Below are 92,167 nucleotides of genomic sequence, written 5' to 3' on the forward strand. Positions count from 1 at the left end.
CTTGCGCCGCGTAGGCAATGCCAGCAACCGCCGGAAGGACTCCGAGGCTGCTGTTCCCCAGACGGTTAAGGGGCGACGGTGATAGCTCCATGACGTTCCTCGAGTGATCGCGCTCTACCAGCGCAGCTTATAGTCGGCGGTCCGAGCAACGTCATGCGCACCAGTTTGGAAGACGGCGTATGCAGGGAGCGGCTGACCTGGCAACTTCCCGACCTGGGTTGGAGCGTGGTCGGTACCGCTGTTCCCCGCGAGTCCCCGCCACGTCCCGCCGGAACGGGCACGCAACGGGCACGAGGCCTCTTCGTCCCGAACTATGGGCACGACAGTCGCTGAGGTTTGCCGAGCACGGCGGTCTGCCGCTGGGGGCGGGTGACGGTCGGCACTGGGCGTAACGGTTGCTGCACTTCCCGGCTATACAGCTGTAGCTGCGTTCACCGACGATGCCTCGTGCTCAGTGCGGCTGAGGCAGCGGGTCCCAGTGAGCCGTGAGATCGGCACACACGATCCGGATCGTTGCGGCGGTGAACCGGAGCTCGTGGCTGCAACCGATCTCATGCGGCAGGATCTCGTCCAGTCGGAGGCTGTTGTAGTCGCTGAGTGCGAAGGGCTCGCCGTCGTCGGTGACCACGTCCATTTGGGCCACTTTCGTGTAGCGGAGCGTAAGCCCGTGCTCGCTCACTCCGCGGCAGCAGAGCAAGCGCATCTCGAACCCAGGCGATGGAAAGCGAGTCGGCGGAAGCGCGCCAAGCTTGAGATCCTTCACGCATCGCGGTGAGGAGAATTCGTAGTGGTCGGAGTCGCAGGCAAAGGCCTGGGCGCCGGCGGGCAGCGACGTGCGGAGGTCGGGCAACGCGGCTAGGTAGGCGCTGGGGTCGTGCCAGAAGCTCCCCCTACCCTGACGCTCAACGACGACGTACTTCATGCCCCTCCTTTTGTGTTGGGTAAGGGTAGCGAGGCTGTAGACCCGGCTGCCGGATCAGTTCTTCTGGAACTGATCAGCCGATCCTGTCTTCTGCGGCGCGTCGAGGCGTCCTACCTCCGACCTGCGGCAGCGTGAGCGTTGTCTGTCAACGCTAGTCAGCCTTGGTCCGCCTCGCACGGCCCAGAGACGGTCTCACGAGTCCCAATCCTGCGATCAGGTCAATGCTGCTGACCTCTGGCAGCTCTCCACACCTGCTCGAAGTCGTAAGCGCTGATCAAGCTTGGTGTGAACTCATCGAGCTGAGCGATCTCCTCCAGCGGAGGCACCGGGACCTCGCCCAGTCCGATCGCGGGCGTGCATCGTGACTCGTCAGCCCACTCCAGCCGACCATCTCGATAGATCTCAACCTTGCGCACCTCATAGCGGTCGTCGCCGATCTCGCTGAAGAGCTCGACTGGGTCCTCCGGGAAGTCGTGGTGCCAGAGGACTTTCAAGTACCACATGATCAGCCTTCCTCCGCCTTGACTGCGTGGCCTCTTCCTTATCAGTGATCCTGCGGTGAGCAACGGCGGCACCATGTGGGCGGTCCGCCTAGGAGGTCGTCCCTCTGGAGATACGCTGCCATCCGTCGCGATCCGCTGGTGTTGCTGTCAGCCGTTGCTGTCAAGCGATGCGTATCGTCGGCGGCATCCAGCTGGAAGACTCGTCCACCGTGACAACGCATGATGCGGACAGCCTCGACGTCATCGAGGAGGAATGGCAGCGGCTGCTCTCCAGCGACCGAGTAGACCGCGAGCTGGTGCAGGCAGCCTACGCACAGCCTCGACTGCGGCAGCTCTTCCCCTGGGTCGGTATGTGGGAGCTGCACTTCAGCCGCTGCACGGAGCACCCTGCGACCTGGGACGTCCCGTACATCGCTCCCATGAAGGGCGGAGGCTTCCTCGTCGCAGGCCCGTCTCGGTCAGAGGTGGTCGGCCCCGCCAACACAGCGGAAGCGGCTGTCGCGATCGTGGTTGAACACCTACCTCCGGGCTGCGGCCGGGCTTTCCTCGGCAACCGGCACCAGCTGGCGGAGAAGGAGCAGACCGAGCAGCGGTGAACGCCTCCGCACGGGCGTTGGCGCGATCTTTGGCCGGTGGCCTGCCCGGGCTGGGGTCGAGCATGGCCAGGGGGCCATACGCTGGCCGCGAATCGGGCTGGCTCCTGCCTGCCCGCATCTAGCCCGATCGGCCCCCTGGTCTTGCTCGACGTCGGGCCCCGGACCGGGGAGGTGGCTAAAGATCGTGTCGGCGTCCGCCCCAGCCACCGGCCGGCCAATCCCCCCTCCCGCCTTGCGGCGCAGAGCGGGCCGCCGCCGGAGCGGGGCGAAGACAGGAGCGACGGCGAGCGGCGCCGCGCGGCGCCGCGGCGAGCGGAGCGAGCCTTGAACCCGTAGAGAAGGTTGTTACTCATCCCCTCATGGATGCCGGTTCCGGCTGGTGCGTTCGGGTCGTCTCGTCGTAGCGCAGTGCGACCCTGACGGTCCGACCGTTCACATGGCTGAGCACGTCCATGCGGCTGGAGAGGGCTTCGACCAGGGCGAGGCCTCGACCGCTGGTGGAGCTGTCGTCGGCCTGGCGGGCGTGGGGGATGTCGAGGGCTCCGCCGTTGTCGGAGACGGCCATGACGAACAGGCCCGGTGTCCAGGTGAGCATGACGGTGAAGAGTCCGCCGGGCCGGCCGCTGTGGGTGTGGGTGATGGCGTTGGTGCTCAGCTCGGAGGCGATGAGTTCGGCTTCGTCGGCGCACGGGTAGCCGCGGCAGACGTCCCTGATCCAGCGGCGGACCCGGCCGACTTCCTGTGCTTCCCCTGGACAGGTGAGGTGCCAGACGCGGTAAGCTTCTCGTCTACTCATCCGTACAAGTCCTTCGCTGCTGGTGGGCCTGTGTGTGGTGAGGCCGGTTGCTAGATGAGTCTCACGCCGTCGTGGGCTCGGACGGCGGGAGGGGAGGGGGCGTCGAGGGCGTCCAGGACCCGGATCGCGTAGGCCTCGTCGCAGAGGTCGGTGACCTCGTCGCGGGTGGCCCAGCGCAGGGCGTGGGTCTCGTCGCCGGTGGTGAGTGATCCCTCGACGGCTTCGCAGCGGAAGACCATCGCGACGATCAGGCGGGTCATGTTCTTGTAGACGCCGGTGAGGACGGCCGGGGTCTGGATCTTGAGTCCGGTCTCCTCGTAGACCTCGCGCGCGAGCGCGTCGGGGATGGTCTCGCCGGCCTCCAGCACACCGCCGGGCGGCTCCCAGTGGCCGTTGTCCCGGCGCTTGATGAGCAGGGCGCGTCCGTGGTCGTCCACGATGACCCCGGCGACGCTCACCGAGTGGGGTCGGTCGTTCGTCACGATCGCTGCCCTTTCCGCTGGCTACGCTTCCACCGTAGCAACGGTCCGGCCGTGCACACGTCTAGATGCCTCAAGGAGTACTCCATGGCTGCTCTCTCCTCCGGCTCCATCGGCTCGCTCGACCCCATGAGCGACCGGGCCGTCTTTCGGCAGATCGCCGACCGCATCCGTGAGGCCATCGACCGCGGCACCTTCCGGGAGGGTGACAAGCTCCCCTCCGAGACGGAGCTGATTGAGTACTTCGGCGTCTCGCGGATGACCGTGCGCAACGCGCTCCAGCTGCTCCAGGGGGAGGGCCTGGTCGTCTCCGAGCACGGGCGTGGGGTCTACGTGCGGCCCCGGCCCCCGGTACGGCGGCTGGCCTCGGACCGCTTCGCCCGGCGCCATCGCGAGCAGGGCAAGTCCGCGTTCATCGTGGAGGCGGACGCCGCGGGCAGCCACCCGGCGGTCGACAGCCTGGAGGTCAAGGAGGAGCGGCCGGCTCCGGAGGTCGCCACCCGCCTCGGCTCGCCGCACCGGGTCCTCGCCCGGCGCCGCCGCTACCTGCTGGACGGGCGGCCGGTGGAGTTTGCGACCTCCTACCTGCCGCTGGACATCGCCCGGGGCACCCCGATCGCGCAGCCGAACCCCGGACCCGGCGGCATCTACGCCCGACTGGAGGAGCTGGGCCACCGCCTGGACCACTTCGAGGAGGAGATCCGCGTGCGGATGCCCTCGCCGCAGGAGGTCAAGGTCCTCCAGCTCGCCGCGGGCATCCCGGTGATCCACCTGGTCCGCATCGCCTTCGACAGCGACGGCCGGGCCGTCGAGGTCTGCGACACCATCATGGCGGCGGACGCCTACGTCCTCTCCTACCGCCTGCCGGCCACCTGACCGACGGCCCGTCACCAGGGCGGCGCAGGTATGTGCTTGACGCTCCTCTGCAACTCGTACACACTCAGAGGTGTACTCATCTAGACGAGTGGATATCTAGAGAGTGCAGCCATCCCGTGCGCCTCCCGCTGCCCGCTGCTCGATCGCAACTCATCTAGACGACTAGGTGTTGAGGTCGGCCGGGCCCGGGAGGACGAGAAGCAAGAGGAGACATCCTGTGCGTGCCATCCGAGTCGAGACTTCCTCGGCCACGATCCTGCTCACCGAGCCCCCGGCCCCGAAGCTGCGGGACCGGCAGACCGGCGAGATCGCCAAGGACGCCGTCACTGGTGAGGCGCTGATGACGGTCGGCGTCGTCTACATCGACGAGGGGGAGTCCTCCCTCCTCTCGGTGACCGTCCCGCAGAGCGGCGTCACCGACGGGCTGCCCGTCGGCTCGCCGGTCTCGCTGCCCGGCCTGGTGGCCCGGCCGTGGGAGAGCGTCTTCAACGGGCAGGCCCGGCACGGCATCGCCTACCGGGCCGCCGCCGTCGCCCCGGGCGCCTTCCCGGTCCGGGCGGAGGGCTGATCGCCGTGACGGACCTGGTGACCCTGCTGGAGGTCGGCGGACCGCTGGCGGCCGGAGGAGCGGGGGCGGCCTGGACCAAGGCCAAGGCCCCGGCGGTGTACTGGTCGGCCGTCGGCCTGCCGTTCACCGCCGCCCGCTTCACCGCCACCTACGGCTCCACGATGGACGCGTGCGGCCTGACCGTCGCCCCCTCCCGCCTGCGGGCGGCCCTCATCCGCGCCACCACCCGGCGTGAGGTCCGCCCCGTCCCGCCGAAGGTGCGGCGCATCCGCCCGACCACGACCGGCCTGCGCGTCCGGCTCCGCCTCGCCCCCGGGCAGGAGCCGGCCGACGTGGCCGCCTCGGCCGAACGCCTCCGCCACGCCTGGGGTGTGCACGCCGTCCACGTCACCGAGATACGGCCCGGCCTGGTCGAACTCCGCATGACCGGCTTCGACGTGCTCACCCGGGTGCGCATGCCGCGCCGCCTCCCGTCCGGCCCGATGCTCGTCCCGGTCGCGCTGCGGGAGGACGGCACCGCCTTCGTCCGCGACTACCGCGCCGTCCCGCACGCGCTCACCCTGGGCGCGAACCAGTCCGGCAAGTCCATGTACCTGCGGAACCTGGTCAGCGGGCTCGCCCGGCGGCCGGTCGCGCTGGTCGGCATCGACTGCAAGCGCGGAGTCGAACAGGCACCCTTCGCCCCGCGCCTGTCCGCCCTGGCCACCGACCCCGGGCAGGCGGCCGAACTGCTCGACGTCCTGGTGGCGGAGATGCAGGAGCGCTACGACCTGATCCGGCAGCGGCAGGGCATCGCCCCCGCCACAGCGGCGGAGGAGATCACCTCCGACATCTGGGGCCTGCCGGCCAAGGTCCGGCCGGTGCCGATCGTCCTCCTGGTGGACGAGATCGCCGAACTCTTCCTCACCGCCACCCGCAAGGACGAGGAACGGCGCGACGCGATGGTCACCCAGCTCATCCGCCTCGCCCAGCTCGGCCGCGCCGCCGGGATCTACCTGGAGATCTGCGGCCAGCGCTTCGGCTCCGAACTCGGCAAGGGCGCCACCATGCTCCGCGCCCAGCTCACCGGCCGCGTCGTCCACCGCGTCAACGACCGGCAGACCGCCGAGATGGGCCTCGGCGACATCTCCCCCGAAGCCATGCTCGCCGCCACCGCCATCCCCCCGGAGCGTCCCGGCGTCGCGGTGGCGGGCGACTCCTCCGGCGGCTGGTCCCGCATCCGCACCCCCGAGATGACCCTCGCCGCCGCCGCGGCCGTCTGCCGGGAGTCCGCACACTTGGTCCCCGACGTCCCCGCCCTGGACCCGTTCCGCCCGTACGTCCCGGCCGCCCGCGAGCCGGCCGAAGCGCCCCGCACCGCACCGCTGCCCGTCACCGAGTAGCCACCCGCCCCCACCGGTCGGCGCGACCGCCTCCGCGCCAGGTCCCTACCGCCCCCATGCCCGAAACCGACCCGAGAGGAGCCCCCACGGTGGCCCGTCTGCCCCGCCGCCCGGACGCCGTGCTCGTCCAGGCCGTCATCGCCGGTGCCCTGTCCTTCGCCCACCTCCACGACATCGCGGCGGCGGCCGGGCAGGACGGCTGGAAGGCGTGGGCCTACCCCGTCTCCGTCGACCTGCTGCTGGTCGCAGCCTGGCGCCGCATGCGCACCCTGCGCGCCACCGGGGCCCCCGCCCGCTCGGCCTGGACTTGGTTCGCCACCGCCCTGACCGCATCCCTCGGTGCCAACATCGCCACCGCCGGACTCCTCGACCTGGCCGCGGTCCCCGCCTGGCTGCGCATCCTCGTCGCCGGATGGCCTGCCGTCGCCTTCTTCGGCGGCACCCTCCTCGCCCACACCCCCACCGGCACCACTGAGGCGGAGCCTGCCGACACCCCGGACTCCGTCTACGCCGAGCAGGACCCGGAGCCGGAACCGGTCACACCCCCGCCGCCGGCACCCGCCCTGCCCCCGGCCCCGGTCTCCTCCGCGCCGCCGGTCCCGGCCGCCCTGGTCGAGCACGCCCGCAAGGTCGCCGACGACCACCGCGCCCGTACCGGCACGCCGATCGACACCGCCACCCTGCGCGCCCGCCTCGGCGTCACGCCCCAGCTCGCCGACGCCATCGCCGCCCGGCTCCAGCCCGCCTGACAGGAGGTCACGCCGTGTCCCCGATCCGCCCCCGCAACGTGCTCCGCATCGGCCCGGTCCAGGTCGCCACCTACTACGACGGCCGCGGCCGCGAGCGGCACACCGCCGCCTGCACCGCCCCCCGCTGCGGCTTCTCCGCCGACTACGACTCCCGTCCCGCCGCCGAACTCGCCGCCCGCACCCACCGCTGTGCCGTCCGCTGAACAGGAGCCCCCTGCCGTGACCGTCACCCTCCCTCTGGTCGTCGTCCTCGGCGCCTTCGCCTGGATGGCCATCCGCTTCCTCGGCGTCCGCCTCTGGGTCGCCGCCGCCATCGCGCTGTTCGGCTTCTACCTCGCCCAGACCTGGGCCGCCCCCGTCATCGACCACACCACCCGCAGCGGTGTCGAGGTCGTCAACGGCGACCGCAAGTGACCCCCGAGAGGAGACCCGCCATGCTTCGCCCCAAGCTCCCCGACACCCCCGCCCACCTGGTCGCTACCACCCCGCAGCACGCTCCGGCCTGCGACTGCCGGCACGCTTCCGCCCCCGCCGCCCGACGGCCTGTCGGCCCGTACGTCGCCGCCGGTGCCGGGGCCCTCGCCGCCGTCATCGCGGTGGGCGCCGTCCTCACCGCGCTCCTGGCCGCCGTCGCCGTTACCGCCGTCTCGGTCGCCGTCTGCGTGGTGGTCCTGCGCTCCCTGCTCGCCTCCCACCACCGGGGCCGCTGATGACCGCGACCACCGCGCCCCCGCTCGCCGACCTGGTCTCGATCGCCCAGCTCGGCACGATGCCCGCCCTGCTCCGCCAGCTCCAGGGACTCGGCGGCTGCACCCACCCCGTCCGCCTCGACGGCCACCGCACCGAGATCCACGCTGGCACCGGCGAGGTCCTGCACCACCTCACCTCCACCGACCTCCCCGCCGGCCACCTCCTCATCCGCTGCGGCAACCGCCGCGCCACCCGCTGCCCAGCCTGCGCCGAGACCTACCGCCGCGACACCTACCACCTGATCACCGCAGGCCTGCGCGGCGGCAAGGGCACCCCCGACCACGTCGCCACCCACCCGCGGGTCTTCGCCACCTTCACCGCCCCCTCCTTCGGCCCCGTCCACAACCGCCCCACCGGACCGGCCGGAGCCGTCCGCCCCTGCCGCTGCGGCACCCTCCACGACCCCGACGCCCCGGACCTGGGCACCCCGCTCGACCCCGACACCTACGACTACCGCGGCGCCGTCCTGTGGAACGCCCACGCCGGAGCCCTATGGCGGCGCTTCTCCATCTACCTGCGCCGCGAGGTCGCCAAGCGCGCCGGGCTCACCCAGCGCGCTTTCCGCGACCACGCCCGCATCTCCTTCGCCAAGGTCGCCGAGTACCAGCGCCGGGGCCTGGTCCACTTCCACGCCGTCATCCGCCTCGACGGCCCCGACGGCGGCACCACCCCGCCCCCGCCCTGGGCCACTCCGGACCTGCTCGCCGACGCCATCCGGGCCGCCGCTGCTGCCGCCCGTATCCCCGGCCCGACCGTCGACGGCCGTACGTACGCCTTCGCCTTCGGCCGCCAGCTCGACATCCGCACCATCCGGTCGGCCGACCTCGACGGCGGCACCGACCTCACCGAACGCGCGGTCGCCGCCTACATCGCCAAATACGCCACCAAGGGCGCCGAGACCGCCACCGGCACTCTCGACCGCCCCGTCCGCCTGATCGCCGAACTCGCCCACCTCGACCTCACCGACCACGCCCGCCGCATGATCCGCACCTGCTGGGAGCTCGGCGCCCGCCCCGACCTGGAAGACCTCCGGCTCCGGGCCTGGGCCCACATGCTCGGCTTCCGCGGCCACTTCTCCACCAAGACCCGCCGCTACTCCACCACCCTCGGCGCCCTCCGCGACGCCCGCGCCGCCTGGCGCCGCGCCCAGGCCCTCGCCGCCCACGCCGACACCCGCCCCGACCTCACCGGCGCCCAGGAGGAGGAGACCACCCTCGTCCTCGCCCACTGGGCCTTCGCCGGCACCGGCCTCACCCCCGGCGAGACCTGGCTCACCCAAGCCCTCACCCCCGCACCCGGAACGGAAGGAGAACCCACCCATGCCTGAGCAGCTGCTGACCGTCGCCCAGGTCGCCGAACTCCTCGGCACCACGGAGCGCTTCCCGCGCCGTCTGATCGCCGAACGGCGCATCGTCTTCGTCCGGGTGGGGCGGCACGTCCGCATCCCCGAGAGCGCACTGTCGGCCTTCGTCCAGACCAACACCGTCCAGCCGGTCACCACTCGGCGGCAGGGCTACCGGAGGGCTGCCTGATGGCCAACAGCAAGGGCAGGCGCCGCCGCTTCGGCGCTGTGCGCAGGCTTCCCTCCGGCCGATGGCAGGCACGCTATCCGGGACCGGACGGAGTCCTCCGGCCGGCGGACCAGACCTTCGCCTCCAAGACCGACGCGGAGGTCTGGCTCACCCAGACGGAAGCCGACATGACACGCGGAGACTGGCGCGACCCGGATGCCGGGGCGGTCAACTTCACGGCGTACGCGGAAGCGTGGATCGCCGAGCGGGATCTCCGCCCGACCACGGAGGAGCTGTACCGGCGCCTTCTGCGCATCCACCTGGTCCCGACCTTCGGGGCCTGGAACCTGGACGAGATCAGCGCGCCCCGGGTGCGGGCCTGGCGGGCCGGTCTGCTGGAGGAGGGGAAGCGGGTCACCGCCGCCAAGGCGTACCGGCTGCTGAGCTCGATCCTGGCGACGGCCGCCGACGACGAGCTCATCCGGCGGAACCCCTGCCGGATCCGGGGCGGCGGCAAGGAGTCCTCACCCGAACGCGGGACGGCGACCATCGAGCAGGTCTACGAGCTGGCGGAGCTGGTGGGCCCCCGCTGGCGGGCGCTGGTCCTCCTGGCGGCCTTCACCACCCTGCGCCCGGAAGAGCTGGCGGAGCTGCGCCGACCGGACGTCGACCTCGACGCGGGGACCGTCCGGGTGCGCATGGCGGCGCCGGAGCTGACCACGGGCCGCCGGGTGGTCGGCGACCCGAAGTCGGACGCGGGCAGGCGCACGGTCACCATTCCGGCCGTGGTCCTGCCGGATATCCGCCGGCACCTGGAATGGTTCGCCGAGCGGGAACCCGGCGGGCTGCTTTTCGTCGGCGAAAAGGGCGGCGCATTCCGCCGCTCGACCTTCGGCCGGATCTGGCGGAGGGCGCGGGACAAGGCCGGCCTGCCGGGCTTCCGCTTCTACGACCTGCGCCACACCGGCAACACGCTCGCCGCCGCGACCGGGGCCAGCCTCAAGGAGCTGATGGCCCGCATGGGCCACGCCTCGGTGCGAGCCGCCCTGGTCTACCAGCACGCCACCGCGGAGCGGGACCGCCGGATCGCCGAGGGGATCGACGCGGCCGTGGTCGAGATCCGGGGCCGGGGGAGGCAGAGGGGCGATGGCCCTTCTGGCACGGAACTGGCACGCGACGCCTGAAAAGGTCTGGACAACAGAAAGGCCCGGGCTGGGGATTCATTCCCTGGCCTGGGCCTTTTCTTCTGGAGCGGGTGACGAGAATCGAACTCGCGCTCTGAGCTTGGGAAGCTCATGTTCTACCATTAAACTACACCCGCATGATCCGCCGTCAGACGGCGTCCCGCTGCTCCGTCACTGTACAGCATCCCCGGCCGTGGGCGCACGGATGCCGGGCGGTGGTGAAGGGGTCGGGGCGGGCTGGTGTTCGGGGGTGTCGGGGCGGTGCGGGGCGGGGGGTGCGGGCGTACTGTGGGGCCCGCGAATCCCTGGGGCTGCTGCAGGTGGTGCCGTCCGGCGCGTCATGTCCGGAATGTCCCGTGATGTGATACCGGCGGCAGGGCACGGAGGCCCGGGTGATCCGCAGTGGGCTCGTCCGATGCGGAAGGGGATCGATGGAGCAGCGCACCGTCGTCCGTTGTGCCGAAGGGCACCTGTTCAGCACCAGCACGTTTCCTCTGCAGAACCTCGGCCCCGGGCGGCTCGGTCCCGGGCGGCTGGTCCGCTGCCCGCGGTGCGGGCGGCTGCGCAGCTCGGTGCCGGCGGACGTGCAGGAGCTGTCCGGCGGCCAGTTGGCCCGGGCGATGCGGCTGGAGGCGGCGGAGTTCCTGGCCTGAGGGCCTGCCGCGGTCCGCGGCGGGCCCCGGCTGATTTAGCCGGGGCCCGCCGCGCCGCGTAACCTCGTTGCGTGCTGCTCTCTGACAAGGACATCCGGGCCGAGATCGACAAGGGCCGCGTGGTCATCGACCCGTACGAGCCGGCGATGATCCAGCCGTCCAGCATCGACGTCCGCCTGGACCGCTTCTTCCGGGTGTTCGAGAACCACCGCTACCCGCACATCGACCCTTCCGAGGAGCAGCCGGACCTGACCCGTCTGGTGGAGCCGGAGGGGGACGACGCGTTCATCCTGCACCCGGGCGAGTTCGTGCTGGCCTCGACGTACGAGGTCGTCACGCTCCCGGACGACATCGCCTCCCGGCTGGAGGGCAAGTCCAGCCTCGGCCGGCTGGGCCTGCTGACGCACTCCACGGCGGGCTTCATCGACCCGGGCTTCAGCGGCCACGTCACGCTGGAGCTGTCGAACGTGGCCACCCTGCCGATCAAGCTCTACCCGGGCATGAAGATCGGCCAGCTGTGCATGTTCCGGCTCACCTCGCCGGCCGAGCACCCGTACGGCTCCGAGCGGCACGGCTCCCGCTACCAGGGCCAGCGCGGACCGACCCCGTCGCGGTCCTACCTCAACTTCCACCGCACCCGGGTCTGAGCGCCCCGGCCGCTACTTGTCGTTGAGGCAGAGGACGAACTTGTCGTCGTCCCACTGCTGGGCCAGGGCGGCGGCGTAGCCGTCGCCGCACCTGTCGGTGTCGAAGGTGTTGTCGACGACCTTGGCGACCTTGTAGTTGGCCTTGCCGTCGCCGCAGTCGAGCAGGGAGACGTCGGGGTCGTTCTCGCTCCCGGTGACGCTCACGCAGTCGCCGGCCTTGGCGTGCACCGGGTTGTTGAGGGCGTAGCCGAGGCCGAACTTGATCCCGCCTATCACCACGGCGGCGGCGATGATGCCGAGGATCTTCTTCCCCTTCCCGCCCTTCTTCTCGGCGGCGGAGGCCGGGGGCGCGGGGTGGAAGCCTGCCGGGGCCGCCGGGGGCACCTGCTCGGTCTGCCGGCTGGGGGAGGGGGGAGTGGTCATGGTGATGCCCTCGGGGTCCGTGGATCCTGTGTGTTGATCGAACAGCGGCACGCTATCTGTTGATTCGGTTCACAGGCGGTTCGGAAGGCCCGCTGGGGCGGCTTGTTGCCCAGGAGTGACAATGCGGGTGCGGTATCCACCCGTATGCCCTGCGCGGGAGCCCGCCGACCGGGAGCCCCGTCCGCCGGCCTGGCCGTGGACGGGGCTCCCGGCCCGCGCCGTCAGCGGCGCCGGGGGGTGGTGACGGCGGTCAGTTCGGTGCCGTCGTCGGACAGGCTCAGTTCGGTGCCGAGGGCGCTGAGCTCGCCGAGGCGGTGCAGGTGGGTACCGCCGCAGAAGATGGCGGCGGTGCCCTGCGGCAGGTCGCACGCCCAGCGGCGCCGCGCGGTCAGCTCGGGTCCCGGGACCTCGATGCGCACCGCGGCGTCGGCCTCGACCCAGGCGGCGAGCTGCTCGTTGACGGCCTTGGCGATGTCGGGCAGCGCGTCGGCGAGGGCGGGGAGGCCCTCGGCGGCGTCGGAGGTGAAGCCCTTCTTCCGCAGCGACTTGCCCAGCCGGTACACGTCGATGCTGGTGCTGCCGCCGTCGGCGGTGGGCACGGTCATCCGGGACGACGCCATGGCGAGGCTGTCGAAGTCGGGGTTGCCGAAGGCGTCGCTGCGGCCCGGGTCCTTGCGCCAGCGGGGCGCCAGGGCGGCGTTCAGGGCGAGGGCGAGCAGGTGGCAGCCGGTGTGGGCGGCGGACAGCTCGGCCCGCCGCTCGGCGTCGACGCGGAGGTCGGCCTCCTGCCCGAGCAGGTCGTCGGCCGAGAGGCCGGCAGGGAGCGACTCCACCACGTGCAGGACCAGCCAGGCCCAGTCCTCGTCGCCGCGCCGGACCGGGATGTCGGCGCCCACGGCGACGGTGCCGGCGTCCGGCCCGACGGCACCCGTGAGGCAGTCGACGACGGGCAGCCCGGCGCCGCCCACGGTGAGGGTCCCGGTGTCCGCGGGCTGGTCGGGCCAGGTGTGGTCGAGCGGGTGGAACGGCGTGGCTGCGGTGGCGATGCCGTACCGGCCGTCGCCCAGGTCGTGGACGGCGACGACGGCGGACCGTCCCTGGACGGAGCCGGCCGGGAAGCCGACCTGGGTGGAGGCGGTGGGGAGGGGCATGCGGACACTCCGGAGGGTGGCGGTGCTGGACTGGTACGGGCCTCGTGGGCCGCCGTCCATCCTCGCGCACACGCCGCACGGCCGTGCCGCGCGCCCACCGCCGTGCCGTGCGCCCGCAGCCGTACCGCAGGTGCCCAGGAGTGCCGTACGGCCGTGCTGCACGGCTGCACGGCTGTACGGCACGGCTGCGGGCACGACCGGGCGGCGCCGGGGCGTGCGGAAGGGGGGGCAGGGCGTGCGGAAGGGCCGGGGCGTCGCCCCGGCCCTTCCGCGGGCGTCAGTTCAGCGTCGGCAGCTTGATCAGGATGAGCAGCGCGACGAGCTGGAGCGCCGCCGCACCCGCCGCCTTCCCCCACGGCAGGTCGTGGACCCGGCGGACCATGGTCGTCATCAGCCCGGCGCACAGCAGCCAGCTGGCCCAGCCGAGGACCTGGACCACGCCGTTGTCGGCCGGCAGGAAGAGGGCGAGCAGGAGCCGCGGGGTGTCCGTGGTCCACGCGACCAGCGCGGAGAGGCCCACGGTGGGCTGCCACATCCCGTCGCCGCCCAGCTGCCGGGCCAGGGCGTGGGTGACCGCACCGAGGGTGGCCCCGGCGACGGTGAAGCCGAGCGCGCCCCCGAGGAGGGTCCACAGCGCGACGGAGAAGGTGGAGTCCAGGACCTGGCTGCGGGCGTCGCCGAAGCCGAGGACGGCGAGCGCGCCGTAGACCAGGGAGACCGTGAGGGCGGGCAGCCACACCTGGTGCGTGCGCATCTGCTCGAACGTCCGCGACGGGTTGAGGTACATGCCGGACAGCAGGTCGCGCCAGTGGAGCCGGGGCCCGGCGGTGTGCGGTCCGGCCTGCCCGCGGGCCCGGTACACGGCGACGTGGTCCTGGTCCTGCGCCCCGGGGGCGCCGTACGCGTCCCGGTACGGGTCCTGCACGCCGAAGGCCTGGGTGTGGCCGGGATTGTCGTCGTAGGCGGCGTACGGGTCGTGCGCCCCGGGGCCGGCGGGGCCCGGGCGGGGGTCCCGGAGGCCGCCGTCGTCGCCGAAGTACTGCGGTCCGTCCTGCCCGCCGCCGTGGCCGCCGAAGTACTCCGGCCCGCCTGCGGTGTCCTGCTCGCCGCGGTAGCTGCCGAAGACCCCGGCGGGAGGGGCGGGGGGCGTGCCGCGGCCCCCGCCGTACTCGTGGGGTGCGGGGCCCCCGTTCTGCCGGGGAGCAGCGCCGCGACCGTTGTCGTATCCGTTGCCAGCCACGCCACGACGGTACCCGGCCGCGTCGCCGCTCCCCCGGAACGGAGTCCTCCGGGCCCTGTTTGCAGCCCAGTTGTGACACGCGGCGGGCCGGCGGGGAGGTCGGGGACGGAGCGGGGGCGGACATGCGGAAGGCCCGGCCGGCCGCCGCGGGGTGCGGCGGCCGGCCGGGCCGGAGGGTGCGTGACCGGGGGCCGGTCAGGCGGTGCCGGAGTCCTCCGGCGTCTTCGCGGTGCCCTGCCCGGGGGTCTCGGCCTCTGCCTCGGTCTCCGCCCTGGCGGCGGTGACGGGCGCCTCCGCGGCCTTCCCCGCCGCCTTCTCCGCGGGCTTCCCCGCGGCTGCGGCGGCCGACCCGGCCTCGGCGGCCGACTCGGGCCCGGCCTCGGCGGCGGGCTCGGCCGCGGGGGCGTCCGCAGCCTTCGCCGTGGCCACGGCGGGAGCGGGAGCCGCCTCCGCGGCCCGGGCCGCCGGCTTCGCCGCCGGGGCGTCGGTGGTCCGTGCCTCGGCCGGGCTCTGCACCGTCGCGGCCTGCTCGACCGGCCTGGCGCCGACCAGGGCGGGCTCCGGTGCGGGCTCCGGCTCCGGCTCGGGCAGGGCCTTGACCGAGTCGAGCAGCAGCTGGGCGACGTCGACGACGCGCAGGTGCTCCTTGGCGGTGCCCTCGTTCTTCTTGCCGTTGACCGAGTCCGACAGCATCACCAGGCAGAACGGGCAGGCGGTGGAGACGATGTCCGGGTCCAGGGAGAGGGCCTCGTCCACGCGCTCGACGTTGATCCGCTTGCCGATGCGCTCCTCCATCCACATCCGCGCGCCGCCGGCGCCGCAGCAGAAGCCCCGCTCCTTGTGGCGGTGCATCTCCTCGTTGCGCAGGCCGGGCACCCTGCCGATGATCTCGCGCGGCGGCGTGTAGACCTTGTTGTGGCGGCCCAGGTAGCACGGGTCGTGGTAGGTGATGAGGCCCTCGACCGGGTTGACCGGGACGAGCCTGCCCTCGTCGATGAGGTGCTGCAGCAGCTGGGTGTGGTGGATGACCTCGAAGTGGCCGCCCAGCTGCGGGTACTCGTTGGCGATGGTGTTGAAGCAGTGCGGGCAGGTGGCCACGATCCGCTTGACCGGGGCGTCCTCCAGCACGGTGTTCAGGGTCTCGACGTTCTGCGCGCCGAGCATCTGGAAGAGGAACTCGTTGCCCAGGCGGCGGGCGGAGTCACCGGTGCAGGACTCCTCCTTGCCGAGGATCGCGAACGACACGCCCGCGGTGTGCAGCAGCTCCGCGAAGGCCTTGGTGGTCTTCTTGGCGCGGTCCTCCAGGGCGCCGGCGCAGCCGACCCAGTACAGGTACTCGACCTCGGCCGGGTCGATGTCCTCGCCGATGACGGGGACCTCGATGCCGGTCTCCTTCTTCAGCTCCTTCACCCAGTCCAGGCGGGCCTTGGTGGCCATGCCCCACGGGTTGCCCTTGTTCTCCAGGTTCTTGAGCATCGTCCCGGCCTCGGTCGGGAACGACGACTCGATCATCACCTGGTAGCGGCGCATGTCGACGATGTGGTCGATGTGCTCGATGTCGACGGGGCACTGCTCGACGCAGGCGCCGCAGGTGGTGCAGGACCACAGCACGTCCGGGTCGATGACGCCGTTCTCCTCGGCGGTGCCGATCAGGGGGCGCTCGGCCTCGGCGAGGGCGGCGGCGGGGACGCCGGCCAGCTGCTCGGCGGTGGCCTGCTCCTCGCCCTCCATGTCCTTGCCGCCGCCCGCGAGCAGGTAGGGCGCCTTGGCGAAGGCGTGCTCCCGCAGGTTCATGATCAGCAGCTTGGGGGAGAGGGGCTTGCCGGTGTTCCAGGCAGGGCACTGCGACTGGCAGCGGCCGCACTCGGTGCAGGTGGAGAAGTCGAGGATGCCCTTCCAGGAGAAGTGCTCGACCTGGGAGACGCCGAAGACGGCGTCGTCGGCCGGGTCCTCGAAGTCGATCGGCTTGCCGCCGGAGGTCATCGGCCGCAGTCCGCCGAGGGCGGTGGAGCCGTCCTCCTCGCGCTTGAAGAAGATGTTGAAGAAGGCGAGGAAGCGGTGCCAGGCCACACCCATGGAGGGGTTGATCCCGATGGTGATCGCCCACGCGAAGGAGATGCAGATCTTCAGCATCGCGACGAGGTAGACCAGGTTCGCGAGCGCACCGTGGGAGAGGCCGCCGAAGGCCTGCGCCAGCGGGTAGCTGACCAGGTAGGCGGGCTCGTAGGAGTCGACGCCGGCGAGGGCGCCCTCCAGGCCGCGGAGCACCAGGATGCACAGGCCGATGCCGAGGATCGTGTACTCGACGTAGAAGGCCTGCCAGGCGATCGACCCGGCGAACCGGGACTTGCGGCCGGCCCGGGAGGGCAGGCTCATCAGGCGGATCGCCATCAGCACCAGGATGCCGAGGGTGGTGAGGGTGCCGATCAGCTCGGTGAAGACCTCGAAGGGGGTCCAGTGGCCGAGGACGGGGAGCACCCACTCGGCGTCGAAGAGCTGCCCGAAGGCGTTCACCAGGGTGAGCACCAGCGAGAAGAAGCCGACGGCCACGAACCAGTGCGCGACGCCGACGACGCCCCAGCGGTTCATGCGGGTGTGGCCGAGGAACTCCTTGGCCACGGTCTTGGTGCGCTGCGCCGGGTTGCCGGTACGGGTGTCGTCGGGCTGTCCGACCTTGACGACCTTGTAGATGTACGCGGCCGCGCGGGCGGCGAGCGCGATGCCGATCACGCTGGTGACCAGCGAGATGACGATCGCTGCGAGCTGCATCGGCTGCTCCGTCTCCTCCGGCGGTGGGGGTGGGTGGTACGGGGATACAGGGCTCCCCTCCCTCGGAGTGTACCCATGAGTAACTTAAAGAGGGCGGAGCGGGTCGGACACTACTGCGCGCCGCGGCCCGTCCATAAGGCGCGGCGCCTATGGCCGCGGTCACGTAAGGCAACACTCACCCGTCCGCGGCGCCGCCGCCACCCGTCCGCCGCGCACCCGTCCGCCGTGTCGCCGCCGCCCGCGCAGCCGCGCCGCCGCCCGCCCGCCGTGCCGTCGTCGCCCGGGCCGCCGTGCGGGGTCCGGCAGGAAAGTTGAGCGCCCGGCGCTCACCTCCGTTGACACCGGCCCCGCCGTGAGGCACGCTTGAGTCTGTTCTGCTCAACTTCCGGTGGAGGTATTCAGCGATGGCTCGCGCGGTCGGTATCGACCTCGGTACGACGAACTCCGTCGTCAGCGTCCTCGAAGGCGGTGAGCCCACCGTCATCACCAACGCCGAGGGCGCCCGGACCACGCCGTCCGTCGTCGCCTTCGCCAAGAACGGCGAGGTGCTGGTCGGCGAGGTCGCCAAGCGTCAGGCGGTCACCAACGTCGACCGCACCATCCGGTCGGTCAAGCGCCACATGGGCACCGGCTGGAAGGTGGGCATCGACGGCAAGGACTTCAACCCCCAGCAGATCAGCGCCTTCATCCTGCAGAAGCTCAAGCGGGACGCCGAGGCCTACCTGGGCGAGAAGGTCACCGACGCCGTCATCACCGTCCCGGCGTACTTCAACGACTCCGAGCGGCAGGCCACCAAGGAGGCCGGTGAGATCGCGGGCCTCAACGTCCTGCGCATCGTCAACGAGCCCACCGCCGCCGCCCTCGCCTACGGCCTGGAGAAGGACGACCAGACCATCCTGGTCTTCGACCTCGGCGGCGGCACCTTCGACGTGTCGCTGCTGGAGATCGGCGACGGCGTGGTCGAGGTCAAGGCGACCAACGGCGACAACCACCTCGGCGGCGACGACTGGGACCAGCGCGTCGTCGACCACCTGGTGAAGACCTTCCAGGCCGGCCACGGTGTCGACCTGTCCAAGGACAAGATGGCCCTCCAGCGCCTCCGCGAGGCCGCGGAGAAGGCCAAGATCGAGCTGTCCTCCTCGACCGAGACCTCGATCAACCTGCCCTACATCACGGCCTCGGCCGAGGGCCCGCTGCACCTGGACGAGAAGCTCACCCGCGCCCAGTTCCAGCAGCTGACCGCGGACCTCATCGAGCGCTGCAAGACCCCGTTCCACAACGTCATCAAGGACGCCGGCATCGCGCTGTCCGAGATCGACCACGTGGTCCTGGTCGGCGGCTCGACCCGCATGCCCGCCGTCGCCGAGCTCGTCCGCGAGCTGACCGGAGGCAAGGAGCCCAACAAGGGCGTCAACCCGGACGAGGTCGTCGCCATCGGCGCCGCCCTGCAGGCCGGCGTCCTCAAGGGCGAGGTCAAGGACGTCCTGCTCCTCGACGTCACCCCGCTGTCCCTCGGCATCGAGACCAAGGGCGGCATCATGACCAAGCTCATCGAGCGCAACACCACGATCCCGACCAAGCGCTCGGAGATCTTCACCACGGCCGAGGACAACCAGCCGTCGGTGCAGATCCAGGTCTACCAGGGCGAGCGCGAGATCGCGGCGTACAACAAGAAGCTCGGCATGTTCGAGCTGACCGGCCTGCCCCCGGCGCCCCGCGGCGTCCCGCAGATCGAGGTCACCTTCGACATCGACGCCAACGGCATCATGCACGTCTCCGCCAAGGACCTCGGTACCGGCAAGGAGCAGCGCATGACCGTCACCGGCGGCTCCGCGCTGCCGAAGGACGACATCGAGCGCATGATGCGCGAGGCCGAGCAGTACGCCGACGAGGACCACCGCCGCCGCGAGGCCGCGGAGACCCGCAACCAGGCCGAGCAGCTCGTCTACACCACCGAGAAGTTCCTCAAGGACAACGAGGACAAGGTGCCCGCGGACGTGAAGTCCGAGGTCGAGACGGCGGTCGCGGACCTCAAGGAGAAGCTCAAGGGCGAGGACGTCGCCGCGATCCGCGAGGCCACCGAGAAGGTCTCCACCACCGCGCAGAAGCTCGGCCAGGCGCTCTACGCCAACGCCGGTGCGGACGCCGCCGGTGCGGCCGGTGCCGCGGGCGCCGGCGAGGCCAAGGCCGACGACGACGTCGTCGACGCCGAGATCGTCGACGACGAGAAGCGCGAGGGTGGTGCCGCGTGACGACGGAGGAACCGCAGGGCTTCGCTCAGGAGCCCGGCGACGCCTCCGAGGCAGGGCAGGGCTCCGGCGCCGCCGACCAGGCGGCGCCGGAGGCGCCCGCCGCGGAGTCCGGCGCCGGGACCGGCAAGGGCGGCTCGTCCGACGAGCTCGCCACGGTCAGCCGGCAGCTGTCCGAGCGCACGGCCGACCTGCAGCGCCTGCAGGCCGAGTACCAGAACTACCGCAAGCGGGTGGAGCGGGACCGGATGACGGTGCGTGAGATCGCCGTCTCCAACGTCCTGGAGAGCCTCATCCCGGTCCTGGACGACATCGGCCGGGCCCGCGAGCACGGCGAGCTGGTCGGCGGCTTCAAGCAGGTCGGCGAGTCGCTGGAGACCGTGGTCGCCAAGCTGGGGCTGCAGCAGTTCGGCAAGGAGGGCGAGGCCTTCGACCCGACCGTGCACGAGGCGCTGATGCACAGCTACTCGTCCGAGGTCACCGAGACCACCTGCGTGCAGATCCTGCAGCCCGGCTACCGCATCGGCGAGCGGACCATCCGCCCGGCGATGGTGGCCGTGGCCGAGCCGCAGCCCGGCACCCAGTCCACGTCCGCCCCCGACGGGGAGGACGCCGAGGGCGAAGGTGACGGGGAGAGCTGACGGTGCGTGCGCCGCGGAGCCGTGCCCCGGGTGCACCGGTGCACGGTTCCGCGGCGCCGCGACCGTCGCGGCCGCGGCAGGCCCGGCGTCCGTGACGAGCCCGAGAACGGTCGGGAGGAGGAGTTTCCGTTGAGCACCAAGGACTACGTGGAGAAGGACTACTACAAGGTCCTCGGCGTGCCCAAGGACGCCTCCACGGCGGAGATCAAGAAGGCGTACCGGAAGCTGGCGCGGGAGTTCCACCCCGACGCCAACAAGGGCGACGCCAAGGCCGAGGAGCGCTTCAAGGAGATCTCCGAGGCCAACGACGTGCTGTCCGACCCGGCGCGCCGCAAGGAGTACGACGAGGCGCGCTCGCTCTTCGCCGGCGGGTTCCGCGGCGCGGGCGGCGCGGGCGGGGCCGGCTTCGGCTTCGACCTCGGCGACCTCTTCAACGGCCAGCAGGGCGGCGGCGGTGCCGGGGGCTTCGGGGGCGGCGGCATCGGCGACGTCTTCGGCGGCCTCTTCAACCGCGGCGGCGGCCGCCAGGCGCCCCGGCGGGGCGCCGACGTCGAGTCCGAGGTCACCCTCGACTTCGACGAGGCCGTGGACGGCGCCACCGTCCCGATCCGGATGACCAGCCAGGCCGCCTGCAAGGCGTGCTCCGGCACCGGCGCCCGGGCGGGCACCACCCCCCGGGTCTGCCCCACCTGCGTGGGCTCCGGCCACGTCAGCCGAGGCCAGGGGGCGTTCGCGCTCTCCGAGCCGTGCCGCGACTGCAAGGGCCGCGGACTCATCGTCGACGACCCCTGCGACGTCTGCCACGGCAGCGGCCGGGCCACCTCGGCGCGCACCATGCAGGTCCGCATCCCGGCCGGGGTGCAGGACGGGCAGCGCATCCGCCTCAAGGGCAAGGGCGCCCAGGGCGAGCGCGGCGGCCAGCCCGGAGACCTCTACATCACCGTCAACGTCCACCCCCACCCGGTCTTCGGGCGCAAGGGCGACAACCTGACGGTCACCGTGCCGGTCTCCTTCCCCGAGGCGGCGCTGGGCGGCACCATCGACGTGCCGACCCTCGGCGGCCCGCCCGTGAAGCTGAAGCTTCCCGCCGGGACCGCCAACGGGCGGACCCTGCGGGCCCGTGGCAAGGGCGCCACCCGCAAGGACGGCACCCGCGGCGACCTGCTGGTCACCGTGGAGGTCGTGGTGCCGCACCAGCTGGCCGGCGAGGCCCTGGCGGCGCTGGAGCAGTACCGCGAGGCCACCGCCTCGGACGACCCGCGTGCCGCGCTCTTCAAGGCGGCGGAGGGAGCGTGACCTGATGGACCCGCGAGGCACCGGCGGCATCGGCCCGGGTGTGGGGGACGGCCTTCCCGGCGGCCCCCGCCCGTCCCGGCCGGCGGCCGCCCCCTACCAGCTCACCGAGGACACCCCGGTCTACGTCATCTCGGTGGCCGCCCAGCTCTCCGGGCTGCACCCGCAGACGCTGCGGCAGTACGACCGGCTGGGCCTGGTCTCCCCGGACCGCGCGGCCGGCCGCGGCCGGCGCTACTCGGCCCGCGACATCGAGCAGCTGCGCGAGGTGCAGCGCCTCTCCCAGGAGGAGGGCATCAACCTCGCCGGCATCAAGCGGATCATCGAGCTGGAGAACCAGGTGGCCGCCCTGCAGTCGCGGGTGACCGAGCTGCTCGACGCCGTGGAGGGGGCGGCGGCCGCGATGCAGCAGCGCGAGGCGGCCGTGCACGCCTCCTACCGCCGCGACCTGGTGCCCTACCAGCAGATGCAGCAGTCCAGCGCGCTGGTGGTCTGGCGGCCCAAGGCCAGGCGTCCGGGGCAGTAGGCCCGCTCGCGTGGACGGGCTCCCTGAGCCGTCGGGCGGCCGTCCGGAACGGACGGCCGCCCGAGGCGTGTCCGGGCCCGGTGCGTGTCCGGGACGGTCCGCCGGACGGATCCGCGCGGGGCCCGAGGGGCCCTCGGGCCGCTCCGCCGGACAGGCGGTGCGCTCACGGGGTGTCCGCCGCCTCCCCGCCCTGCCTGCGCCCCTCCTCCCGCCCCATCCGCCACGCCAGCTGGAACAGGGTGTCCGCCCCGTACTGCTCGCGGACCTTCGCGATGTGGGCGGCGACGGTGCGCTGGCTGAGACTCAGCCGGCTCGCGATCGCCTGCTGGCCCAGCCCCTCGGCGAGCAGCCGCACGATGACGCGCTGCGTCTTCGAGGCGAGCTCGGCCGGGGACGGGGTGACCCCGCCGAGGGGGTCGGCCCGCGCCCAGTCCCGCTCGAAGCACGCCAGAATGTAGGCCACGGTCGCCCGGTCCTCGGTGAAGGCCGCCACGCCGGTGTCGCCGGCCACCGGCATCACGGCGGTCCTGCGGTCGATGATGAAGACCCGCTGCAGCTGCTCGTCCAGGGTCCGCACCTCGCCGCCCCACGCGGTGACGGCCTCGGCGACGCTGCGCACCGTGGGGTCGTGCCGTGCGGCCGACTGGTAGAGGGTGCGCCGTGCCACTCCGCGGCGGAGCAGGGGGAGCTCGTGCTCCAGCATCACCTCCAGGGTGTTGGGGGCGCGGTTGTTCCCCGGCTGGACCGTGATGATCTCCTCGGTGCTCGCCGAGATCAGCTGGGCGATCTGCTCGCGGATCGCCGCTTTGCCTTCTACATAGCGCGTGGCCTGCGAACGGTCCTGCGGGCGTCTGCTGCGGTGGAACTCCTGCGACAGCCCGTCGAGCCGTTCCGGCAGCCCTGCCGCGTAGTCCATGAGCGCCCGGGCCTGCTCGTGCAGGGCGATGCCCCAGCGGGCCCTCAGCAGGTCGGGATCGACGGCGACATAGGCGGAATCGGTGGCCACGTAGGTGAGCAGGCCGGTTTCCACGAGTCGTTGCAGCGCCTCCTGGTCCGCCGAGGCCATCTTTTCCGACGGCCTGGTTCCCCCTGCTTCGAGTACGGAGAGGTACAGCTTCTCCGCTCCGGCGGTCAGGACGAATCGGGATCCGTCCATCGGCGGTACAGCGCTGTCCGACACATTCGTCCCCAGTCGTCTCTCGCTCGTCCGAACGCGGGAGCGGATAGGATCGCCGTCCCGGCCGCCCACCGGCCTGTACGGTGAACGACTGGGCAAGATTATGATCCGAGCCAGTCCGAATGCGCCGCTCGCCTTCGGTCGGGGGCAAGGGGATGCCATGGATGGAGCAGGCAGGGTCGACCAGGTCACACCCTCGGCAGACCTGCTTTCCGCCGGGGCGCGGCAGTTCTATCTCGAGGTGGTGCGGTCCGGCGGGCGATGCTCGGCCGGGACGGATTCCCCCGACGGAGACGTGCTGGAGGAGCTTCGCACGATCGGTCTGCTGGTTCCCGACCCGGACGACCGCGGCGTGCTCGTCGCCGTCGATCCGCACCAGCTGTCGGCCGGCCTCAGCGCCGCGTGGCAGCGGCAGGCGCTCGAACTGATCTCACGGTCCGTCGGTATAGCCTCCGACCTCCAGGGCCTCGTCGAGGCATACCGCGAGACCGGCGCTCCGGAGGAGACCGGTGGGGTCATCGACTACGTCTTCGGCAAGGTCGGGATCAACCAGCGGCTGGTGTCCCTGCTCGAAGGCTGCTCCGAGGAGATGCTGACGGCCCAACCGGGCGGCGGACGCAGCCCGGAGGCTATCAAGACCGCGATCGAGCGTGACATCGCCGTGCTGCGCCGAGGGGCGTCGATCCGGACGGTGTACCAGCCGAGCGCCAGGTATTCGGCCCCCACACGCCACTACGTCGAGAGCATGACCAAGGAGGGCGGGCAGGTCCGCACGCTCGCGGAGCCTTTCGTGCGCCTCATCGTGATCGACCGTGCCGTGGCAGTGATTCCTGTCGGTGGGGACACGGGTAAAGCCGCCTTCGTCAGGGACGAAGCGGTCATCAGCTACCTGGTGGGCATCTTCGAGGGTTTCTGGGAGCGGGCCATTCCCTTCACGGGCGGATCGGAAGTCCCTCCGCAGGTGGTCTCCCGGATGAGGCACCAGATCGTGCAGTTCATGCTGCAGGGCGTTGGGCATCGGATCATCGCGCGCCGACTCGGCTTGAGCGAACGCACTCTGGCCCGGCACATCGCCGAGATGCGTGAGGAGTACGGGGCGGAAACGCTCTTCCAACTGGGGTGGCAGCTGGCGAAGAACCCCTACGGACTGCCCGTGGAGGACGGCGTCGAACTCCCGTGACGCGAAGGTTCAGTCCCAGGCGCTGTCGGATGCAACGAAAGTGACGACGCGTGCAGTGCTCGCCGAGGAATGGACCGTGCTCTGCTCACGAGGGCTCTTGACGTCCCACGCGCTGTCCGCACTGGCCTGAGCCGCTCCCATGAGCAGGGTGGCGACAGCGGCGAGTGCACAGACCGTGAGTCGACGCGCGTTCTGCAAGGTTGGGCTCCTTCCCCGAGAGGCTGAGGCCGCACGTCGTACCTCTACTCGACGAAGGAACGGCCGTCACCATGATGGCGCATTCCCGAAGTAGTGTCACCGCCCTCTCGCAATCAAGTTAATGTCATGAACATTTCAATTAAGAGAAGAGCGGGGTCCTCTGCTGCTCCCGCCGGTGAGTGCGGGAAGTCCCGGAAGCCCGGGCTGCGACCGGTGTTCGCTGCACCGGCCGCAACCCCCGGCGGCCGCGCGACGTCACGACCCCGTCTCTCCCCCGAGGGGACGGGGCGTCCGGCGGTGGCGCACGGCTGCCGGCACAGGAGGCTCCCCGGGGCCGCACGCCCCGCCTCCGGTGCGACTCCACGCTTTCGCGGGCGGGCCTCCGGGGACAAGGCCGACCGGAGGTCATCTTGGTGCGTTTGCACGGACATGCAGCCTTCCGACCGGCGCGGAACCGTCCGCGGCCGGCGCGCGTCCCACCCTGCGCCCGCCGATCGGCGGGGACCCCCGCCGGTCGGCGGGGGTGGTGCGTCATGTCGATGCCAGGCGGCGAGATGACACCCGGTGCCAGTGGACGCCCGGTGTGTGCGCAGTGGACGATCGGTGCTACCCCCTCAAGGCGCCGGGCCCGGCCGCCGTTCGTCCCCCGCATACCGCACCGTCACCAGGGGCTTGGCACTCCCCCCGGTCGGCCGTTCCCCCGGAGTCGACAATGAGTGATGTCTTCATGCGCCCCGGCGCCCACCGCATGCACACCCCGCGTCGGGCCAGGGTGTTCCTCGCCGCACCGCTGATGCGGCTCACCGGCCCCGCGGACAGCGTGGTGACGCTGGCCAGCCGTACCCGGCTGACCGCGCTCCGCGCCGCGCTGCTCCGCTCGGGCGCCGCCGTCTTCAGCGCGCACCACAGCGACGCGTGGACGGTGGCCGGGCGGGTCCCCGAGCCGAGGGTCCCCTCGGACTACCGGGCGATGCAGTCCGCGGACCTGGTCTTCGCCTACGTGGGCGCCCCCCTCTCGGCCGGCGTCAGCCTCGAGCTCGGCTGGGCGTCGGCGCTGCGCAAGCCCGTGGTGCTGCTGGTGGAGGAGGCGGTCACCTACAACCCGCTGATCGCCACCATCGAGCAGGTCGCCCCGGTGCTGCCCCTGGTGTTCGACGACACCTGGTCCCCCGACGCCCTGGCGCACACCGTGGAGACCGCCCTCGACTGGGCGGGCATGGCGCTGTCCAACGCCGAGGGCTTCTGGACCGCCCCCCAGGACGACCTCTACAGCCTGCACCGGGCGGCGGTCGGCGAGGGCTGAGCCGCCCGCGGCACGCGGGACCCCACACGACGGCGGACGGCCGGCTGCGGAAGCAGCCGGCCGTCCGCCGTTCGCCGCTGCCCGCCGCGGGCCGGTCGCGCCCGCGGCGGGCGCCGTCCTGCCGTCATCCGGTCCTGCCGTCATCCGGTCCTGCAGTCCGGGAGTCCGACAGCCCTGCAGCCCGGCAGCCCTGCGGTCCGGCCCTGCCGCCCCGCCGTCCGTGAGCGGCGGGAGGGCCGGCGCGCGTACGGGTGGCCGGGACGCCGCGGCAGGGTACGGGGCCCGGAAGGGCCGGGACGCGCACCGGAAGGGCTCGCCATGCCACGTTGAGCGGGTTAGACTCAACTTGTCTCACGTTGGACGAGGCAGGTCGGTGCCGCCGACCGCCACCCGGCGACACGGAGGAAGCGCGAGCAGTGGACGCGAGCAAGTTCACCACCAAGACCCAGGAAGCCCTGTCGGCCGCGATCCGGCAGGCGGCGAACGCGGGCAACCCCGACGTCGCGCCGGTGCACGTGCTGCTCGCCCTGCTGGAGCAGCCCGAGGGCACCGCCCGCCCCCTGCTGGAGGCGGTCGGCGCCGACCCGCAGCGGGTCGGCGCCGCCGCGCGGCGGCTGGCCGAGGCGCTGCCCAGCGCCCAGGGCTCCACCGTGGCCGCCCCGCAGCTGGCCCGGGAGACCATGGCGGTCGTCACCGACGCCGGGAAGCGGGCGTCCGAGCTGGACGACGCCTACGTCTCCACCGAGCACCTGCTGGTCGGCGTCGCCGCGCAGGGCGGCCAGATCGCCGACGTGCTGGCGTCCGAGGGCGCCACCCCGAAGGCCCTGCTGGAGGCGTTCCGGGAGGTCCGCGGCAGCGCCCGGGTGACCAGCCCCGACCCCGAGGGCACGTACAAGGCGCTGGAGAAGTACGGGACCGACCTCACCGAGGCCGCCCGCTCCGGGCGCCTGGACCCGGTGATCGGCCGCGACCAGGAGATCCGCCGGGTCGTCCAGGTCCTCTCCCGCCGCACCAAGAACAACCCCGTCCTCATCGGCGAGCCCGGCGTCGGCAAGACCGCGGTCGTCGAGGGGCTGGCGCAGCGCATCGTGGCCGGCGACGTGCCCGAGTCGCTGCGCGGCAAGCGCCTGGTGGCGCTCGACCTGGGCGCGATGGTCGCGGGCGCGAAGTACCGGGGCGAGTTCGAGGAGCGGCTGAAGGCCGTCCTGAACGACATCAGGTCCAGCGACGGCCAGGTGATCACCTTCATCGACGAGCTGCACACCGTCGTCGGTGCGGGGGCCGGGGGCGACTCGGCGATGGACGCCGGCAACATGCTCAAGCCGATGCTGGCCCGCGGCGAGCTGCGGATGGTCGGCGCCACCACCCTGGACGAGTACCGCGAGCGGATCGAGAAGGACCCGGCGCTGGAGCGCCGCTTCCAGCAGGTCTTCGTGGGCGAGCCCACGGTCGAGGACACCATCGCCATCCTGCGCGGCCTCAAGGGCCGCTACGAGGCGCACCACAAGGTGCAGATCGCCGACGCCGCCCTGGTGGCCGCCGCGACCCTGTCGAACCGCTACATCACCTCCCGCTTCCTCCCGGACAAGGCCATCGACCTGGTCGACGAGTCGGCGTCCCGGCTGCGGATGGAGATCGACTCCTCGCCGGTGGAGATCGACGAGCTGCAGCGCTCCGTCGACCGGCTGCGGATGGAGGAGATGGCGCTGGAGAAGGAGTCCGACCCGGCGTCCGTCGCCCGGCTGGAGAAGCTCCGCCGCGACCTCGCCGACCGGCAGGAGCAGCTGTCGGGCCTGACCGCCCGCTGGGAGCAGGAGAAGCGGAGCCTCAACCGGGTCGGCGAGCTCAAGGAGCGCCTCGACGGCCTCCAGGGCCAGCTGGAGCGCGCCCAGCGCGACGGCGACTTCGAGACCGCCTCCCGGCTGATGTACGCCGAGGTCCCGGCCGCCGAGCAGGAGCTGGCCGAGGCGCAGGCCCGCGCCGCGGACGAGGACTCCGCCACCTCCTCCATGGTCAAGGAGGAGGTCGGCCCGGACGACGTCGCCGACGTGGTCTCCTCCTGGACCGGCATCCCCGCCGGGCGGCTGATGGAGGGCGAGACCGCGAAGCTGCTGCGCATGGAGGAGGAGCTGGGCCGCCGCCTGATCGGTCAGGCCGCCGCCGTCCAGGCCGTCTCCGACGCGGTGCGGCGCTCCCGCTCCGGCATCGCCGACCCGGACCGGCCCACCGGCTCGTTCCTCTTCCTCGGCCCGACCGGCGTCGGCAAGACCGAGCTGGCCAAGGCCCTCGCCGACTTCCTCTTCGACGACGAGCGGGCGATGGTCCGCATCGACATGAGCGAGTACGGCGAGAAGCACTCGGTCTCCCGGCTGGTCGGCGCCCCGCCCGGGTACGTCGGCTACGAGGAGGGCGGCCAGCTCACCGAGGCCGTGCGGCGGCGCCCGTACAGCGTGGTGCTGCTGGACGAGGTGGAGAAGGCCCACCCCGAGGTCTTCGACGTGCTGCTGCAGGTGCTGGACGACGGCCGCCTCACCGACGGCCAGGGCCGGACGGTGGACTTCCGCAACACCATCCTCATCCTCACCTCCAACCTCGGCTCGCAGTTCCTGGTGGACCCGGCGACGCCGGAGGAGCGCAAGAAGGAGCTGGTGCTGGAGAGCGTGCGCGCCGCCTTCAAGCCGGAGTTCCTCAACCGGCTGGACGACATCGTGGTCTTCGACGCCCTCGGCACCGAGGAGCTCACCCGGATCGTCGACCTCCAGGTCGCCCGGCTCGCCGACCGGCTCCGCGACCGCCGCCTCACGCTGGAGGTCACCCCGGCAGCCCGCGACTGGCTGGCGCTCACCGGGTTCGACCCCGCGTACGGGGCCCGGCCGCTGCGGCGCCTGGTGCAGTCCGCCATCGGCGACCAGCTCGCCCGGGCCATCCTGTCCGGGCGGGTGCACGACGGCGACACCGTCGCCGTCGACCGCGACGAGGCCGTCGACCGGCTCACGGTGGGACCGGCGGGGGAGCGGCCGTCGCCGGCCAAGACCCTCTGACCGCGCGTCGCACGGCAGGCCCGTGGACGTCCCGCCCGCCGCGCGCCCGCGCGGCGGGCGGGACGTCCCGCGGGGCCGTGCCCGGCCGGTGCGCGGCCGGTGCGCGGCCGGTGCGCGGTCGGCGGGTCCCGCGGTCCCGGCGGGTCCCGGGCGTGTCGGGGGAGGCCCGCGGGGCAGGCTGAGGGGAGGCGGCGGCAGCGTCCGGGCCCGAGCCGCCGCCGGCCGTCCTCCGGACCCCCGGCCCCGCGGCCGGGAGCCCGCCGCCCCGCCCCGCGGCACCGCGTCCGGACCGCCCCGCCGCCGGGCTCCGGGCGGGCGCTGCGCCACGGCGGCGCCATGGGGGAGGATGGCAGCCGAACCGTCTCGAAGGGACCAGCCGTGAGCATCGACCCGTCCTCCATCCCGTCCTTCGGCATGCCCCCGCAGCAGCCGGGCGGCGGTCAGCCGAACCCCGCACCGCCGGTGGTGGTGCCGGACCAGGAGCTGGTCAAGCAGCTGCTGGACCAGATGCAGCTCAAGCACGTCGTGGACGAGGAGGGCGACCTCACCGCGCCGTGGGAGGGCTTCCGCGTCTACTACATGTTCCGTGGCGAGGAGAACGAGCTCTTCGCCGTCCGCTCCTTCTACGACCGGGCCTACCCGATCGAGCAGAAGGGCGAGATCCTCGACCTGGTCGACGAGTGGAACCGCGACACCCTGTGGCCGAAGGTCTACACGCACACCCACGAGGACGGCGTCGTCCGCCTCATCGGTGAGTCGCAGATGATCGTCGGCATGGGGGTCAACCTGGAGTACTTCGTGACCACCACCGCGAACTGGACCAACGCCGCCGTCGGCTTCGAGCAGTGGATGGCCGAGCGCCTGGGCCTGCAGAAGGAGGTCGACGGCGAGGACGGCGAGTCCGAGCCCGGCTCCGACGAGGCCTGAGCCTCCCCCGTCCGCGACGAAGGGCCCGCCCCCTGCCGGGGGGCGGGCCCTTCCGCCGTGCCGGGTACCTCTGGACTTGCTCAAGTCCGCTTTGGCCGCACCGCGGGGAGGGCACATACGCGGCACGCGCACGGATGCGCGGGAACAAAGGGGGACACCATGGGCTTCGTCATCGTCGCCGCCGTCGTCCTGGCCGTGGCGGCCATTGCCGCCGCGTCGGGGAGGAGCCGCGGGGGCGGCCGCCGGAAGGGCCGCAGGACCGGATCGGACACCTCCTCCTCGTGGTGGGCCGGCGGGGACTCCGGCGGGAGCTCCGGCGGCGGCCACGGGGGCGGCCACCACTCCTGCGGCGGGGGCCACTCCTGCGGGGGCGGCCACGGCTGCGGGTCGGGCTGCGGATCGGGTTGCGGCTCCAGCTGAAAGGCCCCCGGTGATTCCTCGCTCGTACGGGTAAATCCCCCACGGGCGGGCGGAATTCGTGCTTTCCTCTCTGAGTCACCGGACGATCTTTACCGCCACGGCCGGCCGCGCCGGCGGGCACGCGGAGCGGAGAATGCTCACCACACTGCAGACCTCCTACACCGACACCCGCGCCGGGGAGCTGGCCTGGTGCCTCGGCAGCGGCCCGCTCCCGGCGCTCGCGGTGCTCGACCTCCAGTTCGGCCCGGTGGCCCTGCAGCTGCGCCTGCTCGGCGCGTCGCACCAGGTCGTGCTGGCCGCCGGGCAGGGCATCCGCTCGGAGACGGTGGCCTGCCTCCCCGGGCGGCGCGCGCCGCTGCCGGCCCGCGTCGCCGAGCACGTCCAGGGCTGGGAGTACGACTTCGCGGCCAGGGTGGAGACCCTGGCGCCGGCCGCCTTCGCCGCCCGGGCCCAGGAGCTGATCGAGCTGGTGGAGGGGCATCCGAGCGGGCTGGCCGGGGTCTTCCCCGGGGACCCCAGCGCCTTCACCGCCCTGGTGGCGGCGGGCGACGGGCGGCGGCTGCGCTGGCGCACCTGGCACGCCTACCCGCAGGAGGGGACCCTGGTCTGCACCCGGTCCGCGCTGGTCGCGCCGACCCATGCGGAATCTGTTCGGTAATCGCTTTCCCGGTCGAACGGCCATGGAATTCCGCATCGGTGTCCCCCGGTCGGGTGACGAGAATTCCCGCGGTCTTCCCCTAGCGTTTGTTCGTGATCGACCAGTCCACCGGAACGGCCGTCCGCCGGCCCGTCGGCGACCCGCCTGCCGCCCCGCACCGCACCCGCGCCCGCACCCGGGCACCGTCCGGGCCGGCACGGCTGCTGGTGCTGCTCGCCGCCTTCGTCTGCGCGGCCTGCGGGCTGGTATACGAACTGGAGCTGGTCGCCCTCGGCGGGCGGCTGATCGGCGACCCGGTCACCCAGACCTCCCTCGTCCTCTCGGTGATGGTCTTCGCCATGGGCCTGGGCTCGCTGCTCGCCAAGCGCCTCACCCGGCGCCCGGCCGCGGCCTTCGCCGTCGTGGAGTCGCTGCTGGCCCTGACCGGCGGCCTCTCCGGGCTCGCCCTGTACGCCTGCTGGGCCTGGCTGGGGGGGTGCCGGGCCGCCACCGTGGGCCTCGCCGCCCTGATCGGGGTGCTCGTCGGTACCGAGATCCCGCTGCTGATGACCCTCGTCCAGCGCATCCGCCGGGAGGACGCGGGCCACGCCGTCGCCGACCTCTTCGCCGCCGACTACGTGGGCGCCCTCGTCGGCGGCCTCGCCTTCCCCTTCCTCCTGCTCCCGGCCCTCGGCCAGGCCGCCGGGGCGATACTGGCCGGCGCGGTCAACGCGGTCGCGGGCGGCGCGGTCGCCCTGTGGCTCTTCCGCGACGAGTCGCCGCCGCGCACCCGCCTGCTGCTCCGGGCGGCCTGCGGCCTGGTGCTGGCCGCGCTCGCCGCGGCGGCGTGCGGCACCCCCGCGGTGGAGCGCGCCGCCCGGCGGACGCTCTACGGGGACCGGGTGCGCCTCGCCGAACAGGGCCTCCACCAGGAGGTCGTCCTCACCGGGACGGCCTCCGGCGCCGGACTGCGGCTCTACCTCGACGGACGGCCCGTCCTGTGCGCCGCCGACCGGGACCGCCTCCCGCAGGCCCTGACGCGGCCGGCCATGGCCGGCCCGCACCGCCGGGTGCTGGTCCTCGGCGGGGGCGGCGGCCTCGTCGTCCGGGAGGTGCTGCGGCACCCGGGCGTGCGCCGGGTCGTGGCCGTGCAGCCCGACCCCGACGTCACCCGGCTCGCCCGGACCGACCCGGCACTGACCGCGCTCAACGGGCACGCGCTGGACGATCCCCGGGTCCTGGTCGCCGCGGCCGACCCCCTGGTCTGGCTGCGCGGCGCGGCGGCCGCCGCGCCCCCGTTCGACGTCGTCCTCGTCGACCCGCCCGGGCCCGGGGACGCGCACGGCGCGGACCTCCGGACGGAGGAGTTCTACGGACTGGCCGCACGCCTGCTCGCCCCCCGCGGCCGGCTCGCCGTGGCGGCCGGGCCGTTCGGGTCGGGTGCCGGGACCGCCGACCGGGGCCGGTTCAGGACCGTGGAGGCGGCGCTGCGCGCCGTGCCGCTGCGGACCGCCGCGTACACCGTGCGCCAGGCCGCGTCCGGCTGCGGGAGCACGGCGGACCAGGGGTTCCTCCTCGCCGCGCCGCCCGGGGGCGGGGCGCTTGCGCGTCCGGTTCCCCCCGCCGTCCCCGCGGCCTCCGGCACCGGTCCGCTCCCGCCCCCGGAGACCCTCCTCCGGCCGCTGCGGTGAGGACGCCCCGGAGCACCGCCGCCCGTACCGCACGCCGCCCGCCCCTGCCGCCCGCCCTGCCGCCCGCTCCCGGCTCACGTCGCACGCCCCCTTGCGCGCCGCGCGCCGACCGCCGCCGGGGCCGTGCAGGGGCCGTGCCGGGGCCTGCGGACCTGCGACGGGAGGGCCGGCGGGCCGGGGTCCGCGCGTCCACGGCGCAACGCCCTTCGCGACCGCGGCAGGTGGGTAGGCTCCCCACATGGAGCATCAGGTCCCCGTCCCGCTTCCGGCCCGGCTCGTCCGGCAGGCGCTCCGCGAACCCGGCCTGCTGGCCCGGTGCGTCCCGGGGCTGACCGTCGACGGTCCTGAACCCGGAGTGCCGCAGCCGGACGGACCGGGTTCCGGCGGGCCGGGCCGGGCGGACGGGACCGTCTCCGGGCGGCTGCGCCTGCGGGTCGGCGGCGCCAGCATCACCTACCGCGGCGAGTTCGCCGTCGCCCCGGACGGCGGCGGCGGGGACGGCGGCGGCGGGGACGGCGGCGGCGGGGACGGCGGCGGCGGGGACGGCGCCGTCTCGGTCACCGCCGAGGCCCGCGAGGTGCGCGGCGCCGGGCAGGTGTCCCTGGCCCTGCGCGTCGCCGTCGAGGAGGGGCCCGCCGGCTCCGGCACGGCGGTGCTGGTGGTCACCGGCAAGGTCGCCGTCCAGGGCCGCCTGGCCGAGGCCGATCCGGCGGCGGCCGCCGCGGCCGGACAGCGCCTGCTGGAGCGGACGGCCGCCGCGCTCGCCGCGGAGCACGCCGCGGGCGACCCCGCCGCAGGCGACCCCTCCGGGGACGGCTCCGCCGGGGCCGCGGCCCCCGAGGACCGGGCCGGTGACGCGGGGGACGTCGACGACCCTGCGGCGGACGGACCGGAGGAGCCCGCCGAGGCCGCCGGGACGGTCGACGCCCGCCTGGAGGAGCTCGAGGAGCTCGGGGAGTTGGAGGGCCTGGAGGACCCGGACGCCCCCGGGGCCGCCCCCCTCCCGGACCACGGCGCCCTCCCGCTCCCCGGCGACCCGCTCCCCGGCGACCCGCTCCCCGGCGGCCGGGCCGCGGCCCGGGGCGCCGACGGCGCGGACCCGCTCGACGGGCCGGTCCGCCGCTCCATCGTGGGCCGCTCCGCGGAGGAGGTCGACCACGCCCCGCCCCGCGGCCGGTACGCGCCGGCGCTGCCCGCCCGCGGCGCCCGAGGCAGGGTGGCGGCCCGCAGGCCCGGCGCCGACCGCGGACCGGCCACGCCGGTGGCCGCGCCGGACGCCGACCGCAGCCTGCTGCCCTGGGTGATCGGGGGCGGTGCGGCCGTGGTGGGCGGTGCGGTCGCGCTGGCCCGCGTCCTGCGCAGGCGCTGACCGGGCCGGCCGGGCCCGCCGCCCCTCCGCCCCGCCCCTCCGCCCCGCCCCTCCGTCCCGCCGCCCCGTCCCGTGCGACCTCCCCGCCCGTCCGCCTCCCGCCCCGCCACCCCGCCCGCCCGCCGCAACGAAGACGGAGCCCCCTTGACCAGCGCTGCCGCCGACCTCCTCCCGGACACCCCGTCCGCCGTCCGCCTCACCGCCGGCGAGGCCGCGCTGACGGTGCTGCCCGACGCGGGCTGCCGCCTCGGCAGCCTGCGCATCGGCGGACTGGAACTCCTCCGCCGGCCCCCGGCGGAGCCCGACGCCGCACCCTCGGACCGGCTCTTCGGCTGGGGCAGCTTCCCCATGGTCCCCTGGGCCGGCCGGGTGGACCGCGGGGTCTTCAACAACGGCCCGGTGCGGCACCGGCTGCCCACCGACGTGCTGCCGCCGCACGCGATCCACGGCACGGCGCTGACCGGGGCCTGGCGGCTCGCCGCGCCGCCGACCGACCGGGAGGCCGTCTTCGTCCACGACCTGGCGGACCCGTGGCCCTACCCCGGACGGGTCACCCAGCGCTTCGTGCTCGGGCCGGACGAGCTGCGCACCACCCTGGAGGTGGAGACGCGCGGGGACTCCTTCCCGGCACAGGTCGGCTGGCACCCCTGGTTCCTGCGGCACCCCCTCGGCGCGCCGGAGGGCAGCCGGCCGCTCCAGGTGGACTTCGCGCCCGCGTGGCAGGAGGAGCGCGGCGCCGACCACCTGCCCACCGGCCGGCGCATCGAGCCGCAGCCGGGCCCCTGGGACGACTGCTTCGGCATGCCGGACGGCGTCCGCGCCGTCCTGGACTGGCCGGGCCTGCTGCGGATGACCGTCACCAGCGACTGCCGCTGGGCGGTGGTCTTCGACCAGCTGGGCGACGCCCTCTGCTTCGAGCCGCAGAGCGGGCCGCCCAACGGCCTCAACACCCGGCCCCGCCTGGTCACCCCGATCGACCCCCTGGAGGCGGAGACGGTCTGGCGGTGGGAGCGCCCGTGAGGCGCCGGCCGCCGGGCGAACTAGGCTGGTGGTCCATGAGCAACGACCGTGACGCCCTGCTGGCGCAGATCAAGGACAAGGCCGTCGTCCACGGCAGGGTCACCCTCTCCTCCGGCAAGGAGGCCGACTACTACGTCGACCTGCGCCGCATCACGCTCGACGGCGAGGCCGCCCCGCTGGTGGGCCGGGTGATGCTGGACCTCACCGCCGACCTGCCGTACGACGCCGTCGGCGGCCTGACCCTGGGTGCCGACCCGGTCGCCGCCGCGATGCTGCACGCCGCCGCGGCCCGCGGCCGCCGCCTGGACGCCTTCGTCGTCCGCAAGACCGGCAAGGCGCACGGCCTCCAGCGCCGGATCGAGGGCCCGGACGTCCGGGGCCGCCGGGTGCTGGCCGTGGAGGACACCTCCACCACCGGCGGCTCGGTCCTGACCGCGGTGGAGGCGCTGCGCGAGGCGGGCGCCGAGGTGGTCGGCGTCGCGGTGATCGTGGAGCGCGGCGCCGCCCCGGCGGTCAAGGAGGCGGGCCTGCCCTACTACACCGCCTACGTCCCCGGCGACCTCGGCCTGGACTGACCGCCTCCCCGGACGGCGGGAGCCGGACCGGTCCGGTACACGGCCGAGGGCGGATGTTCCACGTGGAACATCCGCCCTCGGCCGTGTACCGGACCGCTCAGCGGCGGCGGTGCCGCCCGCCGCCCTGCCCGGCCGTGTCCCGGGCGTACGGGGCGTCGACCTCGGGCTCGAGGTCGAGGCCCGCCTTCTTCTTCCGCCGCTCGCGCCACACCTCGACCAGGATCGGCGAGACCGACAGCAGCACGATGAGCGCCATGGCCGGGATGAGGTACTTGTCGATCACACCGGCCAGCTGGTCGCCGGTGAGGTAGCCGATGAGCAGCATGGACTCGGTCCACAGCACGCCGCCGACGACGTTCCAGACGAAGAAGGTGCGGGCCGGCATCTCCAGGGTGCCCGCCACCGGGTTGAGGAAGGTCCGCACGATGGGGATGAAGCGGGCCATGACCACGGCCTTGGCCGGCCCGAACTTGCCGAAGTAGTACTCGGCCTTCTCCACGTACTCCCGCCGGAAGACCTTCGACTCGGGTTTGTCGAACATCCGCGGGCCGACCTTGGCGCCGATGAGGTGGCCCAGCTGCGCCCCCGCGACGGCCGCCAGGGGGGCGCCCAGCAGGAGGGCCGCGATGGGCATCTGGACGCCCTCGCCGAAGACCTTGGCGGCGGCGCCGGAGGCGGCCACGCCGGCCAGGATCAGCAGGGAGTCGCCGGGGAAGAAGAAGCCGATCAGCAGGCCCGTCTCGGCGAAGATGATCGCGAGGATCCCGATCGCGCCGAGCGAGGAGATCAGCGACTTGGCGTCGAGGAGGTTGAGCGCGAGCGTCGTCGTGTCCACCGGTGCAGAGTAGCGGGAGGGCCTCCGCCGACCACGAGTCCGCCCCTGCGGCGGCCGCGCCGCACCCGAGGGCCCCGGCGCCCGCCGTCCCCCGCCGTCCCCCGCCTCCGGACCCTCCCCCGCCGCGGCCCGGCCCGCGCCGACGCGCCCGCCGTCCCGCCTGACGGGCAGGAAGGTGAAGCCCAGGGCCTCTTCTGGGAGGATGGCACAGGCGTTCACCGTACGTACACCGCACACCGACAGGAGCGGATTCGCATGCCCATCGCAACTCCCGAGGTCTACTCCGAGATGCTGGACCGGGCCAAGGCGGGCAAGTTCGCCTACCCGGCCATCAACGTCACCTCGTCGCAGACCCTGCACGCCGCGCTGCGCGGGTTCGCCGAGGCGGAGAGCGACGGCATCATCCAGATCTCCACCGGTGGCGCCGAGTTCCTGGGCGGCCAGTACAGCAAGGACATGGTGACCGGCGCCGTGGCGCTGGCCGAGTTCGCGCACATCGTGGCCGAGAAGTACCCGGTCACCGTGGCGCTGCACACCGACCACTGCCCCAAGGACAAGCTGGACGGCTACGTCCGCCCGCTGATCAAGGTGTCGCAGGACCGCGTCGCCCAGGGCCGCAACCCCCTCTTCCAGTCCCACATGTGGGACGGCTCCGCCGAGACCCTCGCCGACAACCTGGAGATCGCCCAGGAGCTGCTCGCCGAGGCCGCCAAGGCGAAGATCGTCCTCGAGGTCGAGATCACCCCGACCGGCGGCGAGGAGGACGGCGTCTCCCACGAGATCAACGACGAGCTGTACACCTCCGTCGCCGACGCGGTCCGCACCGCCGAGGCCCTCGGCCTGGGGGAGAAGGGCCGGTACCTGCTGGCCGCCTCCTTCGGCAACGTCCACGGCGTCTACAAGCCGGGCAACGTCGTCCTCAAGCCGGAGCTGCTGCGCGAGCTGCAGGACGGCGTGGGCGCGAAGTTCGGCCGGAAGGACCCGTTCTACTTCGTCTTCCACGGCGGCTCCGGCTCCACCGCCGAGGAGATCTCCACCGCCCTGGAGCACGGCGTCGTCAAGATGAACATCGACACCGACACCCAGTACGCCTTCACCCGCCCGGTCGTGGACCACATGTTCCGCAACTACGACGGCGTCCTGAAGGTCGACGGCGAGGTCGGCCGGAAGTCCACCTACGACCCGCGGACCTGGGGCAAGCTCGCCGAGGCCGGCATGGCCTCCCGCGTCGTCGAGGCCGCGCAGAGCCTGCGCTCCGCCGGCGCGAAGCTCAAGTAGGCGTCACCCGGGTGCCCCGGCGCGGACTCCCGCGCCGGGGCACCGGCGTGCCCGCACCCGTCGGGCCCACCCGTCAGACTGGTGCCATGAACCTCCACGAGAACCTGCTCGGGGGCCCGCCCCCGACGCACCTGCCCGCCGAGCCCGAGCCGGCGGATCTGCTGGCCTCCGGCGCCTCCCCGGCCGAGGTGGCCGCCGCGCACCCCACCTCCTCCCTGGCCTGGGCGCAGCTCGCCGACGACGCCTTCGCCGGCGGCCGGGTGGTCGAGTCCTACGCCTACGCCCGCACCGGCTACCACCGCGGCCTGGACGCGCTGCGCCGCAGCGGCTGGAAGGGCCACGGCCCGGTGCCGTGGGAGCACGAGCCCAACCGCGGCTTCCTGCGCGCCCTGCACGCCCTGGCCCGCGCCGCCGACGCGATCGGCGAGAAGCCCGAGGCCGAGCGCTGCGCCCAGTTCCTGCGCGACAGCTCGCCCACCGCGGCGGACACCCTCGGCTGACGGCCGCCCCGCCCCCGGCGCCGCCCGCCGCGGCGGCGCCGGGGGCGCACACCGGCGGCCCTTCCCCCCGGACCGGGGCACATGATAGGGATCACAACGGTTCGCGGAGCCGATGAGGAGACCCCTGTGAACGACCCCGACACCGATCCCGCCGCCGTCACCGGAGACTCCGCGCAGGGCACACCCACCCTGGAGTTCGAGGGGACGACCCCGTACGAGGACTACGTGCACGCCTCCGTGCTCACGGGCCTCCAGCAGCCGCTCTCCGACGATCCGGGCGAGATGGCCTTCCTGGTCACCACCCAGGTCATGGAGCTGTGGTTCACCCTGCTCGTCCACGAGTGGCGCACCGCCCGGGACGCCCTGTTCAAGGACGACACCGAACGGGCGATGGAGGCGCTGCGCCGCAGCCTCACCGCGCACCGGGCGCTCAACGACTCCTGGCGGCCCATCGCCGCCCTCACCCCGGCGCAGTTCAACGCCTACCGCACCGCGCTGGGCGAGGCCTCGGGCTTCCAGTCGGCGATGTACCGGCAGGTGGAGTTCCTGCTGGGCGACAAGTCGCTGTCGCTGCTCCGCCCCCACCGGGGCCACCCCCGGGTGCACGCGGAGCTGGAGGCGGCCCTCGCCGAGCCGTGCCTCTACGACGCGGTGATGGACCACCTGCACCGGCAGGGCCTGCCGGTGCCCCGGGAGGTGCTGGACCGCGACGTGACGCAGCCCTGGACCCCGCACCCCGGCGTCGAGGAGGTGTGGCGGCAGGTCTACGCCGGCCCCCAGGGCAGCCCGCTGGTCGCCCTCGGCGAGGTGCTCACCGACGTCGGCGAACTGGTGTGGCGCTGGCGCAGCGACCACCTGCTGGCCACCCGCCGCGCCATGGGCGCCAAGGCGGGCAGCGGCGGGTCGCCGGGCGTGGCGTGGCTGGAGAAGCGGGCCGCGCGCTCGGTCTTCCCGGAGCTGTGGACGGCCCGCAGCCATGTCTGACGCCCTGCGGGGCGGCGGACCGCACCGCGCCGCCCCGGCCGCCCGCGCCGCCGTGTCCGCCGTGTCCGCCGCGGCCCCGCCGACCGCCGTCGCCCCGCCGACCGCCGCCGCCTGCGGCCCCGCCGAGGAGGAGCGCCGGGCCCTGGGCAGGCCGCCGGTGGAGCCGCCGCGGACCCTGCGCTACGGCGGCCACCCGGACCAGGTCTGCGACCTGTGGCGGGCCGCCGACCCGGACGCGCCCACGGTGCTGCTGCTCCACGGCGGGTTCTGGAAGCAGCAGTACGACCGGCGCCACCTCTCGCCGCTCGCCGCCCACCTGGCCGCCTCCGGCTTCCACGCCGTGCTGGCGGAGTACCGGCGGGTGGGGGGCGCCGGGGGCTGGCCGGGGACCCTGGACGACACCGCCGCGCTGGTCGACGCCGCGGCGTCCGGCACCCTGGCGGCCGACGTGCCGTCCTCGGGGAGGGCGCCGCTGCTGCTCGGCCACTCGGCCGGGGGGCACCTGGCGCTGTGGGCGGCGGCCCGGCACCTCCTCCCGGCCGACGCGCCGTGGCGCGGCGGGCGGCGGCCGCGCGGCGTGCTCGCCGTCGCCCCGGTGGCCGACCTCGCCGCCGCCGTCGCGGACGGCAGCGGCGGCGGTGCCGCGGCCGCCCTCCTCGGCGGTGCCGACCGGGTCGCGGAGCGCCTGCCGTACGCGGACCCGGCGGCCCTCGGGCCGACCGGGGTCCCCACCGTCGTGGTGCACGGCGAGGACGACCCGGACGTCCCGGTGGCCCGCTCCCGGGCGTACGCGGCGGCCGACCCGGCGGTGCGGATGCTCCCGCTGCCCGGGGTGGGCCACTTCGCGCCCGTGGACCCCGGCACGGCGGCGTGCGGGGTGCTGCTGGACGCCCTGCGCGCCCTGGACGCGGCCACGACGGCACCGGCGGCGGCCCCGCCCGCGGACGGCGCCCCGGAGGCCCCGGAGGAGGGAGGCCGGTGAACGCCCCGTCCGCCGAGGCCCTCGGCTTCGACCCCTGGTCGCCCGCCTTCGTGGCGCACCCCTACGACGTGTACGCCCGGCTGCGGGAGCAGGCCCCGGTGTCCCGCTACGAGCCCACCGGCCAGTGGCTGGTCTCCCGCCACGCGGACGTCTCGGCGCTGCTGCGGGACCGCCGCCTGGGCCGCACCTACCTGCACCGCTTCGGCCACGAGGAGTTCGGCCGCACCCCGCCGCCGCCCGAGCACGAGCCCTTCCACACCCTCAACGGGCACGGGCTGCTCGACCTGGAGCCGCCCGACCACACCCGCATCCGCCGCCTGGTGTCCAAGGCCTTCACCCCGCGCATGGTGGAGTCGCTGCGCCCCACCGTGCGGCGGCTCGCGGAGGAGCTGGCGGCCGGCCTGGTCGCGGACGGCGGGGGCGACCTGGTGGCCCGGGTCGCCGAGCCGCTGCCGGTCGCGGTGATCGCCGAGATGCTGGGCGTCCCGGAGGCGGACCGCGGCCTGCTGCGGCCCTGGTCGGAGGCGATCACCGGCATGTTCGAGCTGAACCCCTCCGAGGAGGCGGCGGCCCGCGCGGTGCGGGCCTCCACGGAGTTCTCGGACTACCTGCGGGCCCTGGCCGCCGAGCGCCGCCGCAACCCCGGCGGCGACCTCGTCTCGGCCCTGGTCGCCGCCCACGACGAGGGGGACCGGCTCAGCGAGCAGGAGCTGGTCTCCACCTGCGTGCTGCTGCTCAACGCCGGCCACGAGGCGACCGTGAACACCACGGCCAACGGCTGGTGGGCGCTGCTGCGCCACCCGGACCGGCTCGCGCAGCTGCGGGCCGACCCGGAGCGGCTGCTGCCCACCGCGGTCGAGGAGCTGATGCGGTACGACACACCGCTGCAGATGTTCGAGCGGTGGGTGCTGGACGACATCGAGGTCGCCGGGGTGCGGATCCCGCGCGGCTCGGAGGTGGCGCTGCTGTTCGGCTCCGCCAACCGGGACCCGGCGCGGTTCGCGGACCCGGACCGGCTGGACCTGGCCCGGGCCGACAACCCCCACATCAGCTTCGGCGCGGGCATCCACTTCTGCCTGGGCGCCCCGCTGGCGCGGCTGGAGCTCGCCGAGTCCTTCGGCGCGGTGCTGCGGGCCGCGCCGCGGCTGTCGCCGGTGCGGGAGCCGCAGTGGCGGCCCGGCTACGTCATCCGCGGCCTGGCGGAGCTGCCGGTCGAGGTGTGACGGACCGGTCTGCGGGAGGCGGCCGGCCGGGCCCGGCGGCCCCGGCCCCGGCCCGCCGGTGCCTCCGGCCGACGCCGCCCGTCCGGGGCCGCCGCCCGTTCATGGCGGTGCGTCAGGAATGCCGCGCGGAGGGCACCGTGAGCCGCCAGGCCGCGGGCCGGACGGTCCAGGTGCGGAAGCGGACGGGCCCCGCGAACCCGCTGTCCGCCTCGTAGCTGAAGCCGCGTCCGGAGACCGTGACGGTGCGGGCCCGGACCCGCAGGCCGTGGCCGGCCGCCGAGGGGGAGCGGACCAGCACCTCCACCGCGCCGTCGGCCGGCCCGGGCCGCCAGGCCGTCTCCCCGTGGAGCGCGGCGAGGGCGGCGAGCCGGACGGCCACCAGGTGCACCGGCCGGTCGGTGTCGGCGAGGAGGGTGCCGTCGGCCTCGATCCGCAGCCGCTGGCCGGGTCCGTCGTGCACGGCCGCCGGTCCGGCGAGGACCGCGCGGGCGAGGCTGCGGGCCGTACGGCCCAGCCGCGCCGGTACCAGCAGGGAGCGCCAGCCGGACTCCGCCGGGGTCGCCTGCCCGGCCGCAGCGGATTTCGCCGAGAGCGAACAGCACGGCGGGTCGTCCCCGTCCCCGTACGCCCGGACGGCCGTCGGCCACCCGTCCGGCGGGCCGTCCGCCCCCGGCGCCCCGGGGTGCGCCCCGGCGTCCGCCGCCGACCGGTGCTCCCCGCCGCCGCGGACGCCCGGCCGCAGCGGCGGACGGCCCGGGATGCACAGGCCGCCGAGCACCACCCCGCCGCTGTCGTCCACCAGCAGGTCCAGGCTCCGCTCGCCGCCGCCCAGGACCGCCCGGGCCGCCGCCACCGGCTCCGCCGGGACGCCCAAAGCCCTGGCCAGCGCGGTGGAGGGGGTGTCGCCCACCGGTATGAGGCCCACCGCGCCGGCGCCCAGTTCCCGCTGCCGGTGCAGGGTCTGCACCACCCGCTGCAGCGCCCGGTCGTCGCCCACCACCACCGGCCGCTTGCGGCCCCGGTGGGCGAGCACCCGGTCGAGCTCCGCCGCCGTCTCCGGCACCGCGACCTTCACCGCGGCGGCGCCGCGGAGCACGTCCCCGGCGATCCGCACCGACTCCCCGTCCGCCCGCCGGGCGGCGGGATCGATGACCACCAGCAGCGGCTGCCCTGCCGTGTGCTCGGACGACACCAGCGGTCCTTCCTCAGGTAATCTCTCGGTGCAAGAGCCCCTTGCGCTGTTGCGCCAGGGGCTTCGTCTATCTCGGGGCCGAATCCGGCGGCCTTCCGCCGCCAGGATGCCCCGCCCGGAAGGGGTGTACGCCTGTGCCCGCACTCGTGCTCGTCGGGGCTCAGTGGGGTGACGAGGGCAAGGGGAAGGCCACCGACCTCCTCGGCGGCTCCGTGGACTACGTGGTCCGCTACCAGGGCGGCAACAACGCCGGCCACACGGTGGTCGTCGGCGACCAGAAGTACGCCCTCCACCTCCTCCCCTCCGGCATCCTCAGCCCCAACTGCACCCCGGTGATCGGCAACGGCGTCGTGATCGACCCGGGCGTGCTGCTCTCCGAGCTCTCGGGTCTGGAGCAGCGGGGCATCGACACCTCCAAGCTGCTGATCTCCGGCAACGCGCACCTGATCACGCCGTACCACCGGACGATCGACAAGGTCACCGAGCGCTTCCTGGGCAAGCGGCGGATCGGCACCACCGGGCGCGGCATCGGTCCCGCCTACGCGGACAAGATCAACCGCGTGGGCATCCGGGTGCAGGACCTCTTCGACGAGTCGATCCTGCAGCAGAAGGTGGAGGCCGCCCTCCACGACAAGAACCAGATCCTGGTCAAGCTCTACAACCGCCGCGCGATGCCGGCCGAGCTGGTCGTCCAGGAGTACCTCGGCTACGCCGAGAAGATCCGCCCGTACCTCGCCGACACCACGCTCGTCCTCAACCAGGCGCTCGACGCCGGCAAGGTCGTGCTGCTGGAGGGCGGCCAGGGCACCCTGCTGGACGTGGACCACGGGACGTACCCCTTCGTGACCTCGTCCAACCCCACGTCGGGCGGCGCCTGCACCGGCTCCGGCATCGGGCCCACCCGCATCGACCGGGTCATCGGCATCCTCAAGGCGTACACCACCCGCGTGGGCTCCGGCCCGTTCCCGACCGAGCTCTTCGACGAGGACGGCGAGGCGCTGCGCCGCATCGGCGGCGAGCGGGGCGTGACCACCGGCCGCGACCGGCGCTGCGGCTGGTTCGACGCGGTGATCGCCCGCTACGCGACCCGGGTCAACGGCCTCACCGACTTCTTCCTCACCAAGCTGGACGTGCTCACCGGCTGGGAGCAGATCCCGGTCTGCGTCGCCTACGAGATCGACGGCCGCCGGGTGGAGGAGCTGCCGTACAACCAGTCGGACTTCCACCACGCCAAGCCGGTCTACGAGATGCTGCCGGGCTGGTCGGAGGACATCACCAAGGCGAAGACCTTCGGCGACCTGCCGAAGAACGCCCAGGCGTACGTGAAGGCGCTGGAGGAGATGTCGGGCGCCCCGATCTCGGCCGTGGGCGTCGGCCCGGGCCGCACCGAGACGATCGAGATCAACTCCTTCCTGTGACGCGGGTCCTGTGACACGGGTCCCGTGACACGGGTCCTGCGACCCGGGTCCGGTGACCGCCGCCCCGGCCCCCGCGGGCCGGGGCGGCGGCGGTGCCGCCGGCGGATCCGCGCCGGCGCCACCGCCGTCTCCGGACCCTTTTGCACTGGTGCAGAATCCCGTTGCCTCTAGTGCAATCGGCCGCTACAGTCCCGTCCATGCCCGCCGCCACACCCGTGCCCACCGTCCTGGAGGGCGGCCGCGTCCGCCTGGAGCCGCTGACCCCCGCCCACCTGCCCGACCTGTTCGCCGCGGGCGGCGGGGACGACGAGGTGTGGCGCTGGCTCCCGCACCGCACCCCCCGCACCGAGGACGAGCTGGGCGTCCTCGCCGGACAGCTGCTCGCCGACGCCGGCCGGGGCCTCTGCGTCCCCTTCGCGGTCGTGGACCGCACCACCGGCCGGGCCGTCGGCTGGACCGCCTACCTGGAGGTCGTGGAGGAGGACGAGCGGCTGGAGATCGGCTGGACCTGGTACGGCCGCGCCGTCTGGCGCACCGCCGTCAACACCGAGTCCAAGCTGCTGCTGCTCACCCACGCCTTCGAGGACCTCGGCTACGGGCGCGTGCAGTGGAAGACCCACCACCGCAACGAGCGCTCCCGCGCCGCCATCGCCCGCCTCGGCGCCGTCCAGGAGGGCGTCCTGCGCCGCCACCGCCGGTACCCCGACGGCAGCTGGCGCGACAGCGTGTACTTCTCGATGCTGGCCGACGAGTGGCCCGCCGCGAAGGCCCGGCTCGCCGCACGCCTCGCCCGGGGCTGACCGGCGGGCCCGAGCGGCTCCGTCCGGCGGGGCTGGCCGGCGGGACCGAGCGGGGCCGGCCGGCGTGCGCGCGTGCCGCACCGGCTGACAGGGTGTCGCGCGCCGGGGGCAACGGCAGACAGGGTGCAGCTGCCCCCGGCGGGCGGCGCTTCCTAGGGTGGCCGGTATGAGCATCGCTGCCGACCCTTCCGCGGGGCAGGCCGTCAAGGCCGCGGACCGCGCGCACGTCTTCCACTCGTGGTCCGCCCAGGGCCTGATCGACCCGCTGGCCGTGGCCGGCGCCGAGGGCTCCTACTTCTGGGACTACGACGGCCGGAAGTACCTCGACTTCTCCTCCCAGCTGGTCAACACCAACATCGGCCACCAGCACCCCAAGGTCGTCGCGGCCATCCAGGAGCAGGCGGCGAAGCTCTGCACCTTCGCCCCCGCCTTCGCCATCGACGTCCGCAGCGAGGCCGCCCGGCTGATCGCCGAGCGCACCCCCGGCGACCTCGACAAGATCTTCTTCACCAACGGCGGCGCCGAGGCCAACGAGAACGCCGTCCGCCTGGCCCGCCTGCACACCGGCCGGCAGAAGGTGCTCGCCACCTACCGCTCGTACCACGGCTCCACCGCCAACGCGATCGCCCTCACCGGCGACCCGCGCCGCTGGCCCAACGAGACCGGCACCTCCGGCGTCGTCCACTTCTGGGGCCCCTACCTCTACCGCTCGAACTTCCACGCCGCCGACGAGGCGCAGGAGTGCGAGCGCGCCCTGGCGCACCTGGAGCAGGTCATCGCCTTCGAGGGCCCGCAGACGGTCGCCGCGGTCATCCTGGAGACCGTGGTCGGGACCGCCGGCATCCTGGTCCCGCCGCCCGGCTACCTGGCCGGCGTGCGGGAGATCTGCGACCGGTACGGCATCGTCCTCGTCCTCGACGAGGTGATGGCGGGCTTCGGCCGGACCGGCGCCTGGTTCGCCGCCGACCACTGGGGGGTCACCCCGGACCTGCTCACCTTCGCCAAGGGCGTCAACTCCGGCTACGTGCCGCTGGGCGGCGTCGCCATCTCCGCCGAGATCGCGGCGACCTTCGACGAGCGGCCCTTCCCCGGCGGCCTCACCTACTCGGGCCACCCGCTGGCCTGCGCCTCCGCCGTCGCCACCATCAACGCGATGGCGGAGGAGGGCGTCGTGGAGAACGCCCGCGAGATCGGCGAGCGGGTGCTCGGCCCGGGCCTGCGCGAGCTCGCCGAGCGCCACCCGTCGGTCGGCGAGGTGCGCGGCACGGGCGTCTTCTGGGCGCTGGAGCTGGTCCGCGACCGGGAGACCCGCGAGCCGCTGGTGCCGTACAACGCGGCGGGTGCGGCGGGGAAGCCGATGGCGGACCTCACCGCGGCCTGCAAGGAGCGCGGGCTGTGGCCGTTCGTCAACATGAACCGCCTCCACGTCGTGCCGCCGTGCAACGTCTCGGAGGGCGAGGCCAAGGAGGGCCTGGCGATCCTGGACGAGGCGCTCGCCGCCGCCGACGCGCACACCGTCTGACGCCGCGCCCCTCCGCACGCCCCACCCGCACGCCCTCCGCGTGTCCGGCGGGGACACCCGGCCCGGGGGCACCCGGCCGGGGCCGCACACGCACCCGGCCGCCCCACCGCAGGCCGCCGACGGGCCGGGTCCGCCTCCCCCGCACGGGAGCCGGACCCGGCCCGCCGGCCGTCCGCCGGCCGTCCGCCCCGGGGCCGCGCCCCCGCCGGCCGCCCGTCCGCCGTCCGTCCGCCGGTGACCACCGGCGCCCCGGCGCCCCCTTCGCGTACGGTGTACGGGACGTCGGCCGCCGGGGAGGAGAGCGCGCATGACCGCAGGCAGCGGATCCGCCGTCGTGCGCCGCAGCAGCCTCCGCGAGCAGATCGCGGGCGCCCTGCGCGAGGAGATGATGGCCGGGCGCCTCGCCGCCGGCACGCACTTCACCGTCAAGGAGATCGCCGAGCTCTACGGCGTCTCGGCCACCCCGGCCCGGGAGGCGCTGGTCGACCTCACGGCGCAGGGGCTGCTGCGGGTGGAGCACCACCGGGGCTTCGCCGTCCCCGCGCTGGACTGGCAGGACTTCCTCGACATCGTCGAGGCCCGCACCCTGCTCGCGGACAACGTCTTCCGCCACCTCGGCCGCCGCCCCACGGGCATCGCCTGGGACCGGCTGCCCAGCGTGCGGCGCCGGGCGGAGGCCGCGACCCGGGCGGCCCGGGCCGGCCAGCTGGACGTCCTGGTCGGCTGCGACCGCCGGTTCTGGCGCGAGGCCGGGGGACTGCTGGGCAACCCGCGGATCAGCGACTACCTCGACCTGCTGCGGGTGCAGTCGTGGATGTACGCCGCCCCCCGGCTGCGGGGCCGCCCCGACCTGGTCCGGACCTGCTGGGACGGCCACGTGGAGCTGGTCGACCGGATCGCGGAGCGCGACCGGGCCGGCGCCCACCGGATGGTCCTCGCGTACAACCGGGCCGCGGTGGAGCTGATGGCCCGGCTGGACGGGCACGAGGTGCCGGGGCTGCTGCCCGACGGGCCGGACGCCCCTGCGGCCCCGCCCCCCGCCGCCCCCGCGTCCGCGCCCGCCCCCGCGTCCGCGCCCGCCTCCGCGTCCGTGCCCCGGCAGTCCGCCCCCGACGGCGTCCCCGCCCCCGGCGGCGGCCCCGCCCCCGGGGACCGGTCCGCCCCCGGCGGCCGCTCCGCGGAACCCGGCTGACAGTCCGGTCCGGGCCGCGCCCCCGGCCGGTAGGGTGAGCGTTCCGTGCCCGGGCGGAGCACAGAGCGCCACGGTGCAGCGGACCGTCCCCACCCCCGACGCCGCGCCTGACCGGCGCACAGGAGTGCCTGTGGCCTGCGACATCTGGCTCGTCCCCCTCGTGGACGTCCTCTGCCACGCTCCGGAGAACCCCTTCCGGGACGACCTCGACGTCTACAACGCCGCCCTCGCCGCCCAGGGGCTGCCCGAGGTGCCGGTGTACCGCTACATGCCGGGCCTGAGCGGCGACGTCGAACCCGTCGCCGCCTTCGACTACGACTCGCTGCACTTCCTGCGCCGCGCCTACCTGCTGCAGCTCACCGGCTTCGAGGTGGCCCCGGTGGGCGAGCTGGGCGGCGACTACGAGCAGCTGCTGGAGATGTTCGAGTCCACGGCGGAGCAGTCGCACCTCGTCTGGCACTTCGACCACGCGGGCGCGTACGTGCCGGTCGACTTCGCCGCGCCGCTGGTGGACGAGTCGCTGCTGGCCGCCGGCGGTCCGCTCGGCTCGGTCCACGGGCTGCTGCGCGAGCTGGAGGCGGTGGCGCCGGTGCTGGGGATCGACCCGGCGGCCCCCCCGGCGCCGACCCGGCCGCTGGGGCCGACCGAGCTGGAGCAGCCGTTCCACCCCCCGCTCGACGACCTGGGCCCGTTCGCCCGGGAGCGGCACGCCTGGGCCGGACTGCACGCCGCGGCGGTGCGCAGCCTGGGCCAGGGCTCGATGATCGTCTTCGCCTGAGCCGTCGTCCCGGCCCGCCCCGCGCGGGGCGGGCCGGGACGACGGACGCTCAGCGCAGCGGCCCCTCCGGGGGCCGCTGGCGCGGCATGGTCGGCCGGTTGCCCGGGCCCGGCAGGACCCGCACCTGGGCGCCGCCGCCCGCCTCGCTGCGGCCGCCCCACACGCCGGGGGCCTGCGTCGGCAGCCGGGTCATGGCGGCGCGGAACTCCAGCATCCACTCCGCGGTCTCGCTGCGGACCATGTCCGAGACGTCCTCGCAGAACCGGCGCAGCACGCCCAGGCAGCGCTCCGCCGCCTCGGCCGCGGTGCCCTCCGTGGGGCCGAGCACCTCGCGCACGCACTCCGACGCCCAGTCGAACTGGAACGCCTCCAGGCGGCGCTGCAGCGCCTGCGCCGTGCTGACGTCCCGCATCCACCCGGAGGTCAGGCCGAACGCCCGGTCCGCGACCACGCAGGCGCCGGCCAGCACGAACAGCACGTAGCCCCAGGGCGCCGCCCCCCGCCACACGCCGGTCAGCCCGAGCAGCGGCAGCCCCGCGCCGCAGGCCGCCGCGACGGCCGCCACCAGGCGCAGGGACCGGGCGGCCCGGCGCTTCCAGGCGCGGTCGCGCAGGTACCAGTCGACCGCCTCGACGGCCCGCTCCTCGGACCAGCGGTACAGCTCCTCCAGCCGCTCCGCGGGCTCGCCCCAGTCGCCCAGCGGGAACTGGCGGGCCCCCAGGTCGGCGCGGCGGGGCCGGGCGCCCTCCTCGGCGGTGGCCGCGGCGGGCTGGTCCTCCTCGCCCGGCTCCCCGCTCCAGGGGTTCTCCTCCTCGGGCTGCATTTCCGGCTGGCTCACCTGTGGCACTCCCTGTGCGGCCGTACCGGCCGGGTGCCGGCAGTTCTCCAAAGGCACTTCTTACCGCCAAATGGCTGACCGCGGGGGCGGTTCGACAGGGACGCACCCGGGGTGCCGCCCCCGGACCCCGAGGTGGGAGCCGGTCCGGACCGGCGCGGATTTCACCCGGGAGAGTGGGTGTCCCGCGCGCCCCGAATGTGACGGAATCGACAAATGCCCACCTCGGGCGGGCCGCCGCCGCCCGGGCCGCCGGGCCCAGGCACTACCCTTGCCAGGCGTGAAGGTCCTCGTCATCGGCGGCGGCGCCCGCGAACACGCCCTGTGCCGCTCCCTGTCCCTCGACCCCGACGTCACCGAGCTCCACTGCGCCCCCGGCAACGCCGGCATCGCGCAGGTGGCCCGGCTGCACCCGGTCGACCAGCTGGACGGTGCGGCGGTGGCCGACCTGGCCGCCGGCCTCGGCGCCGGCCTGGTGGTCGTCGGCCCGGAGGCCCCGCTGGTGGCGGGCGTCGCCGACGCCGTGCGCGACCGCGGCATCCCCGTCTTCGGCCCCTCCCGCGAGGCTGCCCTGCTGGAGGGGTCCAAGGCCTTCGCCAAGGACGTGATGGCCGCCGCCGGGGTGCCCACCGCCCGCTCCTATGTGTGCACCACGCCCGAGGAGGCCGCCGACGCGCTGGACGCCTTCGGCGCCCCGTACGTGGTGAAGGACGACGGCCTGGCCGCGGGCAAGGGCGTCGTCGTCACCTCCGACCTGCAGGAGGCCCTCGCCCACGCCGCCGCCTGCGGGCGCGTGGTGATCGAGGAGTTCCTCGACGGCCCCGAGGTCTCGCTCTTCGCCGTCACCGACGGCACCACCGTCGTGCCCCTCCAGCCCGCGCAGGACTTCAAGCGCGCCCACGACGGCGACGAGGGGCCCAACACCGGCGGCATGGGCGCCTACTCGCCGCTGCCCTGGGCCGGCCCCGAGCTGGTGGACGAGGTCCTGGCGACCGTGCTCCAGCCCACCGTCGACGAGCTGCGCCGCCGCGGCACCCCCTTCTCCGGCCTGCTCTACGCGGGCCTGGCGATCACCTCGCGCGGCGTGCGGGTCATCGAGTTCAACGCGCGCTTCGGCGACCCGGAGACCCAGGTGGTCCTGGCCCGCCTGCGCACCCCGCTGGCCGGCCTGCTGCTCGCCGCCGCCACCGGCAGGCTCGACGAGCTGGAGCCGCTGCGCTGGAGCGACGGCGCCGCCGTCACCGTGGTGGTCGCCGCCGAGGGCTACCCGGCCTCCCCGCGCTCCGGCGACCCGGTCGAGGGCCTGGCCGAGGCCGAGGCGGCCGACGGCACCGCCTACGTGCTGCACGCCGGCACCCGGCTCGGCGAGGACGGCGCGGTCCTGTCGGCCGGCGGCCGCGTCCTGTCGGTCACCGCGGTCGGGGAGGACCTCGCCCTGGCCCGCCGACGGGCGTACGACGCGGTGGCGCGGATCCGGCTGGCCGGCTCCCACCACCGCACCGACATCGCGCTGAGGGCCGCCGGCGGGCAGGACGCCGGTCGGGACGGCAGGCAGGACGACGGCGCGCGGTAGGCGGAGCGGCGGTCCGGGGCCTCGGGCCCGGTGGCGTGCGGGCGGTGCCCTCACCTCACCGGACCCAAGGCCCCGAACTGTTTTCCGGGTCCGCCGCCGTGGGGCGGCCCGGTGCCGAACGGAGCCGCCCGGCCAGTCCTTCGGGTGAAGCGGGCGGTATCCGGCTGACGCCGGAAGGGAGGTGGCCGTATGGTGCCCAGGACCGCGGATCCGGCTCGTCGTACCGGGGGGAGTCCCGCCGGGTGACCGGGGCCGCGCAGGGGGATGCTGCGGTTCGGGACCAGCCGCCTCTTTCGGGGGAAGGAGGCGGAACCCGGAACGGCGGCCCGTGCACGCACGTCAGACGTGACAGGGGCGCTGCGGAGAGCATCCGGTCCATGACCGGATCGCGGCGGTTCTCCACCGTTCCACTGTGGATTCTCGGACTCTTCGGACCGGGTCGCAGCGCCCGCCGTCGGAGCAGGACCGGCGGACGGGCGAGGCGGCGGCAGGGGGTGTGACGGAAGGTGGCAGGTGTCGACGCGGCGCGAGCCCGTGCCCATGCGGTCCTGCGGGTCCGCGGCCTGGCCGTGGCGGCCGCCGCGCTGCCCGCGGCCGTCGCCGTCGTCCTCCTCGCCGGGCGGGCGACCGGCAGGCTCGGCGCCCCCGGGTCGCCCGACGCGGCGGTCTGGGACGCGGCCCGCTGGGCCGCCTGCGCCGTGGCCGCCGCGACCCTGCTGCTGGGCGCCGCCGTGGCCGCGGTCCTCACCCGCGCCCGGCCCCCGCAGACCCCCTCGGTGGCGGTCCGCGAGCGCGAGGCGCCCGAACTCCACCGGCTGATCCGCGACCTCGCCGCCCGGATGGAGGTGCCGGCCCCGTCCGCGATCGCCCTCACCCCCGACTGCGACAGCTGGCTGGAGGACGCCGACACCCCCGCGCTCGGCCCCCCGCTGCCGCACCTGCCCGGCCGCCGCCCGGAGCCCCCCGCCCCGGTGCTCGTCATAGGCTCGCCCTTCCTGTGGTGGATGCGCGTCCCCGAGCTGCGCGCCCTCCTCGCCCCCGTGGTGGCGGGTACCGCCGCCTCCGCCGACCCGGACATCGCCGCCGCCCGCCGCTTCGTCCGCGGCCTGGACGCCGCGTCCGCCACCGTCCGCCGCGGCCGCGGCGGACCGCCCTCCGGCACCCCCTCCGGCACCTCCTCCCTTCTGCGCCCGCTGCACCGGGCCGCCCTGGCGGTCCTCGACCGGATCACCCGCACCCTGCTGCGCGCCTGCCGCGGCCACGCGGCCGAGCTGGAGCGGGCGGTGGCCGCCTGGGCCTCGGAACAGGCCCTCGCCGTCGACTACGGGCTGCGCATCGCGGCCCAGGAGCAGGTCGGCCTCGCCTACGCGGGGTGGGACCGCCTGCTGACCCGCGTGGCCCTGCCCGCCTGGCGCATCGCCTGCCTCCCCACCCACCTGAACGCCGGGGTGGTCGCCGCGCTGACCGAGCTCTCCCGCCGCGACCGGCTCGCCGAGGGCTTCGAGCGGCGCCTCGGCGACCGCCCCGCCTGCGACCTGCTGGAGGAGCCCGGATCCGTCGACGAGGCCGTCTCGCTGCTCGCCGCCCGCCTCTTCCACGGCGTCCCCCGCGACGCGGGGAAGGGCGCCCGCGGCTGGGGCCGGGTCGGCTGGGAGGAGTACCCGGCGGCGGTGGTCGACCGCATCTGGCGCTCCCAGGCCGCCGCCCTGCACGCCGCCGTCGACCGCACCGCCCCCGGGGGCCCGGCCGGTCCGGGCCGGGGGCCGGACGCCGTCCGGCGCCCGCCGCGGCGGACCCGCCTCGGGACCGGCCCGGGGGCCCGGGGCGGCCGGGGCGGCCGGGACGACGCCGCGGCCGGCACCGGCCCGACGCTGGCCCGGGTGCTGGAGCGGCTGCGGGCCGGCGACGCCGACCGGCTGGCCGCCGAGCTGGCCCCCCGGCCGGGCCGCGCGTCCGGCGGGGCGGGCGGGTCCGGCGGGTCCGGCGGGGCCGGTGGGTCCGGCGGACCGTCCGGGGCCTGGGAGCCCGCAGGGCAGCCCGAGCCCGGCCAGGCGCTCCTGCCGGTGCCGCCGCGCACCGGGCGGGACCTCCTCGCCGACCACGTCGCCGCGATGGTGTGCTGCGCCGCCGTGGACACCGCCGGCGCCGTGCCCGGCCTCGACTGGCTGGACGGCCCGGCGCTGCTGGTCCGCGGCACCCGCCGGACCGACCTGACCGCCCCCGTCGTCCGCGCGGTCGAGCAGGGCGACGACGGCCCGCTGCGCGACTGGCTGAACGCCGTCGGCGTGCGGCTGGAGAAGCCGGTCCGGCTCGCCTGACGTCCGCCCGGTATCCGTCCTTCCGGGCGTCCGCCCCGGCGGCGGCGCCCGCGGTGGCACCGGCCGGGGAAGCCCCCGAGGACGCCCCCCCGGGGGCCTGCCGAGGATGATCGGCAAGAACATTTGTCATATTCGTACCCACACGGGGTGACGCAACGGTGGCAGGATGTGATGTGCTGGACGTGCGCCGGGCGCGGGCGGTCCGGACGGCCGCCGCACTCTCCCGCGTCCGCGTCGGGGCAGGAGGGACACCGTGGGGACGGATCAGATCCGCCGCTGGGAGTCGGGTGCGCTCGCGCACGCCGTGACCGACCCCTTCGGGCTGGGCCCGCTGCCCTGGCTGCGCGGCGCCGACACCTACGTCGAGGGCTCCGGTCCCGACGCCGCCGGGACCGTGCTCCCCTGGTACGTCGACCTCGCCGCCCCCGGGCAGCAGCTGCTGCCCGGGACCAGGCGGGTGCCCGACCGCGCCGGACCGGCGGGCGCGCCCCGCAACTCCGACGACGTCGACTGCCGGATCAAGGGCTTCGCCTCCGCCGGGACGGTCCGCCCCGGCGGCTCCGTGGACCTCCGGGTGACCGTCGACCCGCCCCGCGAGTTCACCGTCGACGTCTACCGCATCGGACACTACGGCGGCGACGGCGCCCGCCACATGACCTCCGGACCCGGCGTCAGCGGCCTGCGGCAGCCGGCCCCGCTGGTGGCGGGGCGCACGGTCTCCTGCCACCACTGGTGGCTCTCCTGGCGGCTGCACATCCCCACGCACTGGCAGCCGGGCGCGTACGTCGCGGTCCTCACCACCGTCGACAGCCTGGACCGCACCCACATCCCCTTCACCGTCCGCGACGACCGCCCGGCCGACCTGCTGCTGCTCCTCCCGGACGTCACCTGGCAGGCCTACAACCTCTTCCCGGAGGACGGGCACACCGGCGCCAGCCTGTACCACGCCTGGGACGAGGAGGGCAGGCTGCTCGGCGAGCAGGACGCCGCGGTGACCGTCTCCTTCGACCGCCCGTACGCCGGGGCCGGCCTGCCGCTGCACGTCGGCCACGCCTACGACTTCGTGCGCTGGGCGGAGCGCTACGGCTACGACCTCGCGTACGCCACCGCCACCGACCTGCACGCCGGCGCGGTCGACCCCGCCCGCTACCGCGGCCTGGTCTTCCCGGGCCACGACGAGTACTGGTCCGCGCCCATGCGGCGGGCCGCGGAGCGGGCCCGGGACGCGGGCACCTCGCTGGTCTTCCTCTCGGCCAACACCATGTACTGGCGGGTCGAGCTGTCGCCCTCCCCGGCCGGGGAGCCCGACCGGCTGGTCAGCTGCCGCAAGCGCCGCCGCCCCGGCCCGGGCGTCCCCTTCCAGGGGCCGGCCGGCGCCCGCACCGCGCTGTGGCGGGACGCCGGCGAGCCGGAGCAGGGGCTGCTGGGCGTCCAGTACGCCGGGCGGGTCCCCGAGCCCGCCCCGCTGGTCGTGCGCAACGCGCACCACTGGCTCTGGGAGGGCACCGGGCTGCGGGAGGAGGACCCGGTGCCGGACCTGGTGGCCGGGGAGGCGGACCGGTACTTCCCCCGGGTCGCCCTGCCCGAGCACTCCGAGCGCGTCCTGCTGGCCCACTCCCCGTACACGGACGCCGCCGGCGTGCGCCGCCACCACGAGACCTCGCTCTACCGGGCGCCGAGCGGTGCCTGGGTCTTCGCCTCCGGCACCTTCGCCTGGTCCCCTGCGCTGGACCGCCCCGGCCACACCGACGACCGCATCCAGCGCGCCACCGCCAACCTGCTGGACCGCATCTGCAAACGGGGGTGACCCGGCGGGCCGTCCGCCGCGGCCCGGCGTGGGTGCCCGGGAAAGCCCGACCCGGGTGATATCCACCTGAGGTGGGCGGAATATGACGGTATGCCGGATCAGTCCGGTCCCGTCCGCCCGCGGCAGACGCTCGCGGAACGGAGAGGGGCCGTGCATGTCCGGCAGTGACGATCAGGAGACGGCGTCCGGACCGGTGCGCGGCGGGACCCCGCCGTCGCGGTGGCGGTGGGTCTCCGAGCACCAGGTGCTGGCGGGCCTGCTGGCCGGCGCGGTCCTGCTGGCGGGCGGCGCGGGGGCGGCCTGGCTCACGGTCGGCGACCCGCGGCCGGACGTGCCGACCGCCCGGGTGGAGCGGCGGGCGCTGGACGGTTCGGTGCTGGTCCGCGGCACGGTGACCACGGCTCAGACCGTCCAGGTGACGGCGCCCGCCCCGGGGTCCGGAGGAGCCGTCCGGGCGGTGGTCACCGGACTCCCGGTGCGGACGGGCCAGACGGTCGCCGCCGGACGGGTGCTGGTGGAGATCTCCGGCCGCCCCGTCTTCGCGCTGCCCGGCGCCCTGCCCGCCTACCGCGACCTGCGGCCCGGCGACCGCGGCGCGGACGTCACCCAGCTGCAGAAGGCCCTGCGCGGCCTCGGCCTCCGCACCGGCCGGGACCGCGCGGGCGTGTTCGGCCCCGGCACCGCGGCCGCGCTCACCGCCTTCTACGCCTCCCGCGGCTACACCCCGCTGCCCGCCCGCCCGGACGGCGACACCCGGCTCGCGGAGGCCCGCAACGCCGTGGCCGCCGCCCGCCGGGCGCGCCAGGACGCCGCGGACGCGCTGGCCGACGCCCGCGACCGCAGGGCCGCCCTGCCCGGCGACGCCTCCGCGGCGGACCGGACGGCCGCCGGGCAGGCGGTCGCCGAGGCGCGGCGCCGGGTCAGGAGCGCCGACGCCGACCTCGCGGACGCCCGGGGCCTGCTGACGGCGGAGAAGGCGGCGGACGGGCCCCTGCTGCCCGTCTCCGAGGTGCAGTACCTCCAGGGCTTCCCGGCCGTGGTGGACGCGGTCCCGGTGGCGGTCGGCGGACTGGTCACCGGCAGCGCCATGACCGTCTCCGCGGACGGCATGGTCGTCTGCGGGGGGCTCCCCGCCTACCAGCGGGCAGTGGTCCGGCCGGGCCAGCCGGTGCGGATCGTCTCCGAGGCCGGCCGGGTCAGCGCCGGGGGCACCGTCGTGTCGGTGGCGGACGTGCCGGTCCGCCAGCCGGCGGCCGTCGTGACCCAGGACGGCTCGGCGCAGGACGGCTCGGCCCAGGACGGGTCGGCGCAGGACGGCTCGGCGCAGGACGGGTCGATGCGGCAGGGGGCGGTACCGGGCCGCCCGGCGCAGGACTCCGGCCGGGTCGCGCCCGCGGCGGACCCCGCCGCCTGCCCGGTCGTGGTGCGCCCCGACCACCAGCTGGACCCGGGCATGGAGGCCCAGCAGGTCCTCCTGTCGGTCCAGGCCCCTCCCTCCCGCGGCAGCGTGCTGGCGGTGCCCGCACCGGCGATCCGCACCGGCGGCGACGGGCGCGCGGTGGTGACGGTGTACCGGAAGCACCGGGAGCGCACCGTGGAGGTCGTCACCGGCGCCTCCGGCGGCGGCTGGACCGAGATCCGGCCGCTCGACGACGGCGCGGTGCGGGAGGGGGACCGGGTGGTCCTGGACGGGGCGGACCGGACGGGCACCGGCCCCGCCACGGCCGCGCCGTTCCCGGCCCCTTCCCCGGCGGCCCCGGGACCGGCCTCGGCGGGCCGGCGGCCGGGGCCGCCCGCCGCCGTCCTCACGCCGGGGACCCCGGCGGCCCGACCGTCCCGGGCGGCGGGCCGGCACGCGTGAAAGACTCCCGGCAGGCAGCCCCTGAACACGAGGTAGTGAAGCGTTGAGCGGATTCGTCGAGAAGCCCGAGCCGGTCCAGGTCCCCGGCCTCGTCCACGTCCACACCGGGAAGGTGCGCGACCTCTACCGCAACGCCGCCGGCGACCTGGTGATGGTCGCCAGCGACCGGATGTCCGCCTACGACTGGGTGCTGCCCAACGGGATCCCGGACAAGGGGCGGATCCTCACCCGGCTCTCGCTCTGGTGGTTCGACCTGCTCGCCGACACGGTCCCCAACCACGTCCTGTCCGCGGAGGTCCCGGAGGGCGCCCCCGCCGACTGGGAGGGCCGGACGCTGGTCTGCCGCGACCTGCGGATGCTCCCAGTGGAGTGCGTCGCGCGCGGCTACCTCACCGGCTCCGGCCTGCAGGAGTACCGGCGCGACCGGACCGTCTGCGGCCTCGCGCTGCCCGAGGGGCTGGTCGACGGATCGGAGCTGCCCGCCCCCGTCTTCACCCCGGCGACCAAGGCCGAGGTCGGCGAGCACGACGAGAACGTCCCCTACGAGGAGGTCGCCCGCCGCGTCGGTCCGGAGCTGGCCGCCCTCCTGCGGCAGACGACGCTCGCCGTGTACGGGCGGGCCCGGGACGTGGCGAGGGAGCGGGGGATCATCCTCGCGGACACCAAGTTCGAGTTCGGCCTCGACCCGGCGACCGCCGAGGGCGGGGAGCCGCGCCTGGTCATCGCCGACGAGGTGCTGACGCCGGACTCCTCGCGCTTCTGGCCGGCCGACAGCTGGGAGCCGGGCCGGCCGCAGCCGTCCTTCGACAAGCAGTACGTCCGGGACTGGCTGTCGTCGCCGGCCTCCGGCTGGGACCGCAGCGGCGACACGCCGCCGCCCGCGCTGCCGGACGAGGTCGTGGAGCGCACCCGCGCGAAGTACGTGGAGGCGTACGAGCGGCTGACCGGCACCCCCTGGAGCTGAGCCCGGCCGCCGGAGCCGGGCCCGCCGCCTCCCGCACCCCGACCGGGGTGCGGGAGGCGGCGGGTTCCGCCGGTGCGCGGAAACGCAGAAGGCCCGCTCCGAGGAGCGGGCCTTCTGCATGTGGAGCGGACGACGAGATTCGAACTCGCGACCCTCACCTTGGCAAGGTGATGCTCTACCAACTGAGCCACGTCCGCATGATCTTTATGGTACCACCCGCTTCCGGGTGGACGTTTGTGCTGCGAGCGGACGACGAGATTCGAACTCGCGACCCTCACCTTGGCAAGGTGATGCTCTACCAACTGAGCCACGTCCGCACGGTGCCTTCGGCACCTGCCTCCGCCTCCCTGCCGGGCTGCGGCGACGAGGATTACTCTACAACATCCCCGGGGGTGCTTGTCGCATCCCCGCCGCGGCGGCGCGTGACCGTCGCGGCGGGGCGTGACCGGGAGGGCTCTCAGCTGGCCTCGGCGAACTTCTCGTACACGTGCTTGGGGATGCGGCCGCGGGCCGGCAGGTCCATGCCGTGCGACTGGGCCCAGGCGCGCACCGCGGCCGGGTCCGGGGCGACGGCGGTGCGGCGGAAGGACTTGCCGCTGCGGCTCTGCCGGCGGCCGGCCGCCACGTACGGGGCGAGGACCTCCCGCAGCTTCTCGGCGTTCTCGGCCGACAGGTCGATCTCGTACGACTTGCCGTCGACGCCGAAGTGGACGGTTTCCTCCGCCGCACCGCCGTCCAGGTCGTCGGAGAGCGTGACCACTACACGCTGTGCCATGGGTGTCAATCCTCTCGGGCAATAGGACCGCCCCCGGCGACGGGGAGCGCCGGGAGGTCCGGTGTGCACCGGCCGTCGGGCGGTCCGCCGCAGGGGCGCGGCAATCCGCCGGGTGCGAACCACCTGCCGCGACCGGTGCTCTTATTCTGCACCAAAACCCGGCAGGAATTGAACCCTCTACTTTTCCCGCGCCGAATATCCGCACCGGCCGGATACCGGGTCGGATACCGGGCCCATACCTCCGGTCGATCTGCCCGGAGTGCCGGTAATGGCAGCGTTCCCCGGGGCCTTCGCGCGGGCCGGTCCCCGTGGTGCGGAATCCGGCAAAAGAGGTGCATTTCCGTGGTCGCCGCCCGCCTTCCCGCCGGCTCCCGAGGGGCTTCCGCGCCGCGTCGCGGCCTGCTCGGCGCGGGGTGTGCGGGCGGGCGGGTAAGGGGCGGAAGTCTACGCGCGTTGCGCCGCCCGGGCCGCCGGAGTGCCCGAAACGCTGGGTATTCTGGGGATCCCGCCCCCACGCACCAACACCGGGAGTGCCAGTGGCACGCGTCGTCGTCGACGTCATGCTCAAGCCGGAGATCCTCGACCCCCAGGGCCAGGCGGTGCAGCGCGCACTGCCGCGCCTCGGATTTGACGGGATCTCTGATGTCCGCCAGGGAAAGCGCTTCGAACTCGAGCTGGACGGCCCCGCCGACGAGGCCACCCTCGCGCGTATCCGCGAAGCCGCCGAGACCTTCCTCGCCAACACCGTGATCGAGGACTTCACCGTGCGCGTCGAGGAGGAGGCGAAGTGACCGTCCGCGTCGGCGTCGTCACTTTCCCCGGTTCGCTCGACGACCGCGACGCCCAGCGCGCGGTCCGCCTCGCGGGCGCCGAGCCGGTCGCCCTCTGGCACCGCGACAAGGACCTGCACCAGGTCGACGCCGTGGTCCTCCCCGGCGGCTTCTCCTACGGCGACTACCTGCGCTGCGGCGCCATCTCCCGCTTCTCGCCGGTGATGGACACCCTCATCGAGCAGGCGAGGGCCGGCATGCCGGTGCTCGGCATCTGCAACGGCTTCCAGGTCCTGTGCGAGTCCCACCTGCTTCCGGGCGCCCTCACCCGCAACGACAGCCTGCACTTCGTCTGCCGCGACCAGCGGCTGCGCGTCGAGAACGCCGCCACCGCCTGGACCTCCGACTACGAGCAGGGCCAGGAGATCACCGTCCCGCTGAAGAACGGCGAGGGCCGCTTCGTCGCGGACGAGCACACCCTGGACGCCCTGGAGGCCGAGGGCCGGGTCGTCGCCCGCTACCTGGACGTCAACCCCAACGGGTCCTACCGCGACATCGCCGGCATCACCAACGCCGCCGGCAACGTGGTGGGCCTCATGCCGCACCCCGAGCACGCCGTGGAGCCCCTCACCGGCCCCGGCACCGAGGGCCTCGGGTTCTTCACCTCGATCCTGAAGAAGCTGGTCAACGCCTGATGTCGCAGAAGCACCTGGACACCGTCGCGCACGCCGCCGAGACCCCCGACGCCGAGCAGCCCTGGGCGGAGCTCGGACTCAAGCAGGACGAGTACGAGCGCATCCGCGCCATCCTCGGCCGCCGCCCCACCGGCGCCGAGCTGGCCATGTACTCCGTGATGTGGTCGGAGCACTGCTCGTACAAGTCGAGCAAGGTCCACCTCAAGCAGTTCGGCGAGAAGGCCCCCGCCTCCGACGCCATGCTGGTCGGCATCGGCGAGAACGCCGGCGTCGTCGACGTGGGCCAGGGGTACGCGGTCACCTTCAAGGTGGAGTCGCACAACCACCCCTCCTACATCGAGCCCTACCAGGGCGCGGCGACCGGCATCGGCGGCATCGTCCGCGACATCCTCGCCATGGGCGCCCGCCCCGTCGCGGTGATGGACCCGCTGCGCTTCGGCGCCGCCGACCACCCCGACACCCGGCGCGTGCTGCCCGGCGTCGTCGCCGGCATCGGCGGCTACGGCAACTGCCTGGGCCTGCCCAACATCGGCGGCGAGGTCGTCTTCGACCCCTGCTACCAGGGCAACCCCCTGGTCAACGCGCTCTGCGTCGGCGTGATGAAGCACGAGGACATCCACCTCGCCAAGGCCAGCGGCCCCGGCAACAAGGTCGTCCTCTACGGCGCCCGCACCGGCGGCGACGGCATCGGCGGCGTCTCCGTGCTGGCCTCGGAGACCTTCACCGACCAGGGCCCCACCAAGCGCCCCGCCGTCCAGGTCGGCGACCCCTTCCAGGAGAAGCTCCTCATCGAGTGCACCCTGGAGGTCTTCGCCGAGAAGCTGGTCGTCGGCATCCAGGACCTCGGCGGCGCCGGACTGTCCTGCGCCACCAGCGAGCTGGCCTCGGCCGGCTCCGGCGGCATGCGGGTCGACCTGGACCGGGTGCCGCTGCGCGACGCGACGCTCTCGCCGGAGGAGATCCTCATGAGCGAGTCGCAGGAGCGCATGTGCGCCGTGGTCGAGCCCGACAAGGTCGACCGCTTCCTGGAGATCTGCGAGAAGTGGGACGTCATCGCCACCGTCATCGGCGAGGTGACCGACGGCGACCGGCTGGAGATCTTCTGGCACGGCGAGCAGGTCGTGGACGTGCCGCCGCGCACCGTCGCCCACGAGGGCCCGACCTACCAGCGCCCCTACGCCCGCCCGGAGTGGCAGGACGAGCTGCAGGCCGACGCCCCCACCGCCGACCGCCTCAAGCGCCCGGCGAGCGGCGACGAGCTCAAGGCCACCCTGCTGGCCCTGGCCGCCCACCCGAACCAGGCCGACAAGTCCTGGATCACCTCGCAGTACGACCGGTACGTGCTCGGCAACACCGTCCTCGCCCAGCCCGAGGACTCCGGCATGATCCGCATCGACGAGGAGACGAACCTCGGCGTCGCGGTGGCCACCGACGGCAACGGCCGTTACGCCAAGCTCGACCCGTACACCGGTGCCCAGCTGGCCCTGGTCGAGGCGTACCGCAACGTCGCCGCCACCGGCGCCCGGCCGCTGGCCGTCACCGACTGCCTCAACTTCGGCTCGCCCGAGGACCCGGCGGTCATGTGGCAGTTCGCCGAGGCCTGCCGCGGCCTGGCCGACGCCTGCCAGGTGCTCGGCACCCCGGTCACCGGCGGCAACGTCTCCCTCTACAACCAGACGGGCGAGACCGCGATCCACCCCACCCCGGTGGTCGGCGTGCTCGGCGTCATCGACGACGTCGAGCGGCGCACCCCGATGGCGTTCGCGGAGGAGGGCCAGCTGGTCTACCTCCTCGGCGACACCGGGGACGAGTTCGGCGGCTCCGCCTGGGCCCAGGTCGCCCACGACCACCTCGGCGGCCTCCCGCCGAAGGTCGACCTGGAGCGCGAGCGGCTGCTGGCCGAGATCCTGATCGCCGCCTCCCGCGACGGCATGGTCGACGCCGCCCACGACCTCTCCGACGGCGGCCTCGCGCAGGCCCTGGTGGAGAGCTGCCTCAAGGGCGGCCGGGGCGCCCGGATCGTCGTCCCCCAGGGGACGGACCCGTTCGTGCTGCTCTTCTCGGAGTCGGCCGGCCGGGCGATCGTCGCGGTGCCGCGCAGCGAGGAGCTCCGCTTCACCGACATGTGCGGCGCCCGGGGCCTCCCCGCCACCCGCATCGGCGTGGTGGACGGCGACACCATCGAGGTCCAGGGCCAGTTCTCGGTCTCCCTGGACGAGCTGCGCACCGCGCACGAGGCCACCTTCCCGGCCCTGCTGGGTTGAGCCTCCCCGCCGCGCCCCCGGAGGGCGCGGCACCCGCCTCCGGGGCGGTCCGTCCGCAGGGACGGGCCGCCCCGCGGCGCACCGGTGGCTACCCTCGGTCCCATGCCGCAGCCGCAGGCCCGCAGGGGCGCCCGCCGTGTCCGCACCCACGACCCGGTCCGGGTCCGCACCGCCCTGGCGACCCAGACGGAGGTGGTGCGCGGTGCCGTGCGCGCCCTGTGCGCCCACCCGCGGGCCGCCGAACTGCTGGCCGCCCCGACCCGGCTCGGCGCGTGGGCGGTGGGCGACCTGGTCGTCCACCTCTGCCTGGTCCTGGAGCAGATCCCGCCGCGCCTCGCCGACCCCGTGCCGGACGGCGAGGCGCTCTCCCCGACCGCCCTGCTCCGGAGGGCCCCCACCGCCGCGGCGGACGTCGCCTCCTGGGTGCGCCGCACCTCCGAGGAGGAGGCCGCCAGGGAGGAGGCCGCCCGGGAGGCCAGCCGGGAGGCCACCGCACCCGGCGGGGCCGTACCGGACGGCCCGTCGCGCGGCGGACCGGACGGCGGCCGCCGGATCCCGTCCGCCGCCCGGACCGGGGAGCGGTTCGACGCGGCCGCGGGCGCCTTCCTCGCCCTGCTGGACGGTCCCGAGGCGGCCGACCCGCAGCGCCGCTTCCCGTTCCGCTTCGGCCCGGTCCTGCTCGCCGACTACCTGCTCACCCGCCTCCTCGAGCTCGTCGTGCACGCCGACGACCTGGCCGAGGCGCTGGACCGCGCCGCCCGCGCCCTCGGCACGGAGAGCCCGGTGCCCCTCCCCGACGCCTTCCGCCACGACCGGCAGGCGCTGGCCGCCCTGACCCGGCTGCTGGCCGACACGGCCGCCGAGGCCGCGCCCGGGGGCGCCGTCGAGCTGCGGGTGCCGCCGTTCGCCGTGGTGCAGTGCGTGGAGGGGCCCCGGCACACGCGGGGAACCCCGCCGAACGTCGTGGAGACCGACCCGCTCACCTGGATCCGCCTGGCCACCGGACGGACCTCCTGGGCCGACGCGGTGGACTCCGGGGCGGTCTCCGCGAGCGGCGAGCGGAGCGACCTGTCGGGGCTCCTCCCGGTGACGGGCTGAGCCGGCCGCCCCGGCGGGACGGCCCGGCCTGCCGCGTCGCCGCGCCCGCCCGGGCCGGGCCGGTCCGCTCACCGGACGCCCCCGGCGGCGGACGGGCCGGTGCGCGCCGCCCGGCCGAGCCGGACGGCGTCCAGGAGGAGGCCGTCCGCGAGGACCGCCAGACCGTCCCGGCCGTCGTCCAGCGCCTGCCGCAGGAGCCGGCCCACCCGCTCCGCCTCGGCCGGGCAGACCGCTCCGGCGGCGGCCAGCGCCGGGCTGCGGGCGGCCTCCCGCACCTCCCGCGCCGCCTCCCGGACCGTGGCGGCCGCGGCGTGCCACACCAGCGGCGCCGCGTCGGGCCGCGCCGCGGGCCGTGCGGGGTGCCCGCTCACCGTCCCGCCGTCCCGGCCGGGGCCTGCACCCGGGCCCCGACCCCGCTCGCCGCCCTGCCCGCCGCCGCCCCGGCCTCCCGCGCCGCGCGGCGCCGGCGGTCCGCGGCGGCCAGTGCCGCGCGGTGGGCGGTCTCGGCCCTCCAGCGGTCGGCGCAGGCGTCCGCCGCCGCGGCCGCCCGGCGCAGCCCGTGGGCACCGGCCGCCGTCGCCCGCACACGCTGCCGCAGTCTGCGCCGGAGGGCGGCCGCCGCCGCGCCGGGCAGCTCCCCGGCCTGGTCGCAGGCGCGGCCCAGGCGGCGCGCGCAGCCGTCCATCTCCTCGGCCCGGTGCCGCAACCGCTCGGCGAGCCCGTGCAGGCCGTCCGGCGAACCCGCCGCCGTGCCCGGCCCCGGGACCCCCGCCGTGCCCGGCCCCGGACCCGGCGGCCCGGTCCCCGCCCTGCCCGCCGCCGCTCCGGACCCCGCCCTGCCCGCGGCCCTGTTCGCGGCTCTGTTCGCCGCCGTCGCCGCACCCGCCGCCGCCGTACCCGCCGCCGCACAGGCCGCCGCACAGGCCGCCGCCGCACCCGCCGTCATCGCGGTCCCTCCTCGCTGGCACAGGAGGCGGCCACGACCGGCGTGCCCACCCCAGCCGTACCGGTCAGTCCGCCGCCACCGTACGGCCGCACCCTCCCGGGACCGCAAGATCCCGGGCCTCCAAACCACCCGCGGGGGTCGGATCCGCCGGATGTGACCAGGTTCATGTCCGGAGGGGACCGGACCCGCCCCGCAGGCCCCAGGGACGCCTTCTACGCGCGTCCGGGGCCCCGCGGCGGCCCTGCAGGACCCCCCTCCGGGCCCGCCCGGGGCCGGCCCGCCGGTCCCCCGTTCGGCCCGTCCCCGCACGCTGCCCTAGACTCGACGGCGTGCCACGTGGTGACGGACGACTCAGCCACGATCTCCTTCCCGGCGAGAAGGGCCCCCAGGACGCATGCGGCGTCTTCGGGGTCTGGGCTCCGGGAGAAGAGGTCGCCAAACTCACCTACTTCGGGCTGTACGCCCTGCAGCACCGCGGACAGGAGTCCGCGGGCATCGCAGTGAGCAACGGCTCCCAGATCCTGGTCTTCAAGGACATGGGCCTCGTGTCCCAGGTCTTCGACGAGACCTCCCTCGGCTCCCTCAGCGGCCACATCGCGGTGGGCCACGCCCGCTACTCCACCACCGGTTCCTCGGTGTGGGAGAACGCGCAGCCGACCTTCCGGGCCACCGCCCAGGGCTCCCTCGCCCTCGGTCACAACGGCAACCTGGTGAACACCGCCGAGCTGTCGCGGATGGTCGCCGAGCTGCCCGGCGAGGAGCACGTCTCCCGCTCCGGGCGCACCGCCGCGACCAACGACACCGACCTGGTGACGGCGCTGCTGGCGGGACACCCGGACCTCTCCGTCGAGGAGGCGGCCCGCAAGGTCCTGCCCGCGGTCAAGGGCGCCTTCTCCCTCGTCTTCATGGACGAGCACACCCTCTATGCCGCCCGCGACCCGCAGGGCATCCGCCCGCTGGTCCTGGGCCGCCTGGAGCGCGGCTGGGTGGTGGCCTCCGAGACCGCCGCCCTCGACATCGTCGGCGCCAGCTTCATCCGCGAGGTGGAGCCGGGCGAGCTGATCGCGGTCGACGAGAACGGCATGCGGTCCTCCCGCTTCGCCGAGGCCCGGCCCAAGGGCTGCGTCTTCGAGTACGTCTACCTGGCCCGCCCGGACACCACCATCTCCGGCCGCAACGTGCACCTCTCCCGCGTGGAGATGGGCCGCCGGCTGGCTGCCGAGGCCCCGGCCGAGGCGGACATGGTGATAGCGACCCCGGAGTCCGGCACCCCGGCCGCCATCGGCTACGCGGAGGCCAGCGGCATCCCCTACGGCTCCGGCCTGGTGAAGAACGCCTACGTGGGCCGCACCTTCATCCAGCCCAGCCAGACCATCCGGCAGCTCGGCATCCGCCTCAAGCTCAACCCGCTCAAGGAGGTCATCGCCGGGAAGCGGCTGGTGGTCGTGGACGACTCGATCGTCCGCGGCAACACCCAGCGCGCCCTGGTGCGGATGCTCCGCGAGGCCGGCGCCGCCGAGGTGCACATCCGCATCTCCTCGCCGCCGATCAAGTGGCCCTGCTTCTTCGGCATCGACTTCGCCACCCGCGCCGAGCTGATCGCCAACGGGCTCACCGTGGAGGAGATCGGCAAGTCCCTGGGGGCGGACTCGCTGGCCTTCATCTCCATCGAGGGCATGGTCGAGGCGACCACCCAGCCCAAGGACCGGCTCTGCCGCGCCTGCTTCGACGGCGAGTACCCGATGGAGCTGCCGGACCCGCAGCTGCTCGGCAAGCACCTGCTGGAGGCCGAGATCGCCTCCGGCCGGCAGCAGCCCGCCACCCGCGGCAAGGCGGCCGCGCAGCTGACCGACCTGGACGGCGTGCAGACCCTGCTCGGCGGCGCCGGCGCCGCCGACGCGCTCCGCCGCCCGTAGACGCGCGGACGGGCCCGCACGACCGCGTGCGGGCCCGCGGCGCCGCACCTCCGCACCATCCCCCCGACCCGAGAGGGCCGCTCCCGTGACCGAACAGACCTCCCCCGCCGCCCCCGGCGCCACCTACGCGGCGGCCGGCGTGGACATCGAGGCCGGCGACCGCGCCGTCGAGCTGATGAAGCAGTGGGTGGCCAAGGCCACCCGCCCCGAGGTGGTCGGCTCCATCGGCGGCTTCGCCGGGCTCTTCGACGCCTCCGCGTTCAAGCGGTACGAGCGGCCGATGCTGGCCACCTCCACCGACGGCGTCGGCACCAAGGTCGCGATCGCGCAGGCGATGGACCGGCACGACACCATCGGGCGCGACCTGGTCGGCATGGTCGTGGACGACCTGGTGGTCTGCGGCGCCGAGCCGCTCTTCATGACCGACTACATCGCCACCGGCAAGGTGCACCCCGAGCGGATCGCCGCCGTCGTCAAGGGCATCGCGGAGGGCTGCGCGCTCGCCGGCTGCGCCCTGGTCGGCGGCGAGACCGCCGAGCACCCCGGCCTGCTGGGCCCGGACGAGTACGACGTCGCGGGTGCGGGCACCGGTGTGGTGGAGGCCGACGCCCTGCTCGGCGCCGACCGGGTCCGGGCCGGCGACGTGGTGATCGCGATGGCCGCCTCCGGCCTGCACTCCAACGGCTACTCGCTGGTGCGGCACGTGCTGCTGGAGCGGGCCGGCTGGAAGCTGGACCGGGAGGTCCCGGAGTTCGGCCGCACGCTGGGCGAGGAGCTGCTGGAGCCCACCCGCATCTACTCGCTGGACTGCCTGGCGCTGGCCCGCACCGCCGAGGTCCACGCCTTCTCGCACGTGACCGGCGGCGGCCTCGCCGCCAACCTCGCCCGGGTGGTCCCCGACCACCTGCACGCCCGCCTGGACCGCGGCACCTGGACGCCCATGCCCGTCTTCCGGACGGTCGCCGAGGTCGGGCGGGTGGCCCTGCCGGAGGTCGAGAAGACCCTCAACATGGGTGTCGGCATGGTGGCCGTGGTCCCGCCGGAGTCCGTGGACGTGGTGCTCTCGGTCCTCGCCGACCGCGACCTGGAGGCGTGGCTGCTCGGCGACGTCGTGGAGCGCACCGCCGACCACGCCGCCGGCGCGACCCTCTACAACGAGTACCCGCTGGCCGGCTGACGGCAGGCGGGACCCGGGCCGGGACCGGGGGGACGGACGGGGTCCGGACCGCCGGACGGCTCCGGGCACACCACGAGCCGGTCCGGGGTGCAGCACCCCGGACCGGTGGTGGTGAGGTCCCGACCTGCGGTTGACGCAGGGGCGGTACGCCGGCGAGGAGGGGCTAGGCGCCCCGGCGAGAACGGCTGTCGTCCTCGTCGTCGTCCTCGTCGGCGTAGTAGTCCGCGTACGCCGCGTAAGGGTCGTCCTCGTCGTCGTCCTCGAACGGCTCGCCGTTCACCGGCGCCGGCTCTTTCGACGGTACGCCCAGCTCCTGGGACAGACGGGAAGCGTCGAAGCCGCCGCTGTTGTACTTCAGCTGGCGGGCGACCTTCGTCTGCTTGGCCTTGGCCCGGCCGCGCCCCATGGGTCGACCCCCTCAACGACGGGGCTCACGGCCCCGAGTCTGACACGCGTTCATGTTCGGCAACGGCCTCTCCGAACCGAGAGGACCGCTCCTTAGAGCAACAACGGTACCTGCTTCCGTCGCCGGGCGGTACGCCGCCCGTGCCACGTGGCGCGGAGTTCCGTGCATCGCGAGTGCGTCATTCCTGCTCAAGAGGGTAGCCGACGGCTGCGGCGGAGGACGGGAGGAGTCCTCCGACCGTCCCGCCGGAGGGCGTCGGGCCCCTCCTGCGGGCCCGCACCCGCCGCACGGGGCCGGAAGGTGAGAACCGCGTTCTCGTCCCGGCCGCCCCCTCCCGCCCCTCCCGCCGGCCGCCTCCGGCCGCCTCCGGCCGCGTGCCGGCCCCGCCGGGGACGGCGGCCGTCCCCGGCGGGGGCCCACGCACCGGGGACGGCGCGCGGGCGGCGGTCCGCGCCCTACGGGCGGCGGGTGTCCTCCGGCAGCAGGATCGTCCGCAGCCGGCCGACCTCCGACATCCGGCGCTCGGCCAGCCGGTCGGCCGCCACCGCCGGCGGCACGCCGTCCGCGGCGGCCAGCGCGAAGATCTCCAGGGTGGTGTCGTAGATCTTCGACGCCTTGGTCCGGGCCCGCTCGAAGGAGAAGCCGTGGATCTCGTCGGCCACCTGGATCACGCCGCCGGCGTTCACCACGTAGTCCGGCGCGTACAGGATCCCGCGGTCGGCCAGGTCCTTCTCCACACCCGGGTGGGCCAGCTGGTTGTTGGCCGCACCGCAGACCACCGAGGCCGTGAGGACGGGCACGGTGGTGTCGCCCAGCGCGCCGCCGAGGGCGCAGGGGGCGTAGACGTCGAGGTCGGCGCGGATCAGGGCGTCGGTGTCGGCGACCACCTCCACCCCCGGGTGCTCGGCCCGCACCCGGGCCAGCGAGGCCTCGTTCACGTCCGCGACCAGCACGGTCGCACCGTCCTCGACCAGGTGCCGCACCAGGTGGTGGCCGACCTTGCCGACACCGGCGACGCCGACCCGGCGTCCGGCCAGCGTGGGGGCGCCCCACAGGTGCTGCGCGCTGGCGCGCATGCCCTGGAAGACGCCGTAGGCGGTGAGCACCGAGGAGTCGCCGGCGCCGCCCTGCTCGGGGGAGCGGCCGGTGACCCAGCGGCTCTCGCGGGCGACCACGTCCATGTCGGCGACGTAGGTGCCGACGTCGCAGGCGGTGATGTAGCGGCCGCGCAGCGACTCCACGAAGCGGCCGTAGGCCCGCAGCAGGGCCTCGGTCTTCACCTGCGCCGGGTCGCCGATGATGACGGCCTTGCCGCCGCCGTGGTCCAGACCTGCAAGCGCGTTCTTGTAGGACATGCCGCGGGAGAGGTTCAGCGCGTCCTGCACGGCCTCCTCCTCGGAGGCGTACGGGTAGAAGCGCGTCCCGCCCAGCGCCGGCCCGAGGGCGGTGGAGTGGATGGCGATGACGGCCTTGAGGCCGGAGTGGCGGTCGTGGCAGAGGACGACCTGCTCGTGCCCGTCGCCGGGGGCCCCCTCGGACCCGCCGCCGAAGATGCGGCCGAGGATTCCGGTGCCGGTGGACGCCCCTGTTCTGGTGGAGGGGGCGGTCTCGCGGTGTACGTCGGTCACTGTGGTGACTCCCGTGTGTACAGGCCCGCTGCTGTGGGTGCGGGCGCCTGACCGAAGCGTAGGACCTGGGAGGGGCCGGGGGTATGCGGCGGACGGCGGATGTCACCTGGCCGGGCGCCGGGCGGAGAACCCGGCCCTTCCCTCCCCGGCGCGGGGCGCCGCGTGCGACGATGCCATGCGTGACCGCCGTGCGCACCTCGGTGCTCCCCCCGTACGCCGCCTATCTGCGCGTGTACGAGCCGCTGGCCGCCTTCCCGGAGCCCGAGCGGGCCCACTGGCAGGCGTTCGCGGCGGAGCGGCACGCCGACGCGGCACCCCCCGGCACCCCGCCCTCGGCGCTGCACGAGCGCCGCCGCAGCCTCGCCGAGCTGGTGACGGTGACCCCCAAGGCGCTGCCGGAGCGCGAGAGCGGCGGTGCGCTGCTGCGGGTGGTGGACGGGGTCACCTACGTCTGCCCGTCGCGGATCAGGCTGCGCAGCTGGCTGGCCCTGGAGGAGCTCAAGCAGGAGCTCCCGGCGCCGCTGCTGGACGCGGTGCTGCCGCCGGCGGTGCGCGAGCAGGCGGAGGCGGACTGGGAGCGGTGGCGCGGCGAGCACCCGGACACCCGGCCGTGGATCCTCACCCGCACCTGGCACGTGCCCGTGCGGTGGTTCCTGCTCTTCTCGGACGAGGAGCGGCGCTTCTCGCCCTCCCTGCCGGCCGCCCCGGACACCCCTGCCGCCCCGTCCGCCTCTGCCACCCCGTCCGGCCCGGCCGCCCCGTCCGGCCCTGCCACCCCGTCCGCCCCGGACGGTCAGGCCGGTCCCGGCGGTCCCGGGGAGCGCGCCGCGGCGGGGGAGGGGGCCGGACCGGCCCGGAGCGCGGCGCCGGCGCTCTTCTACCTGACGCCGATGGCGCAGGCCCGCCGCCGGTTCGCCCGCGGTTACCGGGTGCTGCGGGAGAACCTCGAGGAGGGCCCGCTGGTCTCGGGGGTGGAGCAGGTGGGCCGGTGGCTCGAGGAGTTCCACCCCCGGTCGCTGGTGGAGCTGGACTACGGCGGCCTGGTGCACGCGATCCCGGAGGAGCGGCTGGCCGCGGACCGGTCGGCGGCCGAGGTGGCGGAGGGGGTCGCCGCCCTGCGGGCGGGCGACGGGACCCGTGCGGGCCAGCTGTACCGCAGCGTGACCGAGCGCTGGCGCGCCGTGCAGGAGCTGCTGTACGCCAACTGAGGCCGCCCCCCGCGGCCTGCTGGCGGTTTCCTGCCAGTGCCTGATCGCGCCAGGTCCGAACCGGCGGACTCGTCGGACATGCGTGGCATCCTGCGTATCGACACGGCAGGACGCGCTTCACGCCTTCCGGGACCTAGGTCCGGTTTTGGGACGATGCCTCGCGAACGTGACGCTACTCACCGTTGACGTGAAGTGGTCCCTATGTGTCAAAATAGGACAACCGGTCCAGCTCTCTGCTGGCATGCCCACTTTTGGGTGGATCCAAGGGGGGATGAGATCTTTGCGGAGAGCGTTCCGTGTGACGGTGTCATGACTGTTCGTCACATCGGAGTGACTGTCCGCTATGGCATGGTCCATCGCCATCCGTCGACCTTGGCCCCCTGCGGTGCCGATTCCGGCGGTTTGGCCGATGGCGTTGGACGGATGGTGTAGTTGTAGTCCCCAGGACAAGCCGTTCGTCCTATTACCGACTCGGCCTGTGTATGTCATTTCGGGCATCGCGGGCCAAGGTGCAGAATTTGAAGGAAAGAACCGTGTTGGTTCGGTTCTCCCGAGGAGGCCGCTCATGACCGCTCGAACCCCTGACGCCGAGCCGCTGCTGACGCCGGCTGAGGTCGCCACCATGTTCCGCGTTGACCCCAAGACGGTCACCCGCTGGGCCAAGGCAGGCAAGCTGACGTCCATTCGCACGCTCGGCGGGCACCGCCGCTACCGCGAGGCCGAGGTCCGCGCCCTGCTTGCGGGTATCCCGCAGCAGCGCAGCGAGGCCTGACGCTTCGACGGCGGCCCTTCCGGGGCCTCCGGGCGGCCGGACGTCAGCGAAACGTCCGTCCTCCCCGGTCCTGGGGCTCAGGGCTCCCCCGTGCACGCGACAAGAGGTCGTATCGGACTCCGCCGGGTCCGATGCGGCCTCTCGGCGTTTCCGGCCCCTGCGCGCCGCTCCCGCACCGCCCGAAGGGGGGCATCCGGGACGAGTGCAATTTCACATGTTAAATCGCCGGGCCCGGAGGAGGGGTCTCCGCACCCCGTTTTCCGACCGGTTCAGGTGACTCCCGTCACACCCGCCGCCCTCTTGCGCCCTGCGGAGCGGTGCGATATTGGTCCAGACCTCCGCGCGGTCCTCCCCCTCGGACCGCCCGACAGTACACCGGGCCGTCCGCCCCGCCGTACCCGCCGATCGGCGGGTCCCGCCCCGGCGGGGCCCGGGGCGCGGCCCACGGGCCGACGGGTACGGCGGGGCGGACCGGGGCCGCGGGCGGACGCCGGCGTGCGGGCGCGCGGGCGCGCGGGGTCCGGGGGAGGGGCCGCACGTCCGCACGCCGCGGGCCGCCGCGTCGCCCGTGCGACCCGCGCGGCTCGTGCCGCCGGAACCGCCCGTGCGACCCGTGCCGCCCGTGCGGTGCGGAAACGCGCGCGGGCGTCGCCGGGCACGGGAAACGCGAGAGGCCCGGAACCTCGCGGTTCCGGGCCTCTCGCGTGATGCGATCCCGACGGGACTTGAACCCGCGACCTCCACCTTGACAGGGTGGCGAGCTAACCAACTGCTCCACGGGACCAGGATCTTTCGCCGCCGCTCGCGCGGTGACATCACAGATGCTACTGCATACGGAGCCCCAGGTCGAACCACCTCGCGGGCGCCGGGCGGACGCTCCCCCCGGCCGCCCCGCGCCGCCCCCGGGGGCGGCCCGCAGGACGGCCCCGCGCCGTCCTGCGGACACCCCGGCCCGGCGGGCCGGGCGGCCTGCCCCGGAGGGTCAGGCGGCGGCCGCCGCCCGGTCCATGGCCTTGCTGATCCGCTTCTCCGAGACCGGCGTCGGCGTGCCCAGCGTCTGGGCGAAGAACGACACCCGCAGCTCCTCCAGCATCCACCGGATCTGCAGCAGCTCCTCCGAGGGCCGCTGCCCTGCTGGCACGGACGCCAGCAGCTCCGCGTACTCCTCCTGCAGCTGCTGGACCCGCCGCAGGTGCTGCAGGTCCCGCTGCGGGTGGTCCGGCAGGGCCTCCAGGCGGCGCTCGGCCGCCAGCAGGTACCGCCGCAGGTCGGGCAGCCGCGCCCACCCCGTCTCCGTGACGAAGCCGGGGTGGACCAGCGACGCCAGCTGCGCCCGCACGTCCGACACCGCGGGCAGCAGCACCGGGCTGCCGACCGTCTTCAGCCGGTTGGTCGCCCGCTGGAAGGCGATCAGGGCGGAGGCCGTCCTGAGCGTGGTGTCCGCCGCCGTCTCGTACAGGTCGGCCCGCACCCGGTCGCGCAGCGCGGCGAAGCCCTCCGCGTCCCAGGCCGGGCCGCCCGCGTCCGCCATGAGCCGGTCCACGGCGCAGGAGACGACGTCGTCGAAGAGGGCGGCGACCGACCCGTGCGGGTTGTTGGCGAGGGCGAGCTTGGCCTGGTTGCCGAGCCGGCCCTGGATGGACTTCACGGGGGAGGGGCAGGTCAGCACCAGGAGGCGGCGCGTGCCGGCCCACATGGCGTGCGCCTGCTCCTCGGGCGTGTCGAGGAGCCGGACCGCCACGGTGGCGCCGTCGTCCACCAGCGCCGGGTAGGCCCGGATGGCGTGGCCGCGGCTGCGCCGCTCGAAGGTGCGCGGCAGCGCCGGGACGCCCTCGGGCCAGCCGGTCAGGCCCTCCTGCTCCAGCCCGTGCCCGGAGGCGGCGGAGGAGAGGGTGGCCTTGAGCTTCGGCTTGAGCCGCAGCCGCAGCTCCTCCAGGTCCTTGGACTCGGCGAGCCTCCGCCGCCGCTCGTCCACCACCCGGAAGGTGACCTGGAGGTGGTCCGGGACCGGCGTCTGCCCCCACGCCTCGGGCGGGACGGTCACGCCGGTCATCCGCCGCAGCTCCCGCTCCAGCGCCGGCAGCAGGGGCTCCTGGCGCGGCGTCAGCTTCTGCAGCACGGCCTTGGCGAAGTTCGGCGCGGGCACGAAGTTGCGGCGCACCGCCTTGGGCAGCGAGCGGATCAGCGCCGTGACCAGGTCCTCCCGGAGGCCGGGGATCTGCCAGTCGAAGCCCTCGGAGGTGACCTGGTTGAGCACCGGCAGCGGCACGTGGACGGTGACGCCGTCGGCGTCGCTGCCCGGCTCGAACTGGTAGGTCAGCCGCAGGCGGAGCTTCCCCTGCTGCCAGTGGTCGGGGTAGTCCTCCTCGGTGACGCCGCCCGCCGACTCGTTGATCAGCATCGACTTCTCGAAGTTGAGCAGGTCCGGCTGCTCGCGCCGGGCCTTCTTCCACCAGGAGTCGAAGTGGCGGGCCGAGACGACGTCCTCGGGCAGCCGCTGGTCGTAGAAGTCGAACAGGGTCTCGTCGTCGACGAGGATGTCGCGGCGGCGGGCCCGGTTCTCCAGCTCCTCCACCTCGGAGAGGAGCCTGCGGTTCTCGGCGAAGAAGCGGTGGTGGGTCTCCCAGTCGCCCTCCACCAGGGCGTTGCGGATGAACAGCTCCCGGCACAGCTCCGGGTCGATCCGGCCGTAGTTGACCTTGCGCTGGGCGACGATCGGCACGCCGTACAGCGTCACCTTCTCGTACGCCATGACGGCGCCGGCCTTCTTCTCCCAGTGCGGCTCGCTGTACGTGCGCTTGACGAGGTGCCCGGCGAGCGGCTCCACCCACTCCGGCTCGATCCGCGCGTTGATCCGCGCCCACAGCCGGGAGGTCTCCACCAGCTCCGCCGACATCACCCAGCGCGGCGGCTTCTTGAACAGGCCGGAGCCGGGGAAGACCGCGAAGCGGGCGCCGCGCGCGCCGACGTACTCGCGCTTCTCGACATCCATCAGGCCGATGTGGGAGAGCAGGCCGGCCAGCAGCGAGGTGTGGATGCGCTGCGCGTCGGGCTCGGCGTCCGGTGCGGCGTCGGCCACGTGGACGCCCAGCTGCCGCGCCACGGTCCGCAGCTGGCTGTGGATGTCCTGCCACTCCCGTATCCGCAGGTAGTTGAGGAACTCGTTGCGGCACATGCGGCGGAACGCGGAGGAGGAGAGCTCCCGCTGCTGCTCGCGGACGTACCGCCACAGGTTGAGGTAGGCGAGGAAGTCGGAGGTCTCGTCGGCGAAGCGGCGGTGCTTCTCGTCCGCCGCCTGCTTCTTCTCGCCCGGCCGCTCCCGCGGGTCCTGGATGGAGAGCGCCGCCGCGATCACCATGACCTCGTGCACGCAGCCGTTGCGGTCGGCCTCCAGCACCATGCGGGCCAGGCGCGGGTCGACCGGCAGCTGGGCCAGTTTGCGGCCGAGCGGGGTGAGGCGCTTGCGGTGGTCCTTCTGCTCGGGGTCCAGGGCGCCCAGCTCGTGCAGCAGGTGGACGCCGTCGCGGATGTTGCGGGAGTCCGGCGGGTCGATGAAGGGGAAGGCCGCGATGTCGCCGAGGCCCGCGGCGGTCATCTGCAGGATGACCGACGCCAGGTTGGTGCGCAGGATCTCCGCGTCGGTGAACTCCGGCCGGGAGAGGAAGTCCTCCTCCGAGTAGAGCCGGATGCAGATGCCGTCGGAGGTGCGGCCGCAGCGGCCCTTGCGCTGGTTGGCGCTGGCCTGGCTGACCGCCTCGATGGGCAGCCGCTGCACCTTGGTGCGGTGGCTGTACCGGGAGATGCGGGCGGTGCCGGGGTCGATGACGTACTTGATGCCGGGGACGGTCAGCGAGGTCTCGGCCACGTTGGTGGCCAGCACGATCCGCCGGCCGCGGTGCGCCTGGAAGACCCGGTGCTGCTCGGCGGAGGAGAGCCGCGCGTACAGCGGCAGCACCTCGGTGTCCCGCAGCCGCAGCTTCTCCAGGGCGTCCGCGGTGTCGCGGATCTCCCGCTCGCCGGAGAGGAAGACCAGGATGTCGCCCGGCCCCTCGGCCTGGAGCTCCACGGCTGCGTCGCAGATCGCCTGCACCTGGTCGCGGTCGCGGTCCCGGTCGGTGTCGTCGGCGCCGTCGCCCTCCTCGGCCAGGGGGCGGTAGCGGACCTCCACGGGGTAGGTCCGGCCCGAGACCTCGATGATCGGGGCGTCGGAGAAGTGCCGGGAGAACCGCTCCGGGTCGATGGTCGCGGAGGTGATCACGACCTTGAGGTCGGGGCGGCGCGGCAGCAGCTGCTTGAGGTAGCCGAGGATGAAGTCGATGTTGAGGCTGCGCTCGTGCGCCTCGTCGATGATCAGGGTGTCGTACTGGCGCAGCTCGCGGTCGGTCTGGATCTCCGCGAGGAGGATGCCGTCCGTCATCAGCTTGACCAGGGTGTCCCGGCCGACCTGGTCGGTGAAGCGGACCTTCCAGCCCACCGCCTCGCCGAGCGGCGTCTCCAGCTCCTCGGCGACCCGCTCGGCGACCGTGCGGGCCGCGATCCGCCGCGGCTGGGTGTGGCCCACCAGGCCGCGCACGCCCCGCCCGAGCTCCAGGCAGATCTTGGGGATCTGGGTGGTCTTGCCCGACCCGGTCTCACCCGCGACGATCACCACCTGGTGGTCGCGGATCGCCGCCAGGATGTCGTCCTTCTTGCGGCTGACCGGCAGCTCGGGGGGATAGGTGATCTTCGGTACGGCGGCCCGTCGCTGCTCGACCCGCAGCTCGGCCTCGGCGATCTCGGCCTCGATCTCCGCGGCGATCGTGCCGCGGGCGTCGGGGTCGCGCACCCGGCGGGCGCCGTCCAGCCGCCGCTCCAGCCGCCGCTGGTCGCGCAGCGTCAGCTCGGGCAGGCGGGCCTGCAGGTCGGCGAAGGGAGAACTCACGGACGGCATCCCCATACGGTCGCAAGAAACGGCGTGCGGCCGCACGCGGGTTTCCCCCGCGGGCATGCCGCTGTCGACAGCATCGCTGCCAACAGCAAGTGTGCGGCATCCGCCTTCCGCTTCCGGGACCGGCCGGGCGCGCGGCGGCCGCCGCCGGCCTGCCACGGCCCGGCCCGGCCCCCGTGCCAGGCCAGGCCCCGGCGTCGGCCCAGGCCCGGCCCCGGGCCCGGCCCCGGCCCCGGCGTCGGTCCAGGCCCGGCCCCGGCGTCAAGCGGATCCGGTCCGCGCCGCCAGCCCCAGCAGCGCGGACATCCGCGCCGCGGCCGAGGGAGCCGCGTCCCCGCAGCAGTTGTTGAACAGCACGTGCACCTCGGCCGCGTCCCCGGCCAGCGACCGGATCCGGGGGACCCACTCCGCCAGCTCCCCCTCCGTGTAGCGGTGCCGGAACCGCTCCGTCCGGTCGCCCCCGGACCAGGCGGGGCTGCGCCCGTGGAAGCGCACCACCGACAGCCGCCCCGAGGAGGCGGCCGCGACCGGCGGCACCGACGCAGCCTGCCCCTGGACCGTGTCCGCGCAGACCAGCGGCAGGCCGTGGCTCCGCAGGAAGTCCAGCGTCCCCTCGCGCCGCGCCCCCTCCTCCAGCCACGCGCCGTTGCGGAACTCCACGCCCACCCGGTACGGCGCGCAGCGCCTGCGGCACTCCAGCAGGTACTCCCGTGCCTGCGGCCCCGGCCGGAACCACGGCGGGAACTGCAGCAGGACCGACCCCAGCCGGCCGGCCTCGTGCAGCGGCCGCAGCGCCCCCAGGAACCTCTCCCACACCTCGTCCACGGCCCCCGGCGGCAGGTCGTCCGCGTAGACCGTCGGACGCCCGGTGTGCGGCCGCATCGCGGCCGGCAGCGCGGCCGCCCGCGTCGGGTGCCGGGTTAGGAGCGAGAACGCCTTCACGTCGAAGACGAAGCCCGGCGGCGTCCGCTCCACCCACAGCAGGCTGTTGCGTCCGCTGGGCAGCGCGTAGTACGTCGCGTCCACCTCGACCAGCGGGAAGCGGGCGGCATAGTGGCGCAGCCTCTCCTCCGCCGAGCGGGCGTCGGGCGGGTACCACCCGGACTCCGCGAGCGCCGGGTCCGTCCACGAGCAGGTGCCGACCAGGATGCGTCCCATGCCGTGCGCCTGCCCCGTGGGCCGCGGGACGTGCGGTCCCGGCGGCCGCGGTGCCCGCGGTGCCCGCGACAGGTCCGGACCGGCGTCCTGCGCGCCGCTGCCGCGGGACCGCGTTCCGCGCCCGGGTCAGGCACGGAGCCGGGCCAGGACCGCCCGGTGGGCGGCGGCCACGGCGCGGCGGGAGTCGTCGCTGTGGTCGGCCACGTCGAAGCCGTGGTGGCCGGCCGGGACGTCGACGGTCTCGACCTGGGCGCCCGCGGCCTCGGCGGCGATGAGGAACTCGTCGACGGTGGCCGCGATCTCGGCGTGCTCCAGGCCGGCCCGGATGAGGACGATCGGCAGCTCCCCGGCCGTCCGGACGGCGGTGACGGGCCGGAACCGCGCGTCCACCGTGCTCCAGCCGGGGAGCGGCGCGAGGACGGGGTAGCTCGCCGCGACGCAGCGCAGCCACGACGGCGGCGCGGCGAGCCAGTCGGCGGCGAGCAGCCCGCCGCCGGAGAAGAACCACAGGGCGATGCGGTCGGCGTCCACCCGCGGGTCGGCCCGGACGCGTTCGACGGCTGCGGCGATGTCCTCGGCGGCCCGCCCGTAGTCGACGAGGGCGTGCAGTCCGTGGTCGACGGTCACGCCGACGACGCCTTCGCCCGCCGCGTACCGGGCGTGGCCGGTGTAGACCGGCCAGTCCCGCGGGGTGGGCCGCAGCCCGGCGGGGACCGGGCCGCCGCGGACGAGGACGACGGCGGGCCGGGGCCCGTCCGCGTCCGGCAGGTGGAGGTCGACCGCGCCGGTCCGCTCGCGCGGCCGCTCGGGGACGTCCAGCACGAAGGGCCTGAGGTGGAACGGCTGCTCGTCGCCGCTCGCGGCGATCCGGTGCCCCCCGCCCGCCTCCGCCTGCAGCAGGACGGCGGCCAGCTCGTCGGGGGCGGAGAGCATCGGCCAGTGCCCGGTGGCGAGCTCGAAGAAGGTGACCCCCGGGTCGGCGAGCGCCCGGAACTGCGGCTGCCCGGACCGCACCAGGGTCTCGACCATGGCGATGGTCGTCCCTCCCGCGGTGCAGAGGACGCCGGTGGTGGGCAGTCCGGCGAGCGCCCCGGTCAACCGCAGGGGCTGGACCAGGGTGCCGGACGGCTGCGGCGCGGCGTGGCGGTCCAGTCGGGCCAGCGCCTCCGCCGGGAGGCCTGCGGTGCTGCCCCAGCGCTGCCACGCGTCGGGCTGCGGCGCGGGGACCCGCCAGTCGTGCTCGGCCGGCCCGTCCGGGCGCAGCAGCCGCTCGCGGACCTCCTGGTCCGGGACCAGGGCGAGGGCGGCATCGCCGTCCTGCGGCAGGCCAGCGTCGAGGTGGACGATCCGGCCGATCCGCTCCGGCCGGCGGTCGGCGGCACCCAGGACCGGGTGGATGGCGTAGTCGTGGCCGACCAGCACCAGCTCGGGCGCGTCGAGGTGGTCGATCAGCTGCACCACGTCCTCGATGTGCGTCTCCATGTCGGTGCCCGGCCGGGCCAGGTGGCGGCGCTCTCCGAGGCCGGTGAGGGTCAGCGGGTGCGCCTCCGCCCCCGACCCGCGCAGCCGTTCGGCGGTCTCCCGCCAGATCCAGCCGCCCGTGAAGGGGCCGGAGACCAGGACGAACACCGTCATGATCGCCTCCTCGCGTGTCTCGGTCGTGCGGCCGGCCGTCCCGGCCGTCCACACCCGCGGGTACGTTAGGAACTCCCCCTGAGGGAGGTTCAAGCCTTGTCCCCTGACGGCATGTGGAGCATCGGCGAGCTGGCCGAGCGGGCGGGCGTCACCGTGAAGACCGTCCGCTTCTACTCGGACCGTGGTCTGCTGCCCGAGACCTCCCGCAGTTCCGGCGGGCACCGGCGGTACGGGTCCGACGCGTTGGACAGGCTGCGGCTGATCCGGTCCCTGCGCGCCCTCGACCTGCCGGTGCCGGAGGTGGGCCGGGTGCTCGACCACGGCGACGGGCTGGCGGACACGCTGGAGGAGGCCGTCGACGGCCGACTGCGCGAGCTCGGCTCGCAGCTGACCGCGCTGCGCTGGCGGGAGGCCGCCCTGCAGCTGGTCCGGGACTGCCCGGCCGAGGAGCGCGCCGATCGCCTGCGGCTCGTCGGCGCGGTGTCCGCCCCGCCCGGTACGGCGGCGCTGGCGCGCTTCTGGCGGGGGGCGCTGCCCGTCCGGCTGTCGCGCCGGCTGGTCTCCTCGATCCTCGAGCACGCGGTTCCGCAGCCGCCGGCGGATCCGACGCCGGCTCAGGTGCTGGCCTTCGCCCGGCTGCACGCCATCGCCACCGCGCCCTGCCCGACCACCGACCCGCGCCGGCCGGCGGGCAACCGGACCGACGAGGGGTGCCGCCCCGACGTGCTGTACCGCGGTCTGTTCGACGCCTACACGCTGGCCGCGGCCGACCTGAGGGCGAACCGGGCGCCGGACCGGGGGCAGACGCTCGACTGCTTCGTCGCGGCCCACGCCGAGTCGCGCGGCCTGCGGGACGGTCCGGAGTTCCGCCGCAGGCTCACCGAGCTGCTGGCACTGGCCGCCGATCCGATGGTCGAGCGGTACTGGGAGCTGGCCGGCGAACTGTCCGGCTCGCCGGAGCCGACCCTCGGGGCCGCCCACGCGTGGATGCGGGCCGCGCTGGCCGCGGACGTCGCCGCGGCTGCGGACCGGACGGGGCACGCCCGCCCGGTCGGCGGGGTGCCCGCGCGACCGTGACCGGTTCCCCTGGGCGGGTCCGGCCCCCCGCCTCTTCCGCGTCCCTGCGGCTGCCGGGCGCTGCCCCGCCGGGGGACCGGGGCCGGCGGTGCAGTGGCGGACCACCGGGCGGGCGCCGGGCGAGCGCGACCTGCCGGCGCCCGGCCCGGCGGACGGGCCGCCCGCACCGCCGAAGGCGCCGGGCGTGCGGTGAGCCGGAACAGGGCCCGGAGGGTGTGGCCGTCCGCCGCCACGTCGGCGTCGACCGACACGAAAACGCCCCCGAAGCGAGCTGCTTCGAGGGCATCGTGCCTGGTCAGGCGTGGTGGCCAGGGCCGGGGTCGAACCGGCGACCTTCCGCTTTTCAGGCGAGTACGTCGTGGCAGGTCGCTCTTGGGCGGTGCCTGCTTCTGCACGTCATGGTTGACCGTGACTCCCCGCTGCGTACCGCTGCGTTCGCTGACGTTGCCGTCACGCTGCCGTCACGTCCCGGGGAATCCTGTCGAGGACCGTCGTCGCCAGCCCTATCCTGACCGCATGCCGCATGGAAAGACCTCGTACGTCTGCCTGCCCTGCCGGGCTTCCTACAAGCAGCCGTACCTGGGCGATCACGAGCGGCCATGTCCGCGTTGTGCCGAGCCACTGCTCCATGTCGGCTCCGCTTTCGCCGCGCCACGTCGGCGTGACGAGGCCGGCTGGCGGACACTCTCGGTGCTGCTGAACGCGGGCGTGCGCTTTCACAAGAGCTGCTGCGGTGGGCCTGGCTATCGACCGCAGACACTGAGCGAGGTCAAAGAACGAATGGCATACGCTCGCAGGAGTGGGGAGCCATACGCCAAGGCGCTGGTGCGCTGGGAACTACCGTGAACCAGCCCCGCTGCCGCTCGCAGATGCACGACTTCTTGCCCTGGAAGTGACGACCCGCTCCTCTGACCTGGGCCTAAGTTCCCGATCGACGTTCTGACCTGGGACTGAGCCGTCAAGGGTTGTCGTCGTCGGTCATCGCCGAGCACCCCTGCACGGCCCAGAGACGGCCCAGTGCGCCCCACCCAGCGGCCTACTCGGCTCGCAGCTTGTCGAGTAGCTCGAAGAGAACCTGAATAACCTGGTGACCGGGGTCCGGTGGGGACCACTCAGGACAATGAGCGCTTGCCACGCATGCAGCCGCCCCGTGAGCTGCCTCTTACTCCCACCGGTTCGGCAGTGCCTCGGGCGCCCCCGGACGCCTGTTGTCGGGACGTGATGAGCGTATCCGCTTCCGGAGGAGCTTCGCAGATCTTCACTACTCGCCAAGCGTCGGCGGACGAAGGGCCGCGCCGATGCCCACTGCGGCAATGAGTTCAAGCGGCAGCTCCTTATCCGCCTGGCCGATTGCAAGTCCGACCCAGTGATCTGCCTCCGGCTGCCGCCAGACCTGCATAGTCACGGCCGTTTGGCACAGCATGTCGATCGGCTCAGGAGCTGCTGCGCCGTCGAAGCTGGCCGTCAAGTACTGCCACAGGTCGACTGCTTCGGGCTCGCCCCAGCGATCGGTCAGTGCGCTGATAAGAGCTTCAAGGTGGGACTCCATGTCTGCGTAAGCCTGCCGAGAGGCCTCACCGTCGGAATCTTCCCAGAAGTCCTGACTCTGCCGTAGGACGAGCACATGATGACTGGGGCCGGCATCGGTGGCCGCGTCGCGATAGCTCTCTGTGGGGAAGGGGCGGGAGAGCAGGTCATCGATTGCGGCCAGGTGCTCACCGAGGACGGACTCGGTCGTGTTGTCGGAGTCAGCAGCGTTCATGACAGCAGGCTAAGGGGCAACATGGCCTGGCCAGGAAGACGGCGAGGCGAGCACTGATGCACGCGGGCGGTGGAGCGGCTTTGGGCGGTGTCCTGTCCGGTCTGGGGTCGGGCATGGCCAGGGGGCCGTACGCTGGCCGGGAATCGGGCTGGCTCCTGCCTGCCCGCAATAAGCCCGATCGGCCCCTGGTCTTGCTCGACTCGGGGCCCGGTCCGGAGAGGTGCGTAAAGCCGTGGAACCGGCCGCCCCAGCCCCGGCCGGCCTACCCAAGCCTCCCGCCTTGCGGCGCGGAGCGGGCCGCCGCCGGAGCGGGGCGAAGACAGGAGCGACGGCGAGCGGCGCCGCTGCGAGCGAAGCGAGCCTTGACTCGGGCTTCGTCTTCACGACGGCGGTCGGCTCGCCCATCGACCCGCGTAACCCCAACCGGCACTGGTACGCCGTGCGGAAGCGGACAGGCCTCGACGGTTACCGCTTCCACGACCTGCGGCACTCGTTCGTCTCGCTGCTGCTCGACCTGGGTGTCCCGCCTCACACGGTCCGTGAGGTCGCCGGGCACAGCGACCTGCAGGTGACCCTCGGCGTGTACGCCCATGCGTCGGTGGATGAGAAGCGGAGCGCGCTGGCCAGGCTCTCCGAACTGCTGCGCTGACCCGGCCGCTGCCGTCAGGCTGCCGTCAGAGGACACGCGAAAGCCCCGAGCGAATGATCTCGCTCGGGGCTTCGTGCTGGTGAGCACTTGTGGCCAGGGCCGGGGTCGAACCGGCGACCTTCCGCTTTTCAGGCCGTGCAACCTGGCTGATCGAGCGGTGCTCTCCTGCTGGGGCGGTGATCATGAGGTCCTTGGATGTCCGGCCCAGTTCGCCACTGTTGGCGTACCCGTTGGCGTACTCTGCGGGACCCACTTCCAAGAGCGCAGCCTGCCGCCATCGACTGTCAGAGCCCTCTGAGAGAGTCGATCCGCAACCATCCGCGACGCACTGTCCGTCACGGAGAGCCCACGTACAGCACGCCTGTGCTCTTTTCGTGAACGAACTGGGGTGATAGAACAGCTCTGCGCCCGTCAGGCGCCGCAGCGCAGAGGGTGGGAATGGCAGATCATCCATACGCCGGGCCGCTGACGTCCGGGCCGGACCATGTGGTGTCGGAGTACACCATCCCGGCACAGGCGGCGGCGACCAACCGTTTCGATACCCGAACCCCGCTCCAGCAGGTCTACTTCTGGAAGTCGGACGAGTGGGAGCAATTCGCCTTCGAATGGGTGAAGTTGCGGGCAAGCCACGAGGGCTATGCCGGCGTCGAGATGATCGGGGGCAGTAACGACCGCGGCGCGGACGTGGTCGCCTTCTTCACCGAGGCCAAGCTCAACGGGCCCTGGCATTGCTTCCAATGCAAGCACTATCAGGACGCTTTGCAGGTTGCAGACGCCATGCCGGAGATGCTTAAGCCCTTCGTGGCGAAGGTCGAGACAACCCGCACCCTGCCCACCCGCTACACGTTCGTCGCACCGCGCATCCACCCGCGCCTGACCGACATCATGCTGACGCCCAAGGAGCTCAAGCGGCAGTTCCTGGGCTACCTGAACCGACGCCCCGACCCCGTGAAGAGGCTGGATCCTGCGGTGCTGGACAAGGTGCACGCCCTTGCGGAGGCAGATGACTTCACCTGGTTCTACACGGTCAACCTCAGCACCATCCTTGAGGTGGTGCGCGACACCCCACTGTACGTGGAGAGGTTCAACCTCCCCCCGGCTGGGAAGCCCAAGAGAATTCCGGTGCCGGACGAGCCAGACAACTCCGTGGAAGCCCGGTTCGTGGAACAGCTGCTGCAAGTCTACCGAGGGTACTACAGCCCACACATCAACACCTTCGCGGACGCACTAGAGCACGAGGAGGCCGGAGACCATGTGCGCCGCCAGCGGCAAGCCTTCTATGCGGCAGAGTCGGTGCGGATGTACGCGCGCGATAGCCTTCCCGGCGATCCGTACAGGGAACTCCAGGAAGACGTGCTGCCGGTGCTGCTCGAGGTGGCGGCTCCCAGATTCCCAACCGGCTTCGACCGGTTGCAGGAGGTGCTGGTCAGTGCTTCTAAGGTCGAACCGCACTCGCCCATGCTCAAGGATCATCTCAAGAACATCGAAAAGATGGGTATGTGCCATCAGTTCGCCAACGTGAATGGGTTGGTCTGGTGCCGGAAAGGAGACGCACGGTGAACACTCCCAACCCGCTCAACGGGCCCGTCGAGGTGGCTGTGCGCGTCCTAGTGCTCCTCGCGCGGTCCTACCCGGATCCCATCGACGTGTCGATGCTGGTGGCATTGGACCACGCCATGCTCCACAGCGGACAGTTCGACGGTCCCCCCAGTCTGCACCCTCACCTTCCAGCAGGGCCCGGGGAACTGGGGCTACGACGCCAACTGCTGCACAAAGGACTGGCAGTTCTCATGCGCTCGGGTCTGGCAGAGGTCGAGGCCCGAGACGACGGCCTGCTCTACCGGGCGACCCATCGCGGCTCTGGCTTCGTCGGTATTCTTGAGGCCCCGTACGTGGCCCAACTGCAAGACCGGGCACGGTGGGCGGTGGAGGAGTATGCGCCGCGCACCGACACATTGTCGGCGATGCGGACGATCGCCGCCATTTGGAACGAGGATTTCCTGGCGAGCGCGCGCGACCACGAGGGGCGATTCGGTGCCTGAGTTGAAGCTGACCCACCTGACTTATGCTGGCTCGGGACTACCACTGGCACAGGTGACGTTCGGCGATGGGCTAACCATCATCTGCGGTGATTCCGACACCGGAAAGTCGTTCATTGTCGACTCCATCGACTACATGCTCGCCGGTCGCCAGAAAGCCCCCTCGGTCAGCCGCTCAGCCGGTTACAGTCAGATCCTACTCGGCATGCTACTGCCTGACGGCAGCCCGCTGACCCTGGTCCGAGCCCCCGGCAACAACTCCATCCGCATCTACTTGGAAGACCTTCGGGACTTGGTCCACGAAGTGCCGCACGCCATCGTCTCGGCTCGCCGTGCCACTAGCGGTCAAGATCTGTCGAGCTACCTGCTGGGCTGTCTAGGTCTGGACGGGGCATATGTCCGTACCAATGAGGAGGGTCGAACCGAGCCGCTGCGGTTCGCAGATATCTTGAACCTGGCTGTCGTCACCGACGCCCGAATCGATTCCGTCACCCCACCCTCACAACGCACGCGCAGCGTGTCCTACCCTACGCGCGCCCGCTCGGTCATGCGTTTCGTCCTGACTCGCGAAGACGAACCCGTGGCCGAGGGGCCCAACGCAGCTCAACGCCGCGTCCAGCGAGGCAAGATTGCCTTCATCGACCAACTCGTCATCGACGCCCTGGCCAAACTCAAGAACAAGGGCAACTTGAGTGCTCTGCGCGAGCAACTGACCCGGCTAGACGAAACTCTGCAGGACGCAACCCGTTCCCACCACGCGGAGAGTGAACGTCAGGCAGTAGCAATCGCCGCCCGAACCCGAATCAGCGAACAGGAATCCTTGATCGCCAGCCGTCTGATCGAGATCACTGACCTGATCAACCGCTTTGTCCTCCTGCGCCAGCAATACGAGTCCGACCTGGATCGCCTTGCCATGGTCAGTGAGGCCGGAAACCTTCTCGGATACTTTGAGGAGGGAACATGCATTTTCTGTGGTGCAGAACCCGAACATCAAAACCCCCAGCACCATCAGGTAGAGGCCACCCAACTGCACCAGGCCGTTGCGGCCGAGATCCACAAGACCCGTGCGCTGCTCGCCGATCTGAAGCTCACCATCAATGATATGGACGACCAATGCGCCCAGGTTGCTACTGAATTGGCGCAAGCAAAGGCCAAGGGAGACGCGCTGGACATGGCCATCGCGGAGAGTGGGGCTCGCCTGGAACCTCTCGCAGCGCAACTTGACGAGGTCTTGGCCAGGCGTACCCAACTGCAGCGAGACCTAGACGTGCTGTCCTACGTCGAGGAACTCGATGCGCACCGGGTCAAACTTGCCGGCGACTCTAGCCCCGCTCGTCGCGCCCCATCTTACATCCCCGTTAGCGCACAGATCGCCTTTGAACGTATCCTGCGGGACACACTGGAGAGCTGGCACGTTCCCGCCGTCGAACATGCCACTTGGGACCCCTACGACGGAGATGTACACGCCGGTGGAAGTCCGCGCGCTTCCAGAGGCCGCGGTATCCGTGCCCTACTGCATGCGGGATTTTCCACCGCCATGGCGCAGTACTGCGTCGAGCAGCGCAGCCCTCACCTGGGGTTCTTGGTTCTAGACTCCCCGCTGGTCACCTTCGGGCAACTGGTCGCCGACGATGTCCAGGTCCCATTCTACGTCAAGGACTACTTCTATCGGCACTACCGAAACTTTCCAATGCAGAGCGTTATCGTCGAGAACTCCCGGCCCCCCGCCGATGTCATCGAAGGGGCGCACGTCATCGTATTTGGTGCCACCGGAGACCGGCAGGGATTCTTCCCTGAGGGCTCCCAATGAGCCAACGGTCACCGCGCCTCCCGGAGTGTATGCGGCCTATAGCCAAGCGGTAGCTACGCTCGAGTTACTCCGGCGCCCTTCCCACTGCGAGCAGGTGAGAGCTTGCGGAAAGGAGCTCAGGGTACGGCTCGGCCAGTCGCGCTGCGGTTAGGACGGACTCGAAAAGTGCTTGAAGCGCGGACGGCTCTATACCGGGCAGGTGATCCGCCGTCTTGAGGAGCGACCAAGCTGGTCCCTCGATCCCAAACACCGACACCTCCGTGAACCCCGCGGCTCGCAGCTCATCCACCAGCTCCTCGGCGCGGTGGAAGTATGCGAGAGTGAATCCATGCCTGCCGTTATGGACGGCTGTCCGGAGGATTTCGGAGATGGTCACCTGCAGCCGTTCGTTCTGCAGATGTGCGAGGGCCGCGTGCTCGAACAACGCCGAGTATCGGTTGATGGCAGCCGCCGCGACGAGGCCTCCAGGGGCGAGGACGCGGAGTGCCTCGGTGAGGGTCTGGTCCCGGTCGGCAGGATCAGGCAGGTGATAGAGCGGGCCCAGAAGTTGCACGACGTCGTAGCTGTTATCTGCTGCTTCCAGCGCGCGAGCGTCTCCTAGCGATGCAGGGCAGATCTTCGCCGCCTGTTCTACGTGTCGCGCAATGGGGTCGACCAGGTCTACGCGGTAGCCATCTTTGACCAGCCAGCAGGCGTGTACGCCGGTGCCGCCTCCGACGTCCAGGACGCGTGCGGGGGCTGGCGGGAGGAAGCGCCGCAGGATCTCCTTAGTTCGGAGGAGTTCCAGCCGCCCGTCTGCGGACATGCTCAGGCGCGCGTCCTCATCGATGACGTGGGAGTAGAAGCGCTCGATCTCTGGTGCCAACTCGGGTTTCGGCATAACGGCAGTATCCTGTGTACCGGTGGACCAGTCCAGCACTGCTACCGACAAGGGGAGCCATGGCTCTGTTGAAGTACGAAGAGATCGCGGAGTCCCTGCGCTCCCGGATCGCCGCAGGGGAGTTCGCTCCCGGGGAGACCCTGCCGTCCGGGCGGGACCTCGCCGAGCAGTGGGGCGTCTCGCGGGCCACTGCCGTCAAGGCCATGGACGTGCTGCGGAACGACGGCGTGGTGGAGGCCCGGCAGGGCACGGGCTTCGTCGTCACCGAGACGCCGGTTGCCCGGCCAGCGGGCGGGCGTCGTGCTGGTTCGGCGCGGGTGGCCGGCGGAATGCCGTTCCTGCGTGTCGGTGCGCCCGACTGGGCCGAGCCCCCGGCGCACGTGGCTGCCGCGCTCCGGATGGAGGCCGGTGTGGAGGCGCTTCGCCGCATCCGTGTGCTGCAGCTGCCCGACGGCAGTCCGCACAGCTACGTGCAGGCATGGTTCCCGCCCGAGGTGGCCCAGGCTTCGCCGCGGCTGGCGCAGACCGCACCCATCGCGGAGGGTACGACGCGGTACGTGCGCCGGCAGACCGGCCGGTTCCCCGTGGAGGGCGTGGACGTGACCACGGTGCGGCTGGCCACCGAGACCGAGGCGCTGCACCTCGCACTGTCGGGCTCCACTCCCGTGGCCGTGGTGCTGCATACGGCCCTCGACCAGGAGGGGCGCCCTCTGGTGTGCGAGGAGGGCGTGACCCCCGGGAGCCTCTATGAGCAGGTGGACACCTACGCGATGTAGCTGCAGCACAAGCGCAAAGCTGGACCGGTCCGCCGGTCCAGCTTTTTTCGTGCGCTTCATGCCCTACTAGCTGCAAGAACGTTCTCTCCCGTCGTGAAGTGGCTGCAACTTGCTTGACTGGACCGGTCCACCGGTCCAGTCTTCTCATGTGGCCGCAAGCCCGACCGGAGCAGTCCGAGTCGGGGCTGCTGCGCCATGCCTAAAGGGGCCCGGGACAGAGCGGGCCGAGGGACCCGGACCCCTGGTCAACCGGAGGGCAAGACCGAAAGGTCACGTCGTCTGTGCCTGAAACGGGAGCGCGCTCCCGAAGAGACGACACCGCCGACCTCGCTCCGCCCGGGATGCCCAGGCGAAGCGAGGTCGGCGCTGCACGAGTGTTTTTGGTCCTCGTCCTGCAGGTGTCTGCCGCAGGACGGGGGTCATGGCTGCTCGTCATCCGATGAGTGGCCCCGGCTGATGAGTCGGGGCGGCTGCCTCCCGGCCAAGGAAAGCGCAGCCGCCCCGCTCCGAGCCGATCCGACCCGTGAAGGAGACCGACCCGTGAGGACCATCGTCTCAGGTCAGTACGCCGCTACGGCGGCGGAGTTCGCCGAGCTGGCGCTCGGCATCGACACCGAGTTGTTCGCCGGTCCGGCCGGTCCGGAGTCGCCCGAGGAGCGGGCGGCCAGGCTGGACGTCGCCGGCGCGGTGCTGGCGGACCTGCGCCGGGAGGACCCGCAGCTGGCCGCCTACGCCGCCGCTCTGCTCGCCACCGCCCCCGTGCCGCTGGGCTCCCGGCGGCCGGCCGCTGCCCGCCGCCTCGCCGTCCCGGCGGGGGTGGCGGCATGAGGACCGGACCGTTCCCTGCCGTGCTCGCCCGACTGCGGCTGCTGGCCGTGCTCGCCGGCCTGGCGTGGCTGCTGGGCATCACCCCCGCCGTCCCGGTGCGGCTGCTGCTGCTCGTCATGGGCGCCATGGTCCTGGCCGTGGACGTCCTCTCCGACGCCGCCCGCCCCACCGGCCCCGCCCGCGCGCCGGGCCGCGACACCCGGGGAGGTGCCCGGTGACCGCCGCCGCTCGTGAGGCCGCCGCCCGCGCCGCCGAGGCGGCCAGGGCTGCCGCTGCCGCCGCCCACGCCGCGGCGGAGGCCGCCCGCCGGGCCCGCGAGGCCGCTACCGGGGGTGCCCGGTGAAGCGCGGACCGAAGATCCTGCTCGTGCTCGGACTGCTGGCCGTGGTCGGCATGGCGTTCCGGGTCTCCTGGAACGCCCTGCGCGACGTGGCCCACGCGATCGGCGCGGACCCGGTGGCCGCCACCGTCTATCCCCTGGTGGTCGACGGCCTGATGGCCCTCGCTCTGGTGGCCGCCCTGGTGCTGCCGGAGGGCGACCGCCGGTTCGCCCTGCGGATCCTGGCCGGGTACACCGCGGCGTCGCTGGTGCTGAACTATGTCCACGGTTTGGTGCCCGGCCTGCACGGCGCCGGTCGGGTGCGGCTGGCCGACTGGTCGCCCGCCAACTGGGCCCTGGTGCTGTTGGCCACCTCGCTGCCGGTCGGCTCCATCTTCTACGGCTCCGACCTGGTCGCCAAGGTGCTTCACCACCGCCCCGCGACCGGCGAAGCACCGCAGACCGTGACGAATCGGTCGGCGCCTGACCTGCCCGCACCGGCCGACCCCGCCCCGGAGAAGTCGGTCTACGCCCCGCCTCCCCCGGCCTCGACCGAGGCGGCACCCCTCGTGCCGGCCGCCGCTCCTGCGGCCGACTCCCGCCCGACCGCAGCCGCCCGTGCGGTCCGGCCGCGCAAGCCGACCGGGAAGCTCCCGGCCGCCGCCCGGTCGGCCCGACCGGTCCGCACCCCGGAGGAGCTGCTGACCGAGGCCCGGGCCGCCACCGCCGGGTGGCCGGACCGGGAGCTGACGGCCGACCGGATCCGGGTCGCGGTCCGCACCTCCGCCGAGAGGGCCCGCACCCTGCGGGACGCCCTCAAGGCCGAGCGGGCCGCCGCCGCACACCCGGCAGGGCTGCACCTGGTCACCGGCCCGGCCCCCGAGGCAGACCCCGCCCAGGAGGCCGCTCCGGACGCCGCGGCGGGTGAGTGAGGGTCGCCTCTGGTGACGCTCGCCCATGCTGCCGTACTGCTGGCTGCGGCTAGACGCTCTTCTTCGGCAGGGGCGACCACAGGACGATCAGCAGCGTGGCTATCGGCCCGAGGAGCAGGGACACAAACCACCAGTTCAAGCCGCTGCGGCCCTTGCCCTGCGCAAGACCCGCGTTGACCAGGGACAGGGTGAACCAACCGCCTGCGGCGTCGGTCGAGTTGCTCATGAGGTTCCTCGCTCAGTCGACGACCCTCCCGTCTGAACGAGGGCCGTCGCAGGCTACAGCCGCTCAACTCCCCGGCGAAAGGTCAAAAGCCCAGCTCAGAGTGGCTTATGCCGCCTCGGCCGCAGCCTGACCGATCTTGCGCCACATCTCCTGTTTCGACCCGGGGCGCGCCCTCGCTTGCCGGCTTCCGGCGCGCCCCGGCACCTCCACTCATGAGAGAGGCACGCGAAGTGAACCACGACCTGCCCGACCCGGACGGTGAGCTGTTCGCCCGCCTGGAGGCGGACCTGACCGCCGACTTCCCCGAGACGCCGGGGGGTGAGGTGGTGGACCTGGGCAAGGCCCGCACCGCCCGCCGCCCCTCCGGCGACCCCGCCGCCGTGCCGGTGGTCGGTACCGCGGCGGACGCGGACGACGACCCGGACGACACCGTGTACGTGGACGACCCGGCCGCCGCCCCCGCCGACGTGGCGGCCGAGCGGCGGCGGGAGCCGATCCTGCCGAAGTGGGCCAGCAACGCGGAGCAGTTCAAGGCCGCCGCCCGCTGGGCCGCCGGCCAGGCCGCCTACGTCACCGCCTACCACGCCGCCCGCTCCCCGCTGTACGCCGCCCGCCTGACCGCCCGCGCCCCGCGCGGTGCCGCCCGGGTCATCGGAGGCGCTGGCCGCTGGGTGGCAGACGCCCAGGGGGCGCCGATGCGGGCGGTGGCGGTGCGCAAGGAGGACGCGGAGCTCTACCTGCGGCTCACCCGGCAGCGGGACGCCAAGGTGCGGCTGCGGACCCTGATCGCGGCCCTGGTCGCCGCGTTCGGCATCGCGTTCGTGGCGGTACTGCTGGTCATGACCCCCGGCTGGACCCACCTGGCGCTCGCCGCCGCCACCGTCGCCGCCCTGGGGTGGGCCGGGGCCCCGGCCGATCAGCCCCTGGTCACCCGCGCCGTGGTGAAGACCCGCGCTCCGCGGCTCACCTCGGACATCGTGGAGCGGGCGCTGCTGGCCCTGGGCATCGGCGGCATGGGCAAGGGAGAGATCACCTTCCCCGCCCCCATCACCCGCGACGGCCCCGGCTGGCGCGCGGACGTCGACCTGCCCCACGGGGTCACGGCCGGGGACATCATGGAGCGCCGCAAGCGCCTGGCCTCGGGCCTGCGCCGCCCGCTGGGGTGCGTGTGGCCGGAGGGCAACGCGGACGAGCACGAGGGACGGCTCGTGCTGTGGGTCGGGGACAAGGACCTGTCCAAGGCCGAGAAGATCGCGTGGCCGCTGGCCAGGACCGGCCGCCACGACCTGTTCAAGCCGGTGCCGTTCGGCCGCAACCCCCGCGGGCAGTGGGTCGCGGTGCCGCTGGTGCAGCACAACGTGCTGTTCGGCTCCCAGCCCGGCCAGGGCAAGACCTCCTCCGTCCGCGTCCTCGCGGCCGGCGCCGCGCTGGACCCCACGGCGGAGATGTGGGTGCACGAGCTCAAGGGCTCCGGCGACCTGGACCCCTTCGAGCCCATCTCCCACCGGTTCGTCTCCGGCATCGACGACGACTCCATCGAGTACGCCGCCGAGTCCCTCACCCTGCTCCGCAAGGAGGTGATGCACCGCACCGGCGCGCTGAAGAGGCTCCCGCGGGACCTGTGCCCGGACAAGCGCGTCACCCGCGAGATCGCCGACAAGCGCATCGGGCTGCACCCGCTGGTCTGCATCGTGGACGAGTGCCAGAACCTGTTCGCCCACGCCAAGGTGGGCAAGCAGGCCGGGGAGGACGCCGAGTTCATCATCAAGATCGGCCGTGCGTTCGGCGTCATCCTCATCCTGGCCACCCAGCGCCCCGACAAGGACTCCCTGCCCACCGGGGTCTCCGGCAATGTCTCCATCCGGTTCTGCCTGCGGGTCGCCGGCCAGGTCGAGAACGACATGATCCTGGGCACCTCCGCCTACAAGAACGGCATCCGCGCCACCACCTTCCGCCCCGAGGTCGACGCCGGCCTGGGCTACCTCG

84 protein-coding genes, 5 tRNA genes and 1 pseudogene are annotated in these 92,167 nt (G+C 73.8%); 62 read left to right on the forward strand and 28 right to left on the reverse strand.

The features are described 5' to 3' along the window. Window positions 1-451 precede the first annotated feature (451 nt). Both LO771_RS23860 and LO771_RS23865 read right to left on the reverse strand, forming a co-directional pair. On the reverse strand, window positions 452-922 hold the full coding sequence (locus LO771_RS23860) for a hypothetical protein (RefSeq protein WP_230746354.1): 471 nt from the start codon (window positions 920-922) through the stop codon (window positions 452-454). A gap of 218 nt (window positions 923-1,140) precedes the next feature. Beyond that, on the reverse strand, window positions 1,141-1,488 hold the full coding sequence (locus tag LO771_RS23865) for a hypothetical protein (protein WP_230746356.1): 348 nt from the start codon (window positions 1,486-1,488) through the stop codon (window positions 1,141-1,143). Between the two features lie 104 nt (window positions 1,489-1,592). On the opposite strand from LO771_RS23865, the gene LO771_RS23870 reads away from it, so the two are divergent. Next, the gene (locus LO771_RS23870; protein WP_230746358.1) at window positions 1,593-2,021 is read left to right on the forward strand and encodes a DUF6193 family natural product biosynthesis protein; all 429 of its coding nucleotides are present in this window, start codon (window positions 1,593-1,595) and stop codon (window positions 2,019-2,021) included. 349 nt (window positions 2,022-2,370) lie between these two features. Here LO771_RS23870 and LO771_RS23875 read toward each other — a convergent pair whose 3' ends face one another. After that, window positions 2,371-2,817: an ATP-binding protein gene (locus tag LO771_RS23875; RefSeq protein ID WP_230746360.1), complete on the reverse strand. Its 447-nt coding sequence runs from the start codon at window positions 2,815-2,817 to the stop codon at window positions 2,371-2,373. A gap of 50 nt (window positions 2,818-2,867) precedes the next feature. After that, on the reverse strand, window positions 2,868-3,275 hold the full coding sequence (locus LO771_RS23880; RefSeq protein ID WP_230746532.1) for an NUDIX hydrolase: 408 nt from the start codon (window positions 3,273-3,275) through the stop codon (window positions 2,868-2,870). Window positions 3,276-3,383: 108 nt separating this feature from the next. Here LO771_RS23880 and LO771_RS23885 point away from each other — a divergent pair, with 108 nt between their 5' ends. From LO771_RS23885 to LO771_RS23930, 10 genes are all read left to right on the forward strand, one after another. Continuing rightward, window positions 3,384-4,172, forward strand: a complete 789-nt coding sequence (locus tag LO771_RS23885; protein WP_230746362.1) for a GntR family transcriptional regulator — start codon at window positions 3,384-3,386, stop codon at window positions 4,170-4,172. Window positions 4,173-4,389: 217 nt separating this feature from the next. Next, on the forward strand, window positions 4,390-4,740 hold the full coding sequence (locus tag LO771_RS23890; RefSeq protein WP_230746364.1) for a hypothetical protein: 351 nt from the start codon (window positions 4,390-4,392) through the stop codon (window positions 4,738-4,740). A gap of 5 nt (window positions 4,741-4,745) precedes the next feature. Beyond that, the gene (locus LO771_RS23895; protein WP_230746366.1) at window positions 4,746-6,122 is read left to right on the forward strand and encodes an FtsK/SpoIIIE domain-containing protein; all 1,377 of its coding nucleotides are present in this window, start codon (window positions 4,746-4,748) and stop codon (window positions 6,120-6,122) included. A 56-nt stretch (window positions 6,123-6,178) separates the two neighbouring features. After that, entirely contained in the window at window positions 6,179-6,871 is a 693-nt protein-coding gene (locus LO771_RS23900; RefSeq protein WP_374228227.1) for a DUF2637 domain-containing protein, read from the forward strand. 14 nt (window positions 6,872-6,885) lie between these two features. Continuing rightward, the gene (locus LO771_RS23905) at window positions 6,886-7,074 is read left to right on the forward strand and encodes a mobile element transfer protein (RefSeq protein WP_230746369.1); all 189 of its coding nucleotides are present in this window, start codon (window positions 6,886-6,888) and stop codon (window positions 7,072-7,074) included. Between the two features lie 16 nt (window positions 7,075-7,090). After that, complete coding sequence (locus LO771_RS23910) at window positions 7,091-7,285, forward strand: hypothetical protein (RefSeq protein WP_230746371.1); 195 nt, start codon at window positions 7,091-7,093, stop codon at window positions 7,283-7,285. 20 nt (window positions 7,286-7,305) lie between these two features. Next, a complete protein-coding gene (locus tag LO771_RS23915) occupies window positions 7,306-7,581 on the forward strand; it encodes a SpdD protein (RefSeq protein WP_230746373.1) in 276 nt (91 codons plus the stop codon). Beyond that, window positions 7,581-8,948, forward strand: a complete 1,368-nt coding sequence (locus tag LO771_RS23920; RefSeq protein WP_374228228.1) for a replication initiator — start codon at window positions 7,581-7,583, stop codon at window positions 8,946-8,948. Before LO771_RS23915 ends, LO771_RS23920 begins: the two co-directional genes overlap by 1 nt. Next, window positions 8,941-9,153, forward strand: coding sequence for an excisionase family DNA-binding protein (locus LO771_RS23925; protein WP_230746375.1), 213 nt, complete (start codon window positions 8,941-8,943; stop codon window positions 9,151-9,153). Before LO771_RS23920 ends, LO771_RS23925 begins: the two co-directional genes overlap by 8 nt. Then, window positions 9,153-10,316, forward strand: a complete 1,164-nt coding sequence (locus LO771_RS23930; protein WP_230746377.1) for a site-specific integrase — start codon at window positions 9,153-9,155, stop codon at window positions 10,314-10,316. The genes LO771_RS23925 and LO771_RS23930 overlap by 1 nt, the downstream gene beginning before the upstream one ends. Before the next feature lie 63 nt (window positions 10,317-10,379). Here the strand turns inward: LO771_RS23930 and LO771_RS23935 are convergent. Next, window positions 10,380-10,453: transfer RNA gene (locus LO771_RS23935), tRNA-Gly, on the reverse strand. Between the two features lie 294 nt (window positions 10,454-10,747). On the opposite strand from LO771_RS23935, the gene LO771_RS23940 reads away from it, so the two are divergent. Together LO771_RS23940 and dcd are read left to right on the forward strand one after the other, a co-directional pair. Continuing rightward, window positions 10,748-10,969: a hypothetical protein gene (locus LO771_RS23940; protein ID WP_230746379.1), complete on the forward strand. Its 222-nt coding sequence runs from the start codon at window positions 10,748-10,750 to the stop codon at window positions 10,967-10,969. 71 nt (window positions 10,970-11,040) lie between these two features. Continuing rightward, the gene (dcd, locus tag LO771_RS23945) at window positions 11,041-11,616 is read left to right on the forward strand and encodes a dCTP deaminase (RefSeq protein WP_230746381.1); all 576 of its coding nucleotides are present in this window, start codon (window positions 11,041-11,043) and stop codon (window positions 11,614-11,616) included. 12 nt (window positions 11,617-11,628) lie between these two features. Here the strand turns inward: dcd and LO771_RS23950 are convergent, their stop codons facing one another. The 4 genes and pseudogenes from LO771_RS23950 to LO771_RS23965 all read right to left on the reverse strand — a co-directional run. Then, window positions 11,629-12,039: a hypothetical protein gene (locus tag LO771_RS23950; RefSeq protein ID WP_230746383.1), complete on the reverse strand. Its 411-nt coding sequence runs from the start codon at window positions 12,037-12,039 to the stop codon at window positions 11,629-11,631. Window positions 12,040-12,260: 221 nt separating this feature from the next. Further along, window positions 12,261-13,190, reverse strand: coding sequence for a metal-dependent hydrolase (locus LO771_RS23955; RefSeq protein WP_230746384.1), 930 nt, complete (start codon window positions 13,188-13,190; stop codon window positions 12,261-12,263). 277 nt (window positions 13,191-13,467) lie between these two features. After that, the gene (locus tag LO771_RS31445) at window positions 13,468-14,430 is read right to left on the reverse strand and encodes a Yip1 family protein (protein ID WP_230746386.1); all 963 of its coding nucleotides are present in this window, start codon (window positions 14,428-14,430) and stop codon (window positions 13,468-13,470) included. A 549-nt stretch (window positions 14,431-14,979) separates the two neighbouring features. Further along, window positions 14,980-17,199: pseudogene (locus tag LO771_RS23965) on the reverse strand (heterodisulfide reductase-related iron-sulfur binding cluster); the annotation flags it as partial. A 404-nt stretch (window positions 17,200-17,603) separates the two neighbouring features. Between LO771_RS23965 and dnaK the strand changes: the two are divergent. The 4 genes from dnaK (at window position 17,604) to LO771_RS23985 (ending at window position 21,908) form a co-directional block, all read left to right on the forward strand. Next, the gene (dnaK, locus tag LO771_RS23970) at window positions 17,604-19,451 is read left to right on the forward strand and encodes a molecular chaperone DnaK (RefSeq protein ID WP_230746390.1); all 1,848 of its coding nucleotides are present in this window, start codon (window positions 17,604-17,606) and stop codon (window positions 19,449-19,451) included. After that, the gene (gene grpE, locus LO771_RS23975) at window positions 19,448-20,089 is read left to right on the forward strand and encodes a nucleotide exchange factor GrpE (RefSeq protein ID WP_230746392.1); all 642 of its coding nucleotides are present in this window, start codon (window positions 19,448-19,450) and stop codon (window positions 20,087-20,089) included. Before dnaK ends, grpE begins: the two co-directional genes overlap by 4 nt. A gap of 129 nt (window positions 20,090-20,218) precedes the next feature. Then, the gene (dnaJ, locus tag LO771_RS23980) at window positions 20,219-21,385 is read left to right on the forward strand and encodes a molecular chaperone DnaJ (protein WP_230746402.1); all 1,167 of its coding nucleotides are present in this window, start codon (window positions 20,219-20,221) and stop codon (window positions 21,383-21,385) included. Between the two features lie 4 nt (window positions 21,386-21,389). Beyond that, entirely contained in the window at window positions 21,390-21,908 is a 519-nt protein-coding gene (locus LO771_RS23985) for a heat shock protein transcriptional repressor HspR (RefSeq protein ID WP_230746404.1), read from the forward strand. A gap of 163 nt (window positions 21,909-22,071) precedes the next feature. Here the strand turns inward: LO771_RS23985 and LO771_RS23990 are convergent, their stop codons facing one another. Next, the gene (locus LO771_RS23990) at window positions 22,072-23,064 is read right to left on the reverse strand and encodes a LuxR C-terminal-related transcriptional regulator (RefSeq protein WP_230746406.1); all 993 of its coding nucleotides are present in this window, start codon (window positions 23,062-23,064) and stop codon (window positions 22,072-22,074) included. 181 nt (window positions 23,065-23,245) lie between these two features. Here LO771_RS23990 and LO771_RS23995 point away from each other — a divergent pair, with 181 nt between their 5' ends. The 10 genes from LO771_RS23995 to pyrE all read left to right on the forward strand — a co-directional run bounded on the left by LO771_RS23995 (window position 23,246) and on the right by pyrE (window position 35,446). After that, entirely contained in the window at window positions 23,246-24,265 is a 1,020-nt protein-coding gene (locus LO771_RS23995) for a hypothetical protein (RefSeq protein ID WP_230746408.1), read from the forward strand. Window positions 24,266-25,175: 910 nt separating this feature from the next. Next, window positions 25,176-25,766, forward strand: coding sequence for a hypothetical protein (locus tag LO771_RS24000; RefSeq protein ID WP_230746418.1), 591 nt, complete (start codon window positions 25,176-25,178; stop codon window positions 25,764-25,766). Window positions 25,767-26,182: 416 nt separating this feature from the next. Beyond that, on the forward strand, window positions 26,183-28,807 hold the full coding sequence (gene clpB / locus LO771_RS24005; RefSeq protein ID WP_230746425.1) for an ATP-dependent chaperone ClpB: 2,625 nt from the start codon (window positions 26,183-26,185) through the stop codon (window positions 28,805-28,807). A gap of 378 nt (window positions 28,808-29,185) precedes the next feature. Further along, a complete protein-coding gene (locus tag LO771_RS24010; RefSeq protein ID WP_230746427.1) occupies window positions 29,186-29,734 on the forward strand; it encodes a YbjN domain-containing protein in 549 nt (182 codons plus the stop codon). A gap of 159 nt (window positions 29,735-29,893) precedes the next feature. Beyond that, window positions 29,894-30,154 (forward strand): hypothetical protein, encoded by a 261-nt coding sequence (locus LO771_RS24015; protein ID WP_230746429.1) that lies wholly within the window; start codon window positions 29,894-29,896, stop codon window positions 30,152-30,154. Window positions 30,155-30,287: 133 nt separating this feature from the next. Further along, entirely contained in the window at window positions 30,288-30,812 is a 525-nt protein-coding gene (locus tag LO771_RS24020; protein ID WP_230746432.1) for a DUF2617 family protein, read from the forward strand. Between the two features lie 92 nt (window positions 30,813-30,904). Next, entirely contained in the window at window positions 30,905-32,482 is a 1,578-nt protein-coding gene (locus LO771_RS24025; RefSeq protein ID WP_374228229.1) for a fused MFS/spermidine synthase, read from the forward strand. A 238-nt stretch (window positions 32,483-32,720) separates the two neighbouring features. Then, window positions 32,721-33,851 (forward strand): hypothetical protein, encoded by a 1,131-nt coding sequence (locus tag LO771_RS24030; protein WP_230746434.1) that lies wholly within the window; start codon window positions 32,721-32,723, stop codon window positions 33,849-33,851. A 144-nt stretch (window positions 33,852-33,995) separates the two neighbouring features. Then, complete coding sequence (locus LO771_RS24035; protein WP_230746436.1) at window positions 33,996-34,871, forward strand: aldose 1-epimerase; 876 nt, start codon at window positions 33,996-33,998, stop codon at window positions 34,869-34,871. A gap of 35 nt (window positions 34,872-34,906) precedes the next feature. After that, window positions 34,907-35,446, forward strand: coding sequence for an orotate phosphoribosyltransferase (gene pyrE / locus LO771_RS24040; protein ID WP_230746438.1), 540 nt, complete (start codon window positions 34,907-34,909; stop codon window positions 35,444-35,446). Window positions 35,447-35,543: 97 nt separating this feature from the next. Here pyrE and LO771_RS24045 read toward each other — a convergent pair whose 3' ends face one another. Next, window positions 35,544-36,281, reverse strand: coding sequence for a DedA family protein (locus LO771_RS24045; protein ID WP_230746441.1), 738 nt, complete (start codon window positions 36,279-36,281; stop codon window positions 35,544-35,546). A gap of 255 nt (window positions 36,282-36,536) precedes the next feature. Between LO771_RS24045 and fbaA the strand changes: the two genes are divergently transcribed. The 5 genes from fbaA (at window position 36,537) to LO771_RS24070 (ending at window position 41,248) form a co-directional block, all read left to right on the forward strand. Then, the gene (gene fbaA / locus LO771_RS24050) at window positions 36,537-37,559 is read left to right on the forward strand and encodes a class II fructose-bisphosphate aldolase (protein WP_230746443.1); all 1,023 of its coding nucleotides are present in this window, start codon (window positions 36,537-36,539) and stop codon (window positions 37,557-37,559) included. An 86-nt stretch (window positions 37,560-37,645) separates the two neighbouring features. After that, window positions 37,646-38,059: a DUF3151 domain-containing protein gene (locus LO771_RS24055; protein ID WP_230746446.1), complete on the forward strand. Its 414-nt coding sequence runs from the start codon at window positions 37,646-37,648 to the stop codon at window positions 38,057-38,059. Between the two features lie 81 nt (window positions 38,060-38,140). Next, the gene (locus LO771_RS24060) at window positions 38,141-39,043 is read left to right on the forward strand and encodes a tryptophan 2,3-dioxygenase (RefSeq protein ID WP_374228230.1); all 903 of its coding nucleotides are present in this window, start codon (window positions 38,141-38,143) and stop codon (window positions 39,041-39,043) included. Continuing rightward, window positions 39,036-40,025, forward strand: a complete 990-nt coding sequence (locus LO771_RS24065; protein WP_230746456.1) for an alpha/beta hydrolase — start codon at window positions 39,036-39,038, stop codon at window positions 40,023-40,025. Before LO771_RS24060 ends, LO771_RS24065 begins: the two co-directional genes overlap by 8 nt. Continuing rightward, entirely contained in the window at window positions 40,022-41,248 is a 1,227-nt protein-coding gene (locus LO771_RS24070; protein WP_230746458.1) for a cytochrome P450, read from the forward strand. The genes LO771_RS24065 and LO771_RS24070 overlap by 4 nt, the downstream gene beginning before the upstream one ends. Before the next feature lie 112 nt (window positions 41,249-41,360). Here the strand turns inward: LO771_RS24070 and LO771_RS24075 are convergent, their stop codons facing one another. Further along, window positions 41,361-42,440 carry a hypothetical protein gene (locus tag LO771_RS24075; protein ID WP_230746460.1) on the reverse strand — a complete coding sequence of 360 codons (1,080 nt, stop codon included), beginning with the start codon at window positions 42,438-42,440 and terminating at the stop codon, window positions 41,361-41,363. A 134-nt stretch (window positions 42,441-42,574) separates the two neighbouring features. Between LO771_RS24075 and LO771_RS24080 the strand changes: the two genes are divergently transcribed. The 5 genes from LO771_RS24080 to LO771_RS24100 all read left to right on the forward strand — a co-directional run bounded on the left by LO771_RS24080 (window position 42,575) and on the right by LO771_RS24100 (window position 48,150). Continuing rightward, window positions 42,575-43,858, forward strand: coding sequence for an adenylosuccinate synthase (locus tag LO771_RS24080; RefSeq protein WP_230746462.1), 1,284 nt, complete (start codon window positions 42,575-42,577; stop codon window positions 43,856-43,858). Between the two features lie 197 nt (window positions 43,859-44,055). Then, window positions 44,056-44,658, forward strand: coding sequence for a GNAT family N-acetyltransferase (locus tag LO771_RS24085; RefSeq protein ID WP_230746464.1), 603 nt, complete (start codon window positions 44,056-44,058; stop codon window positions 44,656-44,658). Between the two features lie 166 nt (window positions 44,659-44,824). Further along, window positions 44,825-46,180 carry an aspartate aminotransferase family protein gene (locus LO771_RS24090; RefSeq protein ID WP_230746466.1) on the forward strand — a complete coding sequence of 452 codons (1,356 nt, stop codon included), beginning with the start codon at window positions 44,825-44,827 and terminating at the stop codon, window positions 46,178-46,180. A 307-nt stretch (window positions 46,181-46,487) separates the two neighbouring features. Beyond that, on the forward strand, window positions 46,488-47,372 hold the full coding sequence (locus LO771_RS24095; protein ID WP_308188989.1) for a GntR family transcriptional regulator: 885 nt from the start codon (window positions 46,488-46,490) through the stop codon (window positions 47,370-47,372). Between the two features lie 130 nt (window positions 47,373-47,502). Beyond that, complete coding sequence (locus tag LO771_RS24100; RefSeq protein WP_230746468.1) at window positions 47,503-48,150, forward strand: hypothetical protein; 648 nt, start codon at window positions 47,503-47,505, stop codon at window positions 48,148-48,150. A 49-nt stretch (window positions 48,151-48,199) separates the two neighbouring features. Here LO771_RS24100 and LO771_RS24105 read toward each other — a convergent pair whose 3' ends face one another. Then, complete coding sequence (locus tag LO771_RS24105) at window positions 48,200-48,988, reverse strand: SLATT domain-containing protein (RefSeq protein ID WP_230746470.1); 789 nt, start codon at window positions 48,986-48,988, stop codon at window positions 48,200-48,202. 277 nt (window positions 48,989-49,265) lie between these two features. Here LO771_RS24105 and purD point away from each other — a divergent pair, with 277 nt between their 5' ends. The 5 genes from purD to LO771_RS24130 all read left to right on the forward strand — a co-directional run bounded on the left by purD (window position 49,266) and on the right by LO771_RS24130 (window position 57,508). Then, the gene (purD, locus tag LO771_RS24110; protein WP_230746472.1) at window positions 49,266-50,558 is read left to right on the forward strand and encodes a phosphoribosylamine--glycine ligase; all 1,293 of its coding nucleotides are present in this window, start codon (window positions 49,266-49,268) and stop codon (window positions 50,556-50,558) included. Window positions 50,559-51,064: 506 nt separating this feature from the next. Further along, the gene (locus LO771_RS24115; RefSeq protein ID WP_230746474.1) at window positions 51,065-52,876 is read left to right on the forward strand and encodes a hypothetical protein; all 1,812 of its coding nucleotides are present in this window, start codon (window positions 51,065-51,067) and stop codon (window positions 52,874-52,876) included. A gap of 253 nt (window positions 52,877-53,129) precedes the next feature. Continuing rightward, window positions 53,130-54,683 carry a N,N-dimethylformamidase beta subunit family domain-containing protein gene (locus tag LO771_RS24120; protein ID WP_230746476.1) on the forward strand — a complete coding sequence of 518 codons (1,554 nt, stop codon included), beginning with the start codon at window positions 53,130-53,132 and terminating at the stop codon, window positions 54,681-54,683. Between the two features lie 154 nt (window positions 54,684-54,837). Next, the gene (locus LO771_RS24125) at window positions 54,838-56,544 is read left to right on the forward strand and encodes a peptidoglycan-binding protein (protein WP_230746478.1); all 1,707 of its coding nucleotides are present in this window, start codon (window positions 54,838-54,840) and stop codon (window positions 56,542-56,544) included. Window positions 56,545-56,587: 43 nt separating this feature from the next. After that, window positions 56,588-57,508 (forward strand): phosphoribosylaminoimidazolesuccinocarboxamide synthase, encoded by a 921-nt coding sequence (locus tag LO771_RS24130; protein ID WP_230746480.1) that lies wholly within the window; start codon window positions 56,588-56,590, stop codon window positions 57,506-57,508. 121 nt (window positions 57,509-57,629) lie between these two features. On the opposite strand, the gene LO771_RS24135 is transcribed toward LO771_RS24130, so the two are convergent. The 3 genes from LO771_RS24135 to LO771_RS24145 all read right to left on the reverse strand — a co-directional run bounded on the left by LO771_RS24135 (window position 57,630) and on the right by LO771_RS24145 (window position 58,283). Further along, window positions 57,630-57,705 (reverse strand) — tRNA-Gly (locus tag LO771_RS24135). A 47-nt stretch (window positions 57,706-57,752) separates the two neighbouring features. After that, window positions 57,753-57,825 (reverse strand) — tRNA-Gly (locus tag LO771_RS24140). A gap of 140 nt (window positions 57,826-57,965) precedes the next feature. Next, entirely contained in the window at window positions 57,966-58,283 is a 318-nt protein-coding gene (locus tag LO771_RS24145) for an Lsr2 family protein (protein ID WP_230746482.1), read from the reverse strand. Window positions 58,284-58,819: 536 nt separating this feature from the next. Here LO771_RS24145 and purS point away from each other — a divergent pair. From purS to LO771_RS24165, 4 genes are all read left to right on the forward strand, one after another. Further along, the gene (gene purS, locus LO771_RS24150; protein WP_230746536.1) at window positions 58,820-59,074 is read left to right on the forward strand and encodes a phosphoribosylformylglycinamidine synthase subunit PurS; all 255 of its coding nucleotides are present in this window, start codon (window positions 58,820-58,822) and stop codon (window positions 59,072-59,074) included. Then, complete coding sequence (purQ, locus tag LO771_RS24155; protein ID WP_230746484.1) at window positions 59,071-59,748, forward strand: phosphoribosylformylglycinamidine synthase subunit PurQ; 678 nt, start codon at window positions 59,071-59,073, stop codon at window positions 59,746-59,748. The genes purS and purQ overlap by 4 nt, the downstream gene beginning before the upstream one ends. Beyond that, window positions 59,748-62,012, forward strand: coding sequence for a phosphoribosylformylglycinamidine synthase subunit PurL (gene purL / locus LO771_RS24160; RefSeq protein WP_230746486.1), 2,265 nt, complete (start codon window positions 59,748-59,750; stop codon window positions 62,010-62,012). The genes purQ and purL overlap by 1 nt, the downstream gene beginning before the upstream one ends. 102 nt (window positions 62,013-62,114) lie before the next feature. Beyond that, on the forward strand, window positions 62,115-63,110 hold the full coding sequence (locus LO771_RS24165) for a sterol carrier family protein (protein WP_230746488.1): 996 nt from the start codon (window positions 62,115-62,117) through the stop codon (window positions 63,108-63,110). Window positions 63,111-63,178: 68 nt separating this feature from the next. Here the strand turns inward: LO771_RS24165 and LO771_RS24170 are convergent, their stop codons facing one another. Both LO771_RS24170 and LO771_RS24175 read right to left on the reverse strand, forming a co-directional pair. Continuing rightward, window positions 63,179-63,481: a hypothetical protein gene (locus LO771_RS24170; protein WP_230746490.1), complete on the reverse strand. Its 303-nt coding sequence runs from the start codon at window positions 63,479-63,481 to the stop codon at window positions 63,179-63,181. Further along, window positions 63,478-63,795 carry a hypothetical protein gene (locus LO771_RS24175; protein WP_230746492.1) on the reverse strand — a complete coding sequence of 106 codons (318 nt, stop codon included), beginning with the start codon at window positions 63,793-63,795 and terminating at the stop codon, window positions 63,478-63,480. Before LO771_RS24175 ends, LO771_RS24170 begins: the two co-directional genes overlap by 4 nt. Before the next feature lie 590 nt (window positions 63,796-64,385). On the opposite strand from LO771_RS24175, the gene purF reads away from it, so the two are divergent. Both purF and purM read left to right on the forward strand, forming a co-directional pair. Beyond that, a complete protein-coding gene (gene purF, locus LO771_RS24180; RefSeq protein WP_230746494.1) occupies window positions 64,386-65,972 on the forward strand; it encodes an amidophosphoribosyltransferase in 1,587 nt (528 codons plus the stop codon). Between the two features lie 85 nt (window positions 65,973-66,057). Next, window positions 66,058-67,149, forward strand: a complete 1,092-nt coding sequence (gene purM / locus LO771_RS24185) for a phosphoribosylformylglycinamidine cyclo-ligase (RefSeq protein WP_230746496.1) — start codon at window positions 66,058-66,060, stop codon at window positions 67,147-67,149. 163 nt (window positions 67,150-67,312) lie between these two features. Here purM and LO771_RS24190 read toward each other — a convergent pair whose 3' ends face one another. Continuing rightward, a complete protein-coding gene (locus tag LO771_RS24190) occupies window positions 67,313-67,555 on the reverse strand; it encodes a DUF3073 domain-containing protein (protein WP_230746499.1) in 243 nt (80 codons plus the stop codon). 455 nt (window positions 67,556-68,010) lie between these two features. After that, window positions 68,011-69,120, reverse strand: coding sequence for a Glu/Leu/Phe/Val dehydrogenase dimerization domain-containing protein (locus LO771_RS24195; RefSeq protein ID WP_308188991.1), 1,110 nt, complete (start codon window positions 69,118-69,120; stop codon window positions 68,011-68,013). A gap of 242 nt (window positions 69,121-69,362) precedes the next feature. On the opposite strand from LO771_RS24195, the gene LO771_RS24200 reads away from it, so the two are divergent. Then, window positions 69,363-70,391 carry a hypothetical protein gene (locus tag LO771_RS24200; protein WP_374228231.1) on the forward strand — a complete coding sequence of 343 codons (1,029 nt, stop codon included), beginning with the start codon at window positions 69,363-69,365 and terminating at the stop codon, window positions 70,389-70,391. Between the two features lie 565 nt (window positions 70,392-70,956). Beyond that, window positions 70,957-71,163: a developmental transcriptional regulator BldC gene (bldC, locus tag LO771_RS24205; protein ID WP_003949541.1), complete on the forward strand. Its 207-nt coding sequence runs from the start codon at window positions 70,957-70,959 to the stop codon at window positions 71,161-71,163. A gap of 710 nt (window positions 71,164-71,873) precedes the next feature. Here the strand turns inward: bldC and LO771_RS24210 are convergent. From LO771_RS24210 to LO771_RS24225, 4 genes are all read right to left on the reverse strand, one after another. Next, window positions 71,874-71,947 (reverse strand) — tRNA-Asp (locus tag LO771_RS24210). Between the two features lie 198 nt (window positions 71,948-72,145). Further along, a complete protein-coding gene (hrpA, locus tag LO771_RS24215; RefSeq protein ID WP_230746501.1) occupies window positions 72,146-76,093 on the reverse strand; it encodes an ATP-dependent RNA helicase HrpA in 3,948 nt (1,315 codons plus the stop codon). Between the two features lie 258 nt (window positions 76,094-76,351). After that, window positions 76,352-77,248, reverse strand: coding sequence for a DUF72 domain-containing protein (locus LO771_RS24220; protein WP_230746503.1), 897 nt, complete (start codon window positions 77,246-77,248; stop codon window positions 76,352-76,354). Between the two features lie 126 nt (window positions 77,249-77,374). After that, entirely contained in the window at window positions 77,375-78,883 is a 1,509-nt protein-coding gene (locus tag LO771_RS24225) for a dienelactone hydrolase family protein (RefSeq protein ID WP_230746505.1), read from the reverse strand. Window positions 78,884-78,979: 96 nt separating this feature from the next. Here LO771_RS24225 and LO771_RS24230 point away from each other — a divergent pair, with 96 nt between their 5' ends. Beyond that, window positions 78,980-79,960 carry a MerR family transcriptional regulator gene (locus tag LO771_RS24230; protein ID WP_230746507.1) on the forward strand — a complete coding sequence of 327 codons (981 nt, stop codon included), beginning with the start codon at window positions 78,980-78,982 and terminating at the stop codon, window positions 79,958-79,960. 302 nt (window positions 79,961-80,262) lie between these two features. Here LO771_RS24230 and LO771_RS24235 read toward each other — a convergent pair. Next, window positions 80,263-80,331: transfer RNA gene (locus LO771_RS24235), tRNA-Phe, on the reverse strand. 145 nt (window positions 80,332-80,476) lie between these two features. Here LO771_RS24235 and LO771_RS24240 point away from each other — a divergent pair. Next, complete coding sequence (locus LO771_RS24240; RefSeq protein WP_230746509.1) at window positions 80,477-80,806, forward strand: deoxyxylulose-5-phosphate synthase; 330 nt, start codon at window positions 80,477-80,479, stop codon at window positions 80,804-80,806. A 415-nt stretch (window positions 80,807-81,221) separates the two neighbouring features. Here LO771_RS24240 and LO771_RS24245 read toward each other — a convergent pair whose 3' ends face one another. Next, the gene (locus LO771_RS24245; protein ID WP_230746511.1) at window positions 81,222-81,722 is read right to left on the reverse strand and encodes a hypothetical protein; all 501 of its coding nucleotides are present in this window, start codon (window positions 81,720-81,722) and stop codon (window positions 81,222-81,224) included. A gap of 280 nt (window positions 81,723-82,002) precedes the next feature. Between LO771_RS24245 and LO771_RS24250 the strand changes: the two genes are divergently transcribed. From LO771_RS24250 to LO771_RS24265, 4 genes are all read left to right on the forward strand, one after another. Beyond that, complete coding sequence (locus tag LO771_RS24250; protein ID WP_230746513.1) at window positions 82,003-82,371, forward strand: tyrosine-type recombinase/integrase; 369 nt, start codon at window positions 82,003-82,005, stop codon at window positions 82,369-82,371. Between the two features lie 489 nt (window positions 82,372-82,860). Continuing rightward, entirely contained in the window at window positions 82,861-83,931 is a 1,071-nt protein-coding gene (locus LO771_RS24255) for an ABC-three component system protein (RefSeq protein ID WP_230746515.1), read from the forward strand. Then, complete coding sequence (locus tag LO771_RS24260) at window positions 83,928-84,413, forward strand: ABC-three component system middle component 2 (RefSeq protein WP_230746518.1); 486 nt, start codon at window positions 83,928-83,930, stop codon at window positions 84,411-84,413. Before LO771_RS24255 ends, LO771_RS24260 begins: the two co-directional genes overlap by 4 nt. Further along, window positions 84,406-86,220: a hypothetical protein gene (locus LO771_RS24265; protein WP_230746520.1), complete on the forward strand. Its 1,815-nt coding sequence runs from the start codon at window positions 84,406-84,408 to the stop codon at window positions 86,218-86,220. Before LO771_RS24260 ends, LO771_RS24265 begins: the two co-directional genes overlap by 8 nt. Before the next feature lie 64 nt (window positions 86,221-86,284). Here LO771_RS24265 and LO771_RS24270 read toward each other — a convergent pair whose 3' ends face one another. After that, window positions 86,285-87,100, reverse strand: a complete 816-nt coding sequence (locus LO771_RS24270) for a bifunctional 2-polyprenyl-6-hydroxyphenol methylase/3-demethylubiquinol 3-O-methyltransferase UbiG (protein WP_230746522.1) — start codon at window positions 87,098-87,100, stop codon at window positions 86,285-86,287. 59 nt (window positions 87,101-87,159) lie between these two features. Here LO771_RS24270 and LO771_RS24275 point away from each other — a divergent pair, with 59 nt between their 5' ends. The 5 genes from LO771_RS24275 to LO771_RS24290 all read left to right on the forward strand — a co-directional run bounded on the left by LO771_RS24275 (window position 87,160) and on the right by LO771_RS24290 (window position 89,955). Continuing rightward, entirely contained in the window at window positions 87,160-87,876 is a 717-nt protein-coding gene (locus LO771_RS24275; protein ID WP_230746524.1) for a GntR family transcriptional regulator, read from the forward strand. A 540-nt stretch (window positions 87,877-88,416) separates the two neighbouring features. Continuing rightward, window positions 88,417-88,704 carry a hypothetical protein gene (locus LO771_RS24280; protein ID WP_230746526.1) on the forward strand — a complete coding sequence of 96 codons (288 nt, stop codon included), beginning with the start codon at window positions 88,417-88,419 and terminating at the stop codon, window positions 88,702-88,704. Beyond that, the gene (locus LO771_RS24285; protein WP_230746527.1) at window positions 88,701-88,922 is read left to right on the forward strand and encodes a hypothetical protein; all 222 of its coding nucleotides are present in this window, start codon (window positions 88,701-88,703) and stop codon (window positions 88,920-88,922) included. Before LO771_RS24280 ends, LO771_RS24285 begins: the two co-directional genes overlap by 4 nt. Beyond that, window positions 88,919-89,047: a hypothetical protein gene (locus LO771_RS30865; RefSeq protein ID WP_255744274.1), complete on the forward strand. Its 129-nt coding sequence runs from the start codon at window positions 88,919-88,921 to the stop codon at window positions 89,045-89,047. The genes LO771_RS24285 and LO771_RS30865 overlap by 4 nt, the downstream gene beginning before the upstream one ends. Beyond that, the gene (locus tag LO771_RS24290; RefSeq protein WP_230746528.1) at window positions 89,044-89,955 is read left to right on the forward strand and encodes a DUF2637 domain-containing protein; all 912 of its coding nucleotides are present in this window, start codon (window positions 89,044-89,046) and stop codon (window positions 89,953-89,955) included. Before LO771_RS30865 ends, LO771_RS24290 begins: the two co-directional genes overlap by 4 nt. 49 nt (window positions 89,956-90,004) lie before the next feature. Here LO771_RS24290 and LO771_RS24295 read toward each other — a convergent pair whose 3' ends face one another. Continuing rightward, window positions 90,005-90,181 (reverse strand): hypothetical protein, encoded by a 177-nt coding sequence (locus LO771_RS24295; protein ID WP_230746529.1) that lies wholly within the window; start codon window positions 90,179-90,181, stop codon window positions 90,005-90,007. A gap of 230 nt (window positions 90,182-90,411) precedes the next feature. On the opposite strand from LO771_RS24295, the gene LO771_RS24300 reads away from it, so the two are divergent. Next, a partial coding sequence (locus LO771_RS24300) for a cell division protein FtsK (protein ID WP_230746531.1) occupies window positions 90,412-92,167 on the forward strand: 1,756 nt, incomplete at its 3' end.

The sequence above is a fragment of the Streptacidiphilus sp. ASG 303 genome (assembly GCF_020991365.1).
Classification (GTDB): Bacteria; Actinomycetota; Actinomycetes; order Streptomycetales; family Streptomycetaceae; genus Peterkaempfera.

What these genes read in the sequence shown, in the direction of transcription:
- LO771_RS23860 (WP_230746354.1), bottom strand. Translation starts at nt 922, where the DNA reads ATGAAGTACGTCGTCGTTGAGCGTCAGGGTAGGGGGAGCTTCTGGCAC.
- LO771_RS23870 (WP_230746358.1), top strand. Translation starts at nt 1,593, where the DNA reads ATGCGTATCGTCGGCGGCATCCAGCTGGAAGACTCGTCCACCGTGACA.
- LO771_RS23875 (WP_230746360.1), bottom strand. Translation starts at nt 2,817, where the DNA reads ATGAGTAGACGAGAAGCTTACCGCGTCTGGCACCTCACCTGTCCAGGG.
- LO771_RS23885 (WP_230746362.1), top strand. Translation starts at nt 3,384, where the DNA reads ATGGCTGCTCTCTCCTCCGGCTCCATCGGCTCGCTCGACCCCATGAGC.
- LO771_RS23900 (WP_374228227.1), top strand. Translation starts at nt 6,179, where the DNA reads ATGCCCGAAACCGACCCGAGAGGAGCCCCCACGGTGGCCCGTCTGCCC.
- LO771_RS23915 (WP_230746373.1), top strand. Translation starts at nt 7,306, where the DNA reads ATGCTTCGCCCCAAGCTCCCCGACACCCCCGCCCACCTGGTCGCTACC.
- LO771_RS23920 (WP_374228228.1), top strand. Translation starts at nt 7,581, where the DNA reads ATGACCGCGACCACCGCGCCCCCGCTCGCCGACCTGGTCTCGATCGCC.
- LO771_RS23925 (WP_230746375.1), top strand. Translation starts at nt 8,941, where the DNA reads ATGCCTGAGCAGCTGCTGACCGTCGCCCAGGTCGCCGAACTCCTCGGC.
- LO771_RS23930 (WP_230746377.1), top strand. Translation starts at nt 9,153, where the DNA reads ATGGCCAACAGCAAGGGCAGGCGCCGCCGCTTCGGCGCTGTGCGCAGG.
- LO771_RS23940 (WP_230746379.1), top strand. Translation starts at nt 10,748, where the DNA reads ATGGAGCAGCGCACCGTCGTCCGTTGTGCCGAAGGGCACCTGTTCAGC.
- LO771_RS23950 (WP_230746383.1), bottom strand. Translation starts at nt 12,039, where the DNA reads ATGACCACTCCCCCCTCCCCCAGCCGGCAGACCGAGCAGGTGCCCCCG.
- LO771_RS23955 (WP_230746384.1), bottom strand. Translation starts at nt 13,190, where the DNA reads ATGCCCCTCCCCACCGCCTCCACCCAGGTCGGCTTCCCGGCCGGCTCC.
- dnaK (WP_230746390.1), top strand. Translation starts at nt 17,604, where the DNA reads ATGGCTCGCGCGGTCGGTATCGACCTCGGTACGACGAACTCCGTCGTC.
- LO771_RS23985 (WP_230746404.1), top strand. Translation starts at nt 21,390, where the DNA reads ATGGACCCGCGAGGCACCGGCGGCATCGGCCCGGGTGTGGGGGACGGC.
- LO771_RS23990 (WP_230746406.1), bottom strand. Translation starts at nt 23,064, where the DNA reads ATGGACGGATCCCGATTCGTCCTGACCGCCGGAGCGGAGAAGCTGTAC.
- LO771_RS23995 (WP_230746408.1), top strand. Translation starts at nt 23,246, where the DNA reads ATGGATGGAGCAGGCAGGGTCGACCAGGTCACACCCTCGGCAGACCTG.
- LO771_RS24000 (WP_230746418.1), top strand. Translation starts at nt 25,176, where the DNA reads ATGAGTGATGTCTTCATGCGCCCCGGCGCCCACCGCATGCACACCCCG.
- LO771_RS24015 (WP_230746429.1), top strand. Translation starts at nt 29,894, where the DNA reads ATGGGCTTCGTCATCGTCGCCGCCGTCGTCCTGGCCGTGGCGGCCATT.
- LO771_RS24020 (WP_230746432.1), top strand. Translation starts at nt 30,288, where the DNA reads ATGCTCACCACACTGCAGACCTCCTACACCGACACCCGCGCCGGGGAG.
- LO771_RS24030 (WP_230746434.1), top strand. Translation starts at nt 32,721, where the DNA reads ATGGAGCATCAGGTCCCCGTCCCGCTTCCGGCCCGGCTCGTCCGGCAG.
- pyrE (WP_230746438.1), top strand. Translation starts at nt 34,907, where the DNA reads ATGAGCAACGACCGTGACGCCCTGCTGGCGCAGATCAAGGACAAGGCC.
- fbaA (WP_230746443.1), top strand. Translation starts at nt 36,537, where the DNA reads ATGCCCATCGCAACTCCCGAGGTCTACTCCGAGATGCTGGACCGGGCC.
- LO771_RS24055 (WP_230746446.1), top strand. Translation starts at nt 37,646, where the DNA reads ATGAACCTCCACGAGAACCTGCTCGGGGGCCCGCCCCCGACGCACCTG.
- LO771_RS24060 (WP_374228230.1), top strand. Translation starts at nt 38,141, where the DNA reads ATGATAGGGATCACAACGGTTCGCGGAGCCGATGAGGAGACCCCTGTG.
- LO771_RS24065 (WP_230746456.1), top strand. Translation starts at nt 39,036, where the DNA reads ATGTCTGACGCCCTGCGGGGCGGCGGACCGCACCGCGCCGCCCCGGCC.
- LO771_RS24085 (WP_230746464.1), top strand. Translation starts at nt 44,056, where the DNA reads ATGCCCGCCGCCACACCCGTGCCCACCGTCCTGGAGGGCGGCCGCGTC.
- LO771_RS24090 (WP_230746466.1), top strand. Translation starts at nt 44,825, where the DNA reads ATGAGCATCGCTGCCGACCCTTCCGCGGGGCAGGCCGTCAAGGCCGCG.
- LO771_RS24095 (WP_308188989.1), top strand. Translation starts at nt 46,488, where the DNA reads ATGACCGCAGGCAGCGGATCCGCCGTCGTGCGCCGCAGCAGCCTCCGC.
- LO771_RS24125 (WP_230746478.1), top strand. Translation starts at nt 54,838, where the DNA reads ATGTCCGGCAGTGACGATCAGGAGACGGCGTCCGGACCGGTGCGCGGC.
- LO771_RS24145 (WP_230746482.1), bottom strand. Translation starts at nt 58,283, where the DNA reads ATGGCACAGCGTGTAGTGGTCACGCTCTCCGACGACCTGGACGGCGGT.
- purL (WP_230746486.1), top strand. Translation starts at nt 59,748, where the DNA reads ATGTCGCAGAAGCACCTGGACACCGTCGCGCACGCCGCCGAGACCCCC.
- LO771_RS24165 (WP_230746488.1), top strand. Translation starts at nt 62,115, where the DNA reads ATGCCGCAGCCGCAGGCCCGCAGGGGCGCCCGCCGTGTCCGCACCCAC.
- LO771_RS24175 (WP_230746492.1), bottom strand. Translation starts at nt 63,795, where the DNA reads ATGGACGGCTGCGCGCGCCGCCTGGGCCGCGCCTGCGACCAGGCCGGG.
- LO771_RS24190 (WP_230746499.1), bottom strand. Translation starts at nt 67,555, where the DNA reads ATGGGGCGCGGCCGGGCCAAGGCCAAGCAGACGAAGGTCGCCCGCCAG.
- bldC (WP_003949541.1), top strand. Translation starts at nt 70,957, where the DNA reads ATGACCGCTCGAACCCCTGACGCCGAGCCGCTGCTGACGCCGGCTGAG.
- hrpA (WP_230746501.1), bottom strand. Translation starts at nt 76,093, where the DNA reads ATGCCGTCCGTGAGTTCTCCCTTCGCCGACCTGCAGGCCCGCCTGCCC.
- LO771_RS24220 (WP_230746503.1), bottom strand. Translation starts at nt 77,248, where the DNA reads ATGGGACGCATCCTGGTCGGCACCTGCTCGTGGACGGACCCGGCGCTC.
- LO771_RS24225 (WP_230746505.1), bottom strand. Translation starts at nt 78,883, where the DNA reads ATGACGGTGTTCGTCCTGGTCTCCGGCCCCTTCACGGGCGGCTGGATC.
- LO771_RS24240 (WP_230746509.1), top strand. Translation starts at nt 80,477, where the DNA reads ATGCCGCATGGAAAGACCTCGTACGTCTGCCTGCCCTGCCGGGCTTCC.
- LO771_RS24245 (WP_230746511.1), bottom strand. Translation starts at nt 81,722, where the DNA reads ATGAACGCTGCTGACTCCGACAACACGACCGAGTCCGTCCTCGGTGAG.
- LO771_RS24270 (WP_230746522.1), bottom strand. Translation starts at nt 87,100, where the DNA reads ATGCCGAAACCCGAGTTGGCACCAGAGATCGAGCGCTTCTACTCCCAC.
- LO771_RS24275 (WP_230746524.1), top strand. Translation starts at nt 87,160, where the DNA reads ATGGCTCTGTTGAAGTACGAAGAGATCGCGGAGTCCCTGCGCTCCCGG.
- LO771_RS24285 (WP_230746527.1), top strand. Translation starts at nt 88,701, where the DNA reads ATGAGGACCGGACCGTTCCCTGCCGTGCTCGCCCGACTGCGGCTGCTG.
- LO771_RS24295 (WP_230746529.1), bottom strand. Translation starts at nt 90,181, where the DNA reads ATGAGCAACTCGACCGACGCCGCAGGCGGTTGGTTCACCCTGTCCCTG.